Below are 115,343 nucleotides of genomic sequence, written 5' to 3' on the forward strand. Positions count from 1 at the left end.
CGTATCGGCGTTCCTAAAGAGTATTTCAGCGCCGGTCTCGACCCACGCATTGCCGAGCTGATCCACAACAGCGTCAAGGAGCTGGAAAAGCTCGGTGCCGTGGTCAAGGAAATCAGCCTGCCGAACATGCAACACGCGATCCCTGCGTACTACGTGATCGCCCCGGCAGAAGCCTCTTCCAACCTGTCGCGTTTCGACGGCGTGCGTTTCGGCCATCGCTGCGCAGATCCAAAGAACCTCGAAGACCTGTACAAGCGTTCCCGTGGCGAAGGCTTCGGCCCGGAAGTGCAGCGCCGGATCATGGTCGGTGCCTACGCGCTGTCGGCCGGCTACTACGACGCCTACTATCTGAAGGCGCAGAAGATTCGCCGCCTGGTGAAGAACGACTTCATGGCAGCCTTCAATGAAGTCGACATCATCCTCGGCCCAACCACGCCGAACCCGGCCTGGAAGCTTGGCGCCAAGAGCAGCGACCCGGTTGCTGCGTACCTGGAAGACGTCTACACCATCACCGCCAACCTCGCCGGTCTGCCGGGCTTGTCCATGCCTGCCGGTTTTGTCGATGGTCTGCCGGTCGGCGTGCAGTTGCTCGCCCCGTATTTCCAGGAAGGCCGTTTGCTCAACGTTGCGCACCAGTATCAGTTGAACACTGACTGGCACACCCGCACCCCAACCGGCTTCTGAGGAGAAACACATGCAATGGGAAGTCGTGATCGGGCTGGAGATTCACACCCAGCTCACCACCCGGTCGAAAATTTTTTCCGGTAGCTCCACCACTTTCGGTTCCGAGCCGAACACCCAGGCCAGCCTGGTTGACCTCGGTATGCCCGGCGTATTGCCGGTGCTGAACCAGGAAGCGGTGCGCATGGCGGTGATGTTCGGTCTGGCGATTGATGCCGAGATCGGCCAGCACAACGTGTTCGCCCGTAAAAACTATTTCTACCCGGACCTGCCCAAGGGCTACCAGATCAGCCAGATGGAATTGCCGATCGTTGGCAAAGGCCACCTGGACATCGCGCTGGAAGACGGCACGGTCAAGCGCGTCGGCATCACCCGCGCGCACCTGGAAGAAGACGCCGGTAAAAGCCTGCACGAAGAATTCAGCGGTGCCACCGGCATCGACCTGAACCGTGCCGGCACGCCGCTGCTGGAAATCGTGTCCGAGCCGGACATGCGCAGCGCCAAGGAAGCCGTGGCTTACGTCAAGGCTGTCCACGCGCTGGTCCGTTACCTCGGCATCTGCGACGGCAACATGGCCGAAGGCTCGCTGCGTTGTGACTGCAACGTGTCGATCCGTCCAAAAGGCCAGGTTGAATTCGGCACACGCTGCGAGATCAAGAACGTCAACTCGTTCCGCTTCATCGAGAAGGCGATCAACACCGAAGTGCAGCGTCAGATCGAACTGATCGAAGACGGCGGCAGGGTGATCCAGCAAACCCGTCTGTACGATCCGAACAAGGACGAAACCCGTCCGATGCGCAGCAAAGAGGAAGCCAACGACTACCGTTACTTCCCCGATCCAGACCTGCTGCCAGTCGTCATCGAGAACTCGTTCCTCGACGACGTGCGCGCCACCCTGCCGGAATTGCCACCGCAGAAACGCGAGCGCTTTCAGGCGCAGTTCGGTCTGTCGGTCTACGACGCCAGCGTCCTGGCCACCAGCCGCGAGCAAGCCGATTACTTCGAGAAAGTCGTGAGCATCGGCGGCGACGCCAAGCTGGCGGCCAACTGGGTGATGGTTGAACTGGGCAGCCTGTTGAACAAACAGGGCCTGGACATCGACCAGTCGCCGGTCTCGGCCGAGCAACTGGGCGGCATGCTGCTGCGCATCACCGACAACACCATCTCCGGCAAAATCGCCAAGGTAGTGTTTGAGGCCATGGCCAACGGCGAAGGCAGCGCGGACGAGATCATCGACAAGCGCGGCTTGAAGCAAGTGACCGACACGGGCGCAATCTCGGCAGTGTTGGACGAAATGCTCGCGGCCAATGCCGAACAGGTTGAACAATACCGCGCGGCAGACGAAGCCAAACGCAGCAAGATGTTCGGCTTCTTCGTCGGCCAGGCCATGAAAGCCTCCAAAGGCAAGGCCAATCCGCAACAGGTTAACGAACTGCTGAAAAGCAAGCTCGAAGGCTGATTGCAATGGAGCCAGTTTTAAAGCCTGGCTCCATTCCCTGTGGGAGCGAGCCTGCTCGCGATGACGGCGGCACATCCATCATTGATGTGACTGACAGTCCGCCATCGCGAGCAGGCTCGCTCCCACATTTGTTTCGGGAACACTTTTTTATGAAACGTCTGCTCAGTACCTGCGCCCTGCTCTCTCTGCTGGCCGGTTGTGCCAGTACGGATACCATCGATCCACACGGCTACGACAAGACCGGCGTTGCCTCGTATTACGGCGCCAAACACCAAGGTAAACGCACCGCCAGTGGCGAGCGTTTCAACAAGAATTCCCTGACCGCCGCCCATCGTCAGTTGCCCTTCGGCACGCGGGTGAAGGTCACTAATCTGAACAACGACAAGTCCTGTGTGGTTCGCATCAACGATCGCGGGCCGCACACCCGTGGGCGTCTGATCGATGTTTCACACGAAGCGGCCGAACAACTGGGTATGCTCAGAAGCGGCACCGCGAAGGTTCGCGTGCAAGCCCTCGACGACTGATAGACGGAGCGCTGACCATTTTCGGACTTGCCGACATACCCCTGATCAGCGTGATTGAATTGCTCAGCGGCCTGCTGTTGCTGATCGCCGGTGCCGAGCTGATGGTGCGCGCAGCCGTGCGTCTCGCCGCGCGCCTGCATGTACGACCGCTGATTATCGGCCTGACCATCGTCGCCCTCGGCAGCAGCGCACCGCAGATGGCGGTCAGCCTGCAAGCGACCCTGGCGCAGAACGCCGACATCGCCGTCGGCAGCGTGATCGGCAGTAGCATCTTCAACATCCTCGTCACCCTCGGGCTCTCGGCGCTGATCATCCCGCTGCGGGTTTCACGGCAACTGGTGCGCCTGGACATTCCGCTGATGATCGGCGCCAGCCTGCTGGTGTTCGTATTGGCATGGAACGAAGAACTGACCCGCGCCGATGGCGTGATGCTGCTGGCGGCACTGGCGTTGTATTTGGGCCTGCTGCTGCGCCAGTCACGACACTCGGTCCGTCCACAATCGACCACCCACGAAGTCCCGCAAGCGCCATGGATCAGCAGCCTGCTGATGATCGTCGCGGGATTGGCGATGCTGGTCTACGCCGGGCACTTGCTGCTGGGCGCAGCGGTTTCGGTCGCGACCGATCTGGGGTTGTCGGAGCGAATCATTGGCCTGACCATCGTCGCCGTCAGCACCTCCCTGCCGGAACTGGCCACCTCGTTGATCGCCGCGTTGCGCGGTCAGCGCGACATCGCCGTGGGCAACGTGATCGGCAGCAACCTGTTCAATCTCTTGGGCGTGCTGGGCTTCACCGCGTTGATCGCGCCGTCGCCGCTGTCGGTATCGCCCAACGCACTGGATTTTGACTTGCCGGTGATGCTCGGCGTCGCGGTGCTGTGCCTGCCGGTGTTCTATTCCGGTTACCGGGTGACTCGCGCCGAAGGTCTGATGTTTTTGGGTTTGTATCTGGCTTACGGTCTGCACGTGGTGTCGTTCACCACCGGCATGCCGCTGGCCGGCAAGCTTGAACACCTGATGCTGTTTTTTGTCCTGCCGGCGCTGATGGCGTTTTTGCTGTTCACGTCGCTGCGCGCCTGGCGTCGCCAACACCACAAGAGTGAATTGCCATGACCGATGATAGAAAGCCTGGGGTTGAAGTACGCCGCCAAGTGATGGGCGACGCCTTCGTCGACCGCGCGCTGGGCAATGCCACCGAGTTCACGCAACCGCTGCAGGATTTCGTCAACGAACACGCCTGGGGCGGCGTCTGGAACCGCGAAGGCCTGCCATTGAAAACCCGCAGCCTGATCACCCTCGCCGCGCTGACCGCGTTGAAGTGCCCGCAGGAATTGAAAGGTCACGTGCGCGGTGCGCTGAACAATGGCTGCACCGTGGAAGAGATTCGTGAAGCGCTGCTGCATTGCGCGGTGTATGCCGGTGTTCCAGCGGCAATCGATGCGTTTCGGGCGGCGCAGGAAGTGATCGATAGCTACCAGAAGCCGGAGTAAGTCGCCGACATTTCTGGTGGCTGTTCGGCCGTCTTCGCGAGCAAGCCCGCTCCCACATTTGGAATGCATTCCCCTGTGGGAGCGGGCTTGCTCGCGAATGGATCTAAAAAACACCACAAATCCTGAAGCTAAATCCACCCGCCCCACTGCAACAGAAAGATCCCGATGTTGGTGGTGACCGCCGCCATCAACGTGGTGATCACGATGATCGCCGCCGCCAGTTCATGATTGCCATTGGCCTGACGGGCCATGACAAAACTGGCCGCGGCGGTCGGGCTGCCGAAGTACAGGAACAGAATCCCCAACTCCGCACCACGAAAGCCCCAGAGCCACGCACCCAGCGTCGCCAGAATCGGCAGGCCGATCATCTTCACCAGGCTTGAGCTCAGCGCCATGTTGCCGCTTTTGCGCAGTGCCGCCAGCGACAGCGTGCCCCCAATGCAGATCAACGCCAATGGCAAGGTGGTTTGCGCCAGGTATTGGCCGGACTTCTCAAGCCATCCCGGCAAGCCGATCTGGAAGTAGGCAAACGGCGCCGCCGCAAACACGCTGATGATCAACGGATTGACCATCACGCTTTTGCAGATGCTCCAGGGGTCGGACTTGATCACCGGGCTGTACACCGCCAACACAATGGTCGAGAGCGTGTTGTAAAACAGGATCACCAACGCCGCGAGAATCGCCCCGAGGGAAATCCCGTAGTCGCCGTACATGCTCGCTGCCAGTGCGAGGCCGATGACCCCGTTATTGCCGCGAAAGGCGCCCTGGGTGTAAATCCCCCGGTCTTCCCGCGGGCACTTCCAGATCGCCCAGCCCCAGGCGATGGCGAAACAGACCAGGGTGGCGAGCGAGAAGTAGATCAGCAGCGCCGGTTGCAACGCGGCGTGCAGGTCGGCATGCAGGATGCCCAGAAACAGCAACGCCGGCATGGTGACGTTAAACACCAGTGCCGACGCAGTGTGGATGAAGTTGTCGTTGATCCAGTCGATGCGCTTGAGCAGCACACCCAGAAACAGCATGGCAAACACCGGCGCGGTGATGTTCAGGGTTTCGAGGAAGATAGCCAGCATGCCGGGGATAACCTTGGGTGAGCGTCGTTAGGGGGCTAATGATAAGCCAGCAAGTCCCTCGGCGTCTGTTAGGCCGCTATCGCGAGCAAGCTCGCTCCCACAGTGATCTTCAGAGTTCACACAATTTGTGCAACAAAGAAGGTCTCCTGTGGGAGCGAGCTTGCTCGCGATGCAGGCGACTCGGTCTTAAGTGATGGGCGCCGGGTTGAATAAGGTGATGTCGTTATGCAGCTTGTGCTTCTCGGCCCACGTCTGCTTCTTGCCGCTAGCCACGTCCAGGTAATAGTGAAACAACTCCCAACCAAGGTCTTCAATCGAGGCCCGCCCGGTCGCAATCCGCCCCGCATCGATGTCGATCAAGTCCGGCCAGCGCTGCGCCAGCTCGGTCCGGGTCGACACCTTCACCACCGGCGCCATCGCCAAACCATACGGCGTGCCACGCCCGGTAGTGAACACATGCAGGTTCATCCCCGCGGCCAATTGCAACGTCCCGCAGACAAAGTCACTGGCCGGGGTCGCACAGAAGATCAGCCCTTTGCGCTTGAAGCGCTCGCCAGGACCCAACACCCCGTTGATCGCGCTGCTGCCGGATTTGACGATCGAGCCCAGGGACTTCTCGACAATGTTCGACAACCCGCCCTTCTTGTTGCCCGGCGTGGTATTGGCGCTGCGATCCGCTTCGCCCTTGGCCAGGTAACGGTCGTACCAATCCATTTCCCGCACCAGTTCCTGAGCGACTTCCTCAGTTTCCGCACGCGAAGTCAGCAGGTAAATCGCATCGCGCACTTCGGTGACTTCGGAAAACATCACCGTCGCACCCGCGCGCAATAACAGGTCCGAGGCATAGCCCAACGCCGGGTTGGCGGTGATCCCGGAAAACGCATCGCTGCCGCCGCACTGCATACCGAGAATCAGCTCGGACGCCGGCACGGTTTCCCGGCGACGTTGATCGAGCTTCTTCAAACGGGTTTCGGCCAGCGCCATGATCTGCTCGATCATTTCGGTGAAACCGTGACTGGAATCCTGCAAGCGGTACAACCACGGATCGCTCAAATCCACCGAGCTATCGTTCTCGTGCATCACCTGCCCGGCCTGCAATTTCTCGCAGCCCAGGCTGATCACCAAGGCTTCGCCCCCCAGGTTCGGGTTGCGCGCCAGGTTGCGCACGGTACGGATCGGGATATACGCGTCAGTCGCGGTAATCGCCACGCCACAGCCGTAACTGTGGGTCAGCGCGACCACGTCATCGACGTGCGGATACTGGGGCAGCAACTCGTCCTTGATGCGCTTGACCGCATGGTCCAGCACGCCGGTGACGCACTGAACCGTCGTGGTAATCCCCAGAATATTGCGCGTGCCGACGGTGCCGTCTGCGTTGCGATAACCCTCGAACGTGAAGCCTTCCAGCGGTGCCTGCGCGGCCGGCACTTCAGTGGACAGCGGCAAGCTGTCCAGCGGTGGCGCGGTGGGCATGCGCAGTTGATCTTCCTTGACCCAGCTGCCGCGCGGAATCGGCTGCAACGCGTAGCCGATGGTCTGCCCGTAACGGATCACCTGGCCACCCACGGGAATGTCTTCGAGGGTGACCTTGTGGCTCTGTGGCACGAAGTCCACGGTGACCAGGCCGTCCGGAAACTCGGTGCCGGCCGGCACGCCTTGGTCATTGACCACGATCACTACGTTGTCCCGCTCGTGCAGGCGGATGTAGCGCGGCGAGTCGGAATGTTCAATCAACTGCATGACGCCGCTCCTCAGGAATGCGCTTGAGACAATTTGTTATGGGTTTCAGGACCGCTGACTGGCGGCTCCTTGAGTACCACACGCTTGATCGGACCGACGATTACCAGGTAGCTGAACACCGCGACCAAGGCGTTGCAACCGACAAACACCAGCGCCCATTTGAACGAACCGGTGGAGCTGATGATGTAGCCGATGACAATCGGGGTGGTGATCGAAGCGATGTTGCCGAAGGTGTTGAACAAGCCACCGCTGAGACCGGCGATCTGTTTTGGCGAGGTGTCAGACACCACGGCCCAACCCAGCGCACCCACGCCTTTGCCGAAGAATGCCAGGGCCATGAAGCCGACGACCATCCATTCAACGTCCACGTAGTTGCAGGCCACGATGCTGCTGGAAACCAGCAAACCGGCAATGATCGGCGCCTTCCGGGCGAAGGTCAGGGAATGGCCTTTGCGCAGCAGGTAGTCGGAAATCACGCCGCCGAGCACGCCACCGATGAAGCCGCAGATCGCCGGCAACGAGGCGATGAAACCGGCCTTGAGGATGGTCATGCCGCGTTCTTGCACCAGGTACACCGGGAACCAGGTCAGGAAGAAGTAGGTGATGCCGTTGATGCAGTACTGGCCCAGGTACACGCCAAGCATCATGCGGTTGGTCAGCAACTGGCGGATGTAGTCCCACTTCGGACCGTCGACCTTTTTGCCTTTGCCTTTGTCCTGGTCCATGTCGACCATGCCGCCGTTGTCGGCGATGTGCTTGAACTCGGCGTCATTGATCATCGGGTGCTGACGCGGGCTGTGGATAACTTTCAGCCAGATCCCCGAGAAGATGATGCCGATCACGCCCATGACGATAAACACGTGCTGCCAGCCGAAGCTGTAAACGATCCAGCCCATCAGCGGCGCAAACAACACGGTAGCGAAGTATTGCGCCGAGTTGAAAATCGCAGACGCCGTACCGCGTTCAGCGGTCGGAAACCAGGCCGCCACAATGCGTGCGTTGCCGGGGAAGGATGGCGCTTCGGCCAGGCCCACCAAAAAGCGCAGCATGAACAGCGCAACCACCGCCGTGGACATGCCGAACTCACCGACATAGCCCTGCAACACGGTGAACAACGACCAGGTGAAGATGCTGAGCGCGTAGATTTTTTTCGAGCCGAAACGGTCCAGCAACCAGCCACCGGGAATTTGCCCGGCCACGTAGGCCCAACCAAATGCGGAGAAGATATAACCGAGGGTGACCGCGTCGATGCCGAGGTCTTTTTGCAGGCTGGAGCCCGCGATGGCGATGGTAGCCCGGTCGGCGTAGTTGATCGTGGTCACCAGAAAAAGCATGAGCAAAATCAAATAGCGGACGTGGGTCGGCTTGGTCGCTTGCATGTAGATGTACTCCCACTGATTATTTTTATGCGCGGGTGAATCTTTGGTTTCCCCCTGTAGGAGCTGTCGAGTGAAACGAGGCTGCGATCTTTGCTTTTAAAGATCAAAAGATCGCAGCCTCGTTTCACTCGACAGCTCCTACAGGGAGTGCGGTATCCGGGGATACCGCGATGTGTCAGGAGCCGATGTAGCTAGTCTTCACGACCGTGTAAAACTCTTGCGCGTAGCGACCTTGCTCGCGAGATCCATAGGATGAACCTTTACGCCCACCGAATGGAACGTGGTAATCCACGCCCGCCGTCGGCAGGTTGACCATTACCATCCCGGCCTGGGAGTGGCGTTTGAAGTGGTTGGCGTACTTCAACGACGTGGTGGCGATGCCCGCCGACAGACCGAACTCGGTGTCGTTGGCCATGGCCAGCGCAGCCTCGTAATCTGCGACGCGAACCACGTTGGCCACCGGGCCGAAGATCTCTTCACGGCTGATGCGCATCGCGGCTTCGCTGTCGGCAAACAGGGTTGGCGCGAGGTAGTAACCTTCGGTCTCGCAAGTCACCAGACCGCCGCCGCTGACCAGACGTGCACCTTCGGACTGGCCGATGTCGATGTACTTCATGTCCTGTTCAAGCTGCGCTTGCGAGACCACCGGACCGATGTCGGTGCCGGTTTTCAACGCGTGACCGACCTTGATCGACTTCATGCGCTCAGCCACGGCTTCGACGAACTTGTCGTGAATCCCGGCAGTGACGATGAAGCGGCTCGAGGCGGTGCAACGTTGGCCGGTGGAGTAGAACGCGCTCTGTACCGACAGCTCGACCGCTTGCTTGAGGTCGGCGTCGTCGAGAATGATCTGCGGGTTCTTGCCACCCATTTCCAACTGAACCTTGGCCTGGCGCGACACGCAGTTGACTGCGATCTGACGACCGACACCCACGGAACCGGTGAAGCTGATGCCGTCGACTTTCGGGCTCTGAACCAGCGCATCGCCAACCACACGACCGCTGCCCATCACCAGGTTGAACACGCCGGCGGGGAAGCCTGCGCGGGAGATGATTTCGGCCAGCGCCCAGGCGCAACCCGGCACCAGATCGGCCGGCTTCAACACGACGCAGTTGCCGTAGGCCAGGGCCGGGGCGATTTTCCACGCGGGGATTGCGATCGGGAAGTTCCATGGTGTGATCAGACCGACCACGCCCAGCGCTTCGCGAGTCACTTCGACGTTCACACCCGGACGTACCGACGGCAGATAATCGCCGGACAGACGCAGGCATTCACCGGCGAAGAACTTGAAGATGTTACCGGCGCGAGTCACTTCGCCGATGGCTTCAGGCAGGGTCTTGCCCTCTTCGCGAGCCAGCAAGGTGCCGAGCTCTTCGCGACGAGCGAGGATTTCAGTGCCGACTTTATCCAGTGAATCGTGACGAGCCTGGATGCCCGACGTGGACCAGGCCGGGAATGCGGCGCGAGCGGCGTCGATGGCGGCGTGAACCTGAGCCAGATCAGCCTTGGCGTACTCGCCGATGGTGTCGGTCAGTTCGGACGGGTTGATGTTGGTGGAGTAATCGCTACCCGCCACCCATTCACCGTTGATGTAGTTATTAAAACGCTTTGCATTTGCCACGGGCTTTCCCCTAAAAAGAAGTCCTCACACAAAAGGCCGCTGAATACTCAGCGGCCTTGTTTAATCGGATGTGTTACTGCGCACCTTGCTTGTCGATCAGCGCGGCGAGCATTTCGTACTCTTCGCCCGTCAGATCGGTCAGCGGCGCACGCACAGGACCTGCGTCATAGCCGACAATTTTTGCCCCGGCCTTGACGATGCTCACCGCGTAGCCGGCTTTGCGGTTACGGATGTCCAGGTATGGCAGGAAGAAGTCGTCGATGATCTTGCCGACGGTGGCGTGATCTTCGCGGGCAATTGCGTGGTAGAAATCCATCGCGGTTTTCGGGATGAAGTTGAACACCGCCGAGGAGTAAACCGGTACGCCCAGTGCCTTGTAGGCCGCGGCGTAGACTTCGGCGGTCGGCAAACCGCCCAGGTAGCTGAAGCGATCACCGAGGCGGCGACGGATCGACACCATCAACTCGATATCACCCAGGCCATCCTTGTAGCCGATCAGGTTCGGGCAACGCTCGGCCAGACGTTCCAGCAGCGGCGCAGTCAGGCGGCAGACGTTGCGGTTGTAAACCACCACGCCGATTTTTACCGATTTGCACACGGCTTCAACGTGGGCGGCAACGCCGTCCTGGCTGGCTTCGGTCAGGTAGTGCGGCAGCAGCAACAGACCTTTGGCGCCCAGACGCTCGGCTTCCTGTGCGTATTCGATGGCTTGGCGAGTGGAACCGCCAACGCCGGCCAGAATCGGCACGCTGGTTTCGCAGGTGTCGACGGCAGTCTTGATGATTTCCGAATATTCGCTGGCCGCCAGAGAGAAGAACTCACCAGTGCCGCCCGCGGCGAACAATGCCGAGGCGCCGTATGGGGCCAGCCATTCGAGACGTTTGATGTAGCCCGCGCGATGGAAGTCGCCCTGAGCATTGAAATCGGTAACCGGGAAAGACAGCAGACCGGAAGAGAGGATGGACTTCAGTTCTTGTGGATTCATTATTCGAACACCCTGGGTAGCGACGTATGTGTGTGTGTGAGGAAACCGTTCAGCCTTCGCCGAAGTTGTAGGTCATCGTACAACTTAAATAATAACCGTCAACTGCATTTCATCGCCATCCGCAGAATTTGAGTCGGAAAAGTATTTTCTTGACGTAGGAAATTTCTCATCTATGATCCAGGTAGCTGTATATACATACAGTTATTTTTTGATCGTACCGACGACATATCAAGGAGATAGAAATGTCAGGTCTACACGCACAACCGAAGGAAAAACCGAAACAGGTCATTGCCGAACTGGATGATCTTTTTACCGAGCATGGCATCCCTCTGATGGGGAATAACCAACACGTGATCTTGCAGATTGCTGATCATCACAACGCTACGACTGCCCTTCCCACGCCTCTGCCAACAGCCTCCGAAAAAGCCCTGAAAGGCAAGCCACAGTTGAGGTTCGAGGGTGGTGAACACACCGCCATCGGCGACAGCACCCTGCTGCGTTTCGTCAAGGACGCACCCGCCATCCCGGCTTCACAAGTGGAGCTGCATTTGCCCAATGGGCTGGCACTGACCTATGGCCAGGTCATTGCGCTGGGGGGTGACTTCTATGGAATTCCCGATCAACCGATCAGCGAGGGCGCGACAGGCGCCGACCGAATCCAGCGGTTTACCAATGCCTTCAACTCGCTGGCCGTGCTGCCTGCTGCTAACGCTGAGGCCAAGCTGATCCTCGGCGTGATGCAAAAGGAAATCGCCGCGATCAAGCAGGCGATCAAGGACGGTAAGCAACCTCACGAGGCGTATGACGCCCTCGGTGATACGTTGTCGGAAGAGTGGAACAAGATCACCGGCGGCGGCAGTGTCGTCTCGGCGCTGTTTCCATTTGGCCGCTACCTGAAACTGGCCGCCAACAATGCCGATCACTTCGCCGAATGGGCGCTGCTGGCCTATATCGCCGGGCACACCGCGGCGCTGCAACAGGCGGTGATTGCCCATAACAGCGGCAACGACTCGGCGCTGGAACTGGCTTACGCGATGAACGCTTTCGCCGATCACTACCTGACCGATCTGTTTTCCGCCGGCCACCTGCGCGTGCCGCGCAAACAGTTGGCAGCGGTGGTGACACCGAGCGATCTGGGCTCGCTGATCACCCGCTTCATGCACGATGAAGACAGCAAGTTCGGGCTCAATGTGCGCAATGGCGACGGCGCTCAATGGCACGCCTATGGCGACAAGCGCTATTTCGACGCTATCGACAGCGCCAATCGCGCCCAGGTCAATCAAGCAGTTCAAGTGTCCGCGGATGAAATATTCGCCGCGTACCTCAGTGGCATCGCTCCGTCGCCCGGTAGTTTTGCAGCGCTGAAAAAGCTGCCGGACCTGCAAGCGGTACTGAGCCCGACGGGCAATTTTTCGCCACTGTTCAAGGTCGAGGGCACCAAGGTGCTGCGGCGCAAAGACGTGAATAACCTGAACGATACCGCCACCGTCGATGACTGGTGGGGGTGGAGCACCTACCTGCTGCTCAAGGATTACCAACCCACTGGCAACGTCGCCTGACAAGGAGATCAAACATGACCATCAAATTGAAACTGGAACTGGCGTCGGGCGAATCGATCAAGGGAGCGCCGCTGGAATTACTGGCTGATGGCGTGCCCGTCGCCCGGGCCGTCGCCGACGAGAATGGCAACGCCAGGTTCGACGCCAAAACCGGGAGCAGGGAGCTTCGCGTGAGGGTGGATCGCTCGATCCTGATAAACGGTTAAATCCGTGACGTCCGGCACGCCCTGGGTGGGTGTGTCGGCGCTCAGCGCTGGAAATACTTGCTCATGATCATTTTCAGCGCGCGCTGCAAAACGCTCGTACCGTGGAAACCCGCCGTGAATGAATCACGGCTCATCTCGCACGGAGCGCGAACCCATGATGATTTTTTCCCCGCCAATTCTTCCGCAGTTCTCCAGCCAGCCCCCGGAAAAGACGCTCGTAAAACTATCGAGTCTGGGCGATACCTTGAAGGTTCTCGTTCCCGATTCGGACGACTTCCCGGAGAACTGGTACGTTTACCCGATCCTCGGAGGCAATCCGCAAACTCCCGACTGGGAAGGGCTCGAAGAGCCTACCGGTGACTGGGATTACGCCATCGATGACGCGTTCAAACTCAAGGGAATCGAGCTGCACATTCCTAAAGCGGTATTGGAGAAGTACTCGGACACCGCTGTTGAGTTACGCTACAAATTCTCCGATGAGTCCAGTCTGGAGCCGTATTCGGAGTGCGTAAAACTGTACATCGAAGCTTGACCCTTCAGCGCTGCGCCTCAGCCTCTTCATGCGCATGGCGCAGTCGTTCGCGGCTGTTCGTCAAATGCAAACGCATGGCCGCACGCGCCGCATCGGAATCCTGACGCGCAATCGCATCGTAAATCTCTTCGCGCTCACGGCTCAGACGATTCATGTAGTGCTGTTGGTCGTCATGGGCGAGGCGCGCGGAGTTTGATCATTCCCACGCTCTGCGTCACTAGTGTCCGGTAAAACCTTTTCAAAGCTGAAGGCTGCCTTGGGCAGCCTTCAGCTTTGTTCGCTTTTGCCTTCGGTGTTCAAGGTGTTCGATGCTCAATGGGCGTTCGAACAAGCTGTGGGTTAGCCGAATGGCAAAATTTGAAATAGCCCCAGAGCAACCTGGACGGCACTGATAAAGATGCAGCAAAAGAAAGGTAATCAAGGCGCTGTATATCTGCAAACGAACGGCATTTTCAGAGAAGCCGAAATACCGTTTGAGCTTGAGGTTTTGCTTGATCCACTTGAAAAACAGCTCGATCTACCAACGTTGTTTGTACAGATCGGCGATCTCCTCCACTGAGCGCGTTTGGTGGTCCTCTCGGCGGATCTGAACCCGGCGCACAGCCCGATTTTGGTAGTGATTCGGACGTCGAGCGTTCAGGTACTTCTTACCGAACAATACCGATTCATCCGCCTCAATGAATTCCGGTGCATCCTTGACCCTCAAATTTTCTACCGGCTTTAGATTGGCGTTTTTCTTCAGTCGTGTGACGAAGAAAGAACCCATCTGATCAATCTGGTGCCACCAGTTGTAGTCGCAGTAACCCTTGTCGAAAACGTACGTTTTTCGTCGCAGTGGTCCATTCGTCAAAACCGGGTCCGCGCAGGCTGATCGAGGTTGAATCGATCAGGGTGATCATGGCTTCGAGCGACTTGCGCTGCTTGCGGCCAATGCCCTGAAGCAAGTACTCGCAGGCCAGCCGAAACGGCTCTGAGCTGCGTTTGTTCAACGCATCACAAAGGGTTGAACGCACCATGTTCTTGGCGTTGAGGTGGTGACGATGGAGTTGCAGCGACTGTGAAGCTGTCGCCAACGTGCGCAAGCTTTTGGCGTGTGTGAGCTGGCCAAAAATCAACGTGACGAGCAGATCCCAGGACGTGAATTGCACCTCATTAAGTAAGCAGGAGTAGAGCGTGAACATTACCTATACGTTGAAGTATCCCATCGGCAAACGTCAGAACTTCATGTTCGACGGCATTATTTATGCGACGGACGTACTGCAATTCGAAGGTCTCGATGAGCAGTACATCGTAACCAAAAGAACGCTGACCATCCCTTTCGAAATCGATCAACCGATCGAACGCGTCACACTTGAAACCGAGCTTTATAAACCTAAGCCTTAACCCCGCTGCGCCTCAACCTCTTCATGCGCATAGCGCAACCGTTCACGGCTGCTCGTCAGGTGCAACGCATCACCGCATGCGCAGCATCGGAATCCTGGAGGGCAATCACGTCGTGAATCTCTTCGTTTCAACCTGGTCTGCCGCCTGCAAACGGGAAATCGCTTCGCGCACCACGGTGCGGCTAACGCCATGGGCATCCATGATCGCTGACTCGGCGGGCAACTTCTCGTCACGTTTGAGGTAACCGTCGCGGATCTGCTCGAACAGCAACGTCACCAGTTCCTAAGCGAGACTGCGGCGTGTTTTCCATGGTGAACGTCTTTCTCAAAGTTGCGACTGAAACCGCATCATGCTCAACACGGTTGTACGATCACCAGCCAGCAATTAACTCAGCCATTTCACCCGCCACTCGTCGGCACTGTCATTTATGACAGTAGCCGAACGACTGTCGCTGCGGCCTAAATAGTTCCGGGGTTAACAAACCGGCTCCGTCAGCGCCCATTTAAATTCGCGCTTTTCAATACGGTTTGATCCATCGTTAAAAGGATTTGATCATGTCGACACAATCAAGCGGATTGCCCGCACCAGCACTTAAAGAAGTTGAAAATGGTGTGCTGTACCTAGAAAAATTAACTGGCGATGCACACGCCATCGTGCCCCGGTATTCGTCTCCCGGCGGCGGCGATTTCATTACGCTCAAGGTTGATAGCGCCACCGGAAATATCTGGAGCAAAGCCCACCAGGTCCAACCAGGCGACCCCGACCAACCCTACGAATTCTCTATTCCGAAAGCGACCTTTGAAAAGGTGCTCGCATCTGGCGCTAACGCCCAATTGCACTACGTTCTGCAACGTTTTCGAGAGGACCGTATTCAACAATCACAGGTACTTTCAGTACTTGTAAAAAAATGACAGAGGGTCAATGAGGCAGCCAGTTGGCGTCTGGTCGACTCAAACCTTCAGCGCTGCGCCTCAGCCTCTTCATGGGCATGGCGCAACCGCTCGCGGCTATTGGTCAAATGCAACCGCATCGCCGCCCGCGCCGCATCCGAATCCTGACGAGCAATCGCGTCGTAAATCTCTTCGTGCTCTCGGCTCAGGCGATTCATGTAGTGCTGTTGGTCGTCATGGGCAAGGCGCGCGGAATTGAGGCGCGTACGCGGAATGATGCTGGTGCCCAGGTGGGTCATGATGTCGGTGAAATAGCGGTTGCCCGTCGCCAGGGCGATTTGCAGGTGGAACTGGAAGTCGGACGCCACGGCATCGCTGGCATGGGAAACACTTTCATTCAATGCATCCAGCGCTGCTCGCATCAATGCCAGCTGCTCGGGGCTGCGGCGTTGCGCGGCGAGGCCGGCGGACTCCACTTCGAGGCTGATGCGCAATTCCAGAATCGCCAGCACGTCACGCAGCGTGACCACGGTCGCCGGGTCGATACGGAAACCGCTCGGGCTCGGGGTGTCGAGCACGAAGGTGCCGATGCCGTGGCGGGTTTCAACCTGCCCCGCCGCCTGCAAACGGGAAATCGCTTCGCGCACCACGGTGCGGCTGACGCCATGGGCATCCATGATCGCCGACTCGGTGGGCAACTTGTCGCCACGCTTGAGGTGACCGTCGCGGATCTGCTCGGACAGCACCGTCACCAGTTCCTGAGCGAGGCTGCGGCGCTTGCGAGGGAGGCGTGGTGCGTCGATCGGGTTTTCCATGGTGAACGTCTTTCTCGAAAGTTGCGGCTGAAACCGCATCATAGCTCAACGCGGTTGTACGATCACCACACCCCGTAGGCGCGACAAAATCCACCCCACAGGTAGGGCGGAGGTGTTTATGCGGTCACGGTTTGATCCACAAGGTGCCCGTTTTCGATACGCACATGCCGTGGATGGAAACGCTTCAGGCTGCTGCGATGCCCGACGCTGACGATGCTCAGCCCCGGCAGTTCGTCGATCAATGCCTGATACAGCGACGCTTCATCCTCCTCGTCCATCGCCGAGGTCGCTTCGTCCATGTACAGCCATTGCGGTGCGTAAAGCAGCGCACGAGCGAAGGCCAGACGTTGCTGCTCACCCGGCGACAGCATGCGCTGCCAGTGATTGGCTTCGTCCAGACGGGCAACGAGATGCGGCAAACGGCAGGCTTCCAGCACATGAACGTAGCGTTCATGCGGATACGTATCGCCAGACTGTGGATAACTCAGCGCTTCACGCAGGCTGCCGATCGGCAGATACGGTTTTTGCGGCAAGAACAGATAACGCCCCGTCGGCAGACGAATACTGCCGTGGCCAGCGGGCCAAAGGTGCCCCATCGCTCGAAACAACGTGGATTTACCGCTGCCGGAGCGACCGCTGAGCATGACGCGCTCACCCTCTTGCACGGTCATGTCGGCGTTGGTCAGCAAGTGACGACCATCCGCCAGATCGAGGCCAAGGTTATGCACCTTCAACGCCGACCCCGAATTCTGCACATCAATTGCCGGCGCACGCTCTTCGTTGTCGGTCATGGCCTGGCGGAAGCTCAGCAGACGATCACAAGTGGCGCGCCATTCGGCTAGGTCCTGGTACGCCGTGATGAACCAACTGAAGTTGTCTTGGACATTAGCGAACGCCGAGTTGATTTGCATCAGCTCACCCAGCTCGATCTTGCCAGTGAAGTAACGCGGTGCGGCGACCATGAACGGGAAGATGACGGCGATCTGTTCATAACCGGACGTAAAGAAGGTCAGGCGCTTGGACACTTTCATGATGTCCCAGAAGTTGTGCCAGACCATCCCGAAACGGCTGCTCAAGCGGCGGTTCTCATTTGGCTCGCCGTTGTACAGCGCAATGCTTTCGGCATTCTCGCGAACCCGAACCATGGAGAAACGCAGGTCGGCTTCGAAACGTTGCTGGTTGTTGTTGAGGCCGATCAGGCGCCGGCCAATCAAATGCGTCAGCCAACTGGCGACGGCGGCGTAAACCAGCGCGCACCAGAACATGTAACCGGGAATCGTGAAACCAAACACTTCGATACTGCCCGACACACCCCACAGAATGATCGAGAACGATACGAGGCTGACGATGTTGCGAATCAACCCGAGCCCCAAGCCCAGGGTACTGGTGGTGAATTTATTGAGGTCTTCGGAAATCCGCTGGTCCGGGTTATCGGTGTAACCGCCCTGCTCCAGCTGGTAGTAATTCTTGTTGTCGAGCCAGCGGGCAAAGTGTTTCTCGGTGAGCCAGGCTCGCCAGCGAATCGTCAGCATCTGCGTCAGGTAGAGCCGATACACCGCGCCAAGGATTGCCACCGCCGCGATGCCGCAGAAATACAAAATCAACTGCCAGAAGGCCGCTTCGTCCTTTTTCTGCAGGGCGTTGTAGAAGTCCTTGTACCAACTGTTGACCCATACCGAAATCGCCACGCTGAACAGCGACAGCGCGATCACAGCGATCAGCAACGTCCACGCCTTGCCCTTCTCTTCGCTGCGCCAGTAAGGCGTGGTCATCGCCCAGACTTTGCGAAAAAACTGCCCGCGCACAGCATCATTGACCGCGGAATATTCAGCGTTCTGATTCATGGATAAGGCTCGATAAAGAAAAGAACACACACGAACCGATCATAGATGATCGGTTCGGTTTGTCGCGAGGAGCGGCCCGCATTCGTTCAGCGCAGGTTCAGCGACGAACGGGACGCTTCTGCAGTTTGCGCTGCAGCGTGCGGCGGTGCATGCCCAGGGCGCGGGCAGTGGCGGAGATGTTGCCTTCGTGCTCGGTCAGCACGCGCTGGATGTGTTCCCACTGCAGGCGATCCACCGACATCGGGTTTTCCGGCACCAGCGTGTCGAGGTCGGCGTGCTCGGAGAGCAGCGCGGCCAACACGTCATCGGCGTCCGCCGGTTTGCACAGGTAATTGCAGGCGCCGCGCTTGATCGCCTCGACGGCGGTGGCAATGCTCGAGTAACCGGTGAGGATCACCACGCGCATTTCCGGGTCCAGCTCAAGCAGCTTGGGCAACAGCACCAGGCCGGAATCGCCGTCCATTTTCAGGTCCAGCGCGGCGTAGTCCGGCAGGTCGGCCTGAGCGATGGTCAGGCCTTCTTCGGCGGAACCGGCGGTACTGACGCGAAAGCCGCGGCGGGCCATGGCACGGGCCATCACCCGGGTAAACGTTGCGTCGTCGTCGACCAGCAGCAAATGCGGCAGTTCTTCGCCTTCGCCTTCGACTTGGATCTCGTCACTCATGTTCGTCTCCTCGGGCGACACGGGGCAGGCGCAGCTCGGTGAGCGTGCCGCCTTCCTCATGACTGTAGAGTTTCACTGAGCCGCCGGCGCGTGTCACGCTGGCCTTGCTCAAAAACAGGCCCAGGCCGAAACCTTTGCCCTTGGTGGTAAAAAATGGTTTGCCGATCTGCTCGGCGATGGCCAGCGGCACACCGGCGCCGTGGTCGCGGATGCTGATGGTCAGGTCTTCGGCATTCCAGTCCAGCGTCACTTGCAGCCCTTCGGGGCAAGCGTCGGCGGCATTGTTGAGCAAATTCAGCAGTGCCTGGGTCAGGTCGGGCGGCGGCGCCATGCGCGGCACGGTGCCTTGGCCCAGTCGCTGGAAGCGGTAACTGGCTTCCGGGCGCATCAAGTGCCAGCGGTTCAGGGCTTCGTCGAGCCAATCGGTGACGTCCTGCATTTCAACCGCCAATCGACGATTGGCCTCGGCGGCGCGCACCAGTTGCTGCAAGGTTTCCTTGCAGAGTTTGACCTGATCCTGCAGCACGCTCAGGTCGTCCTGCAACATCGGGTCGTGATGGTCCTGACGCATTTCCTTGAGCAACACACTCATGGTCGCCAGCGGCGTGCCCAGTTCATGGGCGGCTCCGGCAGCCTGGGTGGCGACGGCCAGCAGTTGCTGATCGCGCAGGCCCTCTTCGCGGCGGATGGCGCGCAGTTCTTCCTGACGGCGCAGCTCTTCGGCCATGCGTGCGGCGAAGAAGGTGATGACCGCCGCGGCCAGGGCGAAGCTCAGCCACATCCCGTAAACCTGCAGGTTCTCCCGAGCGATCGGGAAGGTTTGCAGCGGATAGAAGCGCGCCAGCAGCAAGGTGTACATCGTCAACGCGATACCGGACAGAATCACCGAATAACGCCACGGCAAGGTCACAGCGGCAATGGTCAGCGGCACCAGGTAATAAGAGACGAAAGGGTTGGTCGAGCCGCCGGAGAAATACAGCAAGGCACTGTGGATAAACAAGTCGCAAGCCAGTTGCACGGCGTATTCGAGTTCGGTAACCGGCCATGAGGTGCGCAGGCGAATCGCCGTGAACGCGCACAGCAACATCGAGCAACCGAGGGTCGCGGCCAGTTGGAACCAGGGCAGCGGCAGCAAGTCGAGCCAGTAGGCAAGTCCCACGGAACCGGCCTGAGCGGCCAACACCAATGTGCGGATGAACGTCAGCCGCCAGAGATTCTGGCGAGTTGCGGAAGTGATTTGAACGGGGGCGAGCATGAGCTCTCCTGATGAGCGCTCCAGGCGGATCGCACGGAGTATAACCAAGCACGGGGGCTGGCAGGCAAAAGTGCGGCAAACGGCCACAGGGTCGGACCGGATCACCTGTATAGAAGTTGTAACTGTGCGAACCGGATCATAAAAGCTAGAGTCTGATGGTTTCACGCAGGCTCGGACCTTAACCCCTGCGCACCGTCCAAGGAGTTTTCATGCACAGTTTCAGCCGCAGCGCCGCTCTTCTTGCCCTTAGCGTTGGCACCGTCGCCAGCCTCCCGGCCCTGGCCGCCGACGAACTTCATTACAACCAGATCGCCCTGCGCGCCGAAGTCAGTCAGGAAGTGGCCCGCGACCTGATGATCGTGACCCTCTACACCGAAGAACAAAACACCGACCCGGCCAAACTCGCCGCCGACGTCAGCACCACCATGAACAAAGCGCTGGCCCAGGCCAAACAGGTCAAGGAAGTCACCCTGCGCCAGGGCAGCCGCAACAGCTACCCGATCTACGACACCAAGGGCCAGAAAATCACCGGCTGGCGCGAACGCGCCGAACTGCGCCTGGAAAGCTCCGACTTCGCCGCGCTGTCGAAACTGACCGGCGAACTGCTCACCGACCTGAAAATGGGTGGCATGGACTTCGCCATCGCCACACCAACCCGCAAGGCCAGCGAAGATGCGCTGCTCAAAGACGCTGTCACTGCATTTAAAGCCCGTGCGCAATTGGCTACCGATGCGTTGGGTGGCAAGGGTTACAAAATCGTTAACCTGAACTTAAACAGCAATGGCTATCCACAACCGTACATGCGCGCGCCGATGATGATGAAAGCGGCGAGCATGGACTCGGCACCGGTGACGCCTGAGGTTGAGGCGGGTACCAGCCAGGTCAGCATGACGGCGGATGGTTCGATTGAAGTGTTGATGCCTTGATTCGTTAACCCGAACACAAAAACGGCGATCACCGAAGTGATCGCCGTTTTTTAATGCTCCGTTATCAGACGCGCAACACTTGGAAAAAAGCCAAAAGCGCCACCGCAAACAGCAAAGGTTGCACCCCCGGTACTACCAAGACACCCACGCAGGCCCCCACCAACTCTCAAGGCCAAAGCATCACCCACAGATGTCCACTGACAAACAGTAACGGAACAATCTGCCCCCTCAGACACAACAACCCTTTAAACAACAAACACCTACCTACCAAACCAGAACTCAATCTCATTCACGCCCCCCCTCCTCGTTCACACCCCTCAATGATGGGTATAAATAAGTAACACCGCGCTCCAATCGGGTGCGCAAAACGTCCTGATCGCCCCGTGCAGGTGCACCATATGCACTGAAAAAAACCTGCGCAAACGGTCAAATGCGCCTGAATTTATACAAATGCGACATTAAGGTACGTTCGTGCCACTGTTTAACGCCTGTGGTCGCTCCGGATCTTGCAATGGGTATGGCCCCTGCATAAGTATCCGCAGGCACGACTCACGAGGTCGTCCTCTAATTCCAAAAATGACAACAAATCATGAGGCCACCATGCTTAAACACGCGGTCATTCCGTTTTTAGTCGGCGCAGGCTTGTTAGCCAGCGCACCTTTCGCCCAAGCGGCGACTAACCTGGTGTTTTGCTCCGAAGGGAGCCCGGCCGGTTTTGATCCTGGTCAGTACACCACCGGAACCGACTTCGACGCCTCTGCAGAAACCATGTTCAACCGTCTGACTCAGTTCGAGCGCGGCGGCACCGCCGTTGTTCCTGGTTTGGCGACCAAATGGGACATCTCCGATGATGGCCTGACTTACACCTTCCACCTGCGTGAAGGCGTCAAGTTCCACACCACCCCGTACTTCAAGCCGACTCGTGAGTTCAACGCCGACGACGTGCTGTTCACCTTTAATCGCATGATTAACAAGGATGATCCGTTCCGTAAGGCGTACCCGACCGAATTCCCGTACTTCACCGACATGGGGATGGACACCAACATCACCAAGATCGATAAAGTCGACGACAAAACTGTCAAGTTCACACTGAAAGAAGTCGACGCCGCGTTCATCCAGAACATGGCCATGAGTTTCGCTTCGGTCCAGTCCGCCGAGTACGCCGCCCAGCTGCTGAAAGAAGGCAAAGCCGCCGACATCAACCAGAAACCGGTCGGCACGGGTCCGTTCGTGTTCAAGAGCTACCAGAAAGACTCCAACATCCGCTACACCGGGAACAAGGACTATTGGAAGCCTGACGACGTCAAGATCGACAACCTGATCTTCGCCATCACCACCGACCCGTCGGTACGTATCCAGAAGCTGAAGAAGAACGAGTGCCAGATCACTCTGTTCCCACGTCCGGCCGACCTGAAGGCGCTGCAAGCAGACAAGACTCTGAAAGTGCCTGACCAGGCTGGTTTCAACCTGGGTTACATCGCCTACAACGTGATGGACAAAATCAAGGGCAGCGATCAGCCGAACCCGATGGCCCAACTGAAAGTGCGTCAAGCACTGGACATGGCCGTCAACAAACAGCAGATCATCGATTCCGTTTACCAGGGTGCTGGTCAACTGGCCGTCAACGCCATGCCGCCAACCCAGTGGTCTTACGACACAACCATCAAGGATGCGCCGTACAACCCTGAGAAAGCCAAAGAGCTGCTCAAGGAAGCCGGCATCAAGGAAGGCACCGAGATCAACCTGTGGGCGATGCCGGTGCAGCGTCCGTACAACCCGAACGCCAAGCTGATGGCTGAAATGCTGCAGTCCGACTGGGCCAAGGTCGGTATCAAGGCCAAGATCGTGACCTACGAGTGGGGCGAGTACATCAAGCGCTCCAAAGGCGGCGAAAACGGCGCGATGCTGATTGGCTGGAGCGGCGACAACGGTGACCCGGACAACTGGCTGAACGTGCTGTTCGGCTGCGACTCTCTGCAAGGCAACAACTTCTCCAAGTGGTGCGACAAGAAGTTTGACGGCATCGTAAAAGAAGCCAAGCGCACGACCGATCAGTCCAAGCGCACCGAACTGTACAAACAGGCGCAACACGTCCTCAAAGATGCCGTTCCAATGACACCTATCGCTCACTCGACGGTGTTCCAACCCATGCGCGACAACGTGCAGGACTTCAAGATCAGCCCGTTTGGCTTGAACTCCTTCTACGGCGTCAGCGTCAGCAAATAAGGTTTTGCAACGGCGACGTTTTTGACGTCGCCGTTGTTTTATCTGCCGAGAAAGTAGGAAACCACCTACATCCAATTCCGCTGAGGATTACGGCAGCGGCGTCGGACGCGTTGCCTTTTCCTACGAGTCTTTCGGACTCTACGCATTTACTGCCAGACCCACGGCTCCTACCGTCGGGATCTGACCAGTTCGTGTGTGGGCTCTCGGTTTTTGCTGCCTGTCATGGCTTGAGATCATTGATGCCTCCACGTCCCCGGACGGGATGGCGATTCATTGAAAACACTTAGAGAAAGAGAAAAGGGAGCGTCATGCGCCATACCTTGGTTTTATCCGCATTGCTGGGCACCGGCCTGTTGGCCGCCACTTCCATCAGCCAGGCAGCCAACAACAGCCTGGTGTTCTGCTCCGAAGGCAGCCCGGCTGGCTTCGACACCGCGCAGTACACGACCGCGACCGACAATGACGCCGCCGAGCCGTTGTACAACCGACTGGCAGAGTTCGAAAAAGGCGCCACCAACGTCGTACCAGGCCTGGCCACTCGCTGGGATATTTCCGAAGACGGCCTCAAGTACACTTTTCACCTGCGCGAAGGGGTGAAATTTCACACAACCAAATACTTCACGCCGACCCGTGATTTCAACGCCGATGACGTGCTGTTCACGTTCAATCGCATGCTTGATCCACAGCAACCTTTCCGTAAGGCTTATCCGACCGAGTTCCCGTATTTCAACGGAATGAGCCTGAACAAGAACATCGCCAAGGTCGAGAAGACCGGGCCTTTGACCGTGGTCATGACGCTCAACAGCGTGGACGCCGCGTTCATCCAGAACATCGCCATGAGCTTCGCCGCCATCCTGTCCGCCGAATACGCCGACAAACTGCTGGCCGAAGGCAAGCCGAGCGACATCAACCAGAAGCCGATCGGCACCGGGCCGTTCGTGTTCAAGAGCTACCAGAAAGATTCCAACATCCGTTACACCGGCAACAAGCAGTACTGGGACCCGAGCCGGGTCAAGCTCGATAACCTGATTTTCGCCATCAACACCGATGCCTCGGTGCGGGTACAGAAGCTCAAGGCCAACGAGTGCCAGATCACCCTGCACCCGCGCCCTGCCGACGTGACCGCGCTGAAGAACGACCCAACGCTCAAGCTCATCGAGAAGCCCGGTTTCAACCTCGGTTACATCGCCTACAACGTGCGCCACAAGCCTTTCGACCAGCTCGAAGTGCGCCAGGCGCTGGACATGGCGGTGAACAAGCAAGGCATTCTCAACGCCGTCTATCAAGGTGCCGGTCAACTGGCGGTCAACGCCATGCCGCCGACCCAATGGTCCTACGACGAGACCATTAAAGACGCTGCCTACAACCCGGAAAAAGCCAAGGAATTGCTCAAGGCTGCCGGCGTGAAGGAAGGCACCGAAATTACGCTGTGGGCAATGCCTGTTCAGCGCCCTTACAACCCCAACGCCAAATTGATGGCCGAAATGCTCCAGGCTGACTGGGCAAAAATCGGCCTCAAAGTGAAGATCGTCAGCTATGAATGGGGCGAGTACATCAAGCGCACCAAGAACGGCGAACACGACGTCAGCCTGATTGGCTGGACCGGTGACAACGGGGACCCGGACAACTGGCTCGGCACGCTTTACAGCTGCGACGCCATTGGCGGCAACAACTACTCCATGTGGTGTGATCCGGCTTACGACAAGCTGATCAAGCAGGCCAAAGTCGTTACCGACCGCGACCAGCGCACCATGCTTTACAAACAGGCGCAGCAGTACCTCAAGCAGCAGGTGCCGATTACGCCAGTCGCCCACTCGACGGTTAACCAGCCGTTGAGCGCCAAAATCGAAGGATTCAAGGTGAGTCCTTTCGGTCGTAACGTGTTCTCGGGCGTCAGCATAGAAAAATAACCGATTAGCCAGAAACGCTGGGGGCGGATTCCGCCCTCACGCAAGCGTATTGCCGTAATTCGTCAATCCGGCCTACAGCAAACGTTTGCAATGCCTTGAATGAGTTCCAAACCAAATAGCCGGATCACAAAAAAAGACCGGCATTAAAAAAAGAAAGAAAGGAGCTTCACCCCATGAAACTGAGCAGCACCGCGTTATTGGCCCTGGCCATCAGCAGCGTAACCGCCTCGGCGTACGCAGAAACCCAAAGCCAGGCGTACACCCCGGTTACCGTGAAAGAAAAGAGCGCCCAAAGCGAAGCCACTGGTTTCGTCGAAGGCCAATCGATCACAGGGAGCACGCGTAACTGGTATGCCAACGAGCAACTGAAACGTGGCGCCAAGTTCAGCTACCAAAAAAACGGTTCACCGACCCCAACTGATCGTCGTATCAACTGGGTCCAGGGCACCATCATCAAGTACAACTCGGGCTTCACCGAGGGTACTGTCGGCTTCAGCACTGAAGTCGCGGCTTACAACGCCATCGCCCTGGAACGTGACCGCAAAAACCTTGCGTCTGCCAATGGCGGCGCCCCACTGAGTGGTGTTGGCGGTCTTGGCAACAACCGTACCCTGACCAAGAACGGCGGTGACGCCGAGGGTCAGTGGAGCAAAATAGGCCTGGCTAACGTCAAGGCGCGTGTCTCCAACACTACGTTGACTGCCGGCCGTCAAAACTTCAGCAGCCCGATGGTCGATGTCATCGGCAACCGTCCGCTGCCTTCGAGCTTCCAGGGTTTCAGCCTGCACAGCGAAGAGCTGGAGAACCTGTCGTTCGACCTGGCCACCTTCGATCGCAACTCACCGCGTACCGAAGAAAGCCAGCGTAAATTCCGCTCGGAATACGCCGACCACGTCGTTGAAGTCGATCACGTGTACACCGGCGGTATCACTTATCAGCCGTTCGCCAGCCTGACTACCAGCCTGTGGGGCACCCAGGCCGAAGACATGTGGAACCAGTACTATTTCGGCGCCAGCCATGTATTGGGTGACAGCTCGGTACTGAGCCTGACCACCGGCCTGAACTACTACAAAACCGTCGACGAAGGCAAAAAGCTGCTGGGCGAGATCGACAATGACACCTACTCCCTGTCGCTCGGCCTGACTCACCAGGCCCACAGCCTGACTTTCTCGTACCAGGAAGTGAACGGTAACGAGTACTTCGACTACCTGCACGAAACCAACGGCATCTACCTGGCCAACTCCCTGCTGTCGGACTTCAACGGCCCGAACGAGAAATCTTTCCAGATCGCCTACGGTTTGAACATGGCCGAATACGGCGTACCAGGCCTGAAGTTCAATATCTACCAGGCTCGCGGCTGGGGCATCGACGGTACTCATAACAAAGGCGGCGAGTACGCCAGCGTGCAGGCGATGGACGGCGAACACCATTACGAATACGGCATCGGTAGTTCGTACGCCATTCAAAGCGGCCCACTCAAGGCCACCACTGTGCGCGCGACCTACACCGCTCACCGCGCCAGCGAAAACCAATCTGATGGCAGCATCAACGAGTTCCGTCTCGTGACTACCATCCCGTTCAACATTCTGTAAAAACGCATGCCTGCGGCTGACTCATGACGAGTCGGCCGTTTGGTTTTCTTCAGTTCAACCGATTGCAGAGGGTTCTTTGATGAAAATGCTTCCCCTACGTGCGGCCATCGCAGCCGCGTTGCTGAGTGTCGCTGTTGGCGTCTCGGCCAAACCCCTGGTGGTCTGTACCGAAGCCAGTCCGGAAGGCTTCGACATGGTCCAGTACACGACTGCAGTCACAGGCGATGCGGTGTCCGAAACCATCTTCAACCGTCTGGTGGGCTTCAAGCCCGGCACCACTGAAGTGATTCCGGCACTGGCCGATTCCTGGGACATCAGTGAAGACGGTCTGACCTACACGTTCCACTTGCGCAAAGGCGTCAAGTTCCACACCACCGAATACTTCAAGCCGACCCGCGACATGAACGCCGACGACGTGGTCTGGAGCTTCCAGCGTCAGCTGGACCCGAATCACCCGTGGCACAAACTGTCGAGCGTGGGCTTCCCGTACTTTGAAAGCATGGGCTTCAAGGAACTGCTCAAAAGTGTCGAGAAGATCGACGACAACACGGTCACCTTCACCCTGACCCGCCGCGAAGCGCCATTCCTGGCCGACATCGCCATGGCCTTCTCCTCGATCTTCTCCGCCGAATATGCCGACCAGTTGCTCAAGGCCAACAAGACCGGCGACCTGAACAACAAGCCTGTCGGCACCGGCCCGTTCGTTTTCCAGCGTTACAACAAGGACGCTCAAGTCCGCTTCAAGGCCAACCCGGACTACTTCCTTGGCAAGCCACCGGCTGATCCGCTGATATTCGCGATCACCATCGACAACAACGTGCGCCTGCAAAAATTGAAGGCCAACGAATGCCAGATCGCGCTGTATCCCAAGCCCGATGACGTGCCGAGCATCAAGGCGGACCAGAACCTGAAGGTCGACGAACTGGCAGCAATGACCACCAGCTACACCGCGATGAACACCACCCGCAAATATATGAGCGATGTACGCGTACGCAAGGCGATAAACATTGCATTCGACAAGCAGACTTACGTCACTAGTCTGTATGGCAAGGGCAACGCCCTCGTCGGTACGGTTCCCTATCCTCCGACCCTGCTAGGCTTTAACGACAAACTGAAAAATCCGCCGCGCGACCTCGACAAGGCCCGTGAACTCCTCAAGGAGGCGGGTGTACCGGATGGCACCGTGCTGACGCTGTTTACCCGCAACGGCGGCGGCCCGACCAACCCCAATCCCCTGCTGGGTGCGCAAATGATGCAGTCAGATCTGGCACAGATCGGGATCAAGCTCGACATCCGCGTCATGGAATGGGGCGAGATGCTCAAACGTGCCAAGAATGGCGAACACGACTTGGTATCGGCAGGCTGGGCCGGCGACAACGGCGACCCGGATAACTTTCTTACGCCAAACCTGAGTTGCGACGCAGCGAAAAACGGCGAAAACTACGCCCGCTGGTGTAACAAGGAGTTCCAGGACTTGATCGACAAGGCTCGCGGCGGCACTGAACCGGCTGCCAGGGCGGCGCTCTACGAACAAGCGCAGGAAGTTTTCGACAAGGACCAGCCATGGATCCCTATGGCCTATCCGAAAATGTTTACGGCAATGCGTAAAAACGTCGAGGGTTATCACCAGAGTCCTTTGACAACTAATAACTTCGCCACCACCCAGGTGAAGTAGATAAGAAACTACCGGCATTCCTGACCCAGGAATGCCGGGCACGCCTAACCGGCTGATGAGGTACACCACAAGATGTTTAGTTTTATTGCCCGCCGATTGGGGTTATTGATCCCCACGTTCTTCGGCATCACCTTGCTGACTTTCGCGTTGATTCGCATGATTCCAGGCGACCCCGTGGAAGTAATGATGGGCGAACGTCGAGTCGACCCCGAAATGCATGCTCAGGCAATGGAACGCCTGGGGCTGAACAAACCCCTGTATGCCCAATACCTGGATTACGTTGGCAAACTGGCCCACGGCGACCTTGGCGAATCCCTGCGTACCCGTGAAAGCGTCTGGAGCGAATTCACTTCTCTATTCCCTGCGACCCTGGAACTGTCCATGGCCGCCCTGTTGTTCGCCGGCATCCTGGGCCTTCTGGCCGGGGTGATCGCGGCACTCAAGCGAGGATCCCTGTTCGACCACGGGGTGATGGGCATCTCCCTGGCGGGATATTCGATGCCGATCTTCTGGTGGGGCCTGATCCTGATCATGTTCTTCTCGGTGTCCCTGGGCTGGACCCCGGTGTCCGGGCGGATCGACCTGCTCTATGACATCGAGCCGCGGACCGGCTTCATGCTTATCGACACGCTGCTGGCCGATGACGTCGGTGCGTTCTTCGATGCCCTGCATCACCTGATCCTGCCGGCCATTGTGCTCGGCACCATTCCGCTGGCGGTGATCGCGCGGATGACCCGTTCTTCGATGCTCGAAGTGCTGCGTGAAGACTACATCCGTACCGCCCGCGCCAAAGGCCTGTCGCCATCGCGCGTGGTATTCGTTCACGGCCTGCGTAACGCGCTGATTCCGGTGCTGACCGTGGTCGGCCTGCAAGTCGGCACATTGCTGGCCGGTGCAGTCCTGACCGAAACCATCTTCTCCTGGCCCGGCATCGGCAAATGGCTGATCGAAGCCATTGGCGCGCGGGACTATCCCGTGGTGCAAAACGGCATCCTGTTAATCGCCTGCCTGGTGATTCTGGTCAACTTCGTGGTGGACATCCTCTACGGCTTTGCCAACCCACGCATTCGTCACCAGCGCTGAGATCATTATGACCATGACCACTTCAATTCCAGCGGTAGCAGTCGATCAAAGCCTGCTGTATCCGTCCCCTTACAAAGAATTCTGGCAAGCGTTCTCCAAGAACAAAGGCGCCGTCGCCGGCCTGATGTTCATGCTGCTGGTGATTTTCTGTGCCCTGTTCGCCCCTTGGGTGGCACCGCATAACCCGAGCGAGCAGTACCGCGACTTCCTGCTGACCCCGCCGTCCTGGCTGGAAGGTGGGCAAATCCAGTTCCTGCTCGGTACCGACGAACTGGGTCGCGACCTGCTGTCGCGGCTGATCCACGGTTCGCGCCTGTCCCTGCTGATCGGCTTGTCGTCGGTGGTGATGTCGCTGATTCCGGGCATCCTTTTGGGTCTGTTCGCCGGGTTTTTCCCGCGCTTGCTCGGCCCGACCATCATGCGTCTGATGGACATCATGCTGGCCCTGCCGTCCCTGCTGCTGGCAGTGGCGATTGTCGCCATCCTCGGCCCTGGCCTGATCAACACCATTATTGCCATCGCCGTGGTTTCGTTGCCGTCCTATGTTCGTCTGACCCGCGCCGCGGTGATGGGCGAATTGAACCGCGACTACGTGACCGCCGCGCGCCTGGCCGGTGCCGGTCTGCCACGCCTGATGTTCGTCACCGTGCTGCCTAACTGCATGGCGCCACTGATCGTTCAGGCCACCTTGAGTTTCTCCTCGGCGATCCTCGATGCCGCGGCACTGGGCTTCCTCGGCCTTGGCGTACAACCGCCAACCCCTGAGTGGGGCACCATGCTGGCTTCGGCTCGCGACTACATCGAACGCGCCTGGTGGGTGGTAAGTCTGCCTGGTTTGACCATTTTGCTCAGCGTGCTGGCAATCAACTTGATGGGCGACGGCCTGCGCGATGCGCTGGACCCGAAACTCAAGAACGCCGCCTGAGGAGATTCAAATGTCACTGTTAGAAATCAAGAATCTCAACGTTCGCTTCGGCGACAAGAACGCCGTTCCGGTGGTCGACGGTCTCGACATTACCGTGGACAAGGGCGAAGTCCTGGCCATCGTTGGCGAATCGGGTTCCGGCAAGTCCGTGACCATGATGGCGCTGATGGGCCTGATCGAACATCCGGGGATCGTCACCGCCGACGCCCTGAATTTCGATGGCAAGAACATGCTCAAGCTGAGCAACCGTCAGCGTCGGCAGATTGTCGGCAAAGACCTGGCGATGGTTTTCCAGGACCCGATGACCGCGCTGAATCCGAGCTACACCGTCGGTTTCCAGATCGAAGAAGTGCTGCGCCTGCACCTGAAAATGTCCAGCAAGCAAGCCCGCAAGCGCGCCATCGAACTGCTGGAAAAAGTTGAAATCCCGGGTGCCGCCAGCCGTATGGATGCTTACCCGCATCAACTGTCCGGTGGTATGAGCCAGCGTGTTGCGATCGCCATGGCGATTGCCGGCGAACCGAAACTGCTGATCGCCGACGAACCGACCACGGCACTGGACGTAACGATTCAGGCGCAGATCATGGACCTGCTGTTGGCCCTGCAGAAAGAGCAGAACATGGGTCTGGTGCTGATTACTCACGACCTCGCGGTCGTGGCCGAAACCGCTCAGCGTGTGTGCGTGATGTACGCCGGCCAAGCGGTCGAAGTGGGTCAGGTGCCTCAGCTGTTCGACATTCCGGCGCACCCGTACAGCGAAGCGCTGCTCAAGGCGATTCCAGAACACAGCCTGGGCGCCACCCGCCTGGCGACACTGCCGGGCATCGTTCCCGGTCGTTATGACCGTCCGCAGGGTTGCCTGCTGTCGCCACGTTGCCCGTACGTGCAGGACAACTGCCGCACCCAGCGTCCGGCCCTTGACCCGAAAAGCAATAGCCTCGCCCGCTGCTTCTACCCGCTGAATCAGGAGGTGGCGTAATGGCCGTCGTACTTACCGCCCGCGACCTGACCCGTCACTACGAAGTGTCCCGTGGCCTGTTCAAGGGCCACGCGACCGTACGTGCGCTTAACGGTGTGTCGTTCGAACTGGAAGCCGGCAAGACCCTCGCTGTCGTCGGCGAATCGGGCTGCGGCAAATCCACCCTCGCCCGTGCCCTGACGCTGATCGAAGAGCCGTCCTCCGGTTCCTTGAAAATCGCCGGGCAGGAAGTCACCGGTGCCGATAAGGCTCAGCGCAAGCAACTGCGCAAAGACGTGCAGATGGTGTTCCAGAGCCCGTACGCCTCGTTGAACCCACGGCAAAAAGTCGGTGATCAGCTCGCCGAGCCGCTGCTGATCAACACCAACCTGTCGGCGGCTGAACGTCGCGAGAAAGTGCAGGCGATGATGAAGCAGGTGGGCTTGCGTCCTGAGCACTACCAGCGTTATCCGCACATGTTCTCCGGCGGTCAGCGCCAGCGGATCGCCTTGGCCCGCGCGATGATGTTGCAGCCTAAAGTGCTGGTCGCGGATGAACCGACCTCGGCGCTGGACGTGTCCATTCAGGCGCAGGTGCTGAACCTGTTCATGGACTTGCAGCAAGAGTTCAACACCGCTTACGTGTTCATCTCCCACAACCTGGCGGTGGTGCAACACGTCGCCGATGACGTGATGGTGATGTACCTCGGTCGCCCGGTGGAAATGGGTCCGAAGAACGACATCTACGAGCGTCCTCTGCACCCGTACACCCAGGCGTTGCTGTCGGCCACCCCGACCATTCACCCGGACCCGAACAAGCCGAAAATCAAGATCGTCGGCGAATTGCCCAACCCGCTGAACCCACCGTCCGGCTGCGCGTTCCACAAGCGCTGCCCGTACGCGACCGAGCGCTGCAGCACCGAAGAGCCGGCCCTGCGCCTGCTCGACAGCCGCCAGGTGGCTTGCCACTACGCCGAGCAATTCCTCGACGGCGCGGCATAAAAAAACGCGCCTGTTTCACTGAGGCGCACTTTTGTAGAGTTAACCAAACCCCTTCTTGCCTGGGCTGAGCATCAGTCCGGCAGGAGGGGTTTTCTTTTGTCCGTGATTTAAGCCCCTTCATCCTCGTCGGGGTCCGGTTCGTCTGTGGTCGAGTCGTCATCGCCCGCGCTGCCACCCTGATCTTGATCGCCCGGCTCTGATTCGGATTTGGCGATCATCAGTTCGCCATGCCCACCCTGCCCGCTCAAGGCCTGCGTCTCGTGATCCTCGCACTCGGCCAAGACCGCCGAACTGCCGAGGGCCAGCATTACCAATACTTTCAACATCAATAAAACGCGTAGCAACCTGTTCATAGCCGATTCCATCCATTTGTAGGTGAAACTGCGATGCCTCTCTGGCGCTGAATAGAATCTAGTTCCGATTGATTCGATTCTCCAGATAGGACGCTAACGAATGGACGGAATGCCCTTGGTGGGGAGATTGGTTTTGAATAATGTCTATAACCGGATCAGCTAAGTGAAGCAGGCTCTTCGCGCGGTGAAGGAAGAATCCTTTGCTGCCCAGGCAAGCGAGTCGCTTGATAAATCAGCGGTATGGCCAGGACCGCCAGAGCCGCGCTGGCGAGCCAGACGCTATGCCCACCGAAATGACCATAGAGCTGGCCTCCAAGCGCAGGCGAAAGCAGGGCACTTGCACTCCAGCACATGAAAAAAAGACCAAAGTAATGCCCGCTTTTTCCTCCTTGCGCATGCTGCATGACCAGCACGTTCAGGGGCTGCATGAAAAGAGCTTCGCCAAGCGTCCAAATCACGGTCGACAGGCAGACATAAAGCACCCCGGAACCCAAGGGCAACATCCCGAGCCCGCCGGCCAATAACAGGCTCCCTGCCAGCAGTTGCCGACGCGCGCCCCATTGCTCACTCCAATGAGATAACGGTATTTGCAGCAGCACCACCAGCACTGCATTGAGTGCAAATTGCCACCCGATGACTTCAGTACTCAACTGATAGTAATCGTGTAAATAGTTGCCCAACATGCTGTAGACCGGGTCAAAGGCCAGGCCGAGCACGACAGCAGCCGCCAACAACCACAGGAAAGGTTTGTCTCGATACGGTACGGATGAACCAGAAGCAATTTCAGGCACCACATCCGGTATCAGAACCGGTCGATGAAATGTCGTCCGGACAAACCACAACAACGCCAACAGCGTCATTGCCGCGCTGACAAAAAACACCCAGCGAAAATCAGTCTGCGCCAGGACCCCTCCCACCACCCCGGCAACCGCCATGCCCAGGTTTCTGGCAACACGACTCAATGACTGCGCACGAGCACGCTGCGCAACCTGGCAATACTCCATGATCAACCGCTGATGAAGCGTACGGATCGCACCATCGAGTGCACCGCTGAACAGCAGCAATCCAGCCAGCAAAGGCACGTCAGTAACGAGCCCCAACAAAACCAATACCCATGCCGAGACAAAAAACAACGCGGCAGTGAGCCGTGCCGTGGAGAAATGATCACTCAGTAGTCCGCCGAGCATTGACCCAATCAGCAAACCGGCCCCGTATCCGGATAACAACCAGCCAACGGTTTCAATCGTAAGCCCCAGTTCCTGGCGCAGGTACAACGCCATGAACAGCTTGACCATGGTGCTCAAGCGATTGATGAAGAGCAACGCAGCAAGCACCCAGGCCATTGGACAAAAATAGCCATCTAACCGAATCAGGTGAGTGAGCCGACTGGTCATTCCATTGATCCCTTGTGCTCCTGCTCGTGGAAAGTGCTGCTTGTGAAGTGTCCCCTGAACGTTAGACGTCAGCGATTTGGTTGTCGCGGGTAAAAGTACCGAGAACAGAAAAACAGAGACAAGCTACGAAATCAGGAAAAAAGACCTACAGAAAAACCTTACTCGACAATCTGGTGCTGAATAAAATCCAGTTCCGATTGATTCGGTTCTCCAGATAGGAGGCTAACGAATGGACGGAATGCTCCTTGGCGGGGAGATGGGTTGTGAACAATGCCTATAACCAGATCAGCTAAGTGAAGCAGGCTCGCCGCGCGCTGAGGGAAGAACCCTTCGAGGCCCCGATAAAACGAGTCGCCTGATAAATCAACGGCATGGCCAGCAACGCCAGAGCCGCGCTAGCGATCCAGACACTATGCCCGCCAAAATAACCATAGAGCTGGCTTCCAAGCGTCGGCGAAAGCAGCACGCTCGTGCTCCAGCACATGGCAAAAAGACCAAAGTACTGCCCGCTCTTTCCCGCCTGTGCACGCTGCATGACCAGGACATTGAGGGTCGGCATGAAAAGAATTTCGCCAAGCGTCCAAATCACCGTCGACAGGCAGACAAACAACACTCCGGTCCCCAGAGGCAGCATTCCAAGTCCGCAAGCCAACAAAAGACTGCCAGCCAGCAGTTGCCGTCGAGCCCCCCATCGCTCCCCCCAGTGAGAAAACGGAATTTGCAGCGTCACCACGAGCATCGCATTGAGTGCGAATTGCCACCCGATGAACTCAGTACCCAACCGATAGTAATCAAGTAGATAGTTACCCAGCATGCTGTAGACCGGCTCAAAGGCCAGGCCCAGCAGCACAGAAGCCGCCAACAACCAAAGGAAAGGCTTGTCCCGATACGGTGTGCATAATCCCGAAGCTGTATCCGTCTCCTCCTCCATCAAAAAAGCTTCGCGATGAAATGTCGACCGTACAAACCAGACCAAGGCCAGCACCGTCATCGCCGCACTGACAAAAAACACCCAGCGAAAATCAGTCTGCGCCAGGACACCACCCGCCACCCCGGCTACCGCCATCCCGGCTACCGCCATCCCCAGGTTGCTCGCGACGCGGCTCAACGACTGCGCGCGAGCGCGTTGCTTAACTTCGCAATGCTCCATAAGCAAACGTTGATGAAGCGTACGAATCGCACCGTCGAGAGCACCACTGAGCAACAGCAACCCGCCAAGCAAAGTCACATCAGTGACCAGCCCCAACAAGACCAGTATCCATGCAGAAACAAAAAACAACGCGGCCGTAAGCCGCGCCGTGGAGAAATGATCACTGAGCAGTCCGCCGACCATTGACCCTATCAGCAAGCCGGCCCCGTAACCGGATAACAACCAGCCAACCGTCTCAATCGAAAACCCCAGTTCCTGACGCAGGTACAGCGCCATGAACAGTTTGACCATGGCACTCAAGCGATTGATAAAGATCAACGTGGCAAGGACCCAGGCCATTGAACAGAAGTATCCAACCAGCCGAGTCATGTGGGTGAACCGACTAATCATGCCATTGGTCCAGATTAAGACTCACATGACTGTGAATACCTTTTGAAACGAAAGAAATGTCCGAGCGAATCTTATGATTTGCATCGTAAAAATACTGCGCTTGGAGACGACCCTCAGCATCCAGACCAATCAGGGGGTTGTTGATCAGGAATTGTCGGGTTGAAGCACAAAGCGTTGGCGTTCGAATCAATATCCGCCATTGGCCAAACGCGTTATCCGGAACAAAGGCCTGAGCCCCAAAGCGTTTTTTGTACTGGAATGTTCCCTTACTCAAAAATGGCTCACAGCCCTGAAAATCGACAGAATCAATGAAGGGTTGATTGGATGCCCATTCCAGAATCGCGTGATAAACAAAGTTCTGCGCTCCATTTTCCCGGCAAACCGCGGCACCACCCTTTACCCCGATCAACCGTGCATTCAAGGTACGCACCGTTTTATCAATCTGGGAAACACTGCCCGCTACCCACTCATCATTCAAATGAACCCGAAACAATACTCCTCGTTTGAACAAATCCAGATAAGCCGCATCCTCCGGCACACTCCGAGCAAATGAACCGTAGCGAGCACTCATTGTCGGGACATGCATGGAGCGGTAGAAGGCGAAAAAATCTTGATCTTCAAGCGATACGTCGAAATCAAACCCTTGCCTGACAGCCTGAATACGACGTTTGCTTTCTCGATGGGAGATCTGACTCAGAACATGCTCCCAACCAGCAGAAACGTCGACTTTCTGGTGAATCCGGCTTACGCCCACAACATCGCCCTGCTGCTGGCATAGATGAACAACCTCTTCGGGAGCCATCAACACGCACATAGTGGTTCGGTTCCTCTTTATGAATATCTCAAGTTGATTCCACTCCAGAGTCCCTTCCCGCTCTACAGAGGAAAACTCGAAAAAACATTGATCCACGAAAGGAGCGATGTAGAGCAACCCTTCTGCTACTCCGACATAAACAAGACTTGCAGGTCTTCCAGCTCTGGAGTGTCCCCTGTAAACACGGAAGTGGCAGAGCGCTTCGCCAGGCATGGAAGGTCTCGCACTCATGACTTAGAGCACCTGCTGAGGATCTCCATCATCTCTTCAGCGCTGCTGATGAATGACAATCCCTCGGCTGGAATCGCTTCGTAGTCCTCCCGACTGTAGGAGCCCGAGGCATGAATGGTGCAACCGTCCATACCCTCTAGTAACTGTCGATCAATCGCATTCATGCAACCTGTCATCGCCATAACCAATGACCACTCTTTCAGGTCCCGTGGATCGGCTGGCAATCTGACTGGCGTATCGGCGAGCAACTGAACGCATTCGCTGTAACGCTGCATGCACTCATAAAGCGAAACGATTATTCCTGAGCCGCCATTGGCCCTGACGTGCCCAGTCATTTCTTCTGCAGTAGGCGGCAAGTGAGTATAAAAAGTGGGCTCTAGAACCTCATCGGGACTCCAGGTCGCAGCAGGAAAATGCGCAGACACTGTCTGCACCCACAACCCGTTTGGAGCTTGTGTATAGCTGGGTGCAGAAGCCCCCTCGAAGTTTCCGTCAAGTAAGTGCAGCACCATATCGCTGGTAGCTAGATGTTGAACCAGTAAAAACGAAGGTATGGAAATTGGGGGCCTTTGACGTTTCAATACCTCCACACCTGAGCAATATCCCAAAAGACCGTATGCGCTAGACACCGCATGCACATGTACGGTCCTGCGATCGGTGTCCCAGGCGTCGCCATATTCAAAGTCAAAAAACGCCCGGACCTGGTCAGAAAACCGGTAATTCTCAAGCCGCAGGGAATGCCACAACTTCGAATCACCTAATGGACGGTGATTGAAAAGTGCCTTGAATTGCTGCCCGACAACCTTCACCGCTTCCGGCGACTCGGTATCAAGCACAAATACAGGGTTGAGTGCACGCAACCGAGGGTCGTCATAAAGTTCGGTTCTACGCAATTTCCCGGTCGTCTGGGCAGGCGTCAGCGTGACAATCCGCAATTGCTCGGGATGTGCCAACTTGGTCTTCAATGCACGCAGAACTGCATCACGCAGTGCAATCGCCTTATTACCGGAGGATGGCGAAAACAACAGGATGCTTTCACCGGTTTCCTGAATATGCCGGATGGCACGTGCAACGATTAGTGTCGAGGCAAAGGTCTTTGTTGTTTGAGTATTTGCGTTCTGCCTCAGGTCGAACAAACGCAACGGCACATCCCGGTAGCGACCCATTTCAAAAAACTGCGCTGTGGCGACCGACAGGAAGGCCTGCATACAAGGATCCAGCTCAGGCAACCTCATTGAGGGTTCGAAAGCATCGTCGCTGCTGCTGACTTCAAAGCTGGGAGCACTGGCGACGATCAGATCGTAGTAGCGCTCGATAACCGAAATGGGACCCTGAGGTCTCCGGGTTGCCAGTGCATCTGTACCGCTTTTCATCACATCCATTTGTCCAGCGCTCCTGTTCGTGGATATTCGCAACTGCGAATGTCTTTCGAACGCTAGACGTCAAGGACTCCCTTGTCTCTGGTCAAAACCTTGATAACTGAAAAGCAGACCCAAGCTACAAACCTCAGAAAAAAACGCTTACAGAAACATCCCACGTGCGTCGTCTCGGGCCGGACCAGAGATAAAAACAGGCCCTCCGTGAGTTTCGGGTGAAATCTCTTCGCTGAGTGATGTTTACGCACCGCAAGGAGTTTCACGCCCAGCCAACATCCGTCATCAGCGCCAGATTAATCTGGGGATCGAGCTCATCTTGTGTGCTGCGTTAAGGTAATGCCGAATAACTTAGACAAAGGCCACTGCCATGGATCTGTCTCAAAAACTGCTGCATCTGGAACAACGCTTACTGTCACGGGCAACCCGGCGCGACGCAGAAGAAATCTCCTGCCTTATCGCCGACGACTTTGTCGAGTTCGGCGCCGGCGGTGGCATCTGGAACAAGGTCGAGCTGGTCGAACAGTTGCCTTTTCAGCCTTTCTCTCTGCGCACCATCAGTGAGTTCACAGCCAAACAGCTCTCAGAAAATACGGCCCTGGTGACTTATCAATGTCACACCGTCGCCATCGACCAGCGCTCCCCCGCCAACAGCTTGCGCAGTTCGATCTGGCGCAAGCAGGGTGAGCAATGGCAGATGGTGTTCCACCAGGGCACATTTCTCCCGCTGCGGTGAGGCCAGCACAAAACCTGTGGGATTCGCTTAACTGGATGAAATCGGGGCAATAAAAAACCCCGCAGCTTTCGCAACGGGGTTTTGGATATCGCCATCAGCGTTTAGTGATGCTCACGCGTGGCACGGAATTTCACGTCCGGCCAGCGCTCTTCCATCAGCGCCAGGTTGACCCGGGTCGGGGCCAGGTAGGTCAGGTGACCGCCGCCGTCGATGGCGAGGTTTTCCACAGCCTTGACGCTGAACTCTTCGAGCTTCTTCTTATCGCTGCAATCGATCCAGCGCGCGGAATAAACGGTAATCGGCTCGTAGGAGCACTCGACCTTGTATTCCTCTTTCAAACGGCTGGCGACCACATCGAACTGCAGCACACCGACGGCGCCAAGGATGATGTCGTTGCTGCGCGTCGGGAAGAACACTTGGGTCGCGCCCTCTTCCGCCAGTTGCTGCAGACCCTGACGCAGTTGCTTGGACTTCAGCGGATCGCGCAGGCGCACGCGACGGAACAGTTCCGGGGCGAAGTGCGGGATACCGGTAAAGCCCAGGACTTCGCCTTCGGTGAAGGTGTCGCCGATCTGGATGGTGCCGTGGTTGTGCAGGCCGATGATGTCGCCGGCGAACGCTTCTTCCAGTTGCTCACGCTCGGAGGAGAAGAAGGTCAGTGCATCGCCGATCCGCACGTCCTTGCCGGTGCGCACGTGGCGCATCTTCATGCCTTTTTCGTACTTGCCGGAGCAGATACGCATGAAAGCGATACGGTCGCGGTGTTTCGGGTCCATGTTCGCCTGGATCTTGAACACGAAGCCGGCGAATTTCTCTTCAACCGGTTCCACGGTACGTTCGTTGGCGACACGGGCCAGCGGTTTCGGCGCCCAGTTGACCACGGCGTCGAGCACGTGATCGACACCGAAGTTGCCCAATGCAGTCCCGAAGAACACCGGGGTCAGTTGGCCGTCGAGGAATTCCTGTTGATTGAATTCGTGACAGGCGCCCTGCACCAGTTCCAGCTGATCGACGAAGCGATCGTACTCATCGCCCAAGTGCGCGCGAGCTTCATCGGAATCGAGCTTCTCGATGATTTTCACATCGGTGCGCTCGTGGCCGTGGCCAGCGGTGTACACGATGATGTAGTCGTCGGCGAGGTGATAAACGCCCTTGAAATCGCGGTAGCAACCGATCGGCCAGGTGATCGGCGCTGCCTTGATCTTCAGGACCGCTTCGATTTCGTCGAGCAGTTCGATCGGGTCGCGGATGTCACGATCGAGTTTGTTGATGAAACTGACGATCGGCGTGTCACGCAGACGGCAGACGTCCATCAGCGCGATGGTGCGTGGCTCTACACCCTTACCGCCATCGAGGACCATCAATGCCGAGTCAACCGCCGTCAGGGTGCGGTAGGTATCTTCGGAGAAGTCTTCGTGGCCCGGGGTGTCGAGCAGGTTGATCATGTGGTCGCGATACGGGAACTGCATGACCGACGTGGTAATGGAAATACCCCGTTGTTTTTCCATTTCCATCCAGTCGGAGGTGGCATGGCGGTCAGACTTGCGAGATTTCACCGTGCCAGCAATCGCAATCGCCTTGCCCATCAGCAAGAGCTTCTCGGTGATGGTGGTTTTACCGGCATCGGGGTGGGAAATAATGGCGAAAGTGCGGCGTTTCGCGACTTCGGCGGCCTGTTTGGTCATGGGAAATCGCCTGGCAGGTGATTCAAAAAAGGGCGGCGAGTATAGCGCAAACCGACCGTCACGGACCACCGTTCGCCCTCTCGCCCATGGCGATCGACAGGTCCAAAGGGAGATCCAGGGTGGCTAATTGCTGCTAAATATGGAACCTTTTAAAAGGTGCAGACGTCCACTCCCCTGTTACAGCTCTCGTAGCAGGGTTTGAAAAACCTGCAAGTTAGCCTGACGAGGCTGCGCTTATGGCTCGATCTCATGCGGTTGCATCAGCATGAAGAGCTGCTTCTCGCGAACGTTGTTTTTCCCGGCAGCCAGGAATGGCATTGCCACTCGGGACTGCGTTCGCCGACAAAGAAAAAAGGAGTCTGCCTGTGGCTATTCGCTATGGCAAAGGGCTGATAGGAGGTGCGGTTGTCGTCGCCCTTCTGGCCCTGCTGGTCCACTGGATTGGCATCAACACGATCGAACATTACCGCGACGATTTGTTGTTTTACCTGCAAGCCCATTTGATTCTTGTCCTCGCTTCCATGCTGGCCGCCCTTGTTGTGGGCATACCCGCCGGTATCTTTCTCAGCCGCCCGACCATGGTGGGCCGCGCTGAACGCTTCATGCAGATCTTCAACATCGGCAACACCGTGCCGCCTCTTGCCGTACTGGCCATCGCCCTGGGTATCCTCGGCATCGGCAGCGGCCCCGCGATTTTCGCCCTGTTCCTCGCCTCGCTGTTGCCGATCGTGCGCAACACCTATGAAGGCCTGAAAAACGTTCAGGGATCGCTCAAGGAAGCGGCCGTCGGCATCGGCATGACACCGACTCAGGTGCTGTGGCGGGTCGAACTGCCGAACGCCGTGCCGATCATCATCGGTGGCGTGCGCGTGGCGCTGGCAATCAACGTCGGCACCGCACCGCTGGCGTTCCTGATTGGCGCCAACAGTCTGGGCAGCCTGATTTTCCCTGGCATCGCCCTGAACAATCAGCCGCAACTGCTGCTCGGCGCGGCCTGCACCGCCCTGCTGGCCTTGCTGCTCGACGGTCTGGTGACACTCGCCAGCCGCCTCTGGCTCGAACGCGGCTTGCGCCCGTCTTAAGCCTCGGCAAAGGAATCAACATGAAAAAAGTAAGCTTAATACTAGGCTGCGTCCTGCTGTTCGCAGGATTTGCCCAAGCCGCTGAAAAACCGGTGATCCGCATCGGCGCCCGGGTGTTCACCGAACAAACCCTGCTGGCGGAAATCACCTCCCAATACCTGCGCACCAAGGGTTACGACACCCAGGTAACCGGCGGTCTGGGTAGCAACCTGGCCCGCAGCGCCCACGAAAGTGGTCAGCTCGACCTGATGTGGGAATACACCGGCGTGTCGCTGGTGGCTTACAACCACATCACTGACAAGCTCGACAGCGCTCAGTCCTACGCCAAGGTGAAAGAACTCGACGCGAAAAAAGGCCTGATCTGGCTCACCCCGTCGAAATTCAGCAACACCTACGCGCTGGCCCTGCCAGAAAACACCGCGAAGGCGTATCCGCAGATCAACACCATCAGCGAGCTGAACACGGTGCTGCAGGCTGAGGCGAAGACCAATCACCTCGTCGCGCTGGACACCGAATTCGCCAACCGCTCCGACGGTCTGGACGGCATGGTCGACCTCTACGGCATGAACCTGACCCGCAAAAACATTCGCCAGATGGATGCCGGGCTGGTCTACACCGCCCTGCGCAATGGTCAGGTGTTTGCCGGTCTGGTCTACACCACGGACGGTCGTTTGAACGCCTTCAAGCTGAAACTGCTGGAAGACGACAAGCATTACTTCCCGGACTACACCGCCGCACCGGTGGTACGCCAGGTCTACCTCGACGCTCATCCGAAACTCGCGGAAGAGCTCAAGCCGCTGGCCGAACTGTTCGACGACGCCACCATGCGCCAGCTCAATGCGCGGGTCGATGTCGATCACGAAAGCCCTTCATCCGTTGCCGCCGATTTCCTGCGCCAGCACCCCATCAAATAAGGAGGAAAAGACATGGAATTTCTGAACGCCTTTTCCCATCTCGACTGGCCGCTGGTCCTGCAACTGACCGGGCAGCACATCACCTTGGTCGGCATCGCTGTGACCCTGGCGATTCTGGTCGGCGTGCCGCTCGGCATCCTGATGACGCGCTTCCCATCGCTCGCCGGTCCCTTGCAAGCCAGCGCCACGGTGCTGCTGACCGTACCGTCGATTGCGCTGTTCGGCCTGCTGCTGCCGTTCTACTCCAAGTTCGGCCAGGGCCTCGGTCCAATGCCGGCGATTACGGCAGTGTTTTTGTATTCGCTGCTGCCGATCATGCGTAACACCTACCTCGCCCTGACCGGCGTCGACCCCGGTATTCGTGAAGCCGCCCGCGGCATCGGCATGACCTTCGGCCAGCGCCTGCGCATGGTCGAACTGCCGATCGCGGTGCCAGTGATTCTCGCCGGTGTGCGCACTGCCGTGGTCATGAACATTGGCGTCATGACCATCGCCGCCACCATCGGCGCCGGTGGCCTCGGTGTACTCATTCTCGCTTCCATCAGCCGCAGCGACATGTCGATGCTGATCGTCGGCGCCGTGCTGGTCAGTCTCCTGGCCATCTTCGCCGACCTGCTTCTGCAATGGCTGCAACGCACGCTGACTCCAAAAGGACTCCTGAAATGATCGAACTTCAAAACCTCAGCAAGACCTTCCAAAGCAACGGCAAAGATGTGAAAGCCGTGGATTCGGTAAGCCTGACCGTCAATGAAGGCGAGATCTGTGTGTTCCTCGGGCCATCGGGTTGCGGCAAAAGCACCACGCTGAAAATGATCAACCGCCTGATCAAGCCGACCTCGGGCAAGATCTTGATCAACGGCGAAGACACCACCGACCTCGACGCCGTGACCCTGCGCCGCAACATCGGTTATGTGATCCAGCAGATCGGTCTGTTCCCGAACATGACCATCGAAGAAAACATCACCATCGTTCCGCGCCTGCTGGGCTGGGACAAACAGAAATGCCACGACCGCGCTCGCGAGTTGATGAGCATGATCAAGCTGGAACCCAAGCAGTATCTGAATCGCTACCCGCGCGAACTGTCCGGTGGACAACAGCAACGGATCGGCGTGATTCGCGCGTTGGCGGCGGATGCCCCGCTGTTGCTGATGGACGAACCGTTCGGCGCGGTCGACCCGATCAACCGCGAGATGATCCAGAACGAGTTCTTCGAGATGCAGCGGGCGCTGAACAAGACCGTGATCATGGTCAGCCACGACATCGACGAAGCCATCAAGCTGGGCGACAAGATCGCAATCTTCCGCGCTGGCAAACTGCTGCAGATCGATCACCCGGACACTCTGCTCGCGCACCCGGCGGACGACTTTGTGAGCAACTTCGTTGGCCAGGACAGCACGCTCAAGCGTCTGTTGCTGGTGAAAGCCGAAGATGCAGCGGACAACGCGCCGTCGGTGAGCCCGGAAACGCCAGTGGCCGATGCGCTGGAATTGATGGACGAACTGGACCGTCGCTACGTGGTGGTTACCTGCGCCGAGAACAAGGCCTTGGGCTACGTGCGCCGTCGCGACCTGCACCGTCAGACCGGGACTTGCGAGCAATACCTGCGCGAGTTCAACGCCACCGCCGTGTACGACGAACATTTGCGCATCCTGCTGTCGCGCATGTACGAGTTCAACCGTTCGTGGCTGCCGGTGATGGACGCCGAGCGGGTGTTCCTGGGAGAAGTGACACAGGAATCGATTGCCGAATACCTGAGCTCCGGCAAGTCCCGTGGCGGCAAGACCAGCATTGTTTCTCCAGCCGAGACCGCTGCCGCCTGATCTGACGCCATCGCGAGCAGGCTCGCTCCCACATTGGATCGGTGATGTGCATGAAATCTGTGCATCGACACTTATCCCCTGTGGGAGCGAGCCTGCTCGCGATTGGGGCACCACAAATCCTCCAGGAACACCTCAAATATCCCTCCTACGGGAACATCACACTGTCATGCAGGTCGGTTACATCAGTAGTTGTCCGGGACCGCACGACGGATGTGTGTAAAAACGCGACATTTTTTGTTGATCTCAAGCCCCTCACGCCCTAAAGTTCGCGCCGAACGTCCATGCTGGAAACGATCCATCCGGCTCAAGTACTGACGACGAGACAGCAAGGCCAAGGGAAAGCACCGCTTCCCATGGCCTTTTTGCTTTCGGCGACATGCCTTGGGAAGTAGGCGAACCAAAGTGGGGATACGGAGGACGTTCATTTGCACCCATTGTTAATTTCAGTTTGCCAGTAGGAGTTCCCAGCATGTCGATCAACGTCGAAGACTATTTCGCGCGCGATACCTTCAACAAAATGAAGGCCTTCGCCGACAAACAAGAAACCCCGTTCGTGGTGATCGACACCGCGATGATCAGCCAAGCCTATGACGACCTGCGCGCCGGTTTCGATTTCGCCAAGGTCTACTACGCGGTCAAGGCCAACCCGGCCGTCGAAATCATCGACCTGCTCAAAGAGAAAGGCTCGAACTTCGACATCGCTTCGATCTACGAGCTCGACAAAGTGATGAACCAGGGCGTCGGCCCGGATCGCATCAGCTACGGCAACACCATCAAGAAATCCAAGGACATTCGCTACTTCTACGAGAAGGGCGTGCGTCTGTATGCCACCGACTCCGAAGCCGACCTGCGCAACATCGCCAAGGCTGCACCGGGTTCGAAAGTCTACGTGCGCATCCTCACCGAAGGCTCGACCACTGCTGACTGGCCTTTGTCGCGCAAATTCGGCTGCCAGACCGACATGGCCATGGACCTGCTGATCCTCGCTCGCGACCTGGGCCTGGTGCCGTACGGCATCTCGTTCCACGTCGGCTCGCAACAGCGCGACATCAGCGTCTGGGACGCGGCGATCGCCAAGGTCAAAGTGATCTTCGAACGCCTGAAAGAAGAAGATGGCATTCACCTCAAGCTGATCAACATGGGCGGTGGCTTCCCGGCCAACTACATCACCCGCACCAACAGCCTGGAAACCTACGCTGAAGAAATCATCCGCTTCCTCAAGGAAGACTTCGGCGACGAGCTGCCGGAAATCATCCTGGAACCGGGCCGTTCGCTGATCGCCAACGCCGGCATCCTGGTCAGTGAAGTCGTGCTGGTAGCGCGTAAATCCCGTACCGCCGTCGAGCGATGGGTGTACACGGATGTGGGCAAGTTCTCCGGCCTGATCGAAACCATGGACGAAGCCATCAAGTTCCCGATCTGGACCGAGAAGAAAGGCGAGATGGAAGAAGTGGTCATCGCCGGCCCGACCTGCGACAGCGCCGACATCATGTATGAAAACTACAAGTACGGTTTGCCGCTGAACCTGGCGATTGGTGATCGCTTGTACTGGTTGTCGACCGGTGCGTACACCACCAGCTACAGCGCTGTTGAATTCAATGGCTTCCCGCCGCTGAAGTCGTTTTACGTGTAAGCGCTACACGCGAGACGCAAAAAGCCCATGACGTGTCATGGGCTTTTTTTTAGAACGACTTTGCCATTTTAACCAATTGTTCGGACATGCCTTTGATTTCATCGAGCGAGCCCATGACCAGCGGCAGCGAAGCCTTGGCACGAGCCATCGTCTGATGGGCATGGTGAGTTCGCAACGTTCGTTTCGCCTCATCCAGCATGTATACCCATCGATAACAGAAATCACCGAGATTGCTCGCTGCCACACTGGCACGCCGATGAAGATTGAACAACCGCCCGACATGCGCTCTGGCCATCGCCTGTCGTTGTTCTTCCGAGTACGGTTGGCCTGGATCGTAGCCCATACCCGGTAGACCGATTCGACCCAAACCGTAATAGACCTCGATCTTGGGGGTTGGGCCGTCGCAACTGCACAGAGGCATCGTCAGCGATTCGATAAAGCGAAAAAAAATGCCATGAATCGATTCAGCGAGTCTTGTCACTTGCGATTTGAAATCCGACACAGCATGTTGGCAATAACCCAACCGAGTATCGAGTTCGCGCAGAATATCAATCACATCAGCACGAGGGGCACTTCCCCAACCGGCGGATCTCACAACAGTGAACTGTTGCGGATCAATCACGGAAATTGGCGATTTTCGATTCTGAGTGACGGAGACAACAGCTTCAAACTCGCTGATAAAACTGCCCACGTCGTGCAATAACCGAGCGGATGTGTTGCCCAACAAAGCCACGGTGATGCCGATCGCTCGCCAGCATAGTGCGTTGGCAGACGCCTCTTGGCTCAATGCCTGAGCATTGGGTGGCGGCAACATGGTGTGCCCGGTTCGGGCTATGGCATCGGACAGTCGGTTGATTTCCCCCAGCGCCTCGGGCAGCTCATTCAAAAAATCAACGTATTGCTTCAAGGTGGCAAAATTCTTTTCTGCCAATAAATAATCCAGCATCAGTCTCTCCTTGACCTGACCCATTCTCGACTGCCAGCGTCAACGTTGCTGCTGGCAGTCCGTGGTCATCCGTTTAGCGCCATGGCATCGACACGGGCGCGAGGAACTTGATAAACAGCGGTGCCTGCACCTTGAATGCATTGCCCAGCGCTTCGACATCGGCAAATTGCGCTGCGGCGGTGGCCGTCAGGAACTGCCGATAAGCTGCTGCAGCACCGCTATAGACAGTGACGTATTCATGTCGCGAGTCCTCTATCGAAAGAATCGCCTGCAAGTATTTAGTCCTGCCGAGTGACGCCTGAATAATTGAATTCTCGACATCAATCTTCTCGACCAGGGCATCAATCTTCAGCTTCAACTTGTCACTCTCGCGAAGCATGTCGATAAAAGCAATTGTCTTGCCGGCGTCGATTAATGTTTTTTTAAGTTGGTCGATCGCCATCATCACCAGTTGAATTTCTGTAGGAGCCAGGCCCAACTGAGTGACCTTGGAAAGGGTCAGTTCAATGTCATTGCCAAGTTTTTCAATGCCTGCCTTTTCCAGGGTAGCGACGGCGTCAGAGATGGTTTTGCGCTCATCCCTGAACGCCTGCAACTTCAATTGCAGATCACTGATTTCATCTTTGGCCATTTGCTCTTCGTGCACGAAATCAACCAGGTAAGTCTGGACCAGGCGTCGATCGAACGAATCGCTGATATTCGCCAGGCACTCGTCAATTTTGGACGACTTATCCTTGATTAGATCGGCTGCCTGTTTCAAGAGTCGCTTACGATCGCCATCGATTTCTTCGATAACCAGCGGGTCAGACTCGCTCAGTCGTTCTTTTTCGAGGTCTTCAAGACCGCGCTGAATGGTTTCGAGTTCGTACTTGCTGGTCTGAGCGGCGCCTTGTAACTCTTTGCTTCCCCGACCTACCTCTCTGACAACGCTGTCGAAGCGGCTGAACAAGTCCGGTAAATAACCAAGCTTGACCTGCCAGGTATTGGCCTGAGTGCGCGCATTACGCATGTGTTCGTGATGGGCACTTAATGCCGCCAAATCCAGCGGAGGATAGGCCGAGTTGAACAGACTTACAACATTCATTGAACGTGCTCCCAACGAGTTATTACGTGAAAATTCCTCCTGAGCCTCCTTGAACACCAGAATAAGAGCGTCGGCATCGGTCTCGATTTTTCTCCATGGTGTAACTACCAACCTGAATTGCGCGATGAACTGTCGCAGCGACAACGCATCGTGGATGGTAGCGATAGCTTTGGAAGAGTTTGCGACAGCATCGTGCAAGAGGTTCCAGGTATAGATAAGGTTTTTTGTCGCGATTTCGGCATCGATTGCCACGATCTCAAGACTCTGCAAGTCGTGCTTTACACGCGCCAGAGAACCCAAGGTCTGATTCATGCTGTCCAGCTTCAGAATGTCGCGATCCTGTTGGGCATACAGTTCGTTACGCGCTGCACGAATGTTTTCAGCTTCGACGCCCATATAGATAGCCATCGCCAACCCGACAATGTTCATACCAGCCGCGGCTTTCAATGCTTCCTGAACGGCAGCTTTGTACTCAGTATTCTTTAGTTCAATCTCGGCAGAACGGTCATCAATTTTCACTTGGAGATTTTTGATTTCTGCCGACAAGGTATTATTTTTTATCAGATCAACCTTGTATTGGATGCCAGGCAGAATATATTCCTGAAGATCCGTACCAAACGCATCGAGGTCTTTCTTGATGCCGCGGGTAATATTTAAATTTTTATCAACCTCTTCAAATATCCTGTCGAGAAAATAACCCAAATCACTCAGCGTATCGCTTTCCAGTTGCAGACCTGGAAACTTGTCGCCCAACTCGGCCTCCAGCGCCCTGAGTTGTTCAACCGTTTTAATGTCGTGCAGGTCCAGCAGTTTGCCAGCCATTACGTCGGAGTAGACTTCGTCCATCGAAGCACCATACGTCAGCATGCTCGTTGCGAAGTTACTGAGGCCGCGGCCCGTCATCATGATGCGCTCGCGCAAGTCCGTCCAACGCGAGGCATGGTTGTGAGTATTGAGGAAAGTAGTCAGGAAGTCCGCGGGGGAAAGGCCCGGACCAACATCTTGACCGGCACCGAAGCGCAGATAGTCAGTAACGTCTTTCAAAGTGCGCGGAAGCCTGAAAGCGGCAGCCTGATACCTGTGCAAATCGATGATTTGTTTTTTAGTCAGCAACAGCCCCGTGGCACGTACATCGCTATTAGAGTCCGAAACGGACGCACTGATTAACCGCGTAGGTGCTTCAGCGGCGTACTGCAAGATTTGCTCGGGAGAAGCGTTTTTCAGAGCGTCACCCCACAACTTATTACCAGACATAATTATTCCTTTAATTAGTCAACACACAATTGGATAGTTAATAACGTGATTTGCAGAGCCGAAACATTAAAATAATTCAAACTTTGCACGGACAATAAAACACAACGCAGGCCCGCCGCAAAGTGCGAACTTACGAGGAAATGTTTATAAAAAATACCAACGCCTGGCGAGCAAGCAACTAATCAGTCAGCCATTCGGGTGATAAGCCGACGGAGAACTTCAAATGTTTACTTGGTTGGCTGCCCGTGCGCGATACTCCACGGCCATTGCTTGCACTTGCGCGTGGGGCACGTTCGACAGTGTCTGCGCCGCGATACTTAAAAAAGCCGAATGCCCCGCGTGCATTGCCCGGCGATACCAGACCAGCGCTTCTTCGATGTGCGAGAGTTCCACCAGAACGCTGGCATAACTGAACTGCCCACGAAAATCACCGCCCAGCGCCGAACGTCGATACCAATCAAACGCCGTCACAGGATCAGCAGGACAAAAATGGCCTTGCTCCAGATATCGTCCCAGCAAGTTCATCGATTTCGCATGGCCCAGTTCCGCTGCCCGGCGATAAAGATTCAAAGCGTACGCCTGATCTTCAATAACGCCGCGCCCGGTGGCCAACAGGTTGGCGTAGTTGTACATCGCCCAATCCAGACCACTTTCAGCTGCAACGCGATAATGCGCGGCGGCAACTGACGCATCGGCAGTACAACCCCAACCATGCTCATGGCAACGACCGAGCATGTTGCGCGCCATCAAGTGCCCGCCCTGGGCGGCTATCGCGAACCAGCGCACGGCCAGCGGCTGATCCTGTTCGATGCCCTGCCCGTCCAGCAGAATCTGACCGAGCAATGCTTGAGCATCCAGCACACCTTCACCGGCGGCGATCAGAATCGCCTGGGCGGCACGTGCCGGGCTTTCGTCGAGCATGGCTTTGAGCTGATCACCGTCGAGGATTTCCTCACGACGCAGTTGATAACTCATACCTCGACCCAGCGACGCAACAGGTTGTGATAAGTCCCGGTGAGGCGAATCAGCGAAGGGTGGTCGGGCATGTCCTGGGTCAGCTGCTGGATCGCACCGTCCATCTCGAACAGCAACGCGCGCTGACTGTCTTCGCGGACCAGGCTTTGGGTCCAGAAGAACGAGGCGTAGCGAGTGCCGCGGGTGACCGCGTTGACCTTGTGCAGGCTGGTACCGGGGTACAGAACCATGTCGCCGGCCGGCAACTTCACCCGTTGTGTGCCGTAGGTGTCCTGGATTTCCAGTTCGCCGCCGTCGTAATCCTCAGGTTCACTGAAGAACAGCGTTGCCGAGAGGTCGGTGCGCACCCGCTCGATGCTGCCCTTAGGCTGGCGCACGGCGTTGTCGATGTGAAAGTCGAAACTGCCGCCGGCCGTGTAGCAGTTCAGTAACGGAGGAAAGACCTTGTGTGGCAACGCGGCTGACATGAACAGCGGATTTTTCCACAGCCGTTCCAGCATCGCCGCGCCGACTTCCTTGGCCAGCGGATGACCTTCCGGCAGCTGCAGATTGTGCTTGGCTTTGGCCGACTGGTAGCCGGCGGTGATCTTGCCGTCCGCCCAATCTGCCTGCTCCAGGGCCTCGCGGATGCGCTGCACTTCTTCTTTCGCGAACACGCCGGGAATGTGCAGCAGCATGGGGATGACACCTGAAGACAAAGAGGCGGCAATGGTATTGATTCTTATTGCCTGTGTAAAACCCCCACGACGAACGAGACGCCAAAAACCGTAAGGGTAAATTGTAAAGAATGTAAATTTGTCGCGAATAGCAACATTTCGCAATTGATACAAATACCTGTTTACCCTATATTCCGCGGCCTCAAATCCTTGGGGAGGGGAATTCTCATGTCACGCCAACAATTACAATTACCGGCCAGTTCACCGCGTTTGCTCGCGTCTGCAATTGGCGTGGCGATCACTGCCAGCTCTGCGGGCCACATGGCTTTTGCGGCTGAAAAGACCGACGAAAAAGCACCGAGCAACGTGATTTCCCTGGGCGCTACCGCTATCAACGGCGAAGCTCAGGACGAGACCTCCTACAAGACCGATACCTCGGCCAACAAGAAGTACACCGCGCCACTGCGTGAGACGCCGAAAAGCGTCACCGTGATTCCGCAACAAGTGATTCGCGACACGGGCGCCACCAGCCTGGTCGACGCGTTGCGCACCACACCGGGCATCACGTTCGGTGCCGGTGAAGGCGGCAACCCGGCTGGCGATCGTCCGATCATTCGCGGCTTCAACGCAGAAAGCGACGTGTTCATCGACGGCATGCGCGACCCAGCCTCCCAGAGCCGCGAGATCTTCAACGTAGAATCGATCGAAGTCAGCAAGGGCCCGGGATCAGCCTTCACCGGTGCCGGCTCCACCGGTGGCAGCCTGAACCTGGTGAGCAAGACCGCCAAACTGGGCAATGCCTACAACGGCGGTTTCACCTGGGGCTCGGACCAGACCAAGCGCACCACCCTCGACCTGAACCAGCAGATGACCGACACCTCGGCCTTCCGTCTGAACCTGATGAAGCACGAAGCCAACGTCGCCGGCCGTGATGCCGTGGACGTCAGCCGTTGGGGCGTGGCACCTTCCTTCGCGTTTGGCCTGGGTACCGACACTCGCCTGACCGTCGGCTACTACCACGTTGAAACCGACGATATGCCCGACTACGGCCTGCCGTTGACCTTGAGCCCCAACCGCAGCAAGTACAACGTCGATAAACCTGTGCATGTCGACCGCGACAACTTCTACGGCCTCACCGGTCGCGACTATCGCCAGACCAGCAACGACAGCGGCACCATCAAGATCGAACACGATCTGAATGATGATCTGACCGTGTCGAACAGCTTCCGCATGTCGCGTTCCACGCTCGATTACATCGTCACCAACCCGGACGACAGCAAGGGCAACGCGGCGCTTGGCAGCGTGTATCGCGGCGCGAAAAGCCGTAACTCGACGTCCAGCGGCTGGATCAACCAGACCGACCTGAGCGCCAAATTCAACACCGGCGCCATCGAGCACAGTCTGGTCACCGGCCTTGAGTTTTCCTATCAGGACACCCACAACCGCCCGTACATCCTGACCTCAACCGCCAGAGGCACCCGCTGCAACAGCGCCCTGTTCAGCGCCGGCGATTGCACCAGCCTGCAGAACCCGACACCTGGGGATCACTGGAACGGCTCGATCACCGACAGCGCCGCGTTCACCGACACCGACACCAAGACCGCTGCGGCCTACGTGTTCGACACGCTGAAGTTCAACGAGCAATGGTCCCTGAACCTGGGCCTGCGTTATGACAACTACCAGGTCAAATCCAGCGGCCACGCCAACGCCAGCAGCACAGCGCCAGCGAACGACTTCTCCCGTGAGAACACCAGCGACCTGGTCAACTACCAGATCGGCGTGGTCTACAACGTGTTGCCTAACGGCAGCATCTACGCGGCTTACTCCACCTCCAGCAACCCGTCCGGTGAAACCAGCGGCAACGGCGGCCTGGACCTGGCGGCGAACAACACCGATCTGGACCCGGAAAAGAACCGCAACTACGAGATCGGCACCAAGTGGGACTTCTTCGGTGACGACCTGTCGCTGACCGCCGCACTGTTCCGCACCGAGAAAACCAACGCACGCATCAACGATCCGGACGGCGGCACCACGCAAGTGCTGGACGGCGAACAGCAGGTCAATGGCCTGGAACTGAGCTACGCCGGCAAACTGACCCGTAACTGGAGGGTCTTCGGCGGCTACACCTATATGGAAAGCGAAGTGGTCAAAACCACCCTCGCCGCCGATGAAGGCAACCACATGCCAAGCACTCCACGGAACAACTTCACGTTCTGGTCGACCTACGACCTGGTACCAGACAAGTTGACCGTCGGCGCCGGCGCCACCTTCGTCGACTCGCAGTTCGGCAACGTCGCCAACTCGGTGGAGATCCCGTCCTACTGGCGCTACGACGCAATGGCCAGCTACGCCCTGACCAAGAACGTCGACCTGCAACTCAACGTGCAGAACCTGACCGACAAGCGTTACTTCGACCAGGTGTTCCAGACGCACTACGCCCACGTGGCGGCGGGTCGTACTGCCCTGCTGAGCGCCAACTTCCACTTCTGATAGAAGCGTGAAGACCAAGGCCCCGTTCATCCAGGTGAACGGGGCTTTTGTGCGTAAGAAAGAATGTTTCTCGACAACCCACGGCATAATGCGCGCCGTGATTATTATTTTCGAACGAACAAGGCGAGCGACGTGTTGAAGAAAACCCTGTTCCAGTTGCACTGGTTTTTCGGCATCAGCGCCGGACTGGTCCTGGCCCTGATGGGCATCACCGGGGCGACGGTATCGTTTCAGGATGAAATCCTGCGCGCGCTGAACCCTTCTGTGTTGCAGGTCGAGAAGCAGGTCGCCGGCGTCCTGCCGCCCGCCGAACTGGTGGAAAAAATCGAAGGCGCCTCGGGCAAGAAAGTCTCGATGCTCTGGGTCGAGACCGACAGCGGTAACGCCGCGCGCGTGATCTTTACTCCGCCACCGGGCGAGCGCCGTGGGCAGATGCGCTACTTCGACCCGTACACCGCCGAGTTCATGGGCGACGCCACCGGCCAGGATTTCTTCGGCCTGATGCTGCAACTGCACCGCTTCCTCGCCATGGGCGATACCGGTCGGCAAATCACCGGTGCCTGTACGCTGATTCTGCTGTTCTTCTGCTTGTCCGGTCTTTACCTGCGCTGGCCGCGTCAGTGGAAAAGCTGGCGCGCCTGGCTGACCCTCGACTGGAAGAAAAAAGGCCGCAGCTTCAACTGGGATTTGCACTCCGTCGCCGGTACCTGGTGCCTGGTGTTTTACCTCCTGGCAGCGCTCACCGGGTTGTCCTGGTCCTATGAGTGGTACAACAAGGGCCTGACCCGATTGCTTTCCGACTCACCGCAGAACGAGCGCGCCCGCAGCGGTCGCGGCCCTGCGCCAAGCGGCCCGGCGCCCACCGCCGACTACGCCGCGATGTGGAGCAGCATCTACAGCGCCGCCGGCCCGGCACTGAGTGCCTACAACATCCGCATGCCGCCAGTGGCCGGACAACCAGCCACCGTGTTCTACCTGTTGAACAGCTCACCTCACGACCGCGCGTTGAACCAGATCTCGCTGGATCCGGCCACCGGCGTCGTCAAGCGCCATGATCGCTACAGCGACAAGAGCCTCAAGGCGCAACTGCTGACCAGCATTTACGCGCTGCACGTAGGCAGCTACTTCGGAATTATCGGGCGGATCATCCTGACGATCAGTGCGCTGACAATGCCGCTGTTTTTAGTCACCGGTTGGTTGTTGTACCTCGATCGTCGACGCAAGAAAAAGCAGATCAAGGATGCCCGCAAAGACTTCGCACAACCGGACAATGATGCGCCGGCGTGGCTGATCGGCTTCGCCAGCCAGAGCGGTTTTGCCGAGCAACTGGCGTGGCAGACCGCCGGGCAATTGCAGGCGGCGGGCCTGCCGGTGAAGGTTCAGCCGCTGGCGGACGTCAGCGAGCAAGACTTGCGTGATTCCAGCAATGCGTTGTTCGTGGTCAGCACCTTCGGCGACGGTGAAGCGCCGGACAGCGCCCGAGGGTTTGAGCGCAAAGTGCTGGGCCGGACGTTGAGCCTGGAAAGCCTGAACTACGCCGTGCTGGGCCTCGGTGATCGCCAGTATCAACATTTCTGCGGCTTCGCTCGACGCTTGCACACGTGGCTGGGCGAGCACGGCGGCAAGACCCTGTTCGCCCCGGTGGAGGTCGACAGCGGCGACCCTTACGCCTTGCGTCATTGGCAGCAGCAACTGGGTCTGCTGACCGGACAGGCGCCCGTGGACACCTGGCAAGCGCCAAGCTATGACAACTGGAGCCTGACCCGCCGTGAGTTGCTCAACCCTGACAGCAGCGGTTCGGGCGTTTACTTGCTCGGCCTCACGGCCCCCAGCACCAGCAGCTGGCTGGCTGGCGATCTGGTGGAAGTGTTGCCGCGCAATTGTCCGTGGGCGATCGAACATTTCCTCGATGGCCTGGGCATTGACGGTCGCGCCACGGTTGCGCTCGGTGGCCTGTCACAACCGCTGGAGCAAGCCCTCGCCAGTCGACAACTGCCGGAAAACAGAACTCACCTGGTCGGCCTGCATGCCCAGGCGCTGGTGGATGCGCTGGTGCCCTTGGCCATGCGCGAATACTCCATCGCCTCGATCGCCGCCGATGGCATCCTCGAACTGATCGTGCGCCAGGAACTGCACCCTGACGGCAGCCTGGGTGTCGGCTCCGGCTGGCTGACCGAACACGCCCCGGTGGGCGGCACCATCAGCCTGCGCGTACGACGCAACAGCGGTTTCCATCTGCCGGCCGAACCGGTGCCGATGATCCTGCTGGGCAACGGCACCGGCCTGGCCGGGCTGCGCAGCTTGCTCAAGGCGCGGATCGCCGATGGGCAGCAGCGTCATTGGCTGTTGTTCGGCGAACGCAATCGCGAGCATGACTATCTGTGTCGCGATGAACTGGAAGAATGGTTGATTTCGGGGGATCTGGAGCGGCTGGACCTGGCGTTCTCGCGGGATCAGGCCGAGAAGATCTACGTGCAGGATCGACTGCGCGAGTCGGCTGATTTGCTGAAGCAATGGCTGGCCGACGGCGCCGTCATTTACATCTGCGGCAGCTTGCAGGGGATGGCTTCAGGCGTGGATCACGTGCTCAACGAAATACTCGGGATTGCGGAGGTCGACCGGTTGATCGAGCAAGGTCGGTATCGCCGCGACGTCTACTGAAAGAGCCCCTCACCCTAGCCCTCTCCCGGAGGGAGAGGGGACTGACCGTGAGTTTCTTTAGAAATTCTGCGACCTGAAATACCGAGTCGTACTCAGGCATTGAAAACAGTGAAGATCGGCTCCCTTTCCCCCTCTCCCCCATGGGGAGAGGGCTGGGGTGAGGGGTGGCTCTACAGGCAAACGACAAAACCTCGGCTACAGTAAAACCTCCATCCCCCTTCACACGGACGTGAAGCATGCCCACCCGCCCCACTCCCAACCAACGCCAATTCGCCCGTCATCTGCGCGCCAACCAAACCGACTGCGAACTGCTGCTCTGGCAAAAACTTCGTTCTCGGCAAATCGCCAATCTGAAATTCCGTCGGCAGTTTCCATGCCCGCCGTACGTCCTGGATTTTTATTGCGTGGAACTGAAGTTGGCCATCGAACTGGATGGTGGTCAGCATTACGAGACGGCGGTAAAAATTCATGACCGGCGTCGAACGCTTTACCTTAAGCAGCAAGGTATTGAGGTTGTGCGGTTCAGTAATCTGGAGGTAATTGAGCGTATGAGTGAAGTGCTTGAGCAGATCCTGAGGTTTGCTGTGAATCGAACGTCGTGATTCTGATCTTAAATCCCCCCCTCACCCTAACCCTCTCCCAGAGGGAGAGGGGACTGACCGTGGGTTTCTGTAGAAACTCTGCGACCTGAAAGTGCTGCGTTGAATCCATAATCGACTCGGACGTTCAGGTCGATGTATAGCGCAAGACACCTCGGTCGGCCCCCTCTCCCCGTGGGGAGAGGGCTGGGGTGAGGGGTGGTTCTATCAGACTGGCTGCAATTTCTGTTCGAAAACAGAAACCCCATCCAAATCCCGCAACACCACACTCATCTCCCCCGTCTGCCCATCAATATTCACCTCACCAAAAAACTGAAACCCGGCAAACGGCGAGGTGTTCTGTGCCGGAGGTGCTTTCTCGAACACCACTTCCGGGCCAAAGGTCTTATCCAGCGAATCAGGCCCGAAACTCCCCGCATTCAAAGGCCCGGCGACAAACTCCCAGAACGGTTCGAAATCCTGAAACGCCGCACGGTCCGGGTGGTAATGGTGCGCGGCGCAGTAATGCACATCCGCTGTCAGCCAGACAAAATTGCGCACCTGCTGCGCACGCAGAAAACCCAACAATTCGGCGATTTCCAGTTCACGTCCCTGGGCCGGTCCCGGATCGCCATTGGCCACGGCTTCCCAACGCATCACACCGGGACTGACTTCACCATCCGATACGCCGAGGCCGATCGGCATATCAGCAGCGATGACTTTCCACTGGGCCTTGGAGGCCTTCAACTCACGCTTGAGCCAGTCCAGCTGCTCTCGGCCAAGGAACGGTTTAGCGGCACCCAGGTTGTCGTCATTGGCCCCGCGATAGCTGCGCATATCAAGTACAAACACATCGAGCAATGGCCCATAACCGAGCTTGCGATAAATCCGCCCGCCGCCGTCGGCGCGCTGCAACCGCATCGGTGCGTATTCGAGCCAGGCCTGACGCGCTCGACCAACCAGGCTGTGGATATCTTTGCTCTTGTAGCGATCATCCAACGGCTTGCCCGGCGACCAGTTGTTCACCACTTCGTGGTCGTCCCACTGCCAGATCTGCGGCACCTCGGCGTTGAAGCGGCGGATGTTTTCGTCCATCAGGTTGTAGCGGTAGTTGCCGCGATAATCGTCGAGGGTTTCCGCGACTTTGCTCTTGGCTTCAGTGGTGATGTTGCGCCACACGCGGCCGCTCTCTGTGGTGAGCTGCGCAGGTATGGGACCGTCGGCGTAGATGGTGTCGCCGCTGTGGATAAAGAAGTCTGGCAGGCGCAAACGCATGGCTTCGTAGATGCGCATGCCGCCGATGTCCGGGTTGATGCCGAAGCCCTGGCCGGCGGTGTCGCCGCTCCAGACGAAACGGATGTCGCGACGGGTTTGCGGCACGCTGCGCAGATGGCCGAACCAGGGCTCGCTGGCGACGCCGCTCTGGACGTCTTCGAAGTGCACGCGGTAGAAAATCGCCTGGTCGGCGGGCAGGCCCGTGAGTTCGACACGGGCCGTGAAATCGGTATTGGACACGGCCAATGGCGAGACAAAACGACGAGGGTTGCTGAACAGGCTGCGGGTGTCCCATTCCACCACCATTCGCGCAGGGCGATCGCATCGACTCCAGATCATCGCCCGGTCGCCCAGCACGTCGCCGGACTGCACGCCATCGGTGAGTTGCGGACGATCCTTGACCGAAGCAATCACCGCCGGCGCCAGGCCTGGCAACAACAGCCCGGCGCCGACGGCTTGTATGACACGGCGGCGGCCGAGGTCGAATTCGCTCATGGTGTTCTCCCTGAAAAGGAAAACTTAAACACGTGCGCATGAAGCCGGTGTGACACAAAAATCTGCCAACACCACTGATCCCCTGTGGAAGCGAGCTTACTCGCGATGACTGACTAACATTCACCCAATATGTTGGCTGAAAGACCGCTTTCGTCGGAACGCCGCCCGGAGCAAGCTCGCTCCCTCAGGGGTTTGTGTCAGGCCTTGGCGGGTTCTAGTGCCAACTCCACCGTCTCCGGCCGCTTGAGCACCGCATACGCCACCGCCGTCAGCAAACTCCCAGCCACAATCGCCAGCAAATAAAGCAGCGCATGATTGATCGCATTCGGGATCGCCAGTACGAACAATCCGCCGTGCGGCGCCATCAGTTTGCAGCCGAAATACATCGACAATGCACCAGTCAGCGCACCACCGGCAATGCTCGCCGGGATTACCCGCAGCGGGTCTTTCGCGGCAAACGGAATCGCGCCTTCGGAGATAAAGCACAGCCCCAATACCAACGCCGCTTTACCGGCCTCGCGTTCGGTCTGGGCAAACTTGCGCCGCGCGATAAACGTAGCGATGCCCAGGCCAATCGGCGGCACCATGCCGGCCGCCATGGTCGCGGCCATCGGTGCATAACTTTGCGACGCCAGCAGCCCTACCGAGAACGCATAGGCGGCTTTGTTGATCGGCCCGCCAAGGTCGACGCACATCATCCCGCCCAGCAACACACCGAGCAGAATCGCGTTGGTGGTGCCCATGCTGTCGAGGAAGTTCGTGAGGGCTTCGAGCATCCCGGCCACCGGTTTTCCGACCACGTAGATCATCACCAGACCGGTGAACAGACTCGCCAGCAACGGGATGATCAGGATCGGTTTCAGCGCCTCAAGACTTTGTGGCAAACGCGCATAACGGTTGATCGCCTGCGCCGCGTAACCGGCGATGAAACCGGCAATGATCCCGCCGATAAAACCGGCGCCCAACGTGCTTGCCAGCAGACCACCAATCATCCCCGGCGCCAGGCCCGGACGGTCGGCGATCGAGTAGGCGATGTAACCCGCCAGCAGCGGCACCATCAGCTTGAACGCGGTCTCGCCGCCGATCTGCATCAGCGCCGCCGCCAACGTGCCGGGTTCCTTGAACGCAGTGATGCCGAACACGAACGACAAGGCGATCATCAGACCGCCCGCCACCACCATCGGCAGCATGAACGACACGCCGGTCAGCAAGTGTTTGTAGACGCCACTTTTCTCTTGCTTGGCCGGGCCTTTGGCGCCGGTCGATACGGTTTCCTGCGTGCCTTCGGCCAACGCTTTATTCAGCGTCGCTTCAGCTTGTTTGAGGGCGATGCCGGTGCCGCAACGGTAAATCTTCTTGCCGGCAAAACGCTCGGTGGCGACTTCGATATCGCAGGCCAGCAGCACTACGTCCGCATCGGCAATCGCTGCGGCGCTCAACGGATTGCGCGCACCGACCGAGCCCTGAGTTTCCACTTGCAGGTCGTAACCCAGACGCTTGGCCGCTTGCTGCAAGGCTTCGGCGGCCATGAAAGTGTGAGCGACGCCGGTCGGGCACGCGGTAATCGCGACCAGACGCGGCGCGTTTTTTACGAGGGCGGCAGGCTCGGCCACGGCTTCGGGGGCGACGTAAACCTGAGCCTCTTCAGCACCGCGACGCAGCACCGCTTCAACATCTTGCAGGGCTTGCGCCGGAGTGCTTTGGAACACCCGTTTGCCGACGAATCGCGACATATCCACCGGCGCGCTGGTCACCAGCAACACCCACTCGGCCGCCTCGATCGTGGCCGCCGACAATTGGCGTTCCGGGTGCGCGGCATCGTTGACTTCGACACTGGTGCTCCAGCCCTGACGCTGGGCCGCCGCATCAAGCAGACGGGCGCACAGCACACTGGTGACCATGCCGTTCGGGCAGGCCGTAACAATGGCTAACTTCATGACAAACCCTCTTATTGTTCTGTCAGGGTGCGCATGCGCACGCCCTGTTCGAGCCGCGCCAACTGCGTGGCGTCGCCGATACCGAAACCGATCTGGGTGACCGCCATCGCGGCAATCGCCGTGGCGGTGCGCAAGGTCTGTTCAGGCGTGTCGGCGCTGAGCAGACCGTGGAGCATGCCGGCCAGTAACGAATCGCCTGCGCCCACGGTGCTGACGACACTGACCTGGGGCGGCGTGGCATGCATCGCCGAGCCGACACTGAACCAGTTCACACCATCGGCGCCGTCGGAGATCACCACGTGCTCGATGCCTTGAGCGTGCAAGCGACTCGCGGCTTCAGCCTGTGCGGCCACCGAAACCACCTCGCAACCCAGCGCGTCGGCCAGCTCTTCGGTATTCGGCTTGATCAGCCACGGGCCAGCCTTGAGCGCCGCCCGCAAGGCTTCACCACTGGTGTCCAGCGCCACGTTCAAACCGAGATTTTTCAAACGCACAATCAACGCCTGCAACCACTGAGCACTGATGCCTTGAGGCAGGCTGCCAGCAACGACGACCGCGTCATGACCGGGCGCAATCTGATCAAGTCGGTCAAGCAACGCCTGCTGCGCGGCTTCACTCACCAAGGGTCCGGGACCGTTGATGTCGGTGATGCGTCCATCGCTTTCCGCCAGTTTGATGTTGCTGCGCGTCTCACCCGGAACACGGATGAATGCGTCGACAAACCCGCGTTTGGCGAACAGGGTTTCGAACGCTTGAAGGTTGTCTTCCCCGAGGAAACCGCTGACCGTGAGCTGATGCCCGAGGTCCGCCAGCACTTGTGCCACGTTCACGCCTTTACCGGCGGCATGCGTGTGCATCTCGTCGCTACGGTTGACTTGGCCGGGGACAAGTAGCGGCAACTGGACGGTGAGGTCCAGCGCCGGGTTGAGGGTCAGGGTCAGGATCTTGGCCATTACAGGGCCTCCACTAATGCGCGCACTTCATTGGCGCTGCCCACGGCCAGGGCCTGTTGGGCAAGGATTTGGGTCTGGGCCAGGCTGAGTTCGCGAACCCGCGCCTTGACCTCGGCAATGCTGCGACCTGAGACACTGAGCTCATCCACACCCAGACCGACCAGCACCGGCACCGCCAGCGGATCGGCCGCCAACTCGCCGCACACGCCCACCCACTTGCCATTGGCATGCGCCGCTCGCACGGTGATGTCGATCAGTTGCAGCACCGCCGGGTGCAAGCCGTCAGCCTGGGCCGACAAGGTCGGATGACCACGGTCGATGGCCAGGGTGTATTGGGTCAGGTCATTGGTGCCAACGCTGAAGAAGTCGACCTCTTTGGCCAGCACCGGCGCCAGCAATGCAGCCGACGGCACTTCAATCATGATCCCCAGTTGCAGGTCGGCAACCGGAATTTCCAGGCGCAGACGTTCGGTCATGTCCCGCGCCTGGCGCCATTCTTCGACGCTGCCGACCATGGGAAACATGATCCGCAGTGGACGGTTGTCCGCCGCACGCAGCAACGCGCGCAATTGCGCTTCCATGATGTGCGGACGCTGCAAGGTCAGGCGAATACCGCGCACGCCGAGGAACGGGTTTTCTTCTTTGGCGATCGGCCAATACGGCAGCGGTTTGTCACCACCGACATCGAGCGTACGCACCACCAGCGGCCGACCGGCCAGGCCATCGAGGACGCGACGGTATTCGACTTCCTGGGTTGCCTCGTCCGGCGCTTGCGAATGGGCCATGAAAATCAGTTCGGTGCGCAGCAGGCCAATGCCTTCGGCGCCCTGCTCCACAGCGCTGGTGACACCCGCGCTTTCGCCGATGTTGGCGAACACTTCGACTGCATGACCGTCGGTGGTCAGTGCCGGTTGATGACGTTGTTCGGCGGCTGCTTTCAGACGCTGCTCGCGGGTGTCGCGCTCTTCGGTGGCGCACTGCAAGGTCGCCGCGTCGGCGTCCACGTGCAGGCGGCCGCGTTGGCCATCAATCAGCAACGGCGTGCCCGGCGCCAGCAGCAACACGGCCGGCCCGGCGCCGACCAGCGCCGGAATACCAAGGGCTCGGGCGACAATCGCGCTGTGAGCGGTGGCGCCGCCACGGGCGGTGAGGATGCCGGCGACACGCGCAGGATCAAGGCGGGCGACGTCGGACGGACCGACTTCATCCATCACCAGAATGTACGGTTGCTCAGGCTCGCTCGGGGTTTCGACGCCACTCAATTGCGCCAATACCCGACGGCCGATATCACGCAGGTCGGCGGCGCGCTCGGCGAGCAAGGCGTCCTGCAGCGATTCCTGTTGTTTGGCCGCCGCCTCAATCACCGCCATCCACGCCGCTTCAGCGCTTTCGCCCTGCTTGAGACGGGTGTCGACTTCATCGGTCAATTCCGGGTCGTCGAGCATTTCCTGGTGGGTGATGAAGATCTCACGAATGGCCTTGGACTTGCTGCGTTCGATCAGGCCTTCGATGTCGCGCCGCACATCCGCCAACGCCTGTTGGAGACGCTCTCGCTCGATGGCGGCAGACTCACCGCGCAGCGGGTATTCAATGGTTTGCAGCACTTGAATGTGCGCCGGGCCGATGGCGATGCCCGGTGCGGCGGCGATGGCCTGAACCAGACTGCCGGAGGCCGGCGCGAGGATTACCTCGGCCACATCGGCGATCACTTCGCGCTGCTGGCTCACGGCTGGCAATGGCTCGACTTCTTCACCGAGACCTTCTTCGATGGCGGCCAGCAAGGCTGGCAAGGCATCGGCGGCGATGCTTGGTTCGGCGATGAATTCCAGCACCTGACCGCGACGGGCACCGAGGCTGAGCAGTTTGCTCAAGCTCTTCACCGACACCGCGCTGTCCTGGCCATCGACGATGCGTACGCGGATTTCACCTTCAAAACTTTTCGCCAGTTGCGCGAGGATTTTCGCCGGACGTGCGTGCAAGCCGTGGGCGTTGGCCAGGGCGATACGAGCGCTGGGCCAATCGGCCGGCAGCTCACCGCCCAGGACTTCGAGGACTTTACGGCTGCTGGTGGCGCGGCCCAATTCGTGGCCGCGACCCTCGATCAGCAACGCACAAAGGCGTTCGAGCAAGGCCTGATGGGCTTCACCAAGACTGGCCAGACAGAACAGACCGCTGAGCGGCTGGCCGAGGTAGCGCATGGGTTTATCCGGCGTGACGAAGGCCAGGCCCGGACGCTTGACCGTTTGTTCGCTGTGCAACCACCACAGGCCATCGCCCAGGGGCAGCGCATCAACTTGTTGCAACACGGCCGAGAAACCGTTGCTCACGCAGTCGGCCTGACGCAGCAATCGCGCACCGCGCCAGACCAACTCTTCGAAGTCATCGGCGGACACACCGAGGCCGATCATCTGTGCATCCAGCGCCAGTTCTTGCGGCGCGCCTTGCAACAGTTTCAGCAAGGCTTCGGCGGAACTGGCGCGACGCAGCGCTTGGCCCAGGTCGGTTTCGCCAAGGGCGCGGGTCAGCAGTTGCAACAGGCGCAGGTGCTCGTCGGATTTGGCCGCAATACCGATCGCCAGATAGACGATCTGACCGTCGCCCCAGTCCACGCCTTCAGGGAACTGCATCAGCCGCACGCCGGTGGAAAACACCAGATCGCGGGTTTCCGGCGTACCGTGGGGGATGGCAATACCTTGACCGAGAAAGGTCGAGCCCTGGGCTTCGCGTGCCTGCAACCCGGCGAGATAACCCTCGGCGACCAGGCCATCGGTGACCAGATGCTGGGCCAGCAAATGCAACGCTGCGGACTTATCCACAGCCGATTGGCCCATGGATATCTGCTCTATGGTGAGCTCGAGCATGCTTTCTCCTTTTTGGCGTCTTGTGACGCCAGGTATTGTTTTGAATGATTCAGCTTAGGCTCTTAGACACACCTTTTCAGGGGCAGTTTTGGCGGTTTCGCGGCAGAACCGACAAAGGAGCCTGTAACGTAGAAAATACGCTTGCTGAAACGTTTAATCTAGAATGATTGGCACGTTACTCGATAATGTCTCATCCTTGAAGTCCAATTGTCGGATGCGTCGCGACGATGGTCGTCTGCCTTAATCGGGTAGGATTGGCGAAAATGTCGAGGCTAGCTCGAAAAAACAAGGAAAACCCGGGTTGAAACTCAGTGATATCGCCCAGTTGGCCGGTGTGTCCGTTACCACCGCCAGCTACGTCATCAATGGCAAGGCAGAACAACAACGTATCAGCAGTGCCACCGTCGAGCGCGTGCGCGCGGTCGTCGAACAACATGGCTTTACGCCCAATCCCCAGGCTGCCGGGCTGCGCAGTCGGCACACCCGCACCCTGGGTTTCATTCTGCCGGACCTGGAAAACCCCAGTTACGCGCGAATCGCCAAACTGCTGGAACAAGGCGCACGGGCTCGCGGCTATCAGTTGCTGATCGCCAGTTCCGACGATGCGCCGGACAGCGAACGGCAATTGCTGAAACTGTTCCGGGCCCGACGCTGTGATGCGTTGATCGTTGCCAGTTGCCTACCAGCCGGCGATGACAGCTATCGCCAATTGCAGGCCAAAGGTATTCCGATCATCGCGATCGACCGGGTCATGGAGCCTGAGCATTTCTGTTCGGTGATCAGTGATGACCGCGAGGCCAGCCTGCAACTGACCCGCAGTCTACTGGACCCGCTGCCCAAGCAGATCGCACTGATTGGCGCACGCCCCGAACTGAGCATCAGCCAGGAGCGGGCGGGCGGTTTTAAAGATGCGTTGGACGGGTTCAAAGGCGAGGTGCTGATCGAGCACGGCGAGTCGTTCAGCCGTGAGTGCGGCAAACAGTTGATGGAAGAACTGCTACAGCGTCTGGGCCATTTGCCGGATGCGCTGGTGACCACGTCCTACGTGCTGCTTCAGGGCGTATTCGATGCCTTGCACGACTTCCCGCTCAAAACCCGCCCGCTGCGACTCGGCACATTCGGCGACACGCAGTTGCTGGATTTCCTGCCGCTGCCGGTCAACGCCATGGCCCAGCAGCATCAGCTTATCGCCGACAAAGCGCTGGAACTGGCCCTGGCCGCCATCGAGCAATCGGATTACCGACCCGGCGTGCAGGCCATCGCGCGGACCTTCAAGCAGCGTATTCGCCAGGACTGAACCGTGGAGCTGATCGACAGCCATACTCATCTGGATTTTCCGGACTTCGACGAGGATCGCGCGGCGTTGTTGGCCGAGAGCCGCGCCCTCGGGGTACGGCGGATGGTGGTGCTGGGGGTTTATCAGGGCAACTGGCAGCGGGTCTGGGATCTGGTGCAAAGCGATCCCGACCTGCATGCGGCGTTCGGTCTGCATCCGGTGTATCTGGATGATCATCGCTCTGAAGATTTACACGAACTGGGTGATTGGCTGACCCGGTTGGCGGGTCATCGGCAGTTGTGCGCGGTGGGCGAGATCGGTCTGGATTACTTCATCGAAACCCTGGACCGTGAACGCCAACAGGCATTGTTCGACGCGCAACTGCAACTGGCGGCGGACTTCAATCTTCCCGCGCTGATTCATGTGCGACGCAGCCACGCGGCGGTGATTGCCACGCTTAAACGGTTTCGCTTGAAACGCGCGGGAATCATTCATGCCTTCGCCGGCAGCAAAGAAGAAGCCCGCGAATACATCAAGCTCGGTTTCAAACTAGGCCTGGGCGGTGCCGCGACCTGGCCTCAGGCCCTGCGCATGCACCGTGTGCTTGCCGACTTGCCGCTTGAATCGGTGGTACTGGAAACTGATTCGCCGGATATGGCGCCCGCCATGTTCCCCGGCCAACGCAACAGCCCGGCCCATCTGCCGGCGATCTGCTCGGCACTGGCCGGGATCATGGCCATCAGCCCTGAGCAATTGGCCGCTGCCAGCACGGCCAATGCTTGTGAGTTGTTTAACTGGTAGTCAGTCGCTGCAAATCCCACAGGGGAACCGGTTCCAGGCTTTAAACCCGGAACGCGCTGATCAATTGCTTCAATTCCACCACCTGAGCCGACAACGCGCGACTGGCATCCTCGGTCTGGTGTGCACCTTCGGCGGTACGCTCACCGGCGCGGTTGATTTCGACAATATTCTGGTCGATGTCATGGGCCACGGCGGTCTGCTGCTCTACCGCTGCGGCAATTTGCTGGTTTTGATCGACGATCATGCCGACGGCACCGAGGATGTTTTCCAGCGCTTGCTGAACCTTTTCCGACTGCCCCACCGTGCCGCTGGCCATCTGATGACTGGTCCCCATCGCCTTCACCGCAGCGCCGACACCGCTGTGCAGCTTGGCGATCATCTGCTCGATTTCCTCGGTCGATTGCTGGGTGCGCTTGGCCAGTGTCCGGACCTCGTCCGCCACCACCGCAAAACCACGGCCCTGCTCACCAGCCCGAGCGGCTTCGATGGCCGCGTTGAGGGCCAATAGGTTGGTCTGTTCGGCGATGCTCTTGATCACCTCCAGCACGCGGCTGATGGATTGGCTGTCGCTGGCCAGTTGATTGATCACCAACACCGACTGATCGATCTCAGTGGCAAGGGCTGCGATGCTGCCCTGCTGGGATTCCACCAGCCCGCGCCCGCTGATGGTCTCGTCATTGACGCTATGGGCGCTGCTGACCGCTGCCGCGGCACTGCGTGCCACCTCAAGTGAGGTAGCCGACATCTGGTTCATGGCCGTGGCGACCTGCTCGATCTGCGAGCGCTGCCCCGCCACCGCCTGGTTGCTCTGGGCGGAAACGTTCTCCACCTGCCCGGCCTGGCGCTCGACCTCAGTGACGGTCTGGCCGACCCGCTCGATCAGGTCATGGATTTTCTTCACGGTGCCGTTGAACACCTCGCCCAACTCGCCCAGTTCATCGCGGCTGTTGGCGCTGAAAGTCACCGTCATGTCGCCGGCCGCGACTTTGTCCATCACCGCGCCAAGACGCTTGAGGGTGGTGCGGGTCGAAGCGTAGAAGCCGCCGTAGAGGTAAAAAATCAACACAAACACCACCGACAACGCCACGGCCTGCAAGACCATATGGGTGCGGTTCTGCTCCAGTCGCTGTTGCAGCTGGGTGCCGAGAAACTTCAGGGTGGCTTCATTGAGTTGGTAGGTCTGGTCCATCAGGCCCGTGACCTGATCGTAAAAGCCCTGCCACGGCGCATCCAGCGTGTCGGCCATCACCACCTGCTCTTCGAACAGTTCACTGGCCTTTTTCAACGACGCCTTGCTGCTATCGGCCTGAGCCGCCAGGGTTTCCCGTGCTGCTTTGCTGGAGCCCAGCGCGTCCTGCAACTTCAGGGCATATTCGGCCTGCTGTTTTTCAATCTGCGCCAGCAACTCATCAAAACGGGTACTCGATGCCGAGTTGAGAAAGCCCTGTCCCAGCGAAAAAGAGCCCATCGCCCGGCCTTCGCCCAGAAGCTGGGTCACCGGCGGGGTGACATTGGTAATGAGTTCGCTCAGCTGGCGCATGTCGCTCTGGGTGTCGCGGCTGAGGCCGGCCTGACTGGCGATGATCTGGCTGAAAATTTGCGCGTTGCCAAGCAACTTGCCGATCATCGCGCTTTTGCTTTGCAGGGAGTTTTCCGCTTGCTGGGCCTTGAATGCGGCGATCATTTCATCGCGCTTGCCATCGAAAACCAGGATTTGCTCAGGGTCAGCGGTCATCGCCGTCAGCCCTTGCAAACGGGTCAGCACACTTTGCCCCAGGGTACTGATCTGCGGCTCGACATTGCCGGCCTTGCCGGATTGACCGAGGGTGACGTTGATCTGCACCAGGTTGTTCAGGGTTTCCAGATCGCGCCGTAACGTCAGGCTGCTGCCCAGCAGGTCGAGGCTTTGCAGTTCGACCCGGGTGCCCTGGAATTCTCGATAAGAATCGCGTACCAGATAGAAGTTAGTCACCAGCATCGGCACAAGGAACAGCACGCTGATCAGGCTGAACTTCATGCCAAAGCTCAGGCGGTTCATCAGCGCGACGGCGGGATAGAGCAAGCTCTTCACTGGAAGTCTCCCTTCGATTTCTTATTTTTATTGGCAGGCGCGGGTCGAGAGCAGATAGCCACTATTCGGCGCTGTCTCTGTATAGCTTAAATCGGCGGGAGGTTTTGTAACTTAAGGTTAACGGGGGGGCTTTGCCCCCAGCGGGAGCAAGCTCCCTCGCCACAGATGGAGTTCACTGCGTTATTACGGAAGGACGGTCCACAACGCAAAACCGGCGTACCAGAGCACCGCCGCGCGCAGCAACAATTCCCAGATCCGGTCAAGGCTGTTGATGCCGTCAGGCCCGACCATCGGCGCCGGGATTTCACCGGCCACCAGCCCGACCTTCTCGATCAATTGGGCGGCGCTGATGTTCCAGTTCAGCAGCTCGTGCAGCATCACCCGGCCGACCGCGACAAAGTTGCCGACCAACGCAAAACTTGCCGCCAACAAACGCACCGGCACCCAGTCGAACGCATGACGCAGTTGTGCCGCGCGCTCGACCACGGCCGGGTTCTGCCCGTGTTCTTCGGCCAGGGCCAGCAGTCGATAGCTCAGGGCTGCGACCGGGCCCAGCAGGAAGTACCAGAAAATCACCGCGAAAAAGCTCTGATACGCCTCCCACAGCAGATGCCCTTCGACCCGTTCCAGCAGTTGTTCGCCACTATCGGCGCAAATACCCAGGTCGCGGTTCGCCACGAGAGCGGCCGCTTCCAGGTCTTCCCGGCGCCAGGCATCGCGAAACGGCCCGAGACCGGCCAGCAGATCACCGCGGCCCAGACTGTAAATCACCACCAACAGGTGCACCGGCAACGCCAGCAGACCGTAAGCCACCGGGTCCAGTACCAGTAGAAGCAAAGCCAGCAGTGCCACTGGCAACAACACCAGGATCACCAAAATCAGCCATGGACTCTTCGCCAGGCGCGGATTGACCTCAAGCTTGTTCAGCTCGCGAACCCATCCACCATCGCGCTGAATCCGATGACGCAGGGCCGAGAACTTCTCGATCCAGACCGCCAACAGCAACACCAGAAAACTCATTGTTACTCCTTATTTTCCAGACCAGCTTTTGCCAGAGCCGCGCGATAGCGTGCCCAGTCAAACGCCGGTCCCGGATCAGTCTTGCGCCCGGGCGCGATGTCGCTATGCCCGCAGATGCGTTGTGCGGTGATACCCGTGAAGGCGCTTTGCAGCTGCCGGGTCAGGGTCGTCAACGCTTGATACTGAGCATCGCTGAACGGCAGATCATCCGTGCCTTCAAGTTCGATGCCCACGGAAAAATCGTTACAGGTTTCCCGCCCTTCGAAACTCGAGACGCCGGCATGCCAGGCACGCTCAAGACAAGAGACAAACTGAGTGACGGTGCCGTCACGTTCGATCAGAAAATGCGCAGACACACGCAGGTCGGCGATCCCTTCAAAGTAGGGATGCTCCGTGACATCCAGACGATTCTGGAAAAATTCCTGCACCTTGCCGGTGGCGAATTGCGCAGGCGGCAGGCTGATGTTGTGGATCACCAGCAGGGAAATTTCGCCCTCGGGGCGCGCATTGAAGTTGGGCGAGGGGCAAATATCTACGCCCTGACACCAACCGCTCGCGGGATCCAACTGCATACAGGTTCCTTCAACGACGACTGTGTTGGCGCCCAGTATGCCGTGATAGACCCTCGGGGCGCGATCACTTGCCGTGATTGAGGCGCCGCAGATTGCCGATCACCGACTCCAGCGCCCGGTCGAACAGCAAGGTGTCGTCCAGCGCGCGCACCGCGCCACGCCGGAATTCCAGCGCCAGGCCGGTGCGGCTGCGCTCCAGCACTTTCATCCCGGTGCGATTGACGAAAATGTACTTGCCGGTGGCTTCAATGATCGCCGCCAGCTTGCAGCGAAGGGTGTTTTCCTCGTCTTCCTGAAACTCGACCCAGCACCCCAACCGCAGTTGATCGACCTGAAGCAGACCGGCATCGTCCTCCGGCAAGCGCACTGACGCCGTATCGACCGGCCCTTCGTCGGCGGTTCGCAGGACGACTTCCTGCCGCACTTCGACCATTACCGGTGTATCGACAGACTGCTCAAGCTTTTGCCCTGGACGTTCGAACAGCTGAACGTGCAAGGCTTCCAGCTCACTGAAAAATTCGCTGGTGGCGAACGGATCGAAGGCCGAACTGCTCAGCCCGTCGCGCAACGACTTGAGCAACCCAGGCACCAGCGCCAACAAGCGCAGACTCGCATCGGATTCATCATGACGTTGCACGCTCCAGATCAATTGTTCCATGGACTGCACATCGGCGTGCCACTCGGACGACTGATCGCCGTGCTTGAGACAGGTCAGCAGCAGCACTTGGCTCCACGCTTCCTGGACAAACACCACCACCCGCTGCGGCAACACTCTGCCCAATAAGGCCTGATTCAGCACCTGTTCGACGCGCTGGCGGGCCAGTTCAGTCCTGGCGCGGCCTTCTTCGGCGTCACGGGTGCGTTGCTCCAGCAGCTCACTGCGACGGCGCTCGTCGCTGGTGAAGGCGAGAAAATCCGCGAGCAATTCGGAAAAGACCGCCGGATCATCGACAAAATCGTTCAGCAGCCGTTGCACCACTTGCTCGATGCGCAGATACAGGCTGTCGCGTTCATGGTCATCGCACTCACCCCAGCCCATGGCTGCGGTGGCGATTTCATTGAGCAGGCGTCGGGCCGGGTGACTGCTGCGGCTGAAGAAGCTCTTGTCGAGCACCGCCACTTTCAGCATCGGGATCTGCAGGCGGCCAATCAACGCCTTGAGCGAGTCCGGCAGGTTGCGGTCATCGAGGATGCATTCGAAAAGCATGGCGATCAGGTTGATCACGTCTTCGTCAGCCACTCCGACCACGCGAGACTTGCCACTTTTGACGCTGACCCGGGTCAGCAGTTGTTCGAGCTGGTTTCGCAGATCGAAGTCGTCCTGGGCTTCCGGCGTCGGCACGTATTGCTGCAAGTGCGAGAGCAGGCGCATGAGGTCACGGGTGGAAATCGGCTGTGTCTGGGCACTGGCTTCAAGGGTTGGCGCGACACTGCCACGCACGTGAAGCAGCAACTCCTGCAACGCCGCGAAGACTTCCTGCACGCTGTCGTCGGTCGGCGGGCCACCAGCGCGGGTGTTGGCCGGCGCGGGCTCAGCTGCGCCCCTGGGCGCCGCACGATCCATGGCCCGACGCGCAGGGGCGGGCTTAAGGTCGGGTAAAACACCGGTGGCGGCCAGCAACTGATTGGCTTCGGCGTAGAGCTGATTGGCATCCCTGAGCACATAGCGCTCGAACAGTTTGAGGATGATCAGCTTGACCTTGATCTCCACCCCCAGGTTGCGCCCGGCCTGCAAAAAATACTCGCAAAGCATCGCCGGCCCCATCGGGTTGTGCCGATCGAGCAGTTCCCTGCCCAGCAGTGCGCTGAGTCGGGCGGTCAGGTGGTTCAGGGCGAAGCCGTCGCGGTTCAGCACTTTGCTGACCATCGCGTCCACGGCCACGCTGCGTTCCATGTCGTCATCGGGCAGCGCCACCGAGGCGTCGAAGACCAACGACTGGGGCGAGGCAGACTGAGTGATGTCGTATTGGGTGAGGCTGACAAAAGCCTCGAAGAATTGTTCGAGAAAGCCACGTTCGATGTTTTTGCGCTTGAGGCGCAAGTCGCGCATGGCTTCGAAGAAGAGGTTCTGTTCGACGTCATTGCGGGCCCGGTCGGCCATTTCGAACAGCGTGTCGTCGGCGTTATCGAACAGCTCCTGCAAGCCATGCCTGAGCTGTTGAGCGGCCTTGTCGCGAACCTGAAGCAGAATCACAGGCAGGCGGGCGAGCGGCGAAGGAGTCGCCTGGTCGGTAGCAACCTTGTGCAAAGGCACTACATTCCCGTCGTTGTGCATTCAGGCCTCCTGAAAAGGTGAGTCTTCGAAGTCGTCAATCCAAATCCACGTCAAAGCCATGACGTCAAAAGCAAGGCGGATTATCTTGCAAAAGATGTCCCCTCTACCAGCAGACTCTGCGTTTCCCATTGAAATAGACGCTTATGGCAGACGCTGACTTAGTGCCGATTGCTCAGGCGAATCGACCAAATGCAGGTTTCAGGGCGATGGGAATACGTCTGATGCCTTGGGTTGCCCGCCGCCATGCCCCTATAATCTGGCCACTTTGTTTGTGGAGTCCGTTATGCCGAATCTACGTCTCGCCGATTTGACCGCCGAAATCGAAGCCAACGTGCGCCGTGCGTTGCTCGAAGACATCGGCAGCGGCGACATCACCGCACAGCTGATCCCGGCCGAACGCCTGGCCAAAGCCACGATCATCACCCGCGACGCTGCCGTCATCTGCGGCACAGCCTGGGTTGATGCAGTATTTCGGCAGCTGGATCCACGTGTTGCGGTGCACTGGGAAGTGCGCGATGGCGAGCGGGCGAAACCCAATCAGGTGCTGTTCCACCTCGAAGGCCCGGCGCGCTCGCTACTGACGGGCGAACGCAGCGCGCTGAACTTCCTGCAGTTACTGTCTGGCGTGGCCACGCGCGCGCAATACCTGGCGGATTACGTTGCCGAGACTCAGGTGAAGTTGCTCGACACCCGTAAAACCTTGCCGGGGCTGCGTCTGGCGCAGAAGTACGCCGTGACCTGCGGCGGGTGCCATAACCACCGCATCGGCCTGTACGACGCCTTCCTGATCAAGGAAAACCATATTGCCGCCTGCGGTGGCATCCCGGAGGCCATCAAAGCCGCGCACAAGATTGCCCCGGGCAAACCGGTGGAGATCGAAGTGGAAAGCCTGGACGAGCTGAAGGAAGCCCTGGCGGCCGGGGCCGACATCATCATGCTCGATGAGTTGAGCCTGGATGACATGCGCGAAGCCGTGCGTCTGAACGCAGGCAAGGCGAAACTGGAGGCCAGCGGCGGTATCAACGAAAGCACGCTGCTACCGATCGCCGAAACCGGGGTGGATTACATCTCGATTGGTGCGATGACCAAGGATGTGAAGGCAGTCGATCTGTCGATGCGCCTGAGCCTTTGATTGAAAAATGTGGGAGCGAGCTTGCTCGCGATGGCGGCATAACAATCAACAATGATGTTGAATGTCAGGGCCTCATCGCGAGCAAGCTCGCTCCCACAGGTCAGACCACCAGATTGTTCATCTCGCAGTACTCTTCCCACTCGACGCCCAACACCTCGGCAGCCTCCTTGTGCAGAACAAGGCGCGCAGCCTCGAACTCTTCAGGGGTTGAGGTGTACTTGAGCGTCAGTTCCCACGGCTGCAAGCCCTGGGATTCCGCCTCATCCTCGAATGCCCACTGGATCTGGTCTTTCTGATCGTCGGCGGGCAAGTCCTTGATCTCTTCGGCTAGCTGGGGCGATTCCAGCAAGTACTTTTTCAGCGCTTCTGCGTGTCTGGCTTCTTGGGTCACTTCTTTAACGGTCATGGCGTTCTCTTTGATCTGGGGAATGGAAGATGGATCTGGATCATCAAGGATCTCTCTGACGCAAAAAAACCGTTTGAAGCCCGGTTTATCTGGCCTTCAGAACCATTCGGGATCATCTGAAAACAACGTGTCGCTCGTGCCCGAGACAGGAATCGAACCTGCGACCTTCGCGTTACGAGTGCGCTGCTCTACCAACTGAGCTACACGGGCAGTGGGCTAAACCTAGCACTGACTTTGGGGTCAGGCAACTTCATGGCTCGTCTCATTTTTTTGCAGGCAAAAAAATGCCCCGCAGCTTTCACTGCGGGGCATTTTTATAACGTTGGAGCGGTCAGGCGTGGGGAGTGATTAAACGCCCGAAGCCTTGGCTGCTGCTACGTCTTTGATGGACAGCTTGATACGGCCGCGGTTGTCCACGTCCAGTACCAGTACTTCCACTTCCTGGCCTTCTTTCAGGATGTCGGTCACTTTCTCGACGCGAGCGTCGCTCAGCATCGAGATGTGAACCAGACCGTCCTTGCCAGGCAGGATGTTGACGAATGCGCCGAAGTCGACGATGCGCTCAACCTTACCGACGTAGATCTTGCCGATTTCAGCTTCTGCGGTGATGCCCAGAACGCGCTGACGTGCAGCTTCAGCAGCTTCCTTGGTTTCGCCGAAGATCTTGATCGAGCCGTCGTCTTCGATGTCGATCGAAGCCTTGGTCTCTTCACAGATCGCACGAATGGTCGCGCCGCCTTTACCGATGACATCACGGATTTTGTCGGTGTCGATTTTCATCGCGATCATGGTCGGAGCATTTTCCGACAGTTCGGTACGCGACTGGCCAATGATCTGGTTCATCTGACCGAGGATATTCAGGCGCGCTTCCAGGGCTTGGCCCAGAGCGATTTCCATGATTTCTTCGGTGATGCCTTTGATCTTGATGTCCATCTGCAGCGCGGTAACACCTTTGGCGGTACCGGCTACTTTGAAGTCCATGTCGCCGAGGTGGTCTTCGTCACCCAGGATGTCGGTCAGGATGGCGAACTTCTCGCCTTCTTTAACCAGACCCATGGCGATACCGGCAACCGGTGCCTTCATCGGAACGCCGGCATCCATCAGGGCCAGGGAAGCGCCGCAGACCGAAGCCATGGAGCTCGAACCGTTGGACTCGGTGATTTCCGACACAACACGAATGGTGTACGGGAACACGTCAGCGGCAGGCAGCATGGCTGCAATCGAACGACGGGCCAGACGGCCGTGACCGATTTCGCGACGACCAGCGCCACCCATGCGACCACACTCACCTACCGAGAACGGAGGGAAGTTGTAGTGCAGCATGAACGGGTCTTTTTTCTCGCCTTCCAAGGTGTCCAGCAGTTGTGCGTCACGGGCAGTGCCCAGTGTTGCAACAACCAGGGCCTGGGTTTCGCCACGAGTGAACAGTGCCGAACCGTGGGTCTTAGGCAGAACACCAACTTCGATGTTCAAAGGACGTACGGTCTTGGTGTCGCGGCCATCGATACGTGGCTTGCCGTTTACGATGTTTTCGCGAACGGTGCGGTATTCGATTTCGCCGAAAGCGGCTTTGACTTCGCTGGAAGAAGGCTGGCCTTCTTCACCGGACAGCTTGGCAACAACCTGGTCTTTCAACTCACCCAGGCGAGCGTAACGGTCGGCCTTGATGGTGATGGTGTAAGCCTGGGAGATCGCGTCGCCGAACTCGGCACGGATGGCGCCCAGCAGAGCGGTGGCTTCTGGCTGTGGAGTCCAGGTCCAGGTTGGCTTGGCCGCTTCGGCAGCCAGTTCTTTAACGGCGTTGATCACAACCTGGAACTCGTCGTGAGCAAACAGTACCGCGCCCAGCATCTGGTCTTCGGTCAGCTCTTTGGCTTCCGATTCAACCATCAACACGGCTTCCGACGTACCGGCAACGACCATGTCCAGGCTCGAAGCTTTCTGTTGTTCGTAAGTCGGGTTCAGCAGGTAGCCGGTGCTTTCGTGGAACGCAACGCGTGCACAGCCAATAGGGCCATCGAAAGGAATGCCGGAGATAGCCAGGGCAGCCGAGGTACCGATCATCGCAGCGATGTCCGGATCGGTCTTCTTGCTGGTGGAAACGACGGTGCAGACAACCTGCACTTCGTTCATGAAGCCTTCTGGGAACAGCGGACGGATCGGACGGTCGATCAGTCGGGAAGTCAGGGTTTCTTTCTCGGAAGGACGGCCTTCACGCTTGAAGAAACCGCCAGGGATCTTACCGGCAGCGTAAGTTTTTTCCTGGTAGTGAACGGACAGAGGGAAGAAGCCCTTGCCTGGATCAGCTTGCTTGGCGCCGACCACAGTCACCAATACGCTGACGTCGTCGTCAACGGTGACCAATACTGCGCCGGAGGCCTGACGGGCGATACGGCCAGTCTCGAGGGTAACGGTCGACTGACCGAACTGGAATTTTTTGATTACCGGGTTCACGGTGTCCTACCTTCTTTTGTGGCTCTTGGGGAACTTGTCTTCTTGCGAAATTCTTGGGCAACGCCGGGAATCGGCCCGACTGTCATTGTCCAGATAAAGCAGGTATCCAGATAAAACTTGAGGCTGGGAGCCTGCCATGCGCCAGCGGGAAACCCACTGACGTACGACAGACAACCAACCTCTAGCGCAATCGCTTATTAGCGACGCAGACCCAGGCGACCGATCAGAGCCTGGTAACGACCCAGATCCTTGCCTTTCAGGTAGTCCAGCAGCTTACGACGCTGGTTTACCATGCGGATCAGACCACGACGGGAGTGGTGATCTTTACCGTTGGCCTTGAAGTGACCTTGCAGCTTGTTGATGTTGTGGGTCAGCAGTGCAACTTGCACTTCTGGCGAACCAGTGTCACCAACAGCTTGCTGGTAGTCAGCTACGATTTGAGCTTTTTCTTGAACGTCGAGAGCCATGAGGCAATCCTTTTATCAGGAAACTGTTTCAAAGAAACAGCTTCAACAGGCCAGGGACAAATCCCTGTATCTAAAAATGAGTAGTGACCGTGCCTGTTAACAGCCACCCTCGTTCGGTCATTCTGACCGAATCAGTCGACGTGGCGCGATGCGCCCGTCTTCGCTCACTTCACCGATACCGATGAAGCGACCATTGTGATCCTGTACCCGTACCATGCCGAACTTCGGTGCATCCGGGGCTCGTACCGGTTGGCCATTAAGCCAGTAGAACGAGCTGTGCTCCGAGAACTGCAACAGTGGCCAATCCAGCAGACCGCTGTCCGATGGCATCAGGAAGCGGTCGACCGCTTCGTTGCCGCCTTCGGCATGTACCGCTTCCAACTCTTCAAGCGTGACCGTCTGGGCCAGCGTGAAAGGCCCGGCCTGGGTACGTCGCAGTTCAGCAACGTAAGCGCCACAACCGAGTTGCTCACCGATATCCTCCACCAGGGTGCGGATATAGGTACCTTTGGTGCAATCCACTGCAAGCCGCGCAGTATCACCTTCAAAGGCCAGTAATTCCAAGCGCGTAATAGTAACAGAACGCGGTTCGCGCTCCACTACTTCACCTGCCCGCGCCAGCTTGTACAACGGCTGGCCATCACGTTTGAGCGCCGAGTACATGGGCGGTATCTGACTGATTTGCCCACGAAATTTCGGCAGCACTGCTTCGACATCGACGCGACCAACGGTCACCGGGCGCTCCAGCAAAACATCACCCTCGGCATCGGCCGTGGTGGTGGTCTTGCCCAGTTGCGCCAGGGTTTCGTAACCCTTGTCGGAATCGAGCAGGTATTGCGAAAACTTGGTGGCCTCACCGAAGCACAACGGCAACACGCCGGTGGCCAGCGGATCGAGACTGCCGGTGTGCCCGGCCTTCTCGGCGTTCAGCAGCCAGCGGACCTTCTGCAACGCCGCATTGGAGGTGAACCCCAGTGGCTTGTCGAGCAGGATGATGCCGCTGACGTTACGACGGATACGTTTGACCTGAGCCACCGATTACTCCTTGGTGTCTTCGGCTTCTGCCGCAACCGGATGCTGATTGTCTTCAGCTACTGCACGTTCGATCAATGCCGACAGATGAGCACCACGCACGACGCTTTCGTCATAGTGGAAGTGCAGCTGCGGAACGCTGCGCAACTTCATTTCGCGAGCCAACTGCATGCGCAGGAAACCGGCGGCGGAGTTGAGCACCTTGATGCTTTGCGCGATGTCTTCGGCGTTGTCCTGCCCCATCACGGTGATGAAGATCTTGGCGTGACCGACGTCACGGCTGACTTCAACAGCGGTAATGGTGACCAGGCCGACGCGCGGGTCTTTGACTTCACGACGGATCAGCTGTGCCAGCTCACGCTGCATCTGATCGCCGATACGTTGGGTACGGCTGTATTCTTTTGCCATGTCTTGTTACCTGTTACTGCCCCACGGTGAAACCCGAAGGGTCTGAAAGCGGCAAACGCCCGGCCTGACAAAAGCCAGACCGGGCGTTGCGTTTAGAGTCCTGACGCCGTGCCGCGCACTTGCATGCGGCGGCTCGTCGTGGCCCTTGAAGTGCGCGAGTTAGAGGCTGCGAGCAACCTGAACCTTCTCGTAAACTTCGATCTTGTCGCCAGCTTTGACGTCGTTGTAGCTCTTGACGCCAATACCGCATTCCATGCCGGCACGTACTTCGGAAGCGTCATCCTTGAAGCGGCGCAGGGATTCCAGCTCGCCTTCGAAGATAACGATGTCTTCACGCAGTACACGGATTGGACGGTTACGGTGAACAACACCTTCGATAACCATGCAACCGGCGATCGCGCCAAACTTCGGCGAACGGAACACGTCACGCACTTCAGCGGTACCCAGGATGTTCTCGCGAACATCGCTGCCCAGCATACCGGTGAGGGCTTTCTTGACGTCTTCGATGATGTCGTAGATCACGTTGTAGTAACGCATATCCAGACCTTCCTGCTCGACGATCTTGCGAGCGCCAGCATCGGCACGCACGTTGAAGCCGAACAGTACAGCGTTGGAGGCCAGTGCCAGGTTGGCGTCGGACTCGGTGATACCACCGACACCGCCACCGACAACACGCACTTGCACTTCGTCGTTACCCAGGCCGTTCAAGGCACCGTTCAACGCTTCCAGCGAACCACGGACGTCGGATTTGAGGACGATGTTGAGCGTCTTCTTCTCTGCCTGACCCATGTTCTCGAAGATGTTTTCAAGCTTGCCAGCGTGAGCACGGGCCAGTTTGACTTCGCGGAACTTGCCTTGACGGAACAGAGCCACTTCACGGGCTTTCTTCTCGTCCGACAGCACGCTCATCTCGTCGCCAGCGTCCGGGGTACCGTCCAGGCCGAGGATCTCGACAGGGATGGAAGGACCGGCTTCCTTGATTGGCTTGCCGTTCTCGTCGAGCATGGCACGTACACGGCCATAGTTCGAACCGACCAGCACCATGTCGCCTTGGCGCAGGGTACCGTCTTGAACCAGAACGGTTGCAACCGGGCCACGACCTTTGTCGAGACGCGATTCAACCACGACGCCACGGCCAGGAGCCGAAGGAGTCGCTTTCAGTTCCAGCACTTCAGCTTGCAGCAGAACAGCTTCAAGCAACTCGTCCACGCCAGTACCGACTTTCGCCGAAACCGATACGAACGGGGTGTCGCCGCCCCACTCTTCCGAAGTCACGCCGTGAACCGACAGTTCGCTACGGATGCGATCGAGATCAGCGCCTGGCTTGTCGATTTTGTTCACTGCAACAACCAGTGGAACACCGGCAGCCTTGGCGTGCTGGACCGCTTCAATGGTCTGCGGCATTACGCCGTCGTCCGCTGCAACGACCAGGATCACGATGTCAGTCGCCTTGGCACCACGGGCACGCATTGCGGTAAACGCGGCGTGACCCGGGGTATCGAGGAAAGTGACCATACCGCGATCAGTTTCAACGTGGTACGCACCGATGTGCTGGGTGATACCGCCGGCTTCGCCAGCAGCTACCTTGGCACGACGGATATAGTCGAGCAGCGACGTCTTACCGTGGTCAACGTGGCCCATTACGGTCACGACTGGCGCACGGGAGAACGTCTCACCTTCAAACTTCAGGGACTCGGCCAGGGAGTCTTCCAGGGCGGTGTCGCTGACCAGGGTCACTTTGTGGCCCAGTTCTTCGGCTACCAGTTGAGCAGTTTCCTGATCAAGCACCTGGTTGATGGTCGCTGGAGTACCCAGTTTGAACATGAACTTGATGATTTCAGCAGCCTTGACCGACATCTGATTGGCGAGATCGCCAACAGTGATGGTCTCGCCGATCTGCACATCACGCACGACAGGGCCGGTTGGGCTCTGGAAACCGTGAGCGTTGCGTTTCTTCAGCTTGGCCTTGCCGCGACCACCACGACGGAAGCCATCGCTTTCTTCGTCGGTAGTACGTGGGGCAACGCGTGGAGCAGGCGCTTTCTCTTTGACCGAAGCACGATGCGGAGCGTTTTTGCGCTCGCCATCGCTACTGCCACGACGACTGTTATCGTCGGCACGTGGTTTGTCCGGACGGCGCTGTTCGTTCTGCTTGTTGCGAACATCGGCAGACGGCGCTGGTGCAGCAGCCACAACCGGCGCGCTTTCACGTACTGGCTCGGCAACTGCAGCAGGTGCTGCAACGGCGTCGTTAGTAGCGGATTGCGCACCAGCAGGCTGGCGACGCGCTTCTTCTTCGGCGCGACGCTTGGCTTCTTCTTCAGCCTTCTGACGTGCAGCATTTTCTACTGCGCGACGTTCTTCCAGTTCGCGTTTGCGCTCGGCTTCGATTTCTTCCGGGCTGCGCTGTACGAAGACTTTCTTCTTGCGCACTTCAACGCTGATGCTTTTGCTGCCAGCAACACGCAGGGTGCTGGTGGTTTTGCGCTGCAATGTAATCTTGCGCGGTTCTTCCACTTTCGCCTTGTGGCTGCTCTTCAAGTGAGTCAGCAAAGACTGCTTCTCACTATCGCTCACACCTTCATCGGCGGCGGTGTGCGGCAGACCTGCCTCACGCATCTGCTGCAACAGGCGCTCTACCGGTGTTTTGACCTCATCGGCCAGTTGTTTCACCGTGACTTGCGTCATGCACTTCTCTCCTCAGGCCGCGCCTAATTACTCGAACCAGTGGGCTCGGGCGGCCATGATCAACTTGCCGGCACGATCATCGTCAATGCCGTCGATGTCGAGCAGATCGTCAATAGACTGCTCGGCCAGGTCTTCGCGGGTAATTACGCCGCGCACCGCCAGTTCCATCGCCAAATCCTTGTCCATACCCTCAAGCGAGAGCAGGTCTTCGGCCGGATGGGCGTCTGCCAGCTTTTCCTCAGTAGCGATGGCTTTGGTCAACAAACGATCCTTGGCGCGAGCGCGAAGCTCGTTGACGGTTTCTTCGTCAAAGCCGTCGATGTTGAGCATTTCTTCCAACGGTACGTAGGCAATCTCTTCCAGGCTGGTAAAGCCTTCATCTACCAGCACCTGTGCCAGGTCTTCGTCGACTTCCAGCTCGTCGATGAAGTTGCGCAGGATGTCGCCGGTTTCTGCTTGCTGCTTAGCCTGGATGTCCGATTCGGTCATCACGTTCAGGGTCCAGCCAGTCAACTGGCTAGCCAGACGCACGTTCTGACCACCCCGACCAATGGCCTGAGCCAGATTGTCTGCGCCAACGGCGATGTCCATTGCATGGGCATCTTCGTCAACGATAATTGCCGCCACTTCAGCCGGCGACATTGCATTGATTACAAACTGAGCCGGGTTGTCGTCCCACAGGACGATGTCCACACGCTCACCGCCCAACTCACCCGACACTGCCTGGACGCGCGAACCGCGCATACCGATGCAAGCGCCTTGCGGGTCGATGCGTTTGTCCTTGGAGCGGACCGCGATCTTGGCGCGCGAACCCGGGTCACGGGATGCTGCCATTACTTCGATCAGGCCTTCAGCGATTTCCGGCACTTCGATGCGGAACAACTCGATCAGCATTTCCGGCGCGGTACGCGACAGGATCAGCTGCGGGCCGCGGTTCTCGGTGCGGATTTCCTTGAGCAGCGCACGCAGACGCACGCCAACCCGGAAGGTTTCGCGAGAAATGATGTCTTCACGAGCCAGCAACGCTTCAGCGTTGTTGCCCAGGTCGACGATCACGTTGTCGCGGGTCACTTTCTTCACGGTGCCGGAGATGATTTCCCCCAGGCGCTCGCGATAGGCATCAACGACTTGAGCGCGCTCGGCTTCGCGAACTTTCTGCACGATGACTTGCTTGGCAGTCTGTGCAGCGATGCGGCCGAACTCGATGGATTCGATCTTTTCTTCGACTACATCGCCAACCTGAGCACCAGGATGCGTTTCTGCAACCTTGCTCGGCCAGGTTTCGATGGCCGGATCGTCCAGGTCTGCTTCTTCGACGACCGTCCAGCGACGGAATGTCTCGTAAGCACCGGTGTGGCGATTGATTTCCACACGCAGATCGACTTCGTCCTCGAAACGTTTTTTGGTAGCAGTGGCCAGAGCCAGCTCCAGCGCTTCAAAAATTACGTTTGCCGGTACGCCCTTTTCATTGGATACCGACTCAACAACCAGCAGTACTTCTTTGCTCATCGTACGCCTCGCCTTTCGCAAGCCATTGGATCCGCGGGATCCGCGTCTCAGTCAAAACTGGGAATAATGTTGGCCTTGTCGATCATATCGATCGGCAACAGGAACTCATGGTCTTCTACCTGCACCACGACGTCCTGCTCTTCTACACCGCGCAGAAGGCCCTGAAAGTTGCGTCGGCCTTCAAAAGGCGAGCGCAGCTTGATCTTCACTTGTTCACCGGCAAATTTTGCAAACTGCTCAATAGTGAACAGCGGGCGTTCCATGCCAGGCGAGGAAACTTCAAGGGTGTATTCAACGGCGATTGGATCTTCAACATCCAGCACACCGCTGATCTGACGGCTGACAATGGCACAATCGTCCACCAGCACGCCGCCCTCTTTATCGATATAAACGCGCAACATTGAGTGGCGACCTTGAGCCGAAAACTCAATACCCCAGCATTCATAGCCTAGGGCCACGACCACCGGGGCCAGCAAGGCCTGCAACTCTTCTAGCTTGCTCGACACCTGAACCCCCTCGTGCATGTATGTGCATGCTGTGCAAAATAAAAAAATGGGCGAAACGCCCATCCTTGAAACGCCGTCGAACAGCGGCGTTGAAAGTGTCCAGCTAACAAAAAGCCCCTTAAAAGGGGCTCCTTAAACTGGTTGCGGGGGCCGGATTTGAACCGACGACCTTCGGGTTATGAGCCCGACGAGCTACCAGACTGCTCCACCCCGCGACAAAGCTGGGGCGGAAGTATACGACCGATCCCTGACAGGGTCAATGTAACCTTCCACCTACAAGAAAGCCCGCAACAGCGGGCTCTCCTGATAATTGGTACCGAGAAGGGGACTCGAACCCCTACACCCTATGGGCACAACCACCTCAAGGTTGCGTGTCTACCAATTCCACCACCTCGGCAATACTACGTTTGAAACCCTTCTTACTTTTGCTCTTGAGCTGGAGGCACGTCAGTCGCTGGAGTAGCCGACTTTTGCTCTTGAAGCACCGGTACATCATCAGAAGCCGGTTGTTGCTTTGGAACTTCCAACACCGCTGGGTTTGGCAAACCTACTTGAGTCAGCTGGTGAGCTTTCTCTTTAGCAAAGTAACCTAACCCTAAGCTGGTTATGAAGAAACCGGCGGCAAGTATAGCAGTAAACTTACTAAGAAAGGTAGAGGAACCTTGGCTTCCGAACACAGTATTTGAAGCACCTGCTCCGAAAGACGCACCAGCATCCGCACCTTTACCCTGCTGCAGCAATACCAGAGCAACTACGCCCAATGCACCCAGCAGATGAAAAACGACTACGACTGTTTCCAGCATTTTTTCAGTTTCCCGCGGCGCGACAAATCGCACCGAACTCATCTGCATTCAGGGAAGCCCCACCAATGAGCCCCCCATCGATATCCGGCATGCCGAACAGTTCGACCGCATTGGCCGCCTTCACGCTGCCGCCGTATAGAAGCCGCACACCTTGTGCGACCTCAGAATTCTCTGCCGCCAACTGAGCACGAATGGCTGCATGCACATCCTGCGCCTGTTGCGGCGAAGCAGTCAGCCCGGTACCAATGGCCCAGACCGGCTCGTAAGCGATTACTGCCTTTGCAAAAACACCAACACCCAGCTCCTCTATGATACTGCCTAGCTGACGCCCGACAACCTCAAGAGTTTTTCCAGCTTCGCGCTCTTCAAGGGTTTCCCCTACGCACAACACCGGTATCAAGCCACATGCCTGTGCCGCAGCGAACTTGCGAATCAGCATTCCGTCCTGCTCGCCCATTATCTGGCGGCGCTCGGAGTGCCCGACAAGCACAAAAGAACAACCTGCATCCACTAACTGACTCGGCGCAACTTCACCGGTCAACGCACCCTGCATGGATTCCACCGCAGAGTTCTGCGCGCCGACCGAAATCGACTTTTCCTTCAAGCCATCAATCACTTGATTGATATGCAAGCAAGGCGGGAATACCGCTACATCAACATCGCTCGGCAAGGCCAGATGACGAAGGCCATTGATCAGCTCAGCGACGCTGGCGCGGGTACCGTGCATCTTCCAGTTACCAGCTACCATAGGGCGACGCATGCTGTACCTCGTCGGTCAAAGTGGGCGCAGATGTTACCCAACACAATCATGGCTGGCAAGCCGAAATCAGGCAGAAACTTCAGTAACCAGTTTTGCCAGCTCTTCGGCGTAGCCGCGAACCTGTGTTTCGTCCTCGCCTTCGACCATGACCCGCACCAGCGGCTCCGTCCCGGACTTGCGCAACAGCACGCGCCCACGACCAGCCATGGCCTGGGTAACGCGCTCACTTGCCTCCTTGACGGATGGATGATCGAGGGGGCTCGCACCACCACCGAAACGCACATTGATCAGCACCTGAGGGCACTTGCGCAACGCCTGACGCGATTGTGCCAACCCCTCGGAGCGGGTCTTCAGCGCCATCAATACCTGCAACGCGGCAATGATCGCGTCACCGGTGGTGGTGTGGTCGAAGCAGACAATGTGCCCCGAATTTTCACCACCCACCTGCCAATCGCGCTCCAGCAACTCGGAGATTACGTAACGGTCCCCAACATTCGCCCGCACAAAGGGAATTGCCAGATCCGCCAGCGCCAATTCCAACCCCAGGTTACTCATCAGCGTACCGACCACACCGCCCTGCAACTTGCCGCGCTCATGCAGGTCGCGAGCAATGATGAACAGCAACTCATCACCGTCGACAACAGTACCGGTATGATCAACCATCTGAACGCGGTCACCATCACCGTCAAAGGCGATACCCAAATCAGCATGCTCGGCCAATACAGCAGCTTGCAGCGGCTCCATATGGGTCGAACCGCAATTTTCATTGATGTTCAGGCCGTTAGGATGAGCAGAAAGTACAACGACATCGGCTCCCAGCTCACGGAATACACTCGGAGCCACCTTGTAGGTCGCACCGTGGGCGCAGTCGATCACGATCTTCATGCCCGCGAAGCTGGTGCCGGTCGGGACACTGCTTTTGCAGAATTCGATATAGCGGCCTGAAGCATCGTTGATGCGCGATACCTTGCCGATCTTGCTCGACTCAACCACAGTCATCGGAGTGTCGAGCAACTCTTCGATCATATGCTCGACTTCATCCGGAAGCTTGGTGCCCTTCCCGGAGAAAAACTTGATGCCATTGTCATCGTGAGGGTTGTGCGAGGCACTGATCACGATGCCCGCTTCGGCCTGGAAGGTACGAGTCAGGTAGGCGATGGCCGGTGTCGGCATCGGGCCCAGGAGCATGACATCGGCACCTGCCGACGTAAGTCCGGCCTCGAGCGCAGATTCGAACATATAGCCGGAGATCCGGGTGTCCTTGCCCACCAACACCTTGCAGGCGCCCATTTTGCGGAACGCCATACCGGCCGCCCAGCCGAGCTTAAGCATGAAGTCAGGAGTAATCGGATATTCGCCGACCCGACCACGAATGCCGTCGGTGCCAAAGTATTTCTTAGTCATAAGTACTCCATCATTCTTATTCGGCTGATTCCACTGCAGCGATCATCCGCACCACATCGGCGGTTTCGGCCACATCATGGACGCGCAATATACGCGCGCCCTTGACCGAAGCCAGCGCTGCAAGCGCCAGACCACCATACAGACGCTCACCAACCGGACGATTCAATGCCTGACCTATCATGCTCTTTCGCGAAACCCCGACCAACAGGGGCCGCCCCAAGGCATGCAGAGCCTCCATATGCTTGAACAAGCTTAGATTGTGCTGCAAGGTTTTTGCGAAGCCAAAGCCTGGATCAAGGATGATCCGGTCCGCTGTAATGCCTACCGACGCACACTGAGCCATGCGCTCGACGAGAAACTCGCCCACCTCTTTCGTGACGTCGTGATACTGCGGATTGTCCTGCATGTCACCCGGCTCACCGAGCATATGCATCAGACAGACCGGCAGGCCAGTGGCTGCGGCCGCATCCAGAGCACCATCGCGCCGCAACGAACGCACGTCATTGATCAACCCCGCACCAAGTCGTGCGGCTTCGCGCATGACAGCTGGCGTGGAAGTATCGACCGAGATAATTACATCCAGCTCGCGGTGTATTCGCTCAACGACCGGAGCTACGCGCTCAAGCTCCTCCAGCGGTGAAACCACCCTGGCACCCGGCCGGGTCGATTCACCACCGACATCAATCAACGTCGCGCCAGCCGCCACCATAGCCTCAGCGTGGCGCAAGGCCGCATCGAGGTGGCTATATTGGCCGCCATCAGAGAAGGAATCGGGAGTGACATTGAGAATGCCCATGACGTGCGTCAGGGCTAAATCAAGAACCCGATTGCCGCAAGGCAACCGGGTCGAGGACTGAACAGAAGTCATTTCAAACCTTAAACGTCAGCAGCCGGACCGCCGATCGGTGTTTCCGGACGCGGATCCTGCGCCACCGGAGGAGTTCCGGAGGCACCGGTGCCGCCTGACCAGTCGCGAGGTTCACGAGGCGTACGACCCGCCATGATGTCGTCGATCTGATCAGCGTCGATCGTTTCGTACTTCATCAAAGCGTCAGCCATGGCGTCGAGCTTGTCACGGTTATCGGTGAGGATCTGCTTGGCCGTGCCGTAGCACTGATCAATGATGCTGCGCACTTCGGAGTCGATCAACTTGGCCGTCTCACCGGAGAAGCTTGCACCCTGACCGCCACCGCCGCGACCGAGGAACACTTCGCCCTCTTCCTCTGCGTACATCAACGGGCCGAGTTTTTCCGACAAGCCCCACTTGGTTACCATGTTCCGTGCAATCTGGCTGGCACGCATGATGTCGTTTGACGCACCGGTGGTGACGCCGTCGAAGCCCAAGGTCATTTCTTCAGCAATACGGCCGCCGTACAACGAGCAGATCTGACTGATCAATGCACGCTTGGACAGGCTGTAGCGATCTTCTTCCGGCAGAAACATGGTCACACCCAGCGCACGACCGCGCGGGATGATCGACACCTTGTAGACCGGATCATGCTCAGGCACGACGCGCCCAACAATAGCGTGACCTGCCTCGTGGTAAGCGGTGTTCTGCTTCTCTTTCTCCGACATGACCATGGATTTGCGCTCGGCGCCCATCATGATCTTGTCTTTGGCCAATTCGAACTCTTTCATTTCGACGATGCGCTTGCCGGCACGGGCTGCGAACAACGACGCTTCGTTCACCAGGTTAGCCAGGTCAGCACCGGAGAAACCAGGGGTACCACGAGCGATTACGGCCGGAGCGACGTCGTCACCCATTGGCACTTTTCGCATGTGAACCTTGAGAATCTGCTCGCGACCACGAATATCTGGCAGACCGACGACAACCTGACGGTCGAAACGGCCCGGACGCAGCAACGCAGGGTCCAGTACGTCCGGACGGTTGGTTGCAGCGATAACGATGATGCCGTCATTCATTTCGAAGCCGTCCATCTCTACCAGCAACTGGTTGAGAGTCTGCTCGCGTTCGTCGTGACCGCCACCCATCCCGGCACCACGATGACGACCGACGGCGTCGATTTCATCGATGAAGATGATGCATGGCGCGTGTTTCTTGGCCTGCTCGAACATGTCACGAACACGGCTGGCACCGACACCGACGAACATTTCGACGAAATCGGAACCGGAAATGGTGAAGAACGGTACTTTTGCTTCGCCGGCAATCGCTTTGGCCAGCAATGTTTTACCGGTACCCGGAGGTCCCACCATCAGCACGCCGCGTGGAATGCGGCCGCCCAGACGCTGGAACTTGCCCGGATCACGCAGGAACTCGACCAACTCGCCGACTTCTTCCTTGGCTTCGTCACAACCGGCAACGTCACCCAAGGTGGTTTTCACCTGATCCTCGGAGAGCAGGCGCGCCTTGCTCTTGCCGAAGCTCATTGGCCCGCCCTTGCCACCGGCGCCGCCCTGCATCTGCCGCATGAAGAACATGAACACGGCGATGATCACCAGGATCGGGAAGCTTGCGACCAGGAGCTGAGTCCAGATGCTTTGCTGTTCAGGCTGCTTGCCTTCGACTACGACATGGTTGTCCACGAGGTCGCCGATCAGACCGTTGTCCTGGATTGCCGGACGAATGGTCTTGAAGCTGTCGCCATCGTTGCGTTTGCCGGTAATCACGTAGCCATCAACCGCCACGCGCTCGACCTTTCCATCCTTGACCTGCTGGATGAAGTCGGAATAGTTGAGGGTCTGCGGCTCGTTAGGGCTGGAGAAGTTGTTCATCACTGTCACCAGGACAGCCGCGATGATCAACCACAGGATCAGATTCTTTGCCATATCGTTCAATTAACTACCCTCTGAAGCAAGCTCCGCTAATGGCGCGTGCTTCGCATGATATTCACCGGCCTAACTTACTACATTACCTACGGCTCTGGCAGGCGCCGTCTGTAACCCTTTGTGAAACACTTTCTACACAATATTCGCTAATGCTCACGGGGCGAAATACGAAAATCCTATCGACCCGCAAAAAAACCTCGATTTACTCACTACGGCCGCGGTAGCCCCAAGCCAGCATGTATTGCTCGCGGGAACTGCCACGGGAAGAGTCCGGCTTGATCATCTGGACCTTGTCGAATTTCTGACGAGCGTCCTTCACGTAAGCATCAAACCCTTCGCCCTGAAACACCTTGATCACGAAATTACCACCCGGCTTGAGTATCCGAGCCGCCAGATCAAGAGCCAGATCACATAGAAACATGGCTTTTGGCATGTCCACCTCAGGCGTACCACTCATATTGGGGGCCATATCGGAAATCACAAGGTCCACCTGCGAATTACCCACGGCTTCAAGGATCTGAGCGAGCACTTCGTCCTGGGTGAAGTCACCCTGGATGAAAGTCACGTCCGGAATGCTGTCCATTTCCAGGATGTCCGAGGCGATCAGACGCCCCTGACCACCGATCAGCCGACTAGTGACCTGCGACCAGCCGCCGGGCGCCGCACCCAGGTCGACAACGCTCATGCCCGGACGGATCAGCTTGTATTTCTCCTGGACCTCCAGAAGCTTGTAACTCGCACGCGAGCGGTAACCATCCTTCTGCGCCTGCTTCACATAGGGATCATTGACATGTCTTTTCAGCCAACCAAGGCTTGTCTTGGAACGCGCCATTGGGCACCTCGATGATAAGGGTCGTGATTAATTGGGCGGATCCACGAACCCTCGGGTAAAATGGCCGCCATTTTACAGAATCCAGACTAAAGGGTCAGATTATGCCGCTCACTCAAGAGCAGAAGAAACAGTACAAATCCATTGGCCACCATCTGAAACCAGTTTTGACTGTGGCTGACAACGGTTTGACTGAAGGTGTGTTAGCCGAACTTGAACGCGCTTTGGCGGATCACGAGCTGATTAAAATCAAACTCAACATCCTCGATCGCGAGTCGCGCCTGGCGAACATTGCAGAACTGTGCAAGGTCGGCAAAGCGGACCTGGTTCAGGTCATCGGCAAGATGGCACTGATTTACCGCAAGAACTTCAGCGTCAACAAGCAGCTGTCGAACGTCCATCGCTTCAAGTGATGGCAAGGGTCAAGGGTGTGCTTCGCGCACCCTACCACTCCATCCAGGCACCGGCTGCAACACCAACACCAGCCCGGAAAAGCCCAGAACAAGATAGCTGAACACCTGCCAACGCACGGCATCCGGCCAGCCAATACGCACCACGACATACATCGCACACGCATACAGCGCCATCAGCAGCAGTTGCCCGCGAATATCGCGCCATAGACTGGCAAGGCCCTCGGCCTGAACCAGCACCAAAGCCTGAAAAATCACACACGCCGCGGCGAACCCCACCATCAGCGCATCAAGCATGCCTGCGATTTCGTCGATCAGCAGCGGTGCCAGGCCAATTTTGCCCAGCACCGGCAGCAGACCGATGTGCAACAGCCACAGGCCGCCAACCCACAACATCTGAGTCAGTTGCCAAAGCATGGCGCCCGCACGTAGCGGACGCCTGCGCTTAGATGTGGCGAACTTCGACAATCTCGTACTCGATAACGCCGCCAGGCGTTTTCACGGCAACCACATCACCCTCTTCCTTGGCAATCAAGGCGCGGGCCAATGGCGAACCGACCGAAATCTTGCCGAGCTTGAAGTCAGCCTCATCCTCACCAACGATGTGGTAAGTGACGCTTTCATCTGTCTCGACGTTGGCGATTTCAACGGTGGTGCCGAAGATCACTTTGCCGGTGTGAGGAATGGTCGTGACATCAATGATCACCGCGTTTTGCATGCGGCCTTCGATGTCGCGGATCCGCGCCTCGACCATACCCTGCTGCTCGCGAGCAGCGTGGTATTCGGCGTTTTCTTTCAAGTCACCCAACTCGCGGGCCGTTCCGATGTCCTGGCTGAGCTTCGGACGGACGACCTTGGTCAGGTGAGCGTGTTCTTCTTCAAGGGCTTTTGCGCCCTTGACGGTCATTGGGTATTTGATCATGCCTTCAATCCTGCGTGTAGATCCTGCAAGCGGCGCACGGTCTTCTCGGGACCGAACTTCAGCGCTTCGCAGATAGCTTCGCCAGCAGCAATGGTAGTGGTGCAGTAAATCTTGTGCTGCAAGGCATTACGACGAATGGAGTACGAATCAGCGATCGACTGACGACCTTCGGTGGTGTTGATGATCAGGGTGACTTCGTCATTCTTGATCATGTCGACCACGTGCGGACGACCCTCGGTCACCTTGTTCACACGACGCACTTTCAGGCCTGCGGCTTCGATCAGCTTGGCAGTACCGGCTGTGGCGACCACTTCGAAGCCCAAGTTGATCAGATCACGGGCCACGCCTGCAACCAGTGGCTTGTCGTCATCACGCACGCTGATGAACGCGGTACCGCCGGTCGGCAGCACTTCGCTGGCGCCCATTTGGGCTTTGGCAAACGCTTCACCGAAGGTGTCGCCCACGCCCATCACTTCACCCGTGGACTTCATCTCCGGGCCCAGGATCGGGTCCACGCCAGGGAATTTGGCGAATGGGAACACCGCCTCTTTCACACTGTAGAAGTTCGGAATGATTTCTTTGGTGAAACCGATTTCCTTCAGGGTTTTACCGGCCATCACGCGAGCCGCGATCATCGCCAGGGAAACACCGATGCACTTCGATACGAACGGTACGGTACGGGAAGCGCGCGGGTTGACTTCGATGACGTAGATGTCTTCGCCTTGCAGCGCCAACTGAACGTTCATCAGGCCGACAACGCCCAGTTCCAGGGCCATTTTCTTGACCTGTTCGCGCATCTCGTCCTGGATGTGTGCAGGCAGCGAGTACGGCGGCAGGGAGCATGCGGAGTCACCGGAGTGAACGCCGGCCTGCTCGATGTGTTGCATGATCGCGCCGATCACCACGTCGGTGCCGTCGCAGACTGCATCCACGTCCATTTCGATGGCGCAGTTGAGGAAGTGGTCGAGCAGCACCGGGCTGTCGTTGGACACTTTCACCGCGTCGCGCAGGTAGCGCTTGAGCTCTTCTTCTTCGTAAACGATTTCCATCGCGCGGCCGCCCAGTACGTAGGACGGACGAACCACCAGCGGGTAACCGATCTTGCTTGCGGCACGAATCGCTTCGTCTTCGCTGCGCACGGTGGCGTTTGGCGGCTGACGCAGGTTCAGGCGCTCGACCATTTGCTGGAAGCGCTCACGGTCTTCGGCACGGTCGATGGCGTCAGGGCTGGTGCCGATGATCGGTACGCCAGCTTCTTCCAGGGCACGCGCCAGTTTCAGCGGGGTTTGGCCGCCGTACTGGACGATCACGCCTTTTGGCTTCTCGACGCGGCAGATTTCCAGCACGTCTTCCAGGGTCACTGGTTCGAAGTACAGGCGATCGGAGGTGTCGTAATCGGTCGAAACGGTTTCCGGGTTGCAGTTGACCATGATGGTCTCGTAACCGTCGGCGCGCAGGGCCAGTGCCGCGTGTACGCAGCAGTAGTCGAACTCGATGCCCTGGCCAATACGGTTAGGACCGCCGCCCAGGATCATGATCTTGTCGCGGCCCGTCGGTGCGGCTTCGCACTCTTCCTCGTACGTCGAGTAGAGGTAAGCGGTGTCGGTGGCGAACTCGGCCGCGCAGGTGTCAACGCGCTTGTAGACCGGGAAAATCTCAAGCTTGTGACGGTGGCGACGCAGCGCCTTCTCGGTCACGCCCAGCAGCTTGGCCAGACGCATGTCGGAGAAGCCTTTGCGCTTGAGGCGGAACATCACGTCACGGTCGATGCTGGCCAGACCCAGGGTCTTGACCTTCTCCTCTTCCTTGATCAGATCTTCGATCTGCACCAGGAACCACGGGTCGATCATGTTCATGCCGAAGATGTCTTCGACCGACAGACCGGCGCGGAACGCGTCAGCCACGTACCAGATACGCTCGGCACCCGGCACGGTCAGTTCGCGCTTGAGGATGCTCATGCTTTCCGGATTGCTCAGGTCGAGCTTCTCGTCCAGGCCGCAAACGCCCACTTCCAGACCGCGCAGGGCTTTCTGCAGGGATTCCTGGAAAGTCCGGCCGATGGCCATGACTTCACCCACCGACTTCATTTGAGTGGTCAGGCGCGCGTCGGCTTTCGGGAATTTCTCGAAGGCGAAGCGTGGCAGCTTGGTCACAACGTAGTCGATGGACGGCTCGAAGGATGCAGGAGTCGCGCCGCCGGTGATTTCGTTCTGCAGCTCGTCGAGGGTGTAGCCGATCGCCAGCTTGGCGGCGATACGCGCAATCGGGAAACCAGTGGCTTTCGAGGCCAGCGCCGAAGAGCGGGATACACGCGGGTTCATCTCGATCACGACCATACGGCCAGTGTCCGGGCAGATGCCAAACTGAACGTTGGAGCCGCCGGTTTCCACGCCGATCTCACGCAGTACCGCCAACGAGGCGTTACGCATGATCTGGTATTCCTTGTCCGTCAGGGTTTGTGCCGGAGCCACGGTGATCGAGTCACCGGTGTGCACGCCCATCGGGTCAAAGTTTTCGATGGAGCAGACGATGATGCAGTTGTCCTTCTTATCGCGGACAACCTCCATCTCGTACTCTTTCCAGCCGATCAGGGATTCGTCGATCAGCAGCTCTTTGGTCGGCGACAGGTCGAGGCCGCGGGCGCAGATTTCTTCGAACTCTTCACGGTTGTAAGCGATACCGCCACCGGTGCCGCCCATGGTGAAGGACGGACGGATGATGCACGGGAAGCCAAGCTTCTCGAGGACCACGTTGGCCTCTTCCATGCTGTGGGCGATACCCGAACGCGGGCAGTCCAGGCCGATGGATTTCATCGCCTTGTCGAAGCGCGAACGGTCTTCAGCCTTGTCGATGGTGTCTGCGTTGGCGCCGATCATCTCTACGCCGAACTTCTCCAGAACGCCTTCGCGCTCCAGATCCAGTGCACAGTTCAGAGCGGTCTGGCCACCCATGGTCGGCAGCAGCGCGTCCGGACGCTCTTTCTCGATGATCTTGGCAACGGTCTGCCACTTGATCGGCTCGATGTACGTGGCGTCAGCCATGTCCGGGTCGGTCATGATGGTCGCTGGGTTGGAGTTCACCAGGATGACGCGGTAACCCTCTTCGCGCAGGGCTTTACAGGCCTGGGCGCCGGAGTAGTCGAATTCGCAGGCCTGGCCGATCACGATCGGGCCAGCGCCGAGAATCAGGATGCTTTTAATGTCTGTACGTTTTGGCATGGGTTTGTCACTCAAATCCGCAGGTCAGTCGGCAAGCCGTCTTGTTCAATCTTTGAAGCCTTGAGGGGGTCGCCGGTTGCGGGACCACCCTCAAGCTTTGCTACATCAAGGTGAGCGATTAGCGTCGCTTGGCCATTTCATTGATGAAGCGATCAAACAGTGGTGCTACGTCGTTCGGGCCAGGGCTGGCTTCAGGGTGACCCTGGAAGCTGAACGCGCTCTTGTCGGTACGCTCGATGCCTTGCAGGGTGCCATCGAACAGCGATTTGTGGATCGCGCGGACGTTGGCTGGCAGGGTCGTTTCGTCTACCGCGAAACCGTGGTTCTGGCTGGTGATCATCACAACACCGGTATCCAGATCCTGGACAGGGTGGTTGGCACCGTGGTGGCCGTGACCCATTTTCAGGGTCTTGGCACCGGAGGCCAGGGCCAGCAGTTGGTGACCAAGGCAGATACCGAAGACCGGAATTTCGGTTTCCAGCACGTCTTTGATCGCCTGGATCGCGTAGTCGCAAGGCTCCGGGTCACCAGGGCCGTTGGACAGGAACACGCCGTCCGGCTTCAATGCCAGCGCTTCAGCAGCGGGTGTCTGTGCCGGCACCACGGTCACGCGACAACCGCGCTCGACCAGCATGCGCAGGATGTTCAGCTTGACGCCGTAGTCGTAGGCAACCACGTGGTACGGCAGCTCAGAGGCTTCGATGGTTGCGTGGCTGTCGGTTTTCAAATCCCAGACAGTCGAGCGCCACTCGTATTTCTCTTTGGTGCTGACGACTTTCGCCAGGTCCATGCCTTTGAGGCCAGGAAAACCCTGAGCGGCTGCGATGGCGGCTTCTTCGGAAATGTTGTCACCGGCCATGATGCAACCGTTCTGCGCGCCTTTTTCACGCAGGATGCGCGTCAGGCGGCGAGTGTCGATACCAGCGATTGCCACAACGTTGTTGGCTTTCAGGTAGTCGGACAGAGACATCGTGTTACGCCAGTTGCTCGCAACCAGTGGCAGGTCACGGATAACCAGGCCCGCGGACCAGACTCGGTCGGACTCGGCGTCTTCCGGCGTGGTGCCGGTGTTGCCGATGTGCGGGTAAGTCAGGGTAATGATCTGTTGGGCGTAGGAAGGATCGGTAAGGATTTCCTGATAGCCGGTCATGGCGGTGTTGAACACCACCTCTCCAACGGTCTGACCGTCGGCTCCAATGGCTTCGCCGCGAAAAATGCTGCCATCAGCAAGGGCGAGTATGGCTGGCTTAGTCAAGAAGACCTCCCGTAAATAAAGCCTGAAAGGGCGATCGCAGGTTGTAAAAAAGCGGAGTGACGTATGGACACGTCACCCCGCTTCTTCACCGAATAATTCTGCGCGCTTTTAGTGGACACACTAAAGCTGTAGCTTACAGAAAAAGGCATTTTTGGTCTACCGCCAATGAGCCTTAAAGGCCGGGGAATGCGACAGGACGTCGCTTGGCGTAATAAAATCGGGTCCGAACGCCGTGTTGGAACCCGATTTCGGGGGCATCTTAACGCAGATCGAGCACGTCTTGCATGTCGTAAAGACCCGGCTCACGACCGTCCAGCCACAACGCAGCACGTACCGCCCCCTTGGCGAAGGTCATGCGACTGGACGCTTTATGCGTGATCTCCAGTCGCTCACCCTCACAGGCGAACAGCACCGTATGATCGCCGACCACATCACCACCGCGAACAGTGGCAAAGCCGATCGTTTCACGTTCGCGAGCACCGGTATGGCCTTCACGGCCATAGACCGCAACCTTCTGCAGATCACGATCCAGCGCGCTTGCGATGACTTCGCCCATGCGCAGAGCCGTACCTGAAGGCGCATCGATCTTGTGCCGATGATGAGCCTCGATGATCTCGATATCCGCATCATCACCCAGCACACGAGCAGCCATGTCGAGCAGCTTCAGCGACAGGTTTACACCGACACTGAAATTGGCCGCGAACACGATCGGAATATCCTTGCCGGCCTCGGCCAGCAACTGCTTCTGCGCGGCGTCCAACCCTGTCGTGCCGATCACCATGGCCTTGCCCGCCTTACGGCAGAACGCCAGGTTTTTCAGCATGACTTCCGGGAGCGTAAAGTCGATCAACACGTCGAACTCATCAGCCACCGCATCCAGATTGCCGGACAGTGGAACGCCGATACGCCCCAGCGAGGCCAGCTCACCAGCATCCACGCCAATCAGCGTGCTGCCGGGGCGTACGATGGCTGCCGTCAGCCCGGTCAGCGGCGCGCGTTGCTGCACCGCCTCGACCAGAATCTTGCCCATGCGCCCGGCAGCGCCCATCACAGCTATACGTCGCATGCCGACTCCTTACAAATCGCCGAAGAAGCGCTTCACGCCTTCGAACCAACCAGTGGTTTTGGGCGAATGGCTGTTGTCATCCGCCAGCGAGCTACGGAACTCTTCCAGCAGTTCGCGCTGACGACGCCCCAGATTGACCGGGGTTTCGACCGCCACTCGGCACATCAAGTCACCAGCACCGCCGCCGCGCACTGGCGCAACGCCCTTGCCGCGAACACGGAACTGCTTGCCGGTCTGAGTCCCTTCAGGGATTTTCAGTTTGACTCGACCATCAAGGGTCGGAATCTCCAGCTCACCACCCAGCGCAGCATCGACAAAACTGATTGGCACTTCGCAGAACAGGTGCTTGCCGTCGCGCTGGAAGATCGCGTGCTCACGCACGTTGATCACCACGTACAGATCGCCCGTCGGGCCACCCTGAGCACCCGCCTCGCCTTCGCCGGACAGACGAATGCGGTCACCGGTATCGACACCGGCCGGTACTTTCACCGAGAGGGTCTTGTACTCTTCGACACGACCTTGACCGTCGCACGAGTCGCACGGATCGGAAATGATCTTGCCCTGGCCATGGCAGCGCGGGCACGTCTGCTGTACCGAGAAAAAGCCCTGTTGCATACGGACTTGACCGATACCACCACACGTCGGGCAAGTGATCGGCGAGGAGCCTTTCTTGGCACCCGATCCGTCGCACGGCTTGCAGTTGACCAATGTCGGAACACGGATATTCACGGTCGTACCGCGCACCGCTTCTTCCAGATTCAGTTCCAGGGTGTAACGCAGGTCACTGCCGCGCTGAGCGCCGCCACGAGCACCGCCGCGACCGCCGCCGAAGAAGTCACTGAAGACATCACCAAAGATGTCGGAGAAGTTCTGACCGCCAAACCCGGCACCGCCGCCACCCATGCTTGGGTCGACACCGGCATGACCGTACTGGTCGTACGCCGCGCGCTTGCTGGAATCGGACAGCACTTCGTAGGCCTCGTTGGCCTCCTTGAACATATCTTCCGACGCTTTGTCATCGGGATTACGGTCCGGGTGGTGCTTCATCGCCAGGCGACGGTAGGCCTTTTTCAGGTCTGCTTCGCTTGAGCCACGCTCAACACCCAATACTTCGTAATAGTCACGCTTTGCCATAAGTCTTTGCACTCTTAAGGACGTTCGGCAAACCTCTCCTGAGCCTTGCCAAACTCGTTGAGCCCCAATACAGGCCCGGACCCAACTCACGTCAATTCAACGATCCTGGTCTTTGATTCGATGCGGTACTTTCAGCTCGAAAAGCAGGAGCATTCCCGGCCATACCGCCAACACACGAGCTTTGTCGCATGCTGTAAAAATTCGCTAACTCCAGACACGCCAACGCGGGAGCAAGCCCCCGCGCGGCGACATCCTACCAGTCACTGCCTGAAGGCAGTCAACCGGCCGACCAACAACTTACTTGTGGTCTTTGACTTCTTCGAACTCAGCGTCGACGACGTCGTCAGCCTTCTCAGCCGATTCGCCTTGCGGTGCAGCACCTTCAGCAGGTTGAGCCTGCTCGGCGTACATCTTCTGCGCTACTGGAGCGGAGACTTTCGACAGCTCTTCAACCTTGGCTTCGATTGCAGCTTTGTCGTCGCCTTTGACAGCGGCTTCCAGCGCAACAACAGCAGCTTCGATTGCAGTCTTTTCTTCAGCAGTCACTTTATCGCCAGCGTCTGCGACCATTTTGCGAGTCGAGTGAACCAGCGCATCGCCCTGGTTGCGAGCGGTTGCCAGCTCTTCGAACTGACGATCTGCGTCGACGTTGGCTTCAGCATCGCGAATCATCTGCTGAATTTCTTCCTCGGACAGACCGGAGTTGGCCTTGATCACGATCGACTGAGTCTTGCCGGTAGCCTTGTCTTTGGCGCCTACGTGCAGAATGCCGTTGGCGTCGATGTCGAAGGTCACTTCAATTTGTGGCACACCACGTGGTGCTGGTGGAATCTCGGCCAGGTCGAACTTGCCCAAAGACTTGTTCTGAGCGGCTTGCTTACGCTCACCTTGCAGAACGTGAATGGTCACAGCGCCCTGGTTGTCGTCGGCAGTCGAGAACACTTGCGATTTCTTGGTAGGAATCGTGGTGTTTTTCTCGATCAGCGCAGTCATCACGCCCCCCATGGTTTCGATACCCAGAGTCAGCGGGCTAACGTCCAGCAGCAGAACGTCTTTCACGTCACCGGCCAATACTGCGCCCTGGATAGCAGCACCCATGGCAACCGCTTCGTCCGGGTTCACATCTTTACGCGCTTCTTTACCGAAGAACTCGGTCACCAGTTTCTGAACCAGTGGCATACGGGTCTGGCCGCCGACCAGGATCACGTCATTGATGGCGCCAATTTCGATGCCAGAGTCTTTCAGAGCGATGCGGCAAGGTTCGATGGTGCGTTGAACCAGGTCTTCTACCAGCGCTTCGAGCTTGGCGCGGGAGATTTTCACGTTCAAGTGCTTAGGACCGGTGGCGTCTGCAGTGATGTACGGCAGGTTCACGTCGGTCGAATTGCTCGAAGACAGCTCGATCTTGGCTTTTTCAGCGGCTTCTTTCAGGCGCTGCATGGCCAGCGGGTCGCCCTTAAGGTTCATGCCGCTTTCTTTCTTGAATTCGTCAACGAGGTAGTCGATCAGACGAATGTCAAAGTCTTCACCGCCCAGGAACGTGTCACCGTTGGTGGCCAGTACTTCGAACTGGTGCTCGCCATCGACTTCAGCGATTTCGATCACGGAAACGTCGAAAGTACCGCCGCCCAAGTCGTAAACGATCACGGTGTGATCGCCCTTCGCCTTGTCCATACCGTAAGCCAGAGCGGCTGCGGTTGGTTCGTTGATGATACGTTTTACGTCCAGGCCCGCGATGCGGCCGGCGTCTTTGGTGGCTTGACGCTGGCTGTCGTTGAAGTAGGCCGGAACGGTAATCACCGCTTCGGTCACTGGCTCGCCGAGGTAGTCTTCGGCGGTCTTCTTCATTTTCTTCAGAATTTCAGCCGAGATTTGTGGCGGCGACATTTTCTGGCCGTTCACTTCAACCCACGCATCGCCGTTATCAGCCTTGGCGATTTTGTACGGGACCATCTTGATGTCTTTCTGTACGACTTCTTCGTCGAACTTACGACCGATCAGACGCTTCACCGCATACAGGGTGTTGTGCGGATTGGTCACAGCCTGACGCTTGGCCGATTGGCCAACGAGGATTTCACCATCGTTGGCGTAAGCGATGATCGACGGCGTGGTACGCGTGCCTTCAGCGTTTTCAATAACTTTGGCTACGCCGTTTTCAAGCACGGAGACGCAGGAGTTGGTAGTCCCCAGGTCGATACCGATAATTTTGCCCATGTTCACTCTCCCGAAACTTTGGATTTGGTTGCCGCAGCAGTGGTGGCTAACTGCGGTAGCACTTAAACGCTTGACTTCTAAATGGGGGCCTTGCGGCTAATTTCAAGCCTGCTCGTCAATCGAAGGCGAAACCGGTGCCGGCGCCTTGCTGACCACGACCATGGCCGGGCGCAGCAGGCGACCGTTGAGCTGATAGCCCTTCTGGAACACCTTGAGCACGCTGTTTGGCTCGACGTCGGCGCTTTCCTGCATCGCCATTGCCTGGTGCTGAACGGCGTTGAACGGTTCGCCATGCGGATCGATCGCTTCCAGCTGATAACGCTTCAGGGTGTCCTGGAACATTTTCAGGGTCAGCTCGATGCCTTCGCGCATCGGACGAATGCTTTCGTCGTCCGGGCTGGACAACTCCAGACCACGCTCCAGGCTGTCGATGATCGGCAACAAGTCACCGGCGAATTTCTCCAGTGCGAATTTGTGAGCCTTTTCGACATCCTGCTCGGCGCGACGGCGGACGTTCTGCAGATCAGCCGCTACACGCAAAGCCTGATCATGAGCGCCAGCCAATTGCTCTTCGAGCACTTGAACACGAGCCGCCAGTTCATCACCCGAGTCCTGGGCAGCCTGATCGGCGTCTAGATTTTGCGTATCCACTGTCTGTTCGTCAGCCATAGATTTCTCCTTTCAATATCGTCCGCGAGCTCAACTCGCGCTTCTGCCCAGCTATATGGGGCCGCAAAATTCAGCTTCAAGGGGCGCGGATTTATTAACCCTACAAAAAACAGCTGCATTGTCATTCCCGGGCGCACTAAGGATTTCGTCGGATCAAGCAAATCGAGCTAAGGGAGGGCATTGTCAGCCAGAAACAAAACACTGTATAAATAACCAGACCTAAAGCCTGGGAGCGGCCTTTATGCTGGTGCACCTGTCCGTACATAACTACGCCATCGTTGAACATCTCGATCTCGAACTCGATCGCGGGATGAGCGTGATCACCGGGGAAACCGGCGCCGGCAAGTCGATCATGCTCGACGCCCTCGGCCTGACCCTGGGCGATCGCGCCGACAGTGGCGTGGTCCGTCCCGGCGCCGACAAGGCCGATATCCTGGCAACCTTCGATCTGGTCGATATTCCGGAAGCCAGCACCTGGCTGGCCGAGCGTGACCTGGAGAGCGATGGCCCGTGCATCCTGCGCCGGGTGATCACCGCTGAAGGACGCTCGCGTGGCTACATCAACGGTACGCCTTGCCCCCTCGGCGACCTCAAAGCCCTGGGCGAGCTGCTGATCGATATCCACAGCCAGCATGAACACCAATCCCTGCTCAAGACCGACACGCACCGCCGCCTGCTCGACGAGTACGCTGGTGCAACGGACCTTGCCCGCCAGGTACACCTGGCCGCCCAACGCTGGCGCCAGACCCGCCAGGAGCTGGAACGCCTTTCCAATTCCGGCGACGAGCAGCGCGCTCGCCATCAATTGCTCAGTTATCAACTCGAAGAGCTGGAAAACCTCGGCCTCGGCGAAAACGAGCTGGAGCAGCTGGAACAGGAACACAAGAACCTGACCAACGCCGAAACCCTGCTGGGCATTTGCCGGCAGGTGGTCGAGCAATGCAGCGAAAGTGATTCCGGGAATGTGCTGAACGCGCTCACCGCCAGCCTCAATCGCCTTTCGAGCGTCAACAATTCGATTGGGGCCCTGGGTGAAGCCAGCAGCCTGCTGACCAGTGCGCAGATCCAGGTCGAAGAAGCCGTGGGAGAACTGAACCGCTTCCTTGATAACTTCGATGCCGATCCAGCGCGTCTTCAGTACCTGGAGGAACGCCTTGATGCGATCTATACCATGGCGCGCAAACACCGCATCCAGCCGACCGAAGTGGCCGAGATGCAGCAGCGCTTGCTGGATGAAATCGAAACCCTGAATGCCAACGACGAATCCATCGAGCAACTGAGCGATGAACTGGCCTCCTATGCCCGTCATTATCAGGAGAAGGCTCGGGAGCTGAGCGACTTGCGCCATCAGGCGTCGAGCAGCCTGGCCAGCGCCGTGGAGCAGGAAATCCAGCGACTGGGCATGCCCGGCGGGCGCTTCACCATCGAACTGCGCCCCAACAGTAGCGATGAACTGCTGCCCAATGGGCTTGAGCAGGTAGAGCTGCTGGTGAGCGCCAACCCCGGCCAGCCATTAAAAGCCCTGGCCAAAGTAGCCTCGGGCGGTGAGCTGTCACGGATCAGCCTGGCAATTCAGGTGATCACCGCGCAGACCTCCCGCGTACCGACCCTGGTGTTCGACGAAGTGGACGTGGGCATCGGTGGTCCGACCGCCGAAATCGTGGGCCAATTGCTGCGTCGACTTGGGGAGCGCGGACAGGTATTGACGGTAACTCACTTGCCGCAAGTAGCAGCGCAGGGACATCAACATCTATTCGTACACAAAGTGCGCGGCGAAGATGCCACTCACACAGCCGTCTCCAAGCTGAGCAAAAACGATCGTGTAGAAGAAGTGGCGCGAATGCTGGGAGGCATCGACCTTACAAAGGAATCTCTGGCTCACGCCAGGAAAATGGTCGTCACCGCGAAAATTTGAAACCAGCAGAAAGCACGAAGGCGACCCTGGGGTCGCCTTCGCTCGTTTCGCGAACCTCAAGTTCGCGCGACATGCTTACTTTTTCTTGCGCACGTACAGCACAAGATTGTGGTCAACCATCTCGAAGCCATACTTGTCGACGATTGCCTTCTGCAGTCGCTCGATTTCTTCGTCGAAGAATTCGATCACTTCACTGGTCTCGACGTTGACCATATGGTCGTGATGCTTGCCGTCGTCCAGTTCGAAGACCGCATGGCCCCCGTCGAAGTTGTGCCGCACCACAAGGCCAGCTGCCTCGAACTGGGTCAAGACACGGTAAACCGTGGCCAGACCGACGTCCTCACCAGCCTCCATCAGCGCCTTGTAGACATCTTCGGCACTCATGTGGCGTTGCTCGGCGGAATCGAGCATTTGCAGAATTTTGACCCGTGGAAGGGTCACTTTGAGGCCGGCTTTGCGTAGTTCGCTATTTTCAACCATGGTCAGCTTTCTCGCGATGCTGCTTCGCAGCTTCTCTTAATGCGGGTATGATCGGCGTTTACGTTGTCCCAGCCAAGATAGTGGAAGTCGCCCACCGATGCAAAACACCAAGCTCTTGCTAACCAGTTTCACCTTTGTGGGACTGCTCGCACTCGCCGGTTGTTCATTCCCCGGGGTTTACAAAATCGACATCCAGCAGGGCAATGTCGTCACGCAGGACATGATAGACCAGTTACGCCCGGGAATGACCCGCAAGCAAGTACGGTTTATCATGGGCAACCCTCTGTTGACCGACACGTTCCATGCCGATCGCTGGGATTATCTGTACAGCCTGCAACCGGGTGGCGGTGAACGCCAACAGGAACGCATTAGCGTTATCTTCAACCCAAATGACCAGCTTGTCAGCCTCTCTGGTGATTTCATGCCAGGCGTGAGCCGCGACGAAGCCATTCTCGGCAAGGACAGCGGCACTACAGTTGCTGAGCCAGCAGAAAACGCCGAGAAGCCGAAACCAGAAAAACCGGTCAAGCCAGGCTCGTTGCTGGACCAGATCCAGAAGGACGTCGACGGTGTAGAAACCGTTCCAGTCCCGACTCCAGAACCTCTGGAAACCTCGCCGCAATAATTTGCGACGCAATAAAAAACCCGGCATGTCCGGGTTTTTTATTGTCCAGCATTTGAGCGAGTCACTGATTCCGGGTTTTGGCCTCAGCAGCCTTGGCTGCGCGCAACCGACGAACCTCTTTCGGATCGGCCAGCAATGGCCGGTATATCTCGATGCGATCACCGGCCTGGACAGCATGCTTGCCCGGATCAGCGATCACTTTACCGAAGATCCCCACCGGGCAGCTGGCCAAATCCAGCTCGGAAAACACCTCTCCGATGCCTGACTTCAGCAAGGCCGCCCGCACAGTTGTGCCTGCCGGTACCGACACCGACAGGAGCACCTGACGATCAATGGCGGCATACACCACCTCAACGTCGATCACGGCCTCAACCATGCATCTGTTTGGCGCGCTGGCAGAAGGCATCCACCAGCGTATTGGCCGCCTGATTGAACAACGGCCCCAGGGTCGCGCGGATAATCGGACCGGCGTAATCGAACGACAGGTCCAGACTGATCTTGCAGGCTTTCTCGCCCAACGGCTTGAACACCCAGACGCCATGCAATTGATTGAACGGGCCTTCCTCGAGGTTCATCTCGATCGAATGCCCAGGCACCAGCGTGTTGCGCGTTACGAAGTGCTGGCTGAGTCCACCCTTGGCCACGCCGACGCTGGCGCGCATATGCTCAGGAGAACTCTCCAGCACTTCGGCCGAGGAGCACCATGGCAGGAATTCCGGATAACGGGCCACGTCGTTGACCAGGTCATACAGCGCTTGCGCCGGATACGGCAGCAGGGCCGAACGTTGAATGTGTGTCGTCATGTCAGCGTCACTTCCACAGCTGGGCGGCAAACACTACGAGAATGCCGATGGGCGCCACATAGCGCATCAAGAACAAGGACAGGGCGAACAACGCAGGGTTGCGGATCGACAACTCGTCGCGTACCGCTTCACGCCCCATCACCCAGCCTGCAAACACCACGAAACACAAACCACCGAGTGGCAACATGATCCGCGAGGTGAAGAAATCGATCACACCAAAGAAGTCCAGGCCACCGGCCGCACCCCATTGATAGAGGTGGAACATCCCGCCTTCGTTCACGAAAAACTTGGCTTCCTTCCAGATACTGAAGGAAAACACCGTGCCCAGACCGAAAAACCAGCAGATAAATGCCAGCCAAAAGGTCACCCAGGCGCGGCTGACTTTCGTGCGCTCAACCAGGTAAGCCACCATCGGTTCAAGCAAGGAAATCGCCGAGCTCCAGGCTGCAATCGCTACGAGCACGAAGAACACTACGCCCATCAACTGACCAAACGCTACGTTACCAAAAGCAAATGGCAGGCTGACGAACATCAGGCCAGGGCCCTCGCTCGGGTTCAGGCCTGCGGCAAACACGATCGGAAACAATGCCAGACCAGCGACCAGGGAAACGAAGGTATCGAGCAATGCCACGCCGACGATGGTACCGGAAATCGATGAGTTCTTCGGCATATAGGCGCCGTAGATCATGATCGAGCCGACGCCCACGCTCAGGGAAAAAAACGCGTGCCCCATGGCGGGCAGCAAGCCGTCGAGTACTTTTTCCGGGTGGAAGTCGAACATGAAATGCACGCCTTCCATGAAATGGCCGGTGGTCATGCTGTAGCCCAGCAGCACCAGAATCATCACAAATAGAAGCGGCATCATGATCCGCAGACTGCGCTCCAGGCCCGCGACCACCCCTTTGGCAATCACGACCGCCGACAGCAGCATAAATATTGTGTGCCAAAGTGTCAGGCGCCATGGATCGGCGATCACATTGCCAAAGTAGGCGCCAACCTGGTCAGCCGTCACGCCCTGGAAGTCGCCTCGGCCCATGTCGATGATGTAATCCAGCGACCAGCCGCCGACCACACTATAGAAAGACAGAATCAGCAACGCCGTGATCATTCCGGCAAATGCGCCCCAGGACCACTTCGTCGAATGCCCGGCTTCCAGCGCCAATACCTTCAGGGCGTTGGCCGGGCTCTGCCGTGCACGGCGACCGATCAGGGTTTCGGCCAGCATGACCGGCACACCGATCAACGCGATACAGGCCAGGAACATCAGCACGAAGGCGCCGCCGCCATAGACGCCGACCATGTACGGGAATTTCCAGATACTACCCAGGCCCACGGCCGAACCGGTCGCGGCGAGTATGAAGACCCAGCGGCTAGCCCAACTGCCGTGGACAGAAACCTTGTCTGTCGACATCGTTATCACGCCCAAGCGTTCAAAAAAGAGGCCGCATTGTCCGGGATTCAATCAACCTGCTCAAGCACGTAGCGATACCGTAGCCGACTCGCGTGCAACTCCCTATAATGCCGCCCCTATGGCTAAACAGAAGAAACACCCAACAGGGACCATCGCGCAAAATAAAAAGGCGCGACACGATTACTTCATCGAGCATAAGTTCGAGGCTGGTCTGGTCCTGGCCGGCTGGGAAGTAAAAAGTCTGCGGGCAAGCAAGCTGCAACTGGTCGACAGTTACGTGCTGCTCAAGGATGGCGAAGCCTGGCTGCTCGGCAGCCACATTACGCCGCTGATGACCGCCAGCACCCACGTCATCGCTGATCCGACCCGCACCCGCAAATTGCTGCTCAACCGGCGCGAGCTGGAAAAGCTGGCCACGGCCGTGCAGCAAAAAGGTTACGCCTGCGTGTGCCTGTCCTGGTACTGGAGCAAGCACATGGTCAAGTGCGAGATCGCTCTGGGCAAGGGCAAGAAGGAATACGACAAGCGTGATACCGAACGCGAACGCGATGCCGGTCGCGAGTTGCAGCGTGCGGTGCGCAACAAGGGCAAGGAAGAATAATTTTCTTTCTGCCTGAAGCCGCCTTCGCGAGCAAGCCCGCTCCCACATTGGATCTGTGAACGACTTAGATCCAATGTGGGAGCGGGCTTGCTCGCGAAGGCGATCGCACAACCATCACAAAACCCACTGACTACGTCCCCTTGCGCCGCTCCGCCCGAGCCATGCGCTGCACTTCCTGACGCACTTCTTCCAGCACTTCCTGCACATACAAGATATGTCGGCTGGAGACTTCCCGCGCCTGTTCGGCCCGTCCTTCAATAATCGCCAGGTACAACTCCCGGTGCTGTGTGATCAGCATGTCGCGGGTTTCCGTACGCTGCTTGTACATTCCGCCGATGTTGGTCACCACGTTACGCTTGAGCAGATCGAATAACCCTCGAATGGTGTGCAGCAACACCGCGTTGTGACTGGCTTCAGCAATTGCCAGGTGGAATTTCGCATCCGCCGCGCCCTCTTCCGCACGGCTCACCTCGTCGTGGCGCGTATAGCAGTCCTGCAATTCGTTGAAGGCCGCGGTCAATCGCTCGCGATCAACGTCCGTAGCGCGCATGGCTGCGTAATAGGCGCAGGAGGCTTCCAGGGTGTGACGAAATTCCAGCAGATCGCGCTGCGCTTCAGGGTTGCTTTCCAGCAGATGCAGCAGCGGATCGCTGAAGGTTGTCCCCAGCGACTCCACCACATAATTGCCGCCGCCCTGGCGACTGACCAGCAAGCCCTTGGCCGCCAGTTTCTGAATCGCTTCGCGCAACGAAGGGCGCGACACGCCGAACTGCTCGGCCAACGCACGTTCGGCCGGCAAGCGCTCACCCGCCTTCAGCGTGCCCTCGAGAATCATCCCCTCGAGCTGCTCGACAATATCGTCAGACAAACGGCGCTGACGAATCTGATCAAACCCCATAACTCATTTCTCCACGATCCCGACGGCTCGTCGGGGCCTCTATTCTGGCCTATCAGCGCTGCATCAGCACCTGCCAGAAGGCATTTGATCGAGCGGACCAGATGACTTCTGCACCGCGTATTCGACAAAAGTTTTAGGACGGCAAATTGACACGCCGCTTACAAGGCTTTTACTCTAGCCAACAGCGATTGTAAATTGGTATTACTAATTATCCAAGAACGCTGACCAGTGCCTGACCAACAACAATTAGGGGCCACCCCATATGCAAACCTGGCAACAGCTCTATTCTCCGCTCGGCAGTCTCGGCGTGTCCGCGCTCGCGGCCGTTATCCCCATCGTGTTTTTCTTCCTGGCATTAGCCGTGTTCCGACTTAAAGGGCACGTGGCCGGCAGCATCACGCTGGCCTTGTCCATTGCCGTGGCGATCTTCGCCTTCCAGATGCCGGTCGACATGGCCTTCGCCGCCGCCGGCTATGGTTTCGCCTACGGTCTGTGGCCGATTGCCTGGATCATCGTGGCGGCGGTATTCCTCTACAAACTGACGGTCAAGAGTGGTCAGTTCGAAGTGATCCGCAGCTCGGTACTGTCGATCACCGACGACCAGCGCCTGCAAGTCCTGCTGATCGGCTTCTGCTTCGGCGCCTTCCTGGAAGGTGCAGCCGGTTTCGGTGCGCCGGTCGCGATTACCGCCGCCCTGTTGGTAGGACTGGGCTTCAACCCGCTGTACGCCGCGGGGCTGTGCCTGATCGCCAACACCGCACCGGTCGCTTTCGGTGCCCTGGGGATTCCGATCATCGTCGCCGGGCAAGTGACCGGTATCGACGCGTTCAAGATCGGCGCCATGACCGGCCGCCAACTGCCGCTGCTGTCTCTGTTCGTGCCGTTCTGGCTGGTGTTCATGATGGATGGCCTGCGCGGCGTTCGCGAAACCTGGCCGGCAGCTCTGGTAGCCGGTTTGAGCTTTGCCATTACCCAATACTTCACGTCGAACTTCATCGGCCCGGAACTGCCGGACATCACCTCGGCCCTGGCCAGCCTGATTTCCCTGACGCTGTTCCTGAAAGTCTGGCAGCCAAAGCGCGCCGCAGGCCAACACATTGTCGGTGCCGTCTCGGCTTCCGTAGTGGGCGCCAGCGCTGGCGGTTTCGGCCTGCCGCGCAGCACCGTGGCTTCGCCCTACAGCTTCGGTGAAATTCTCAAAGCCTGGTCACCGTTCCTGATCCTCACCGTGCTGGTGACCATCTGGACCTTGAAACCCTTCAAGGCGATGTTTGCCGCTGGCGGGTCGATGTACAGCTGGGTGTTTAACATCGCCATCCCGCACCTCGATCAATTGGTGTTCAAGGTTGCACCGATCGTGACCGCCCCGACCGCCCTCCCGGCGGTGTTCAAACTTGACCCGATTTCCGCGACCGGTACAGCGATTTTCTTCTCGGCGCTGATCTCGATGCTGGTGCTGAATATCAATGTAAGAACTGGTCTGACCACTTTGAAGGAGACCTTCTACGAACTGCGCTGGCCGATTCTGTCCATCGGCATGGTGCTCGCCTTTGCCTTCGTTACTAACTACTCGGGCATGTCCTCTACCATGGCGCTGGTTCTGGCAGGCACCGGTGCAGCATTCCCGTTCTTCTCGCCGTTCCTCGGCTGGCTGGGTGTGTTCCTGACCGGTTCCGACACCTCGTCCAACGCACTGTTCAGCTCGCTGCAAGCGACCACTGCGCACCAGATCGGCGTCAGCGATGTGTTGCTGGTTGCGGCGAACACCAGCGGTGGCGTGACCGGCAAGATGATCTCGCCACAATCGATCGCCGTCGCCTGCGCCGCGACCGGGCTGGTGGGCAAGGAATCGGATCTGTTCCGTTTCACCCTCAAGCACAGCCTATTCTTCGCAACAATCGTCGGCCTGATTACCTACATCCAGGCCTATTGGCTCACCGGCATGCTGGTGCACTAAGTACTACACGAAAAAAAGCAAAAACCGACGCCGGACCACGATTCCGGCGTCAGCTATTCACAACCCGGTCTGTAAGGCTGCTGAAAGCTTGCCTCTCTATATTCAGCAGCCTCAACAGACGGATAACCGGGACCACCCGGAGACACGCCTGATGAGCGAGCTTTTTTACAACGCTGTGCCGAATGCGACCCGCGTCGCCCCGCCACTGCCCGAGCCTCGGCAATACCCCAGCCAAAAACCGACACGGGTCTACCTGTTCGGAACCTGCGTGGTGGATTTGTTCTACCCGGAAGCCGGGATGGACGCGATTCACTTGCTGGAACGCGAAGGCATTCGTGTCGAGTATCCGCAGGGACAAAGCTGTTGCGGGCAACCGGCCTACACCTCGGGTTACACCGAGCAGGCGCGGACCGTGGCACGCTCGCAACTGGCGCTGTTTGCGGGGGACTATCCGGTGGTGGTGCCGTCGGGATCGTGTGCCGGGATGTTGCGCGAACATTACGCCGACTTGTTCAAGGACGAGCCGGAAACCTTGAAACAGGTTCAGGCGCTGGCTGCCCGGACTTATGAACTGGCCGAGTTTCTGTTGTTTGTCTGCAAGGTGCAGCTCAAGGACAGTGGCGAACCAGTCAAAGTGGCGTTGCACACGTCGTGCTCGGCACGCCGTGAAATGAACACCCACTTGCATGGCCGCGAGTTGTTGGCGCAGCTCCGAAACGTGGAGCGAGTCGACCACAGCCATGAAAGTGAATGCTGTGGCTTCGGTGGGACTTTCAGCGTCCGTATGCCAGACATTTCCGGCGCGATGGTGGCTGACAAGACCCGGTCGTTGAAGGAATCCGGCGCGCATCAGGTACTGAGTGCCGACTGCGGTTGCCTGATGAACATCAATGGCTCGCTGGAGAAACAGAAGGAAGCATTGCGCGGCCAACACCTGGCCAGCTTCCTTTGGCAGCGAACCGGAGGTGTTCTATGAACGCTTCCGCGATTATTCCTACGGTTGCCGTGGAAGAAGATTTTCGCATCCGGGCTCACAAGGCGTTGGATGACAAGCAACTGCGAAACAACTTTCGCACTGCGATGGATTCACTGATGACAAAACGGGCAGCGTCCTTCAGCGATGCCCACGAAAGAGAACATTTGCGAGCGCTGGGCAATGCTGTCCGCGCCCGTGCGTTATCCAAGTTGCCCGACCTGCTCGAGCAGCTTGAACAGAACCTGACCCGCAACGGTGTGACAGTGCACTGGGCGGAAACGGTGGACGAGGCCAATGGCATCGTCTTATCGATCATCCGCGCTCACGAGGGGCGGCAAGTGATCAAGGGCAAATCGATGGTCAGCGAAGAGATGGAAATGAATCATTTCCTCGCTGAACAGGGCATTGAATGCCTGGAATCGGACATGGGCGAGTACATCGTCCAGCTCGACCACGAGAAGCCTTCACACATTATTATGCCGGCGATCCACAAGAATGCCGGTCAGGTCGCGTCCTTGTTCCACGACAAACTTGGCGTGGAATACACCAAGGACGTTGACCAACTCATTCAGATCGGTCGCAAGGTATTGCGGCAGAAATTCTTCGAAGCGGAAATCGGCGTCTCCGGCGTCAACTTCGCCGTGGCCGAAACCGGCACCTTGCTGCTGGTGGAAAACGAAGGCAACGGGCGCATGACCACCACGGTGCCACCGGTGCACATCGCCGTCACCGGCATCGAAAAAGTCGTGGAAAACCTGCGCGATGTGGTGCCGCTACTGTCTCTGCTGACACGTTCAGCCCTCGGACAGCCGATCACTACTTACGTCAACATGATCTCCGGCCCGCGCAAGGAGCATGAACTCGACGGCCCTCAGGAAGTGCACCTGGTATTGCTCGACAACGGTCGCAGCCAGGCCTTCGCCGACAGCGAATTGCGCCAGACCCTGAACTGCATCCGCTGCGGCGCCTGTATGAATCATTGCCCGGTCTACACCCGAATCGGCGGCCACGCCTATGGGGAGGTTTACCCTGGACCTATCGGAAAAATCATCACCCCGCACATGGTCGGCCTGGCGAAAGTCCCGGATCACCCGAGTGCCTCGTCGCTGTGTGGCGCCTGCGGTGAAGTCTGTCCGGTAAAAATTCCGATTCCGGCACTGCTGCGTCGCCTACGGGAAGAGAACGTCAAAGCCCCGGACAGCCCACATCAAGTGATGCGCGGCCAGGGCAGCAAGTACTCGCGCAAAGAACGGTTTATCTGGAATGCCTGGGCGAAGCTCAACAGTTCACCCACGCTTTATCGACTGTTCGGCTTCTTCGCCACTCGCTTGCGCGCACTGGCGCCGAGCAACGTCGGCCCCTGGACGCAAAACCACAGCGCACCGAAACCCGCTGCCCGCTCACTGCATGACATGGCCCGCGAACATCTGGCCAAACAGGGAGATCGCTGATGAGCGCCAAGCAAAATATCCTCGCCAAGTTACGGAAAAGTCTGACCGGCACCACGCCCGTGCCTGACGAGTTCGACGTCGAACTGGTGACAGCGCCCTACACATACACCGCCGAGCAACGCATCCCTCAGTTGCGCAAACTGATGGAAGCGGTGCACACCGAAATCCACCTGACGTCCGGCGAAGGTTGGCCTTCGTTGCTTGCTCAGTTGTTGCGGGACCGTCAGTTGCCGAGTTTGTTGATCGCGCCGACAACACCTCACGGTCAACGCGTCACTCAACACTGGGCGAAAAATCCTGACCTGCCGACACTCAAAGCCTACGACCGTCCGGTTGAAGAGTGGAAGACCGAACTGTTCAACGACACGCCGGCCAGCCTGACCAGCACCCTCGGTGCAATCGCCGCCACAGGTAGCCTGATTCTCTGGCCGACGCGGGAAGAACCACGCCTGATGAGCCTGGTGCCGCCAGTGCATTTCGCCCTGCTCAAGGCCAGTGAAATCCGCGACAACTTCTATCAAGTGCAGCAGGAATTCGAGTGGGCCCAAGGCATGCCAACCAACGCCCTGCTGGTGTCCGGCCCGTCGAAAACCGCTGACATCGAGCAAGTCCTGGCCTACGGTGCTCACGGCCCGAAAGACCTCGTGGTCATGATCCTGGAGGACCAATGAATCTACCCGCGGCTTTCCTGCGAGATGCGCAGCAACTGATTCCCCAGGAGCGACGTTTCGACGATCCGCTGTCGACCTTGGCCTTCGGCACCGACGCCAGTTTCTACCGGCTGATTCCGAAACTGGTGATTCGTGTCGAGTCCGAAGATGAAGTAGTCGCGCTGCTCAAACTGGCGCAACGGGATCGGGTCCCGGTGACCTTCCGTGCCGCCGGCACCAGCCTTTCCGGCCAGGCCATCAGTGACTCGGTGTTGATCGTCCTGGGGGATAACTGGAACGGTCGCGAGATCCGTGGCCAAGGCACGCAAATCCGTCTGCAACCGGGTGTGATCGGCGCACAGGCCAACGCATGGCTGGCACCGTTCGGGCGCAAGATCGGCCCGGACCCGGCTTCAATCAACGCCTGCAAAATCGGCGGCATCGTCGCCAACAATGCCAGTGGCATGTGCTGCGGCACGGCGCAAAACACCTATCACACGTTGGCTGGCATTCGTCTGGTGCTGGCCGACGGCAGCCGTCTCGATACTGAAGATGCGGCGAGTGTTGCGGCGTTTCGTGAGAGCCACGCTTCGCTGCTTGAACGCCTGGCAACGCTGGGCCGCGAGACCCGCGCCAATGCCGAATTGGCGGCGAGAATTCGCCACAAATACCGTCTGAAAAATACCACCGGGCTGTCACTCAATGCGCTGGTGGATTTCGACGAGCCTGTGGATATCTTGAGCCACTTGCTGGTGGGCTCCGAAGGCACCCTCGGCTTCATCAGCGCGGTGACTTACGACACGGTGATCGATCATCCGAACAAGGCCTCGGCGCTGATCGTGTTTCCGGACGTGGAGACCTGCTGCAACGCCGTGACCGTGCTGAAAAGCCAACCGGTATCAGCCGTCGAACTGCTGGACCGGCGCAGTCTGCGTTCGGTGCAGGACAAACCCGGCATGCCGGCTTTCGTACAACAGCTGTCGAACAATGCCTGCGCGCTACTGATCGAATCCCGCGCCGCATCGTCCACCTTGCTGCAGGAACAACTGGCGCACATCATGGCGTCGTTGACTTCTTTCCCGGTGGAAAAACAAGTCGACTTCACCGAAGACCCGGTAGAAAACGCCCGGCTCTGGGCGATCCGCAAAGACACCTTCCCCGCCGTCGGCGCGGTGCGCAAAACCGGCACCACAGTGATCATCGAAGACGTGACCTTCCCGGTGGAACAACTGGCCATCGGTGTAAACCGCTTGATCGAGCTGTTCGACAAACATCACTACGACGAAGCGATCCTTTTCGGACACGCACTGGAAGGGAATCTGCACTTCGTCTTCACCCAAGGCTTCAACAACCCGGAAGAAGTCGCACGCTATCAGGCGTTCATGGACGACGTGGCGCAACTCGTAGCGGTGGAATTCGGCGGCTCGCTGAAAGCCGAACACGGCACTGGGCGCAACATGGCACCCTTCGTCGAACTGGAATGGGGCAGCGATGCCTACCAGTTGATGTGGCAGCTTAAACGTCTGCTCGACCCTAATGGCATTCTCAACCCGGACGTGGTCCTCAGCGAGGATCCGCAGATCCACCTCAAGCATCTGAAGCCGTTGCCGGCCGCCGATGAAATTGTGGATAAGTGCATCGAGTGCGGCTTCTGCGAACCGGTCTGCCCGTCGAAAGGCCTCACCCTGAGCCCGCGGCAGCGCATCGTGATCTGGCGTGACATTCAGGCGAAGAAACGCGCTGGCGTGGACACCACCGAACTCGAAGCCGCTTACGAATACCAAGGCATCGACACCTGTGCCGCCACCGGCCTCTGCGCGCAACGTTGCCCTGTAGGAATCAACACCGGCGAGCTGGTGAAAAAGCTCCGCAGCCGGAAGGCAACGCATACGAAAACCGCCAATTGGCTGGAAGGCAATTTCGCCACTGCGCTGCAAGGCGCGCGCTTCACCCTGCACGTGGCCAACGGTGCACGGATGCTGTTGGGGGCGCCACGATTGGCAAAGCTTTCGGCAACGTTGACGCGCCTGTCCAAAGGTCAGGTCCCACAGTGGACCAACGCCATGCCGCAACCTGAAAAAGCCATTCGCTTCAGCCCGATCGTGTCGGACGAACGCCCTCGAGTGGTGTATCTCGCGGCGTGCGTGTCGCGGGCAATGGGTCCGGCGGCGGGTGATAAAGAGCAAATGTCGCTGTACGACAAAACCCGTGGGCTGCTGGAAAAGGCCGGTTACCAAGTGGTCTTCCCGGACAACCTGGACAACCTCTGCTGCGGACAACCGTTCGCCTCCAAGGGCTACGCCGAACAGGCCGAACACAAACGCCAGGAGCTGATCGGCGCCTTGCTGCACGCCAGCCGCGGCGGGCTCGACCCGATCTATTGCGACACCAGCCCCTGCACCTTGCGTCTGGCCCAGGACCTGGGCGATGTGCGTCTGGACCTGTACGACCCGGTGCGTTTCATTCGTACGCATCTGATGGATCGTCTGGATTTCACGCCGCAGGAAGCGCCAATCGCAGTGCACGTCACCTGTAGCACCCAGCACCTTGGGGAAAGTCAGGCGTTGATCGATCTCGCGCGCAAGTGCAGCAAAAACGTGGTGATTCCCGAGGGCATTCATTGCTGCGGGTTTGCCGGTGACAAGGGTTTCACCACCCCCGAACTGAACGCTCACTCACTACGCAGCCTGAAAGACGCCGTGCAGTTCTGCGAAGAAGGAATTTCCACCAGCCGCACCTGCGAAATCGGCCTGAGCCAACATGGCGGAATCGACTATCACGGTCTGGTTTACTTGGTGGATCGTGTGACTCAAGTGCGCCCGGTTTGAGGGTGCTTTAGTGAAAATGGGGCGATTTCGCCCCTTTTTCATGCACTGCTGTTGCGCCAATCTTCTCGCCATTCCTTCAAAAAAAAACCGAATTCCAGCATGCGGCTATAGTCATTTAGCTAGGCCCTGTGAACGGGCTTATAACCACCTCGGCCAGCAGCCTACTCCACTGGCAGCACCGAGCCCTCATGCGCAAGGAGATACCCATGAAGCACTCTGCAATTGCTGGATTGTTCATCACCGTCGCACTGTTGGCCTCGCCGGTGTTTGCGGCAGATAAAGACCTTTGCAAAGAAAACATAAACCAAATTCAGCAGACACTGGATTCTGATCCCGCCACATCAGAAAACGCCGAGGACAACATACAAGCCGGCCTGGACAAAGCAAAAACAGCCCAAGCCAAAGGGGACGACAAGGGGTGCATTGGAATAACTAGCGGTTTGCTGGAGAAAATTCAACTGCGCAACCCAACCAACAAGTAATCCCGTGTGACCAGGCCAACCTTCGGGTTGGCCTTATCCACCGCGG

General features: G+C 58.2%; 95 protein-coding genes, 3 tRNA genes and 5 pseudogenes (1 of these 103 cut by a window edge). 41 read left to right on the forward strand and 62 right to left on the reverse strand.

Annotated features, from left to right (window positions below; all coding sequences use genetic code 11):
* From gatA to ACMXYJ_RS29280, 5 genes are all read left to right on the forward strand, one after another.
* Positions 1–684, forward strand: the end of a protein-coding gene (gene gatA / locus ACMXYJ_RS29260; RefSeq protein ID WP_415757942.1) for an Asp-tRNA(Asn)/Glu-tRNA(Gln) amidotransferase subunit GatA. Its footprint begins 768 nt before the window's first position; 684 of the gene's 1,452 nt are visible here — the last part of the coding sequence; its start codon lies beyond the left edge, outside the window; its stop codon occupies positions 682–684.
* Positions 685–694: 10 nt separating this feature from the next.
* Complete coding sequence (gene gatB / locus ACMXYJ_RS29265) at positions 695–2,140, forward strand: Asp-tRNA(Asn)/Glu-tRNA(Gln) amidotransferase subunit GatB (protein WP_415757943.1); 1,446 nt, start codon at positions 695–697, stop codon at positions 2,138–2,140.
* A gap of 149 nt (positions 2,141–2,289) precedes the next feature.
* Complete coding sequence (locus ACMXYJ_RS29270; protein WP_415757944.1) at positions 2,290–2,664, forward strand: septal ring lytic transglycosylase RlpA family protein; 375 nt, start codon at positions 2,290–2,292, stop codon at positions 2,662–2,664.
* Between the two features lie 50 nt (positions 2,665–2,714).
* Positions 2,715–3,776, forward strand: coding sequence for a calcium/sodium antiporter (locus tag ACMXYJ_RS29275; protein WP_415757945.1), 1,062 nt, complete (start codon positions 2,715–2,717; stop codon positions 3,774–3,776).
* Positions 3,773–4,153 carry a carboxymuconolactone decarboxylase family protein gene (locus ACMXYJ_RS29280; protein WP_415757946.1) on the forward strand — a complete coding sequence of 127 codons (381 nt, stop codon included), beginning with the start codon at positions 3,773–3,775 and terminating at the stop codon, positions 4,151–4,153. Before ACMXYJ_RS29275 ends, ACMXYJ_RS29280 begins: the two co-directional genes overlap by 4 nt.
* 128 nt (positions 4,154–4,281) lie before the next feature.
* Here the strand turns inward: ACMXYJ_RS29280 and ACMXYJ_RS29285 are convergent, their stop codons facing one another.
* The 5 genes and pseudogenes from ACMXYJ_RS29285 to kdgD all read right to left on the reverse strand — a co-directional run bounded on the left by ACMXYJ_RS29285 (position 4,282) and on the right by kdgD (position 10,948).
* The gene (locus ACMXYJ_RS29285; protein ID WP_415757947.1) at positions 4,282–5,223 is read right to left on the reverse strand and encodes an AEC family transporter; all 942 of its coding nucleotides are present in this window, start codon (positions 5,221–5,223) and stop codon (positions 4,282–4,284) included.
* A 186-nt stretch (positions 5,224–5,409) separates the two neighbouring features.
* On the reverse strand, positions 5,410–6,963 hold the full coding sequence (gene garD / locus ACMXYJ_RS29290) for a galactarate dehydratase (RefSeq protein WP_415757948.1): 1,554 nt from the start codon (positions 6,961–6,963) through the stop codon (positions 5,410–5,412).
* A gap of 11 nt (positions 6,964–6,974) precedes the next feature.
* Positions 6,975–8,372: pseudogene (locus tag ACMXYJ_RS29295) on the reverse strand (MFS transporter); the annotation flags it as partial.
* Positions 8,373–8,517: 145 nt separating this feature from the next.
* Complete coding sequence (locus ACMXYJ_RS29300) at positions 8,518–9,963, reverse strand: aldehyde dehydrogenase family protein (protein WP_415757949.1); 1,446 nt, start codon at positions 9,961–9,963, stop codon at positions 8,518–8,520.
* A 73-nt stretch (positions 9,964–10,036) separates the two neighbouring features.
* Positions 10,037–10,948: a 5-dehydro-4-deoxyglucarate dehydratase gene (gene kdgD, locus ACMXYJ_RS29305; protein WP_046045831.1), complete on the reverse strand. Its 912-nt coding sequence runs from the start codon at positions 10,946–10,948 to the stop codon at positions 10,037–10,039.
* 242 nt (positions 10,949–11,190) lie between these two features.
* Between kdgD and ACMXYJ_RS29310 the strand changes: the two genes are divergently transcribed.
* The 3 genes from ACMXYJ_RS29310 to ACMXYJ_RS29320 all read left to right on the forward strand — a co-directional run bounded on the left by ACMXYJ_RS29310 (position 11,191) and on the right by ACMXYJ_RS29320 (position 13,245).
* Positions 11,191–12,507: a phospholipase gene (locus ACMXYJ_RS29310; RefSeq protein ID WP_415757950.1), complete on the forward strand. Its 1,317-nt coding sequence runs from the start codon at positions 11,191–11,193 to the stop codon at positions 12,505–12,507.
* Between the two features lie 14 nt (positions 12,508–12,521).
* Positions 12,522–12,713 carry a hypothetical protein gene (locus ACMXYJ_RS29315; RefSeq protein ID WP_415757951.1) on the forward strand — a complete coding sequence of 64 codons (192 nt, stop codon included), beginning with the start codon at positions 12,522–12,524 and terminating at the stop codon, positions 12,711–12,713.
* A 154-nt stretch (positions 12,714–12,867) separates the two neighbouring features.
* A complete protein-coding gene (locus tag ACMXYJ_RS29320) occupies positions 12,868–13,245 on the forward strand; it encodes a hypothetical protein (protein WP_415757952.1) in 378 nt (125 codons plus the stop codon).
* Between the two features lie 4 nt (positions 13,246–13,249).
* Here ACMXYJ_RS29320 and ACMXYJ_RS29325 read toward each other — a convergent pair.
* From ACMXYJ_RS29325 to ACMXYJ_RS29335, 3 genes and pseudogenes are all read right to left on the reverse strand, one after another.
* Positions 13,250–13,438 (reverse strand): annotated as a pseudogene (locus tag ACMXYJ_RS29325) (FCD domain-containing protein); the annotation flags it as partial.
* A 227-nt stretch (positions 13,439–13,665) separates the two neighbouring features.
* A pseudogene (locus ACMXYJ_RS29330) lies at positions 13,666–14,095 on the reverse strand (transposase); the annotation flags it as partial.
* A complete protein-coding gene (locus ACMXYJ_RS29335) occupies positions 14,016–14,426 on the reverse strand; it encodes a hypothetical protein (RefSeq protein ID WP_415757953.1) in 411 nt (136 codons plus the stop codon). The pseudogene ACMXYJ_RS29330 and the gene ACMXYJ_RS29335, both read right to left, overlap by 80 nt.
* Here ACMXYJ_RS29335 and ACMXYJ_RS29340 point away from each other — a divergent pair.
* A complete protein-coding gene (locus tag ACMXYJ_RS29340) occupies positions 14,419–14,628 on the forward strand; it encodes a hypothetical protein (RefSeq protein ID WP_415757954.1) in 210 nt (69 codons plus the stop codon). The two genes, ACMXYJ_RS29335 and ACMXYJ_RS29340, sit on opposite strands and share 8 nt — an antisense overlap.
* A 120-nt stretch (positions 14,629–14,748) precedes the next feature.
* Here ACMXYJ_RS29340 and ACMXYJ_RS29345 read toward each other — a convergent pair.
* Positions 14,749–14,907, reverse strand: a pseudogene (locus ACMXYJ_RS29345) (GntR family transcriptional regulator); the annotation flags it as partial.
* Positions 14,908–15,182: 275 nt separating this feature from the next.
* Here ACMXYJ_RS29345 and ACMXYJ_RS29350 point away from each other — a divergent pair.
* A complete protein-coding gene (locus ACMXYJ_RS29350; RefSeq protein WP_415757955.1) occupies positions 15,183–15,539 on the forward strand; it encodes a hypothetical protein in 357 nt (118 codons plus the stop codon).
* A gap of 47 nt (positions 15,540–15,586) precedes the next feature.
* On the opposite strand, the gene ACMXYJ_RS29355 is transcribed toward ACMXYJ_RS29350, so the two are convergent.
* The 4 genes from ACMXYJ_RS29355 to ACMXYJ_RS29370 form a co-directional block, all read right to left on the reverse strand.
* Positions 15,587–16,333: a FadR/GntR family transcriptional regulator gene (locus ACMXYJ_RS29355; RefSeq protein ID WP_008148921.1), complete on the reverse strand. Its 747-nt coding sequence runs from the start codon at positions 16,331–16,333 to the stop codon at positions 15,587–15,589.
* Positions 16,334–16,449: 116 nt separating this feature from the next.
* Entirely contained in the window at positions 16,450–18,177 is a 1,728-nt protein-coding gene (locus ACMXYJ_RS29360) for an ABC transporter ATP-binding protein/permease (RefSeq protein ID WP_415757956.1), read from the reverse strand.
* 97 nt (positions 18,178–18,274) lie between these two features.
* Positions 18,275–18,841: a response regulator transcription factor gene (locus tag ACMXYJ_RS29365; RefSeq protein WP_008148925.1), complete on the reverse strand. Its 567-nt coding sequence runs from the start codon at positions 18,839–18,841 to the stop codon at positions 18,275–18,277.
* Entirely contained in the window at positions 18,834–20,096 is a 1,263-nt protein-coding gene (locus ACMXYJ_RS29370; RefSeq protein ID WP_095129467.1) for an ATP-binding protein, read from the reverse strand. The genes ACMXYJ_RS29365 and ACMXYJ_RS29370 overlap by 8 nt, the downstream gene beginning before the upstream one ends.
* A 209-nt stretch (positions 20,097–20,305) precedes the next feature.
* Here ACMXYJ_RS29370 and ACMXYJ_RS29375 point away from each other — a divergent pair, with 209 nt between their 5' ends.
* The 9 genes from ACMXYJ_RS29375 (at position 20,306) to ACMXYJ_RS29415 (ending at position 32,392) form a co-directional block, all read left to right on the forward strand.
* A complete protein-coding gene (locus tag ACMXYJ_RS29375) occupies positions 20,306–21,022 on the forward strand; it encodes an SIMPL domain-containing protein (RefSeq protein WP_415757957.1) in 717 nt (238 codons plus the stop codon).
* A gap of 600 nt (positions 21,023–21,622) precedes the next feature.
* Positions 21,623–23,248 (forward strand): ABC transporter substrate-binding protein, encoded by a 1,626-nt coding sequence (locus tag ACMXYJ_RS29380; protein ID WP_415757958.1) that lies wholly within the window; start codon positions 21,623–21,625, stop codon positions 23,246–23,248.
* Between the two features lie 308 nt (positions 23,249–23,556).
* Positions 23,557–25,158 (forward strand): ABC transporter substrate-binding protein, encoded by a 1,602-nt coding sequence (locus ACMXYJ_RS29385; protein ID WP_415757959.1) that lies wholly within the window; start codon positions 23,557–23,559, stop codon positions 25,156–25,158.
* Positions 25,159–25,331: 173 nt separating this feature from the next.
* Positions 25,332–26,750 carry an OprD family porin gene (locus ACMXYJ_RS29390; RefSeq protein WP_415757960.1) on the forward strand — a complete coding sequence of 473 codons (1,419 nt, stop codon included), beginning with the start codon at positions 25,332–25,334 and terminating at the stop codon, positions 26,748–26,750.
* Positions 26,751–26,829: 79 nt separating this feature from the next.
* Positions 26,830–28,425: an ABC transporter substrate-binding protein gene (locus ACMXYJ_RS29395; RefSeq protein WP_415757961.1), complete on the forward strand. Its 1,596-nt coding sequence runs from the start codon at positions 26,830–26,832 to the stop codon at positions 28,423–28,425.
* A gap of 72 nt (positions 28,426–28,497) precedes the next feature.
* Positions 28,498–29,508 carry an ABC transporter permease subunit gene (locus tag ACMXYJ_RS29400; protein ID WP_027924494.1) on the forward strand — a complete coding sequence of 337 codons (1,011 nt, stop codon included), beginning with the start codon at positions 28,498–28,500 and terminating at the stop codon, positions 29,506–29,508.
* A 13-nt stretch (positions 29,509–29,521) separates the two neighbouring features.
* A complete protein-coding gene (locus tag ACMXYJ_RS29405) occupies positions 29,522–30,433 on the forward strand; it encodes an ABC transporter permease subunit (protein WP_150658847.1) in 912 nt (303 codons plus the stop codon).
* Between the two features lie 10 nt (positions 30,434–30,443).
* Complete coding sequence (locus ACMXYJ_RS29410; RefSeq protein ID WP_415757962.1) at positions 30,444–31,412, forward strand: ABC transporter ATP-binding protein; 969 nt, start codon at positions 30,444–30,446, stop codon at positions 31,410–31,412.
* Entirely contained in the window at positions 31,412–32,392 is a 981-nt protein-coding gene (locus tag ACMXYJ_RS29415; RefSeq protein ID WP_140681593.1) for a peptide ABC transporter ATP-binding protein, read from the forward strand. Before ACMXYJ_RS29410 ends, ACMXYJ_RS29415 begins: the two co-directional genes overlap by 1 nt.
* Positions 32,393–32,499: 107 nt before the next feature.
* On the opposite strand, the gene ACMXYJ_RS29420 is transcribed toward ACMXYJ_RS29415, so the two are convergent.
* The 5 genes from ACMXYJ_RS29420 to ACMXYJ_RS29440 form a co-directional block, all read right to left on the reverse strand.
* Entirely contained in the window at positions 32,500–32,745 is a 246-nt protein-coding gene (locus ACMXYJ_RS29420; RefSeq protein ID WP_415757963.1) for a hypothetical protein, read from the reverse strand.
* A gap of 155 nt (positions 32,746–32,900) precedes the next feature.
* The gene (locus ACMXYJ_RS29425; RefSeq protein ID WP_415757964.1) at positions 32,901–34,139 is read right to left on the reverse strand and encodes an MFS transporter; all 1,239 of its coding nucleotides are present in this window, start codon (positions 34,137–34,139) and stop codon (positions 32,901–32,903) included.
* Positions 34,140–34,428: 289 nt separating this feature from the next.
* Positions 34,429–35,679, reverse strand: coding sequence for an MFS transporter (locus tag ACMXYJ_RS29430; protein ID WP_415757965.1), 1,251 nt, complete (start codon positions 35,677–35,679; stop codon positions 34,429–34,431).
* A complete protein-coding gene (locus tag ACMXYJ_RS29435; RefSeq protein WP_415757966.1) occupies positions 35,672–36,706 on the reverse strand; it encodes a hypothetical protein in 1,035 nt (344 codons plus the stop codon). Before ACMXYJ_RS29435 ends, ACMXYJ_RS29430 begins: the two co-directional genes overlap by 8 nt.
* Before the next feature lie 14 nt (positions 36,707–36,720).
* Positions 36,721–38,106: a DUF6002 family protein gene (locus ACMXYJ_RS29440; RefSeq protein ID WP_415757967.1), complete on the reverse strand. Its 1,386-nt coding sequence runs from the start codon at positions 38,104–38,106 to the stop codon at positions 36,721–36,723.
* Positions 38,107–38,467: 361 nt separating this feature from the next.
* Between ACMXYJ_RS29440 and ACMXYJ_RS29445 the strand changes: the two genes are divergently transcribed.
* Positions 38,468–38,833, forward strand: a complete 366-nt coding sequence (locus tag ACMXYJ_RS29445) for a DUF4440 domain-containing protein (RefSeq protein ID WP_415757968.1) — start codon at positions 38,468–38,470, stop codon at positions 38,831–38,833.
* Between the two features lie 101 nt (positions 38,834–38,934).
* On the opposite strand, the gene ACMXYJ_RS29450 is transcribed toward ACMXYJ_RS29445, so the two are convergent.
* The gene (locus ACMXYJ_RS29450; RefSeq protein ID WP_056742891.1) at positions 38,935–40,518 is read right to left on the reverse strand and encodes a peptide chain release factor 3; all 1,584 of its coding nucleotides are present in this window, start codon (positions 40,516–40,518) and stop codon (positions 38,935–38,937) included.
* A gap of 365 nt (positions 40,519–40,883) precedes the next feature.
* On the opposite strand from ACMXYJ_RS29450, the gene ACMXYJ_RS29455 reads away from it, so the two are divergent.
* The 5 genes from ACMXYJ_RS29455 to ACMXYJ_RS29475 all read left to right on the forward strand — a co-directional run bounded on the left by ACMXYJ_RS29455 (position 40,884) and on the right by ACMXYJ_RS29475 (position 45,967).
* A complete protein-coding gene (locus ACMXYJ_RS29455) occupies positions 40,884–41,600 on the forward strand; it encodes an ABC transporter permease (RefSeq protein WP_008148956.1) in 717 nt (238 codons plus the stop codon).
* A gap of 20 nt (positions 41,601–41,620) precedes the next feature.
* Positions 41,621–42,514, forward strand: coding sequence for a glycine betaine ABC transporter substrate-binding protein (locus tag ACMXYJ_RS29460; RefSeq protein WP_415757969.1), 894 nt, complete (start codon positions 41,621–41,623; stop codon positions 42,512–42,514).
* A 12-nt stretch (positions 42,515–42,526) separates the two neighbouring features.
* The gene (locus ACMXYJ_RS29465; protein WP_415757970.1) at positions 42,527–43,180 is read left to right on the forward strand and encodes an ABC transporter permease; all 654 of its coding nucleotides are present in this window, start codon (positions 42,527–42,529) and stop codon (positions 43,178–43,180) included.
* Positions 43,177–44,334, forward strand: a complete 1,158-nt coding sequence (locus ACMXYJ_RS29470; RefSeq protein ID WP_415757971.1) for an osmoprotectant ABC transporter ATP-binding protein OsmV — start codon at positions 43,177–43,179, stop codon at positions 44,332–44,334. Before ACMXYJ_RS29465 ends, ACMXYJ_RS29470 begins: the two co-directional genes overlap by 4 nt.
* Positions 44,335–44,803: 469 nt before the next feature.
* Entirely contained in the window at positions 44,804–45,967 is a 1,164-nt protein-coding gene (locus ACMXYJ_RS29475; RefSeq protein WP_059403206.1) for a type III PLP-dependent enzyme, read from the forward strand.
* Positions 45,968–46,016: 49 nt separating this feature from the next.
* Here the strand turns inward: ACMXYJ_RS29475 and ACMXYJ_RS29480 are convergent, their stop codons facing one another.
* The 4 genes from ACMXYJ_RS29480 to ACMXYJ_RS29495 form a co-directional block, all read right to left on the reverse strand.
* Positions 46,017–46,913 (reverse strand): hypothetical protein, encoded by an 897-nt coding sequence (locus ACMXYJ_RS29480; RefSeq protein WP_415757972.1) that lies wholly within the window; start codon positions 46,911–46,913, stop codon positions 46,017–46,019.
* 73 nt (positions 46,914–46,986) lie between these two features.
* Positions 46,987–49,251 (reverse strand): alpha-xenorhabdolysin family binary toxin subunit A, encoded by a 2,265-nt coding sequence (locus ACMXYJ_RS29485; protein ID WP_415757973.1) that lies wholly within the window; start codon positions 49,249–49,251, stop codon positions 46,987–46,989.
* A gap of 219 nt (positions 49,252–49,470) precedes the next feature.
* Positions 49,471–50,226, reverse strand: a complete 756-nt coding sequence (locus ACMXYJ_RS29490; protein ID WP_415757974.1) for a tetratricopeptide repeat protein — start codon at positions 50,224–50,226, stop codon at positions 49,471–49,473.
* Entirely contained in the window at positions 50,223–50,903 is a 681-nt protein-coding gene (locus tag ACMXYJ_RS29495; protein ID WP_095129483.1) for a Fe2+-dependent dioxygenase, read from the reverse strand. The genes ACMXYJ_RS29490 and ACMXYJ_RS29495 overlap by 4 nt, the downstream gene beginning before the upstream one ends.
* Before the next feature lie 207 nt (positions 50,904–51,110).
* Here ACMXYJ_RS29495 and ACMXYJ_RS29500 point away from each other — a divergent pair, with 207 nt between their 5' ends.
* The 3 genes from ACMXYJ_RS29500 to ACMXYJ_RS29510 all read left to right on the forward strand — a co-directional run bounded on the left by ACMXYJ_RS29500 (position 51,111) and on the right by ACMXYJ_RS29510 (position 56,635).
* The gene (locus tag ACMXYJ_RS29500) at positions 51,111–53,372 is read left to right on the forward strand and encodes a TonB-dependent receptor (RefSeq protein WP_415757975.1); all 2,262 of its coding nucleotides are present in this window, start codon (positions 51,111–51,113) and stop codon (positions 53,370–53,372) included.
* Positions 53,373–53,504: 132 nt separating this feature from the next.
* The gene (locus ACMXYJ_RS29505) at positions 53,505–56,033 is read left to right on the forward strand and encodes a PepSY domain-containing protein (protein ID WP_415757976.1); all 2,529 of its coding nucleotides are present in this window, start codon (positions 53,505–53,507) and stop codon (positions 56,031–56,033) included.
* Positions 56,034–56,269: 236 nt separating this feature from the next.
* Positions 56,270–56,635 carry an endonuclease domain-containing protein gene (locus ACMXYJ_RS29510; protein ID WP_415757977.1) on the forward strand — a complete coding sequence of 122 codons (366 nt, stop codon included), beginning with the start codon at positions 56,270–56,272 and terminating at the stop codon, positions 56,633–56,635.
* Between the two features lie 204 nt (positions 56,636–56,839).
* Here the strand turns inward: ACMXYJ_RS29510 and ACMXYJ_RS29515 are convergent, their stop codons facing one another.
* From ACMXYJ_RS29515 to ptsP, 4 genes are all read right to left on the reverse strand, one after another.
* Positions 56,840–58,381, reverse strand: a complete 1,542-nt coding sequence (locus tag ACMXYJ_RS29515; protein ID WP_415757978.1) for an alkaline phosphatase D family protein — start codon at positions 58,379–58,381, stop codon at positions 56,840–56,842.
* A 197-nt stretch (positions 58,382–58,578) separates the two neighbouring features.
* Entirely contained in the window at positions 58,579–60,318 is a 1,740-nt protein-coding gene (locus ACMXYJ_RS29520; protein WP_415757979.1) for a PTS fructose-like transporter subunit IIB, read from the reverse strand.
* An 11-nt stretch (positions 60,319–60,329) separates the two neighbouring features.
* On the reverse strand, positions 60,330–61,271 hold the full coding sequence (gene pfkB / locus ACMXYJ_RS29525; RefSeq protein ID WP_415757980.1) for a 1-phosphofructokinase: 942 nt from the start codon (positions 61,269–61,271) through the stop codon (positions 60,330–60,332).
* Positions 61,271–64,132, reverse strand: a complete 2,862-nt coding sequence (gene ptsP / locus ACMXYJ_RS29530) for a phosphoenolpyruvate--protein phosphotransferase (RefSeq protein WP_415757981.1) — start codon at positions 64,130–64,132, stop codon at positions 61,271–61,273. The genes pfkB and ptsP overlap by 1 nt, the downstream gene beginning before the upstream one ends.
* Before the next feature lie 301 nt (positions 64,133–64,433).
* On the opposite strand from ptsP, the gene cra reads away from it, so the two are divergent.
* Positions 64,434–65,429: a catabolite repressor/activator gene (cra, locus tag ACMXYJ_RS29535; RefSeq protein ID WP_046045803.1), complete on the forward strand. Its 996-nt coding sequence runs from the start codon at positions 64,434–64,436 to the stop codon at positions 65,427–65,429.
* 3 nt (positions 65,430–65,432) lie between these two features.
* Positions 65,433–66,209: a TatD family hydrolase gene (locus ACMXYJ_RS29540; protein ID WP_415757982.1), complete on the forward strand. Its 777-nt coding sequence runs from the start codon at positions 65,433–65,435 to the stop codon at positions 66,207–66,209.
* A gap of 40 nt (positions 66,210–66,249) precedes the next feature.
* Here ACMXYJ_RS29540 and ACMXYJ_RS29545 read toward each other — a convergent pair whose 3' ends face one another.
* The 5 genes and pseudogenes from ACMXYJ_RS29545 to ACMXYJ_RS29565 all read right to left on the reverse strand — a co-directional run bounded on the left by ACMXYJ_RS29545 (position 66,250) and on the right by ACMXYJ_RS29565 (position 72,147).
* Positions 66,250–67,179, reverse strand: a complete 930-nt coding sequence (locus tag ACMXYJ_RS29545) for a methyl-accepting chemotaxis protein (RefSeq protein WP_415760823.1) — start codon at positions 67,177–67,179, stop codon at positions 66,250–66,252.
* Positions 67,156–68,247, reverse strand: a pseudogene (locus ACMXYJ_RS29550) (methyl-accepting chemotaxis protein); the annotation flags it as partial. The gene ACMXYJ_RS29545 and the pseudogene ACMXYJ_RS29550, both read right to left, overlap by 24 nt.
* 216 nt (positions 68,248–68,463) lie before the next feature.
* The gene (gene ampE / locus ACMXYJ_RS29555) at positions 68,464–69,300 is read right to left on the reverse strand and encodes a regulatory signaling modulator protein AmpE (RefSeq protein WP_415757983.1); all 837 of its coding nucleotides are present in this window, start codon (positions 69,298–69,300) and stop codon (positions 68,464–68,466) included.
* Between the two features lie 2 nt (positions 69,301–69,302).
* Positions 69,303–69,872 carry a 1,6-anhydro-N-acetylmuramyl-L-alanine amidase AmpD gene (gene ampD / locus ACMXYJ_RS29560; protein WP_415757984.1) on the reverse strand — a complete coding sequence of 190 codons (570 nt, stop codon included), beginning with the start codon at positions 69,870–69,872 and terminating at the stop codon, positions 69,303–69,305.
* A 64-nt stretch (positions 69,873–69,936) separates the two neighbouring features.
* Positions 69,937–72,147: a DUF1631 domain-containing protein gene (locus tag ACMXYJ_RS29565; protein ID WP_415757985.1), complete on the reverse strand. Its 2,211-nt coding sequence runs from the start codon at positions 72,145–72,147 to the stop codon at positions 69,937–69,939.
* Positions 72,148–72,430: 283 nt separating this feature from the next.
* On the opposite strand from ACMXYJ_RS29565, the gene nadC reads away from it, so the two are divergent.
* A complete protein-coding gene (gene nadC / locus ACMXYJ_RS29570; protein ID WP_415757986.1) occupies positions 72,431–73,279 on the forward strand; it encodes a carboxylating nicotinate-nucleotide diphosphorylase in 849 nt (282 codons plus the stop codon).
* A 100-nt stretch (positions 73,280–73,379) separates the two neighbouring features.
* On the opposite strand, the gene ACMXYJ_RS29575 is transcribed toward nadC, so the two are convergent.
* The 17 genes from ACMXYJ_RS29575 to rlmE all read right to left on the reverse strand — a co-directional run bounded on the left by ACMXYJ_RS29575 (position 73,380) and on the right by rlmE (position 89,335).
* Positions 73,380–73,685 (reverse strand): DUF6388 family protein, encoded by a 306-nt coding sequence (locus ACMXYJ_RS29575; RefSeq protein ID WP_415757987.1) that lies wholly within the window; start codon positions 73,683–73,685, stop codon positions 73,380–73,382.
* A 137-nt stretch (positions 73,686–73,822) separates the two neighbouring features.
* A tRNA-Thr gene (locus ACMXYJ_RS29580) sits at positions 73,823–73,895 on the reverse strand.
* 138 nt (positions 73,896–74,033) lie between these two features.
* Positions 74,034–76,139 (reverse strand): polyribonucleotide nucleotidyltransferase, encoded by a 2,106-nt coding sequence (gene pnp / locus ACMXYJ_RS29585; protein ID WP_046045794.1) that lies wholly within the window; start codon positions 76,137–76,139, stop codon positions 74,034–74,036.
* A gap of 197 nt (positions 76,140–76,336) precedes the next feature.
* Positions 76,337–76,606, reverse strand: coding sequence for a 30S ribosomal protein S15 (rpsO, locus tag ACMXYJ_RS29590; RefSeq protein WP_003176135.1), 270 nt, complete (start codon positions 76,604–76,606; stop codon positions 76,337–76,339).
* A 117-nt stretch (positions 76,607–76,723) separates the two neighbouring features.
* Positions 76,724–77,641, reverse strand: a complete 918-nt coding sequence (truB, locus tag ACMXYJ_RS29595; protein WP_415757988.1) for a tRNA pseudouridine(55) synthase TruB — start codon at positions 77,639–77,641, stop codon at positions 76,724–76,726.
* A gap of 3 nt (positions 77,642–77,644) precedes the next feature.
* Positions 77,645–78,046 carry a 30S ribosome-binding factor RbfA gene (gene rbfA, locus ACMXYJ_RS29600; RefSeq protein ID WP_008149016.1) on the reverse strand — a complete coding sequence of 134 codons (402 nt, stop codon included), beginning with the start codon at positions 78,044–78,046 and terminating at the stop codon, positions 77,645–77,647.
* A gap of 159 nt (positions 78,047–78,205) precedes the next feature.
* On the reverse strand, positions 78,206–80,734 hold the full coding sequence (infB, locus tag ACMXYJ_RS29605) for a translation initiation factor IF-2 (RefSeq protein WP_415757989.1): 2,529 nt from the start codon (positions 80,732–80,734) through the stop codon (positions 78,206–78,208).
* Between the two features lie 27 nt (positions 80,735–80,761).
* Positions 80,762–82,243 (reverse strand): transcription termination factor NusA, encoded by a 1,482-nt coding sequence (gene nusA, locus ACMXYJ_RS29610; protein ID WP_008024459.1) that lies wholly within the window; start codon positions 82,241–82,243, stop codon positions 80,762–80,764.
* 47 nt (positions 82,244–82,290) lie between these two features.
* A complete protein-coding gene (gene rimP, locus ACMXYJ_RS29615) occupies positions 82,291–82,749 on the reverse strand; it encodes a ribosome maturation factor RimP (RefSeq protein WP_010463487.1) in 459 nt (152 codons plus the stop codon).
* Between the two features lie 138 nt (positions 82,750–82,887).
* Positions 82,888–82,964: transfer RNA gene (locus ACMXYJ_RS29620), tRNA-Met, on the reverse strand.
* 96 nt (positions 82,965–83,060) lie between these two features.
* Positions 83,061–83,146 (reverse strand) — tRNA-Leu (locus ACMXYJ_RS29625).
* Between the two features lie 22 nt (positions 83,147–83,168).
* On the reverse strand, positions 83,169–83,552 hold the full coding sequence (gene secG, locus ACMXYJ_RS29630; RefSeq protein ID WP_017336473.1) for a preprotein translocase subunit SecG: 384 nt from the start codon (positions 83,550–83,552) through the stop codon (positions 83,169–83,171).
* A gap of 4 nt (positions 83,553–83,556) precedes the next feature.
* Entirely contained in the window at positions 83,557–84,312 is a 756-nt protein-coding gene (gene tpiA, locus ACMXYJ_RS29635; RefSeq protein ID WP_415757990.1) for a triose-phosphate isomerase, read from the reverse strand.
* Positions 84,313–84,378: 66 nt separating this feature from the next.
* Positions 84,379–85,716, reverse strand: coding sequence for a phosphoglucosamine mutase (glmM, locus tag ACMXYJ_RS29640; protein ID WP_415757991.1), 1,338 nt, complete (start codon positions 85,714–85,716; stop codon positions 84,379–84,381).
* Positions 85,717–85,732: 16 nt separating this feature from the next.
* Positions 85,733–86,584, reverse strand: coding sequence for a dihydropteroate synthase (gene folP, locus ACMXYJ_RS29645; protein ID WP_415757992.1), 852 nt, complete (start codon positions 86,582–86,584; stop codon positions 85,733–85,735).
* An 8-nt stretch (positions 86,585–86,592) separates the two neighbouring features.
* A complete protein-coding gene (ftsH, locus tag ACMXYJ_RS29650; protein WP_415757993.1) occupies positions 86,593–88,503 on the reverse strand; it encodes an ATP-dependent zinc metalloprotease FtsH in 1,911 nt (636 codons plus the stop codon).
* Between the two features lie 202 nt (positions 88,504–88,705).
* Positions 88,706–89,335: a 23S rRNA (uridine(2552)-2'-O)-methyltransferase RlmE gene (gene rlmE, locus ACMXYJ_RS29655; protein WP_415757994.1), complete on the reverse strand. Its 630-nt coding sequence runs from the start codon at positions 89,333–89,335 to the stop codon at positions 88,706–88,708.
* A gap of 101 nt (positions 89,336–89,436) precedes the next feature.
* Here rlmE and ACMXYJ_RS29660 point away from each other — a divergent pair, with 101 nt between their 5' ends.
* Positions 89,437–89,745, forward strand: a complete 309-nt coding sequence (locus ACMXYJ_RS29660) for a YhbY family RNA-binding protein (protein WP_008005472.1) — start codon at positions 89,437–89,439, stop codon at positions 89,743–89,745.
* 9 nt (positions 89,746–89,754) lie between these two features.
* Here ACMXYJ_RS29660 and ACMXYJ_RS29665 read toward each other — a convergent pair whose 3' ends face one another.
* The 8 genes from ACMXYJ_RS29665 to grpE form a co-directional block, all read right to left on the reverse strand.
* Positions 89,755–90,159, reverse strand: a complete 405-nt coding sequence (locus tag ACMXYJ_RS29665; protein ID WP_415757995.1) for an MFS transporter — start codon at positions 90,157–90,159, stop codon at positions 89,755–89,757.
* A 28-nt stretch (positions 90,160–90,187) separates the two neighbouring features.
* Positions 90,188–90,664, reverse strand: coding sequence for a transcription elongation factor GreA (gene greA, locus ACMXYJ_RS29670; protein WP_046045786.1), 477 nt, complete (start codon positions 90,662–90,664; stop codon positions 90,188–90,190).
* The gene (gene carB / locus ACMXYJ_RS29675; RefSeq protein ID WP_415757996.1) at positions 90,661–93,882 is read right to left on the reverse strand and encodes a carbamoyl-phosphate synthase large subunit; all 3,222 of its coding nucleotides are present in this window, start codon (positions 93,880–93,882) and stop codon (positions 90,661–90,663) included. Before carB ends, greA begins: the two co-directional genes overlap by 4 nt.
* A 118-nt stretch (positions 93,883–94,000) precedes the next feature.
* Positions 94,001–95,137: a glutamine-hydrolyzing carbamoyl-phosphate synthase small subunit gene (gene carA / locus ACMXYJ_RS29680; protein ID WP_415757997.1), complete on the reverse strand. Its 1,137-nt coding sequence runs from the start codon at positions 95,135–95,137 to the stop codon at positions 94,001–94,003.
* Between the two features lie 259 nt (positions 95,138–95,396).
* Positions 95,397–96,203, reverse strand: coding sequence for a 4-hydroxy-tetrahydrodipicolinate reductase (gene dapB, locus ACMXYJ_RS29685; protein ID WP_129438614.1), 807 nt, complete (start codon positions 96,201–96,203; stop codon positions 95,397–95,399).
* 9 nt (positions 96,204–96,212) lie between these two features.
* Complete coding sequence (gene dnaJ, locus ACMXYJ_RS29690; protein ID WP_123365213.1) at positions 96,213–97,337, reverse strand: molecular chaperone DnaJ; 1,125 nt, start codon at positions 97,335–97,337, stop codon at positions 96,213–96,215.
* A gap of 297 nt (positions 97,338–97,634) precedes the next feature.
* On the reverse strand, positions 97,635–99,551 hold the full coding sequence (dnaK, locus tag ACMXYJ_RS29695) for a molecular chaperone DnaK (RefSeq protein ID WP_046045782.1): 1,917 nt from the start codon (positions 99,549–99,551) through the stop codon (positions 97,635–97,637).
* 102 nt (positions 99,552–99,653) lie between these two features.
* A complete protein-coding gene (gene grpE, locus ACMXYJ_RS29700) occupies positions 99,654–100,220 on the reverse strand; it encodes a nucleotide exchange factor GrpE (RefSeq protein ID WP_033058135.1) in 567 nt (188 codons plus the stop codon).
* A gap of 241 nt (positions 100,221–100,461) precedes the next feature.
* On the opposite strand from grpE, the gene recN reads away from it, so the two are divergent.
* Positions 100,462–102,135, forward strand: a complete 1,674-nt coding sequence (gene recN, locus ACMXYJ_RS29705; protein WP_415757998.1) for a DNA repair protein RecN — start codon at positions 100,462–100,464, stop codon at positions 102,133–102,135.
* A gap of 75 nt (positions 102,136–102,210) precedes the next feature.
* Here the strand turns inward: recN and fur are convergent, their stop codons facing one another.
* Positions 102,211–102,615, reverse strand: coding sequence for a ferric iron uptake transcriptional regulator (gene fur, locus ACMXYJ_RS29710; protein WP_003197684.1), 405 nt, complete (start codon positions 102,613–102,615; stop codon positions 102,211–102,213).
* A 97-nt stretch (positions 102,616–102,712) separates the two neighbouring features.
* On the opposite strand from fur, the gene ACMXYJ_RS29715 reads away from it, so the two are divergent.
* Positions 102,713–103,240: an outer membrane protein assembly factor BamE gene (locus ACMXYJ_RS29715; RefSeq protein ID WP_415757999.1), complete on the forward strand. Its 528-nt coding sequence runs from the start codon at positions 102,713–102,715 to the stop codon at positions 103,238–103,240.
* Positions 103,241–103,301: 61 nt separating this feature from the next.
* Here ACMXYJ_RS29715 and ACMXYJ_RS29720 read toward each other — a convergent pair whose 3' ends face one another.
* Genes ACMXYJ_RS29720 through ACMXYJ_RS29730 form a run of 3 tightly spaced genes read right to left on the reverse strand, consistent with a single transcriptional unit; the run spans position 103,302 to position 105,454 of the window.
* A complete protein-coding gene (locus tag ACMXYJ_RS29720; protein WP_415758000.1) occupies positions 103,302–103,616 on the reverse strand; it encodes an RnfH family protein in 315 nt (104 codons plus the stop codon).
* Entirely contained in the window at positions 103,609–104,043 is a 435-nt protein-coding gene (locus ACMXYJ_RS29725) for a type II toxin-antitoxin system RatA family toxin (RefSeq protein WP_095129509.1), read from the reverse strand. The genes ACMXYJ_RS29720 and ACMXYJ_RS29725 overlap by 8 nt, the downstream gene beginning before the upstream one ends.
* Positions 104,044–104,050: 7 nt before the next feature.
* Positions 104,051–105,454, reverse strand: a complete 1,404-nt coding sequence (locus tag ACMXYJ_RS29730; protein WP_415758001.1) for a sodium-dependent transporter — start codon at positions 105,452–105,454, stop codon at positions 104,051–104,053.
* A 118-nt stretch (positions 105,455–105,572) separates the two neighbouring features.
* Here ACMXYJ_RS29730 and smpB point away from each other — a divergent pair, with 118 nt between their 5' ends.
* Positions 105,573–106,055, forward strand: coding sequence for an SsrA-binding protein SmpB (gene smpB / locus ACMXYJ_RS29735; protein WP_076028704.1), 483 nt, complete (start codon positions 105,573–105,575; stop codon positions 106,053–106,055).
* 130 nt (positions 106,056–106,185) lie between these two features.
* Here the strand turns inward: smpB and ACMXYJ_RS29740 are convergent, their stop codons facing one another.
* Complete coding sequence (locus ACMXYJ_RS29740; RefSeq protein ID WP_415758002.1) at positions 106,186–106,953, reverse strand: GntR family transcriptional regulator; 768 nt, start codon at positions 106,951–106,953, stop codon at positions 106,186–106,188.
* A 262-nt stretch (positions 106,954–107,215) separates the two neighbouring features.
* On the opposite strand from ACMXYJ_RS29740, the gene ACMXYJ_RS29745 reads away from it, so the two are divergent.
* The 6 genes from ACMXYJ_RS29745 (at position 107,216) to ACMXYJ_RS29770 (ending at position 115,297) form a co-directional block, all read left to right on the forward strand.
* Positions 107,216–108,910, forward strand: a complete 1,695-nt coding sequence (locus tag ACMXYJ_RS29745; RefSeq protein WP_415758003.1) for a lactate permease LctP family transporter — start codon at positions 107,216–107,218, stop codon at positions 108,908–108,910.
* 151 nt (positions 108,911–109,061) lie between these two features.
* On the forward strand, positions 109,062–109,886 hold the full coding sequence (locus tag ACMXYJ_RS29750; protein WP_415758004.1) for a (Fe-S)-binding protein: 825 nt from the start codon (positions 109,062–109,064) through the stop codon (positions 109,884–109,886).
* Positions 109,883–111,337, forward strand: coding sequence for a LutB/LldF family L-lactate oxidation iron-sulfur protein (locus ACMXYJ_RS29755; protein ID WP_415758005.1), 1,455 nt, complete (start codon positions 109,883–109,885; stop codon positions 111,335–111,337). Before ACMXYJ_RS29750 ends, ACMXYJ_RS29755 begins: the two co-directional genes overlap by 4 nt.
* Positions 111,337–112,008, forward strand: coding sequence for a LutC/YkgG family protein (locus ACMXYJ_RS29760; RefSeq protein WP_415758006.1), 672 nt, complete (start codon positions 111,337–111,339; stop codon positions 112,006–112,008). Before ACMXYJ_RS29755 ends, ACMXYJ_RS29760 begins: the two co-directional genes overlap by 1 nt.
* The gene (locus tag ACMXYJ_RS29765) at positions 112,005–114,815 is read left to right on the forward strand and encodes an FAD-binding and (Fe-S)-binding domain-containing protein (protein WP_415758007.1); all 2,811 of its coding nucleotides are present in this window, start codon (positions 112,005–112,007) and stop codon (positions 114,813–114,815) included. The genes ACMXYJ_RS29760 and ACMXYJ_RS29765 overlap by 4 nt, the downstream gene beginning before the upstream one ends.
* Before the next feature lie 206 nt (positions 114,816–115,021).
* Positions 115,022–115,297 (forward strand): hypothetical protein, encoded by a 276-nt coding sequence (locus tag ACMXYJ_RS29770; protein ID WP_415758008.1) that lies wholly within the window; start codon positions 115,022–115,024, stop codon positions 115,295–115,297.
* The last annotated feature ends 46 nt before the right edge of the window (positions 115,298–115,343 follow it).

It is taken from the genome of Pseudomonas arabinosi (assembly GCF_047758675.1).
Classification (GTDB): Bacteria; Pseudomonadota; Gammaproteobacteria; order Pseudomonadales; family Pseudomonadaceae; genus Aquipseudomonas; species Aquipseudomonas arabinosi.

Coding starts and splice junctions, on each gene's coding strand:
- garD (WP_415757948.1), bottom strand. CDS start 6,963: ATGCAGTTGATTGAACATTCCGACTCGCCGCGCTACATCCGCCTGCAC.
- fur (WP_003197684.1), bottom strand. CDS start 102,615: ATGGTTGAAAATAGCGAACTACGCAAAGCCGGCCTCAAAGTGACCCTT.
- ACMXYJ_RS29375 (WP_415757957.1), top strand. CDS start 20,306: ATGCACAGTTTCAGCCGCAGCGCCGCTCTTCTTGCCCTTAGCGTTGGC.
- ACMXYJ_RS29760 (WP_415758006.1), top strand. CDS start 111,337: ATGAGCGCCAAGCAAAATATCCTCGCCAAGTTACGGAAAAGTCTGACC.
- folP (WP_415757992.1), bottom strand. CDS start 86,584: ATGACTTCTGTTCAGTCCTCGACCCGGTTGCCTTGCGGCAATCGGGTT.
- ACMXYJ_RS29365 (WP_008148925.1), bottom strand. CDS start 18,841: ATGAGTGACGAGATCCAAGTCGAAGGCGAAGGCGAAGAACTGCCGCAT.
- ACMXYJ_RS29420 (WP_415757963.1), bottom strand. CDS start 32,745: ATGAACAGGTTGCTACGCGTTTTATTGATGTTGAAAGTATTGGTAATG.
- greA (WP_046045786.1), bottom strand. CDS start 90,664: ATGATCAAATACCCAATGACCGTCAAGGGCGCAAAAGCCCTTGAAGAA.
- ACMXYJ_RS29565 (WP_415757985.1), bottom strand. CDS start 72,147: ATGCACAACGACGGGAATGTAGTGCCTTTGCACAAGGTTGCTACCGAC.
- ACMXYJ_RS29440 (WP_415757967.1), bottom strand. CDS start 38,106: ATGGATGTGATGAAAAGCGGTACAGATGCACTGGCAACCCGGAGACCT.
- ACMXYJ_RS29315 (WP_415757951.1), top strand. CDS start 12,522: ATGACCATCAAATTGAAACTGGAACTGGCGTCGGGCGAATCGATCAAG.
- ACMXYJ_RS29310 (WP_415757950.1), top strand. CDS start 11,191: ATGTCAGGTCTACACGCACAACCGAAGGAAAAACCGAAACAGGTCATT.
- ACMXYJ_RS29430 (WP_415757965.1), bottom strand. CDS start 35,679: ATGATTAGTCGGTTCACCCACATGACTCGGCTGGTTGGATACTTCTGT.
- ACMXYJ_RS29435 (WP_415757966.1), bottom strand. CDS start 36,706: ATGCCTGGCGAAGCGCTCTGCCACTTCCGTGTTTACAGGGGACACTCC.
- secG (WP_017336473.1), bottom strand. CDS start 83,552: ATGCTGGAAACAGTCGTAGTCGTTTTTCATCTGCTGGGTGCATTGGGC.
- kdgD (WP_046045831.1), bottom strand. CDS start 10,948: ATGAATCCACAAGAACTGAAGTCCATCCTCTCTTCCGGTCTGCTGTCT.
- ACMXYJ_RS29545 (WP_415760823.1), bottom strand. CDS start 67,179: ATGACGGTGACTTTCAGCGCCAACAGCCGCGATGAACTGGGCGAGTTG.
- ACMXYJ_RS29745 (WP_415758003.1), top strand. CDS start 107,216: ATGCAAACCTGGCAACAGCTCTATTCTCCGCTCGGCAGTCTCGGCGTG.
- dnaK (WP_046045782.1), bottom strand. CDS start 99,551: ATGGGCAAAATTATCGGTATCGACCTGGGGACTACCAACTCCTGCGTC.
- ACMXYJ_RS29445 (WP_415757968.1), top strand. CDS start 38,468: ATGGATCTGTCTCAAAAACTGCTGCATCTGGAACAACGCTTACTGTCA.
- ACMXYJ_RS29575 (WP_415757987.1), bottom strand. CDS start 73,685: ATGACCGTTAAAGAAGTGACCCAAGAAGCCAGACACGCAGAAGCGCTG.
- ACMXYJ_RS29475 (WP_059403206.1), top strand. CDS start 44,804: ATGTCGATCAACGTCGAAGACTATTTCGCGCGCGATACCTTCAACAAA.
- infB (WP_415757989.1), bottom strand. CDS start 80,734: ATGACGCAAGTCACGGTGAAACAACTGGCCGATGAGGTCAAAACACCG.
- dapB (WP_129438614.1), bottom strand. CDS start 96,203: ATGCGACGTATAGCTGTGATGGGCGCTGCCGGGCGCATGGGCAAGATT.
- ACMXYJ_RS29480 (WP_415757972.1), bottom strand. CDS start 46,913: ATGCTGGATTATTTATTGGCAGAAAAGAATTTTGCCACCTTGAAGCAA.
- ptsP (WP_415757981.1), bottom strand. CDS start 64,132: ATGCTCGAGCTCACCATAGAGCAGATATCCATGGGCCAATCGGCTGTG.
- ACMXYJ_RS29370 (WP_095129467.1), bottom strand. CDS start 20,096: ATGCTCGCCCCCGTTCAAATCACTTCCGCAACTCGCCAGAATCTCTGG.
- ACMXYJ_RS29285 (WP_415757947.1), bottom strand. CDS start 5,223: ATGCTGGCTATCTTCCTCGAAACCCTGAACATCACCGCGCCGGTGTTT.
- ACMXYJ_RS29500 (WP_415757975.1), top strand. CDS start 51,111: ATGTCACGCCAACAATTACAATTACCGGCCAGTTCACCGCGTTTGCTC.
- ACMXYJ_RS29320 (WP_415757952.1), top strand. CDS start 12,868: ATGATGATTTTTTCCCCGCCAATTCTTCCGCAGTTCTCCAGCCAGCCC.
- ACMXYJ_RS29350 (WP_415757955.1), top strand. CDS start 15,183: ATGTCGACACAATCAAGCGGATTGCCCGCACCAGCACTTAAAGAAGTT.
- ACMXYJ_RS29360 (WP_415757956.1), bottom strand. CDS start 18,177: ATGAATCAGAACGCTGAATATTCCGCGGTCAATGATGCTGTGCGCGGG.
- glmM (WP_415757991.1), bottom strand. CDS start 85,716: ATGACTAAGAAATACTTTGGCACCGACGGCATTCGTGGTCGGGTCGGC.
- ACMXYJ_RS29380 (WP_415757958.1), top strand. CDS start 21,623: ATGCTTAAACACGCGGTCATTCCGTTTTTAGTCGGCGCAGGCTTGTTA.
- ACMXYJ_RS29725 (WP_095129509.1), bottom strand. CDS start 104,043: ATGACGACACACATTCAACGTTCGGCCCTGCTGCCGTATCCGGCGCAA.
- tpiA (WP_415757990.1), bottom strand. CDS start 84,312: ATGCGTCGCCCTATGGTAGCTGGTAACTGGAAGATGCACGGTACCCGC.
- recN (WP_415757998.1), top strand. CDS start 100,462: ATGCTGGTGCACCTGTCCGTACATAACTACGCCATCGTTGAACATCTC.
- ACMXYJ_RS29385 (WP_415757959.1), top strand. CDS start 23,557: ATGCGCCATACCTTGGTTTTATCCGCATTGCTGGGCACCGGCCTGTTG.
- ACMXYJ_RS29510 (WP_415757977.1), top strand. CDS start 56,270: ATGCCCACCCGCCCCACTCCCAACCAACGCCAATTCGCCCGTCATCTG.
- ACMXYJ_RS29755 (WP_415758005.1), top strand. CDS start 109,883: ATGAACGCTTCCGCGATTATTCCTACGGTTGCCGTGGAAGAAGATTTT.
- rbfA (WP_008149016.1), bottom strand. CDS start 78,046: ATGGCAAAAGAATACAGCCGTACCCAACGTATCGGCGATCAGATGCAG.
- ACMXYJ_RS29770 (WP_415758008.1), top strand. CDS start 115,022: ATGAAGCACTCTGCAATTGCTGGATTGTTCATCACCGTCGCACTGTTG.
- ampD (WP_415757984.1), bottom strand. CDS start 69,872: ATGCAGTTGGATCCCGCGAGCGGTTGGTGTCAGGGCGTAGATATTTGC.
- ACMXYJ_RS29730 (WP_415758001.1), bottom strand. CDS start 105,454: ATGTCGACAGACAAGGTTTCTGTCCACGGCAGTTGGGCTAGCCGCTGG.
- ACMXYJ_RS29390 (WP_415757960.1), top strand. CDS start 25,332: ATGAAACTGAGCAGCACCGCGTTATTGGCCCTGGCCATCAGCAGCGTA.
- ACMXYJ_RS29765 (WP_415758007.1), top strand. CDS start 112,005: ATGAATCTACCCGCGGCTTTCCTGCGAGATGCGCAGCAACTGATTCCC.
- ACMXYJ_RS29485 (WP_415757973.1), bottom strand. CDS start 49,251: ATGTCTGGTAATAAGTTGTGGGGTGACGCTCTGAAAAACGCTTCTCCC.
- ACMXYJ_RS29410 (WP_415757962.1), top strand. CDS start 30,444: ATGTCACTGTTAGAAATCAAGAATCTCAACGTTCGCTTCGGCGACAAG.
- ACMXYJ_RS29355 (WP_008148921.1), bottom strand. CDS start 16,333: ATGGAAAACCCGATCGACGCACCACGCCTCCCTCGCAAGCGCCGCAGC.
- rpsO (WP_003176135.1), bottom strand. CDS start 76,606: ATGGCTCTCGACGTTCAAGAAAAAGCTCAAATCGTAGCTGACTACCAG.
- rlmE (WP_415757994.1), bottom strand. CDS start 89,335: ATGGCGCGTTCCAAGACAAGCCTTGGTTGGCTGAAAAGACATGTCAAT.
- ACMXYJ_RS29460 (WP_415757969.1), top strand. CDS start 41,621: ATGAAAAAAGTAAGCTTAATACTAGGCTGCGTCCTGCTGTTCGCAGGA.
- pfkB (WP_415757980.1), bottom strand. CDS start 61,271: ATGGCCAAGATCCTGACCCTGACCCTCAACCCGGCGCTGGACCTCACC.
- ACMXYJ_RS29470 (WP_415757971.1), top strand. CDS start 43,177: ATGATCGAACTTCAAAACCTCAGCAAGACCTTCCAAAGCAACGGCAAA.
- ACMXYJ_RS29750 (WP_415758004.1), top strand. CDS start 109,062: ATGAGCGAGCTTTTTTACAACGCTGTGCCGAATGCGACCCGCGTCGCC.
- carB (WP_415757996.1), bottom strand. CDS start 93,882: ATGCCAAAACGTACAGACATTAAAAGCATCCTGATTCTCGGCGCTGGC.
- ACMXYJ_RS29715 (WP_415757999.1), top strand. CDS start 102,713: ATGCAAAACACCAAGCTCTTGCTAACCAGTTTCACCTTTGTGGGACTG.
- ACMXYJ_RS29270 (WP_415757944.1), top strand. CDS start 2,290: ATGAAACGTCTGCTCAGTACCTGCGCCCTGCTCTCTCTGCTGGCCGGT.
- gatB (WP_415757943.1), top strand. CDS start 695: ATGCAATGGGAAGTCGTGATCGGGCTGGAGATTCACACCCAGCTCACC.
- smpB (WP_076028704.1), top strand. CDS start 105,573: ATGGCTAAACAGAAGAAACACCCAACAGGGACCATCGCGCAAAATAAA.
- ACMXYJ_RS29405 (WP_150658847.1), top strand. CDS start 29,522: ATGACCACTTCAATTCCAGCGGTAGCAGTCGATCAAAGCCTGCTGTAT.
- ACMXYJ_RS29665 (WP_415757995.1), bottom strand. CDS start 90,159: ATGCTTTGGCAACTGACTCAGATGTTGTGGGTTGGCGGCCTGTGGCTG.
- ampE (WP_415757983.1), bottom strand. CDS start 69,300: ATGAGTTTTCTGGTGTTGCTGTTGGCGGTCTGGATCGAGAAGTTCTCG.
- ACMXYJ_RS29490 (WP_415757974.1), bottom strand. CDS start 50,226: ATGAGTTATCAACTGCGTCGTGAGGAAATCCTCGACGGTGATCAGCTC.
- ACMXYJ_RS29740 (WP_415758002.1), bottom strand. CDS start 106,953: ATGGGGTTTGATCAGATTCGTCAGCGCCGTTTGTCTGACGATATTGTC.
- ACMXYJ_RS29395 (WP_415757961.1), top strand. CDS start 26,830: ATGAAAATGCTTCCCCTACGTGCGGCCATCGCAGCCGCGTTGCTGAGT.
- ACMXYJ_RS29450 (WP_056742891.1), bottom strand. CDS start 40,518: ATGACCAAACAGGCCGCCGAAGTCGCGAAACGCCGCACTTTCGCCATT.
- ACMXYJ_RS29335 (WP_415757953.1), bottom strand. CDS start 14,426: ATGTTCACGCTCTACTCCTGCTTACTTAATGAGGTGCAATTCACGTCC.
- ACMXYJ_RS29720 (WP_415758000.1), bottom strand. CDS start 103,616: ATGGTTGAGGCCGTGATCGACGTTGAGGTGGTGTATGCCGCCATTGAT.
- ACMXYJ_RS29425 (WP_415757964.1), bottom strand. CDS start 34,139: ATGACCAGTCGGCTCACTCACCTGATTCGGTTAGATGGCTATTTTTGT.
- ACMXYJ_RS29495 (WP_095129483.1), bottom strand. CDS start 50,903: ATGCTGCTGCACATTCCCGGCGTGTTCGCGAAAGAAGAAGTGCAGCGC.
- ACMXYJ_RS29465 (WP_415757970.1), top strand. CDS start 42,527: ATGGAATTTCTGAACGCCTTTTCCCATCTCGACTGGCCGCTGGTCCTG.
- grpE (WP_033058135.1), bottom strand. CDS start 100,220: ATGGCTGACGAACAGACAGTGGATACGCAAAATCTAGACGCCGATCAG.
- ftsH (WP_415757993.1), bottom strand. CDS start 88,503: ATGGCAAAGAATCTGATCCTGTGGTTGATCATCGCGGCTGTCCTGGTG.
- ACMXYJ_RS29280 (WP_415757946.1), top strand. CDS start 3,773: ATGACCGATGATAGAAAGCCTGGGGTTGAAGTACGCCGCCAAGTGATG.
- ACMXYJ_RS29400 (WP_027924494.1), top strand. CDS start 28,498: ATGTTTAGTTTTATTGCCCGCCGATTGGGGTTATTGATCCCCACGTTC.
- dnaJ (WP_123365213.1), bottom strand. CDS start 97,337: ATGGCAAAGCGTGACTATTACGAAGTATTGGGTGTTGAGCGTGGCTCA.
- nusA (WP_008024459.1), bottom strand. CDS start 82,243: ATGAGCAAAGAAGTACTGCTGGTTGTTGAGTCGGTATCCAATGAAAAG.
- nadC (WP_415757986.1), top strand. CDS start 72,431: ATGCCGAATCTACGTCTCGCCGATTTGACCGCCGAAATCGAAGCCAAC.
- ACMXYJ_RS29660 (WP_008005472.1), top strand. CDS start 89,437: ATGCCGCTCACTCAAGAGCAGAAGAAACAGTACAAATCCATTGGCCAC.
- ACMXYJ_RS29520 (WP_415757979.1), bottom strand. CDS start 60,318: ATGAAGTTAGCCATTGTTACGGCCTGCCCGAACGGCATGGTCACCAGT.
- ACMXYJ_RS29415 (WP_140681593.1), top strand. CDS start 31,412: ATGGCCGTCGTACTTACCGCCCGCGACCTGACCCGTCACTACGAAGTG.
- ACMXYJ_RS29515 (WP_415757978.1), bottom strand. CDS start 58,381: ATGAGCGAATTCGACCTCGGCCGCCGCCGTGTCATACAAGCCGTCGGC.